Origin of the sequence: Tunturibacter gelidoferens, from assembly GCF_040358255.1 — a bacterium.
GTDB lineage: Bacteria > Acidobacteriota > Terriglobia > Terriglobales > Acidobacteriaceae > Edaphobacter > Edaphobacter gelidiferens.
In genome coordinates this window covers 4,266,037-4,381,379 of sequence record NZ_CP132938.1, presented here as the reverse complement: position 1 = coordinate 4,381,379, position 115,343 = coordinate 4,266,037, and the positions used below count along the sequence as shown (strand labels likewise).

The window sequence follows — 115,343 nt, the reverse complement described above, 5'->3', positions numbered from 1 at the left end:
ACTCCGCAATTCCAAATCCCGCAAGGCCCTTTTCACGGAATCTCTTTGAGGCAATGGCAACGATGCGCTTATGCGTCTTCTCCTTTTGCGCCTGGGAATAACCCATCTGAACCTCACCGAAAATAATCTGCGACCGAATCAGGATTACGAATCTAATCCGGTAATGAGGATTATAGCAATAATCCACAGTGCAAGACGAAGGCCAAGGACTCAAGCTATTCGGGATCTGCTGGTGGTCTCGATCGACACTAATAATCTCCGGAGTTGCGACCTAGCGACGCAGGTCAGGAGTGACGGGAAAAGGGAGAACCAAAATGCGTGCAATGAGAGCAGAGCAATTTAGCGGTTATGAAGCGTTGAAGCTCGTAGAGCTTCCAAAACCAACGGTCACCGACGGGAAGGTACTCGTGCGAATCACTGCTGCAGGTGTCACGCCGCTCGATCATACGATTCTCGTCGGCGATTTTCACATCCCGGAGAGGCCGCTCATCTTGGGCAACGAAGGAGCGGGCGTGGTGGAGGAGGGAGGCGGAGCGGATTTTCCCACTGGCTCGCGTGTGATGTTCTGGGGCACCTATGGCGCTTTTGAAGATGGGACCTATTGCGAGTGGATTGCTGTACGGAAGGAAGACCTCTGCTTGATTCCTGACAATGTCGATGACGTGAGTGCTGCTGGCATTCCAGTCGCATATCTCACAGCTCAAGTGGCTCTTTCTCTGGCAGGGTTTCGTTGCGGCAAGACTGTTCTGGCACCAGCGATCGGGGGATCGGTCGGCAACGCTGTAACGCAATTGGCCCGCGCTCTTGGAGCAAAGCACGCTATATCGAGCACGACCAATCATGCGAAAGCCGAGCAGGCGAAGGCACTCGGATTCAATGAGGTAATCGATACCTCCGTGGAAAAGTTAACTGACGGCGTACGTCGTATCACAGACGGCTACGGCGCAGACATCATCATCGACGGGATCGGCGGCGATGTGTCGAGCGAAGCCGTCAAAGCGCTTGCGCCGGGAGGAAGCCTCATAACGCTGGGGTATTCCGCAAGCCGCAAGACCACCATTGACGTGACAAGTCTCATTGTGTCGCAGACCAGCATCCGGGGTTTCAATATGTTCTCTCAGCCGCAGGCGATCGTTGCTGACGCCTGGAAATCTACTGCCTCTCTGCTTAGACCGGGTGCGATCAAACCGATCGTGGCTAAGACGTTCCCTCTGGCCGAAGCTACTGAGGCTCTGCGTTATCTCGTTGAAGGCCGCCCCTTCGGGAGGGTAGTTCTCACAGTCTGACGACAATTGATGGGGGAAACATAACAGGTATCCCGCTCCCGCAATTGGCGCGAGGTTCGCACTACGCGCAGGCGTAGTGCGGACACAAGTTGTCAAATCAACCCAACTACACTCGGACGAGCTTACTCAGAGGAATCAATGACAACAATAAAGACGATTCGGCTAGCTTCGGTGGTCACGGCAATCAATGTCCTGGTCGCGAGCTGCTTTTCCATCGTGGGGATCATCCGTCCGCAATACCTGGTCCCTGCGGGATACGTTCCAACGCAGGCGTCGTTGATATTGGCGATGTACGCGGCGGCGCGCACAATTCCCCTGGCCTTGTTCGCATTGGGGGCGATCTACAAGCAGGCGACTTCTGCGTTGCTGATCCTAGGTGCGCTCGCCGGCGCCATGCAATTGCTGGATGCCGGAATCGGTCTGTTTGAGCATGATCTTGGGAAATGCGCTGGGCCGCTCTTTATCGCCGTCCTCCAATTCTTCGTGGTGTATCTGCTTCACAGATCAGTGCGGATCACGCCGGAAACGAAGCGTGAATAAACGTCCGCTTGTTGCCGCAGATATTCCTCACCGTTGCATTGTCGGTACCCACATGGTCGACTTTTTGCAGCCTCAGATGCGGAGACGGCCATGCTCGTCTCACTGTCTTCGAAGACGCTGGCCTCCAGTCTTCAGGAGATGCGCGCTGTGGACCGAGAGACATCTTCACCTAAGCGTAGGGCCGCTTCCAGAACAAAAGCAATATCGAATACAAGGCCAAAGCCCTCATTGTTAGCCGGCTACGCGTGATTGTCAGAATTACTCCCCACAAACGCCGCAGGATCCACGAATATTTGAGTTTCCGAGCGGCAGTCAAGACAGACGCGGGCACGGCTGCAGCAGCCCCCACTGACGAGAGTAAGGTGCGGGTTGCCCGTGATCCGCCCAGAACTCCGAAGTCCTGAAATTTCTCGGCCCGCAGTGTTCCCTGAGTGCGTTGGCGATTTACCACTCGTCGAGGTTCGCTGAAGCGAACTCCGTCTATCGTGACTAATACCGTGGCCGCTGTTCAGTTGGCTAAATCAGTTAGAGCGCTATTCGGTTGGCACCACAGCAAACGTGATTGCAGCTAACGCGCAGGATGCCAATAGTCTCGTCATGATTGTCTCCTCATTTCCTCCGTCATATGGCGCGCGTCTTCCTGGCGTGAGACTCGGCTGCTACGGTGTTGCGTGTTGAAGTCGCGATCACCGGAGGCCGCGCGCTCTTGCTGAGTAATAGGAATTCCAAAATAATTCGGCTAAGCGTGGCGCAATCTTTTTTTGTGGAGCTTGCAACCAGAGGAAGAGACGCAGGTTGGAGTGGAGCCCGGTCCGTCTCCCAGCGTGTACGCGTTCTACCGGGGCTTCACTCCGCAACGTCTGGTAATTTTGGCGCTGGCGGTAATGACCTTTGCCGCAGCGTTCACGCTCGAAAGTCGGACGAAGAGAACGCACGCTGCCGCTGTGCCAAGCCACTTGTCAGTTACGATCTTCCGGCTGGGGAAGTGGGTCCGCCAACACGAGACCGGTGGAAAGACCAAAGGGCATGGCGGCGACCGCACTCTCAAAACCTGTTTTGGGATCGATCACATAAAGACCGGAGGCACCAGTGAAGTCGGTCGCATACAATTTGCCGTCCCGGGCGAAAGCCAACCCCATCACGGTGTTACTTCCCACCAGATTAACGATCTTCGTGGCTGCGCCGGTTTCGGGATTGATGCGATACAGGATCGCAGGAACATAAGAAGGGTTGAGAGTGGTCGTCACACCGTACAGGTTCCCGTGACGATCGAATGCTAGGCCCATAAAGTATTGAGGAGCGCCCGTTGGACCGATGCGGGTAAAGTCCCCGGTAAACTCATTGACCCTATACAGCGAGTTGAAATTCGGGTCTGAGCCGGAGCAGTCGGTGTTCAGATCGTTCGGGTCACCGTTCGGGTAACAACCTCCAACCGCGTATAGAGTCCCATCGGGACCGAAAGCCATGGCCATGACGGCGAGCCCGGGAACGGGAACACCGAACAGCGTGGCCAGTCCGGTTTTCTTATCGAAACTGGTGAGCTGCTGGGTCCCAAAAAGTTTGCCGCACATGCTGAGTGGTGTCCCGGAGGGCGACATCGCCAGCGTGGCGCAGCCCGTTTTGATTGGTCCAATGTCGGTCGTGGTGATCTTCCCGCCGGTCACTTCAATCGCCCACATTTCCCTCACTCCAGGAGGAGAAGCAATAGTATAGAAGACATGTCTGGTTTGATCGTCTTCATCAGCCGCGGGAGTCGCCGCCAGGACGCCTTTGGACGGTAGAACACCTGTCATTGCTAACGCGATGAACAGGCACAAGCCATTCGATAGCAGGTTTTTTCCTGAGAGTGATTTTCCGAACATGGTGACATCCTCCTCGAAAGAGACTTGGAAGCAAACGGAATCCGGCGCTGGAATCGGCCTAGCACTCGGTCTTCCGACTGTTCTCGCAGCACCTTAGCCTGTGGGCTGTGGTCGATTGATCCGCAGGTTACAGGAAGCCGCGCTCTCACTAAGTAAAAGGAAATTCCGAGAGAATTCGGCTCAGCGGTGCCCGATCTTTTTCGGGCTTGCAACCAAGGAGGACAAAGCGGACTCAGTAAAGGCTACCGACCAATCCAGGAGAGAGACTAGCGGAGTCAGAAGTCCTTAACGAGCACCCAGCCGCAGATTGGCTAAGGCCATAGCGGGCGCTCATGTCCCGATCTGGCATGCATTACGTAACCACTTACCTACACAGCTTGCGTACCGGGATTATGGAAGGCAGATACATTTCTGAGTTTGGCGACTCATTGAGCGAATGATTTCACTTCGGCGAATGATTCCGATGTATTCATTTCTTCTCCAGAGTGAGAGCATAAATATCGTCGGTCCCCGAGTATCGAAGCATCAGAGGCGCATCTGTCGTGTCAAGCGCCATCCAAGGGCCCCTTGCATAGCGGAAATCTTTCAGGTCAATTACTAGTTCCGGCATTCCACCCTTCAAAGGGATTCGAAACACGCCTGGATTGCCATGCAGGCTCACAAAAAAGATGAATCGGCTATCCCTTGACCAGACGTGCCAGATCGCTTCCCTACCGATTTGCAGCACCCAAGCTTGCTGCGTCACGAGATCAAAGATCTTCAGGCCGAGCGCGTCGTCCGCCTGTACCTCGACGAAGCGACCGTCTGGAGACCACTGTGGAGCGGAGAACCCCTCCGATCCGGGTAGTGTGCTCACATGATGGGTGGCGAGGTCGAGGATGTATATCATGCCTGGAACATTCCTATCCGGCCCACGTGAGAATGCGATTCTCCGTCCATCCGGTGACCAATTCGGAGCATCCTGCGCTCCCTTATCCTCGGGGAGGAGAAGCCGGGGTGTGCCGCCGGAAGAAGAGATGATATAAGCTTCAGACTGGCCACCCGGAGTGTCCGCCATAAACAAGATTTGGGAGCCGTCAGGCGACCAGCGCGGCAGCACGGGATACATGGGAGGGTCGCTGAGTTGCACCGGCTTGGTGCCATCCAGGTTAGCTCTCAACAGGACGCCTTCCGGGAAGGAAACGTACACAACTGATTTGCCATCCTTGGAGAAGTCAACGAACTGAGCTGAGATGCCCTTAAGGAAGGGCTCAAACTTACCGGACTTCGAGTCGAACCGGACAAGTTCGCCGCGGAAAGTGAAACCATCCGCAAAGATCTTCTTTCCGTCCCTGCTGGGAAGAGGATCTCCCCAATAAAGTGGGCCTGAAGTTAATTTGACCGGCTCTGCGGGATGCTGGCGAAACAGACCCAGGCGATCGTCGAGAGCCCAAATCTGGTGGCCGGATGGCTGGTCGCCAGCCATGAATATGAAAAACTCGCCATCTGGGGTCCACTGACCACAACAACTCGCGTAAGAGGGACGCCAATTGTGGAGCAACTCATGAAGGTTGGAGCCGTTCGAGGACATCTCCCAGGGCCGACCGTCCTTGAAAAACCTCATCGTTTTGCCGTCGGGAGACCAACTGAGTCCATCGATCCCGCTGCCACCCACGCGGGCCAGCGTTCGAACTCCTGTTCCGTCGCTTCGAATCAGGTTTATATCGCCGTCCGCCGTAGAGTAGCCCACTGATTCTCCGTCGGGCGACCAGGTCACGGCTACAGCGTCTGTCAGGTAGCGAACCGAGCCTCCGGGTACCCGAACTATCGATACCGATTTGGTCGGCTTCTTGTCCCATACACCAAACGGCCAGGCAAGCATTCTGGACCCATCCGGCGAGAGGCAGCCCGGCAATAGAACGGCATTTTGTAATTCAACCGAGATCGGCTCGCTTACTCCACCTGACAAAGCTATCTGCTGAATGCCGCCTTGTTCGTCCAGGGAATAATACAGTCTGATCCCGTCGGTCCCGCCCGCTCGCTTTCCGTGACCATCAAACGTCATTTGCGTGTATTCCGAGATTCGAGGCGGAGGAGGCGGGCGATGCATATACCAGACTGCGATGACCACGCTGACGAGCACGGCGGCGCCCGGCAGCAGCCAACTCAAAAGCATTTTGCGTTTTGCCTGTGAACCCGGTTTTGGAGTTGGGTCTGTCGTCACGACTTTGCCCGAACCAGTGTCGCGCTTGAGCCGGTTCAGGTCGGCGCGCAGGTCGGCGGCGCTCTGGTAGCGCAGATCGCGGTCTTTCTCCAGCGCCTTGCTGACGACATGATCCAGGGCTTTCGGAAGAGCGGAAACCACCCTCGATGGTGGAGGTGGTGTTTCGTCGAGAATGGCCTTGTGTACCAGGGTCGTGGTCTTGCCGTGGAACGCCATCTTTCCCGTAGCCATCTCGTAGAGCACCGCACCCAGGGAGAAAATATCTGTCCGTGCATCGAGGTCTTCGCCCCTCGCCTGTTCAGGCGACATGTAAGGCGCGGTTCCCATCGCGACGCCCGGCGTTGACAGTATTTTCTGGTCCCTTGCGGTCTCGGCTGACGTATCCGACTCGGGGCCCGACTCGTCCAGTTTCGCTAGTCCGAAGTCCAGTACCTTCGATTCGCCGTGGGTCGTGACGAAGACGTTCGCCGGTTTGAGGTCGCGATGCACAATGCCTCGCCGATGCGCGGCTTCAAGAGCATCGGCGACCTCTGCCGCGTAGCGGAGAGTCAGCTCAAGTGAAAGCCTGCCCTTCTGCAATCGCCTCGCGAGCGTCTGACCTTCCAGATACTCCATTACAAGGAATGGTGTTCCGTCCTGTTGACCGACGTCATGCAACGTGCAAATGTTGGGATGCTGAAGAGCCGAGATCGCCCGTGCCTCCCGCTCGAATCTCTGCTGGCGAAATGAATCGGAAGACAACGCACGCGGGATCACTTTGATGGCAACGGTGCGATTGAGCCGTGTATCTCGCCCGCGGTACACCTCGCCCATGCCTCCCGCACCCAGGAGAGCCTGAACCTCGTACGGCCCGAGTCGAGTTCCCGCCTCCAGCATGGTGTTGCCCGGGGCAGTCGACCCGGGGAGTGCGACCTGCTGTGCTGCCGGAGACTCCAGAAAGTTCGGATCGAGCTTGCCTTCGATGGAGAGCATCTCGTCGACGTCCTCACGCAGCGACGGATCGGAGGCGCATTCGCGGTCAAGAAACGCAGCCCGGTCCGCTGGACGCAGTTCCATGGCGCTTTCCAGGACCCCGCGAACCATCTGCCAGCGTTCCGGAGTCATGCGTGGGCTTTTCCGCAAAGTTGCTGGTACAGCCAGACCCGCGCGGTCGACCAGTGCCGCTTCACTGTTGCCGGTGAAATACCGACTACCTCGGCCGTCTCTTCGATCGAAAAGCCGCCGAAGAAGCGCAGCTCCACAATTCGGGCTTGTTCCGCATCCAGATTAGAGAGTTCGGTCAATGCACGGTCCAGATCGAGCAGATCCACGGGCCGGCCCTGCATGACCGCATGAACATCCTCGAGGGTACAGTTCCTCACGCCACCGCCTCTCTTCGCCGCTCGCTTCTCCCGCTCGTAGCCGACCAGGATCTGGCGCATCAGCAACGCACAGACGGCAATGAAATGCGACTTGTTCTGAAATTGGCCCCGGAACTGATGATGGAGGCGCATGTAGGCCTCGTGAACCAGTGCCGTGGTTTGCAGCGTATGCGGCGATGGGGCCCGTCGCAGTTGCTGGCGGGCAACCCTGCGAAGTTCCTCGTAGATCAGCGGTATGAGTGCCCGAAGGGCCTCCCGGTCTCCCGCGCCCCACTTGGCCAGGAGTTCATCAACTTCGGGCAAATCGGTTCGTGGCATGGGCCCCCCAGACGAACTAGACTAGCGACTGGATATTGCTTCAGGGAACGCGATAGGGGACTATCGATGCGTTGCCGACATGATATCTCCAAAAATGTCGATTTTGTGAGATATCTTCTCTCCGCAACCTCGTTCGCATATCTTCGGCCATTTCGTATACCGGGTAATCTGGCCCCAACGCGACGAGAACGCGCCAAAGGCGAATCTATCGTTGGGCGGCCCCGCGGCCGCGCCGGGGTTTTAGCCGGAGCCGCATGACGAATCTGGAAGCACTTAGAGGAATTGTGAAGGATTAGTCCCTATGTCGGCCAGTGTCCAGCGATGCCTCATCTGCTGCTCGTGGACTTGTGCTAACAGGACGAGGCACTCATCCAGATGGGCTGAAGGTCAAATCGCCGGTTCCGGTCAGATCGTCGGCAACTCGTCAATTAACCCGTCGGCTAACGGAATACGACCGGTAAGGTGCGGGTTGCCCGTAATCCGCCAACAAAGCCGGATTCGCGTTCAGTCTGAGCTTTCACGAACGCTCACTGAGTGCCAGGCCGATTTATCCCCAAACCGGCAAGGGTATTTTCGTTGGGACACAATCAGGGACGTATTCAGGGTTTCTGGAACGTTCTTACGCGTTCTCGCTCCCGTTCGATTGCTTCGCGGATCGCTCTTGTGATCAAGTCGGGCTCATCGATAGGAACCATATGCGAGCTGTTCCACGCTATGATCTGTTCACTCGTTCGTGCCAACGCCAAGAGATCCTTTTGGAATGCTCTGTAATCCTGGCAGTCGTTTGACGTATTAATAACCCATAGGGGCGTATCTCCCAGAGGGTATTGGTGTCCACCTGTCACCTTGTTTATAAGGGCGAAGCAATCAGCTGCCATCTCCGGACCAGGCCGAACCGGGTGCTGAGAGAGAGCCCACATATGAAGCTCCTGATCACGTGCCGGCAATTTGCTGAAGTTTGAATCGTCTTCAAAGCCCAGAACGATAGGTGCCTTGGAAAGAAGCACCGGCGGACTATAGCCACGTGACGAACCATGGGAAGGCGAAACATGAGGCGGAACGTCTTTGCCGACACCGGAGAGAAATGCGTGGTCCACGATGATCATCCCGGCGATATTGTCGGGGTAACGGGCGGTGTAGATTCGCTCCCAAAGGGCGCCTACGGAAAACCCGACGAGGACATAACGACCGTCGATAGGCATTTTTGTAAGAAGCCTATGGATCTCGTCGACTCTATCCGTGCATGTCGGTGTCGCTTTTGCTGCAGGCGTTCGATCGGAGGCCTGGGACGAGGGAATCAATGTTGGGGTCTGGAAAGGGTCGCTCCATGCGTTCCCTGATGGATCGAAGGTGCACACTCGCGTCCACTTCGCGACTTCAGGTTGAACCAGTCCCCAATCGAAGGAGAAAGCCGCGCCCACGATCATCACCGTTGGGCTCCCTTCGCCGATGCAGTACAAATGCACCCGATAGCCTCCTACGTCGACGAGAGTGCCTAGGGGCAGAGGCTTCGATTGATTCGTAATTTGAGTTCTGGCCGTTGACCCAGCGGACAACAGAAGAGCTACGCAAGCACCCATAAGAAGCGGATTGTGGCCGAGGTGTGAGCAAGCCGCCTTTAGAAGGGATCTTCCTGGAACTCTCATGACGTCAACCATCCTCCCACGCACTCGGCAAGAACACCCCTTCGATACTCTTCTTAGGGCTTCTCTATACGCTCAACACGGTTTGCAATCGCGCCAATCAGCAATCTTTCCGAACCTTGTGTGGAAGAACAGCATTGGAGCGCACGACACCATCTCGAATTACGATCCCAGCAGGAAACGAATCGGCATGAAAGATGTTCAATTCTGATTCAGGTACCACCAGAACGGACACAGTCGGCGGCAGCGTCCGTTGCCACTCACGCAAAGCGTCACGTATCTGGTCTGAAGGTATATCCTCCCGTCCCGTGTTGGCGCTCCAGGAGGTGATTGCATAGATCCGGTGTTGCGCAGAATATTTTGCCAGATCCCGCACAACACTGGGCGCACCTGGGGACCAAAGGGTGAAAGGAAGAAAGATCACTGTGCCGTTTGCCAGTCGGACCGTACGAGGAACAAGCGTGTTTTTACTGATTGCGTGTCCATGTAACGAGTTCAATGGCACCTTTGATCCGACCATCGTTTGCCGAGCCAAAGCAGCCTGCATTGGCGCGAGATCCGCAGTGCCCATCCAACTCTTTTGCTGCGCAACTTCGATTAGCACTTGCAGGACGGCTGGGGTAGCGCCTTTGGCCGACTTCTCTGAAAGGGCGGCGCACCGTACCGCGTCCGAGAACAAAACGCTTGAGGAGGCACCTACGTCTTTGCCTTCAATCGCCTTTCCGCTGACAAGGAGAGGAAGTGTGATGGCACTTTGCGACTCACACAGGTGCAAAGCCAGTTTGTCGAATGTGGCATCTACGCCCTCAGCAGCATCGATCACTTGACTGATGGCAAAGTGGATCTGCGCATCGTACGGATAGTCACTCAAAAGCGACCTAATCTCTGCCGCTGCAGAAGCCGGTTGGTTTAGACCGAGATGCGCGCGCACAAGCAGGATCAGAGCTTGTCTTTTATTTAATGCATCGGGAAGCACAAGATATTTTGTTAGAGAAGCACGCGCCGGTTCGAACTGCTGCCCGAAGAGACACAACTCGCCCAAAGAAAGCAGTTCTTTGGCGTTAGTTGTGAGGGCGGATACATCCGCCGAAAGTGCGAGGCAGTCACGAGACGCCATGCCTATACCAACACCTAGTGCAAACTTGTCCGCCTCGGTTAGATCGTTTTGCTGGGCTCTGGCTGCATTGAGGGGCAACAGAGCAGCTTTATATGCCTCCGAGGGGGATAGAAACTTTGTATCTTCTTGAGCTTGAGCCCCCTTGTTTGCCGACCATCCAAGAGTTGGCGGTAGATCGGTACACTCTACCGTGCTAGGCAAGATCTATGTGCGGATGATGATAAGGGGAGCTTTTCTCATCCGTGACAATCAACGCGGAGACTCAAGCGCTGAGAGCTCACTCCGTGCGGTCCACAAGGGGATACGGTAGTAGCCGGGTTCTCCTAATTCCGCCAAACGGATGGCTTCGCGGTATTCGGCGCGCGCTTGGGGAAGCTGTTTCCTCTTGGCCAAGACCTGCGCCAGCGTGAGATGGCATTGCATTCTTTGTGGGGCCATCTCAACCGCAGTGCGGGCTTCCGCCAGTGCTTCGTCCAAACGCCCCTGAGACGCAAGGACCTGCGCCTCGGTAGAGTGGCTCGCTGCGGAAAGCGGCGGTAGATCGAAACGGCCTTGAAAGATGAGGGTATGTCCACCCAAGTTGGCTACCGGCTTTACGTGCCACAGTGGGCCATAGGGATTAAGCTCTGGAGGACCCCAGATCATCCCAGACAATTGCGACGTGGAAATTAAGAGAGTCCCTTCCACCGGGCTTGGAACGATGGCAAATCGATTGGACGTAAAGGCAGAAGCGCCCGGAAATGACTTGCAGGGTACGTCGTAGTAATCCAGGTCGGCTGTGCCGAAGGAAGCAATCCAGCAATCGGTGATTCGGTTACGTGCAAGATAGTTTCTTTCATCGATGTGCCCGCCTCCGGTGTCCACGTTCGAGGCGGACAGGTAACGATACGTTTCCTGCGGACCTCCCCAGATTTCATTAGAGTAGGAAAGATAATTAGGAAACGCTTTTAGTGAAGAAACGCAATGAAGAGCCGCAAGGGCGACCACGACATACATCCAGGCACGCTTGCGCCCAGCCAGCCGCCACGCCGCACCTGCGGCGAACACAATCAGGAACGGAAAAATCGGCAGAATGTGCCGTATACCGATATTGAGCCGCGAGGTCAGGCTCACACTGAAAAACACAGCTGCCGGGACCGTAAGGAAAAGTGTCTCGCGCTTTTTCTCGTGCCATAGATATGGACCTGCAACAACTACAAGGAGGAGCAGTAGCAGAAAGCCCAGAGTGCTCTTGATCACAAATGCAACCGGAAAGTAGAACCACTGCCCCGTGGGATAGAGATGGCCCAGAAGAAACGTCTGGCGGCCGCCAGCTGAGGCGATTGTAACGTTGGCCATACCGTAGAGATAGGACTCAGGCAGCAGCGAGGTCAGCCGCGGAATTACCTTTGACAGCAACACGCTGTGGACGCCGCCGTTCTGGATGGCATCCTGAATGTAAGCGGAGATGGAATCCGACATCTCGTGACCCGGAGGCCTCGCGGAGTAGCGAAAGAGATAAAATCCCCAGAGAATGGTGATGGCTAGGGCAACAATTACCGCAAGAGGCACTGCACGGCTAATCAGCAATTCCTTCCATTCGCTGCGAGGGTCACCGGAACCTGCGGGGGCATGGGTTCGCCGGCGCGTCCAGAAGTCCGCCATCGCTAAGATGGCAAGAGTTGGAAGCAGCAGGATGCCGGAATGCTTCGCCGCGAGCGCCAGGCCCGTAGCCAGAGCGCAGATAATCATCTGTGTCAGCGTCGGCTGCTGAGTGTAGCGATAAAAGGCGTAGACGGCTGCGAAAGCCCAACAGGTCACGGGCAAGTCCGTGGTTACGATCGCGCCGTGCGCCAGAATTGTCGGCTCAAATACGAGCAGCACCAAAGCGAGAAGCGCCGCGCCCCCGCCGAACATCTTCCGCGCTGCAACGAAGACGAACACGGCCAGCAAGAGCGTGAACGACGCAGCAAAGAAACGAGTCTCTGCCAGGATTTTTCCCGCGTCGTTCGAATAAAGAAAATCGTGCCCGTGTAAGAAATCGGCGGATTGGCCCGTCTTGTATGATGCGCAGGGCGCGCCGGGATTTTTCGGCCGGTCGAAAACTAGTGGGAGGGTATCGACGAGCTTCGCGAAGGGTGGATGCTCGGGATTGACGCCGAAATCGCCGCATTGCCAGTAGCGATAACCCGCGAAGATGTGGTCCGCCTCATCGATCGTTTGTGATTGCCGACGCGCGAAAAATCCTAACTCGGCCACGAGAACAAGCAGGAGGAAAGCCACCGAGACCACCTCGAAATACCTCTTCGATACAATACGTGATCGCATGTCCTACACCGCGCGGGGACGAACTTGCATGGCGAAAGCTCAAAGGTGAACTAACACGCCGAAGATATACCGACGAGATCAAAACGAACAACATTTTTGACTACTCTGCTGCGCTCGACCGTAGGAAGGCTGCAGCTTGCCTTAGCGTACATGAATTTCCGTTTCGTGAGGTGTCCCCTTAAGCAATTGTTGCCGAAGCGTCGGCTGCTTGGTGCGATCGAGAGTGAACCCAATCTCTTGCGCACTCTTAGCATCCTTCGTTGTTTGGTCAGCGCAGAGAACAGCACCTGGCATCATACCCACGCCGAAGATGAAGGCGAGCTGTCTGATTGTTCGATATCGCACGAACGGTGAAAACTCCATCGAATCACCCCAGTGGCATACTTACTTACAGCGGGCATGTTGAATCGTGAGCGTTTCGCTAGCCACCCGGAAGTTGGACTCCCCGCCGCGATAACTTCTTGTTTGCCCGTGATCCGGGAGTTACTGATTTCCTTCCCACAAGCCGACTTTGCAGGGATTGATCTGTGTCGCTACTTCCGTTTTGCGGACTACTGATTCCTTTTGCGCGGCACACATTCATTCCCAACAAAAACGATACCCCAGAATCCCGGGGCATCGCATGTCACTTCAGCCTGAATGCAGACTCGTGCGCTCTTTGCTTCAACCATCTTTTCGTGCTCGAGGCTCTCTATTTCTCGAAGGCGATTACCCCGAACAGTCCAGTGAAATTATTGTCCGGGCCAGCGGTGAAAAAGAGCTGATTGGTGGCACCATTTTTGCCGGTTCCATCCCCAAATTCAATTCCCCAGAGCTGGTCGATGTGGATGACCTCGCCGAGGGTGTTGGTCAGCGTGCCAACAAATTGGCCCGTGACTGCGTTGAAAGAGTTGATGGTCCCGCTATTGGTATTGTTCGTGACCAGCAGCGTGTTGCTGAATGGTCCGAAGTTCTTCGGCGCGATGGCGAAACCCCATGGCTGATTGAGCGGCTTCCCCTTGGCCAGCTGTTTCAGGAGCGTTCCGTTCTCGGCAAAGATGTCAATGTATCCACCGGCAGCTCCTGAGGCGCTGGCGAATGAGACGTAGACGAGACCACCGAAGTCCTGAATGCCGAACGGTGCGAAACCAGCAGGAACAGTCGGGTCGGTAAACGAAGTTACGAGTTTGAAGTTGCCATCATAAATATCAACCTTGTTGTTTTTATTGTCGACGGCAAAGAGATAGTTGCCGGAAGGCTTGCTGGTGATCGCTAAACCGGTATAGGACGCGCCCGGTGTGGTGACGGCAACGAGGGCTGCGTTGAAACTTACGCTGGGGGCCCAGCCACTGATGGTGCCGTCAAGGGTGGCAAACAGGAAGGCCGCCGGAGCGCCTTTGATCTGGAACTCTGGCGATTTGTTGAAGACGATGCCGGTAGGAGAACCGGGCCCATCTCCGCCTGCTGTGGGGATCAACACGTCCAAGGGTACTTTGGTCCCATTGGAGTCATAGAGCGTGGACCAGCCTGAGTTGGCATCGCTGATCCAATAAGGTCCGCCGGGCGCATAAGTGAGTCCCCAGGCATTTACCAACAAGGGATCTGTAACCTTTGCCGCTCTCTCCTGGTTCGAGACCAGGTTGGTCACCTTATATTGTGCGAAGGCAGCGTTAGGGACGGACAACGATGTGAGTGCGAAAGACGCGGTCAGAACGACAGAGCGAAATGACATGGTGGTTCTCCTTTAGAGAGCAGGTGGCGGTTTTTCAGTTACTGAACTGAATGGTTGGCCTGTCGCCTACAAGGGTGCTGCTGCAGAACACCTCGATTGTCAGAGAATTGTCATCTCTCTGTGAAACTTCGGAATAAGAGTCGAGAAGGCAGACCAAGAGATTCAGCTGGAAGCATTCCTGAAGCGGGATTCGTGCATCACGGATCGACGCATGGCTGCTTTCGTTCGTAATCGGCAGCTCGAATGTTGGCTGTCCCTGCGACTCGGCGATGACTTCTGAATAACGGACCATTCGGAGATGATCCAAGGAATAGGTCACGACAAGCGCGCTTCTCATCAGTTATCGCTGGATCGTCGGCTACTCGGACAGAACCTCTTTTGCAGGCCAATGTTCCGAAGGCGTAACACCATTCCTCCCGGATCGCCGCCCAACCGGACATTACCTTTCCGGTAATGCCGGTTGGCCGACAACACTCCCGCGATCCGGGTTTTATCCTCAATAGGTGAGGTCTGCGGCCCCATGCGCCTTAATCCTGAGCAGCTTGCGGTTCGGTACTATTATGACGATCTACAGTATTGAAAGCTTCCGCGAATTGCTGTCGACGCGCTCGGGCAGGGCTATGACGGCCTGCGTTGAGGTCCTGACGTGCAGAAGGTTCGAGGTCCGGAGTGATCGGAAAACGGGAGAGAACAGAAATCTCGGGTCGGATCTCCAGAAAAAATCGGATCTCCTCTGGGAAGGATCCCGATCATGTCGCTGCGTAAAGGGTTGCTGTTCGCAATGCTGTTGGCGATCGTTGCCTTGGCGGAGCCCGGAAGGGTCAACGTTGACAAGACGGAATTTGATGTGCCGAAGCCGAATACGTTGTTGCGCGCTCCTGCGCCTGCCACTGCGGCATTGCCTTGGTACGGCAGCTGGCCGGCAAACAAGCTAAGTCGATGGCTCAAGGCATTCCGCAGGAAAGGCGAATTGGTGCCGGCGTCATTTCTTCCGATTCAATTCAAGAACCCCAAAGGTTTAGGTATTGGAAAGTTGCTCGTCGCGAGCCGCGGCCTCGGCGACCCGCATTTCGCTGGAACAGTAATCCTGCTAGTTCACTACGATGAAAATGGCGTAGTCGGACTAATTCTCAACCGGCGCACCGATGTGCCGCTTTCTCAAGTTCTTGATCTCAATGCCGCGAAAGACCGCTCCGACCCGGTCTATATCGGGGGTCCTATGGAGCCTTCGGCTGCATTTGCACTTTTTCAGTCCTCGGCCAAGATTGAAAAAGCTGAGAACATCTTCGGTGGTGTTTATTTGATCTCCGACAAAGGCCTCTTCGAAAAAACAATTTCGGCCCGGCCTGACCCTAACGTTTTTCACGTTTACCTGGGATATGCCGGATGGACGCAAGATCAATTGCGGACCGAGGTGCAATTGGGCGCGTGGTTCGTTTTTCCGGTAGACACCGCCACAATATTCAATCCTGATCCGGATTCTTTGTGGTTGCAGATGATTCGGAAGACAGAGTTGCGATTGGCGAAGACTGAGCCCTTCGTAGAAATCTCCCAGCCAGTAGAATTGTTTTGATAAATCCCGAGTCATTCACCAAGCCGATATTTCGCACAATACATCGTTCCGGGAGAATCACCGCCGATTCGGAACTAACTACTTGATCAACACCTCGCAGCGGGTGTTGTCAAAGATGATCGCTTCGAGCAGCGAGAGGATTTGGTCTCGTTGCGTTCCCGGCTTTTCTGAGCGATGCGATTGTCCGAAGTGATCTCGAAAAATCCGACGAAGTGCGCGGGAAATCACGGGATAAAATCTTATTTTCTTGTGTGGGGATTTTTGTGGGGGTCATCGTCGAATATCGACATATCTCTTTGATTTTTCAAAGTTTTCGAATCCCTGGGGGGCAATACCATCGACACCCGCTTCGGCGATTCTAACGATTACGGAAAAGGAATCGATCAGGCCGTTCTCCGGTAGTAGGTGACCATGGATCTGCATATTCACGAAGAAAAAAGACAGTAACGAGTCAATGGCCGGCCTTCGCACCGTGCTCCGACGTTACCCACGTTGCCACGACCAGAGAGTCGAGCCGATCCTGCCTCGCTGTCACCCACGGCGCATAATGCTTCTCTGTCGTCTTGATTGAAGTGTGGCCCAACAGCTTACTCACCTCTTCCATTGGTACACCCTTTTGTAGAAGCGAGACGGCGAATGTATCGCGCAGTTGGTGCGAGTGGCCGTCCGGCATCCCCGCCGCTACGAACGTTTGCTTTACATCGTGTTGCCAGTTGGTGACGACCGTTCGTTCCGTTCCCGTCCCTGAGTTCCAGAAGATGTACTTAGGACTTTCGTTCAGCTTCATCACGGATAAGGCTTCCATTGCCACGTCAGGCGGAATCAGTACGCTTACATGTGTTCCCGTCTTCTGGCGACTAGTGACAATGCGATAGAGACCCTTGTGTTTGTCATGACGAACCTCAATGCGTTTGAGGGTCACCGTATCCCGTATAGCCAAACCCGAATGCCTCATGATTCGCACGAATGCGTGTACCCGTTTCGCCTTCGTTCCAGAGAACTCTTCGGGGATGACCTTCAATAGCTTTTTGTATTGAGCGTCCGTGAGTGGCAGGGTAGGAGGTGTCTTAACCTGAATAGAAGAGAGAATCGGGATGCGTGTGATGAAGTTCGATGCAAGACAATATCGTAGAAACCCTCTCAGACGCTCTTGGACTTTGGAGCGAGTCGTGGATGATGGATACAGGTCATTCCATCCAGCCCTAAACTCCGTGAGGTGACTCACGCTTATCTCATGCGGGAATAATTTGGCACGTTTCGCCATGAACTCTTTGAGTCGGTCTAACTGACGCTCGTACTTTTCAGGACCTCGGCGCTCACGCCCTGAGAGCGTTTGTCACTCACGAATAGATCAATAGCCTGCTCCATGGTCGTCCCACCCTTGGATTCAACCGTGACCGAACTAATCGGCTTTGTTGGATCAGCCGCCTCAAACTGAGCCTCAATCTTCCGTCGCCTCTCTTCTTCGATTTTCCACGAGCGAGTCTTAGCCGACTGACGTTGCTGCTTTCCGTTGTGCGTATAGCGGAGGTGTTTGGGGCAATTGCATTTCTTGTACTCGGGATCATCGCGCCGGAGACAGACTGCGGAGTGACGGACGAATATGTCGATTGAAGGGATGGTGGAAACTTTGACTGCTCTCGTCGTCATGTGCTTGTGCTGCCTCTCCGGGATGGTGACCCGAAAAGGTTAGCACGGAATTAGCACAATTTGTTGATGTAACTTGCTATGTTGCTGAAAATAAATTGCTTATAGATGGTGGAGGCGGTGGGAGTCGAACCCACGTCCGAAAAAACTTCCAACAGAGAGCTTTCATGCTTTTTCCGTGTCATTTTTGTCTCGTCATCGGCGCTTAGAACGGACGAAGATGCGACGACGACCAGTCTGATTGATCTCGTCCGACCCGCTCAGACGGAGCAGGGAAGACCAGCCTACTGTGCGACGATCGGTACAGGCCCGTAGGCGAAGCTTGAGCGATCGGCTACTTATTTAATTAAGCAGCAAGAGCGAACTGAGGTTCGGCACTTATAGTTTTGTGAGCGATTACGGGTGTCCACACCCCGGCATGCCTCTCTGCCACAAGCAATCCCGTCGAAGCCGTGACGCCCCCATCTGGAGCTGGCACCAACATTGCATTGGGCGCTACAAAGAACTATTGCGATTATAACTCTTACTGTTCGAGGCAGAGACTAGGCGAAGGCGAGGATCACGGCGCCAATGGTGATCAGCGAAGCCCCGCCGATCTTTAGTGGAGTCAGATGCTCGCCGAGGAACAGCCACGCGCCGAGAATGACCAGCACCACACTGAGCTTATCGACTGGCGCTACGCTTGATGCCGGTCCCATCTGCAGGGCGCGGAAGTAGCATAACCACGACAGGCCAGTGCAGATGCCTGAGAGCACTAGAAACACCCAGCTGCGCCGGCCGATCTGCGCGAGTGCGTGATGCTTCTCGAAGGCGACGGCGATGGCCCAGGTAAAGATCAGGATCACCGTCGTTCGAATGGCTGTCGCGAGGTTCGAGTCGATTCCCGAGACACCGACTTTGGCCAGCAGCGCAGTTGCCGCAGCAAAGACTGCCGATAGAACTGCCCAGAAGACCCAAGTCATAGATGCAAGCATACCTCGGTGGAAAAAACTTGTGCCACGAGATCGCAAGGCGCTACATCGTTGCGTTTACGAGGTCGACCTGCTGCCACTCGCCGCGCTCGATTCCAGCGCGAATCTGTGCCGGAGTCTGTCCCTTTTTCGTCTGCTGGTAAGCGTAGACAGCTTCTCTCATGCAGGTAGAACAGGCGGCGCCATGGGTGCCTTCGAAGCAGGTATGGAGACTGTTGTGATGCATCTCGCGGTCGCAATGACAGTAACAGGGTTGCTGATGCAGTACGGCGGGGATGGCGGCAGCCATCTTATAAGCAGTCACCTGATAGGGATGCGAGAAGTAGACTCCAGTCAGCTGATCGCCGCTAAGCACCGGGGGGAGGGGCTTTGTCGGAGCAGATGCGTTGTAGGCCGGGATATCTTCCGACGGGTTTGACCACTGGGCTGAGGCCACCATAGTGGCCAGACCTAACGCGATACATCCGAGGATCCGCTTCATGTCGGTATTTTAGATCAATCTCTTCTGGCGCCCGAATATCAACTTCGCTTGCGATCGTCTTTTCCGCCCGATCTAGATGGACTAATCGTCTGAGTGAGTCAGGATATCGTTCATCGACCATGTGGTACCCCCCTCCCCCCCGGGGGTATTTGGACGTAAACTGCTTATTTTCTTAGCTTTGCAGACACTATACGACTGTAAAATATTCTATCTAAATGGGTTGCGTCTAAAATATTCTATCTAAATGGTTTATGGAGCTATTTTGTCGGAGATCGGACTAACCCGGAAAAAATCTGGGCATTAGTGTTAATTATAGCGATCGAACGATAACTCATGCGCCACGGCTATCTCATTGTTATGGTTTGGGTTGCAAGAGTTTGGGACTTGACAACAAAAAATGGCGATTCTTTTCATCCGTCTTCTACTGAAACGGCAGGTGGCGAGATTTTGAATAGGGGCAGATCTTTTCGATCCGGTGGCGTGCTAAGTCTGTCGAGAAAGGTGGGCAAGAAGCGACGCGGGAGCTTGGAATCATTAAGTGTGGGAAGGGAACGTCAGAACAAAAAAATGCGGCACGAACGGTGTTTTGCTCGTGCCGGGAGGCCAGTGACGCAACTTGTATCAGCCTTGCTTCGATGATGCGGGCTGAGAGATTTCACGCCGGAAGACTCACGCTGCGTTGAATTGAAGATACCACAATATGGAGGGAAAGAAAGAAAAATATGTTCCATCATAGAAATCTGATGGTTTGGAGGTCGGTTTTTGGGCCGTCTTGCCCCGAGATTTTTCAGTAAAGCAATTGTAATCATAGTCTTATAAAAACTTACGCTTTTTCCACATATTTTCTTTGACGAGAAATACCGGTTCAAATTCTTTCTATGAAATACAGTTTTTTGCTGGGCTGAGTGTGGGCTGAGCGACTTTGCGTCAAATGGGCGGGATTAGGGGAGGCAAAGGAAAATACGGGGGTCTCTCCACAGCGTCGCGCGATAAGACTGCGCGACTTCGGTCGAGATGACGAGTCGCAAGAGGAGGCCCTGTTAGAAGTAGAGACTGTCCCGCCGGACGGGCCTCCTGCGCGGAGAGCGGTCACTTCGTGACTTGTATACCTTTTCTTGCAGCTACGATCGATTGTGAACCTCCCGTTGGTCGTGGATCCACTTTCTTCCGACCAACGGGAGGACCAGCATCGTTCGCTAACCACAACAAGGTTTACACGCCGCGAAGTGGCCGCTCTCCGCGCAGTAGGCCCGTCCCGCAGGACAGTCTCTGGGCAGCTTCTTACAGGCATCTTCTATCTGGGGGAACTACTTATGCGGGAGGGAACTCTTTGCTCAATTGGCTGGCCATGGAGGCGTCGCGCTGAGTAACTCCTGCGGCGTCGTGAGAGACCAATCCAAGGACGACCTGGTTGTAGCGGATATCGATGTCGGGATGATGATTTGCGGCCTCTGCCAGGACAGCGACACGGTTGACGAACGTCATTGCTTCGAGAAAATCCTTGAAGGTCCATTCGCGCACCAGTTTGCCGCCCTTGAGATGCCACTCGGGGTGGGCTTTTAGAACGTCCTCAATCTCAGTCGCATTCATGGCTTTCTTCATGGAGAATCACCTCGCCCTGCGATCCTAGCTGCGTTGTTTGTCCGGCGCAACCGGGAGAGCGCTGATGCGTAGCGACGATGGGGAGGAAGATCGTAATTCGGTTGCGGCACGCAGGTCCAACCAGGTTTCGGGGGGGAGGGCGAGAAAGACTTCAACGATTTGCGGATCGAACTGGGTTCCGGCGCAACGGATGATCTCATCTCTGGCCGCCGCGAAGGATGTTCCTTTGCGATAGGGGCGGTCGGAGGTCATGGCGTCGAGGGCGTCGGCGATGGCGAAGATGCGTGCGCCTAGAGGGATCTCCTCGCCGCGCAGGCCGCGTGGATAGCCGCTTCCGTCGAACTGTTCCTGATGGGCGTAGACGATCTCGGCGGCCTCGCGGAGGAAAGAAATCTTACGGACCATCTCGTATCCGCGCTCACAGTGTTGCTTCATGATGGCGGTCTCTTCGGCGGTGAGACGGCCGGGTTTGAGGAGGATGGCGTCGGGAGTGGCAATCTTGCCGATGTCGTGGAGGAACGCTCCACGAGCGATGATTCGCAGATCTTCGGAATCCAGCCCCATGGCCTGGGCGAGTGTGTTGGTGTAAGCGGTGACGCGTCGGGAGTGGCCTTCGGTCTCCTGGTCGCGCAGATCGAGCGCGTCGCCCATGGCTTCGAGGGTGATGTCGTAGCTGCGTTCGAGATCCTGCATGGTGGAGCGGAGGCGGCCGGTTCTGGTGTTGACGATGGCTTCGAGGTTGTGGCGGTAGATGGTGTTCTGTTTGCGAAGCCGGCCGTGTTCGATGGCTCGCATGACGACGCTTTCGAGGTCGGTGCGCTCGAAGGGTTTGAGGAGATAGTCGACTGCGCCGCGGCGGAAGGCGCTGGTGACGACGTAGATGTCGTTGATGGCGGAGAACATGACGACGGGGATGCCGGGGTGGTCGGTGCAGAGGTGATCGAGGAGGGTGAGACCGTCGGTGATGGGCATCATGACGTCGGAGAGGACGAGGTCATAATCGGGGTCCTGCTGGAGCCGGGTGAGAGCCTCTTCGGCGCTTTCGGCGGTGGTGACGGAGTATCCGCTGCGGGTCAGAAGTGCTGCAGCGACCGATCTTACGGGTTCTTCGTCGTCAACTACCAAGATTCGTTCCTGCGTCATGGATGGATACTTTCGCGTAGCGACGCTGCCGTCTTTTGGTTAGATGCGAGCGGCTTCTCTTCTGTGTCTTTATCGGCAGACCGAGCGGCTGGATGAGCGGTTGGTTGCGGCGCTTTCGGCGGAAAAAATCCTGATATGGGCCATGGGGCGGTTTCTCATCTTTTTCGGATTTTTTGGAGGGGGTTCGTGGAAAAAGGCCGGAGTGGTGTGGTGAATTGGTGGTGAGATCGTGGTGATTTGCGTGGTGGATGTGGTCTTTGGAATGTGTTTTGAGAGGTGCGAAAAAATGCGCCACGATCTTCGAGTTTATTTTTGGCCTTGTGTGATTTTGGTGGATTTTGACAGATAGAACAGGGGGATGTAGTTTTGGCGCCATCAGGACTGCTCTCTTTCTCCGTTGGCGATGCGCTTGAGAGCCGGATGCTTGGAACTACAACCCGTAGTCACAGAAGCGATGGAGAGAGACTTATGAAGACGTTGTTACTTTTGCTGGTGATGTGCACGACCTCTCTGCACGCCCAGATGGAGGGGCTCTGGGAGGGGTATGACGGAGAGTGGGCGCATGTTTCGCGGCAGCTGGTGGCGCTTGCGGAGGCAACGCCGGCGGACAAGTTTGCGTGGCGTCCTGCGCCCGGGGTGAGGTCGACGAGCGAGGTGTACATGCACATCGCGTTGGCTAACTTCTATCTGCTGAGCGTGACCGGACCTGCGATGCCGCCGGACATCAAGTCTGAGGATATGGAGAAGACTGTGACCTCGAAGGCGGACGTCATTGCGTTTCTGAAGCGGTCGCTGGATGCGGTGAAGACGGCGCGTGCTCAGTTGAAGCCGGGGGATCTTCAGCGCAAGGTCATGATCATGAAGAAAGAGGCGACGGTGGATGGGATGTATCTGCGCATTCTGGTTCACGATAATGAGCACATGGGGCAGCTGATCGCTTATGCGCGTATGACGGGCGTGGTGCCTCCGTGGTCGGAGCCGGTTCATAAATAAACCTGCTCACAATAATCGCTGGGCTTTGTGGGCTGGCTGTTTAGAGCGATGTCCCTGATACCTACAGCAGATTCCTCCGCTGCGCTGCGGAATGACAACAAAAAGCGCGGAACGACAACAAATAAAGCGCCGAATGACAAAACGAAAAGGAGAACAAAGCTCTACACCGATGCGCATTCTGCTCTAGCTGTTTGTGTTTTGTTTGGCTGCGGCTTTGCGGGCGGCTACCCAGCCGGGCTTGGTGGTTTGGCGGGAGCGGCCAAGGGCTAGTGCGCCTTCGGGGACCTCTTCGGTGATGCAGCTGCCGGCGGCTATGTAAGAGCCTGCGCCGATGGTGATGGGGGCGACGAGGGTGGAGTCGGAGCCGACGAAGGCGCCGTCGCCGATGATGGTGGGGTGCTTATGGACGCCGTCGTAGTTGCAGGTGATGGCTCCGGCGCCGATGTTGACGCCGTCGCCGATGACGGCGTCGCCGAGGTAGCTGAGGTGGTTGGCCTTGGAGCCCCTGCCGATGATGGTCTTTTTGGTTTCGACGAAGTTGCCGATGTGGGCTGCTTCGCCGATGCGGCTCTCGGGGCGGAGGTGGGCGTAGGGGCCTAGGATGGCGTTGTTGGCCACTTCGGCGGTATCGAGGATGCAGCCGTTGCGGACGAGGACGTTGTCGCCGAGCCGCGAGTTCTGAATGACGGAGTAGGAGCGGATGCGGGAGTCGCTGCCGATGTGGGTGTTGCCGAGGAGCTGTACGTAGGGCTCGATGATTGTGTCGGGGCCTACTGTGACGTGGGCGTCGATGACGCAGGTTTCGGGGCGGAAGATGGTGACGCCCTGGGCCATGAGACGGTGGGCGGTGCTAAGGCGCATGGCGGCGTCGAGGTGCATCATCTCGGCGATGGTATTGGCGCCGAGGACCTCGTCGACGCTGTCGGCTTTGATGGCTACGACGCGCTTGCCTTCGGCGACGAGCATGGCGGCGATGTCGGTGAGGTAGAACTCGCCGTGGGTGTTGTTGGTGGTGAGGGCGTTGATTCTGGCGAAGAGGGCTGCGGTTTCGAAGCAGTAGATGCCGGAGTTGATTTCGGGGGCGCTGAGCTGGTCGGAGCGGAGAGATTTTTGTTCGACGATGGCGGTGACTTCGGGTTTATCTGCTGATGCGCGGAGGACGCGGCCGTAGCCGGTGGGGTCGGCGGGGACGGCGGTGAGGATGGTCATGGCAGCGTGCTCGCGGAGGTGGGTGTCGCGGACGGCGGCGATGGTTTCGGGGCGGATGAGGGGGACGTCTCCGGAGAGGACTAGAAGATGCTGTGGGATTGGCCTGCCGGAGAGCTCGAAGTCGGCCTTGAGCATCTGGAGGGCGTGGCCGGTGCCGCGCTGCTCGGGCTGGAGGACGAACTGGACGCCGGTGGTGGCGACGGCTGTGCGGACGCGATCGGATTCGTGGCCGATGATGCAGAAGATGTGGTCGGCGGGGACTACGGTTTCGGCGGCGGCGATGACGTGGAGGAGGAGGGCGCGGCCGCCGATCTCGTGAAGAACTTTGGGGTGCTTGCTTTTGAGGCGGGTGCCTTTGCCGGCGGCCATGATGGCGATGGCGAATTCGTTGGAGACCATAGAGGACTATGGTCTCATGCTGGGTCTGTTGCCGGAAGATGTAGGGTTATCTGATAGTGTCTGAAATTTGCTTGGTCGAAAGCTATCCTTCGAGTGGAATTATGATCACTTGCTTGAATTGACTCTCAGGAAGATCAATTCGGTTTCTAGATCATCTGCCTGCAAGGGTAATCTCTCGTTTCGTGTAGATAAACATTCAATTACTGGCCTGTGTTCGGATCAGAATTATTCCTTTAATTTTTCCCACCAAGTTAATGGCCTAACAAAGAGAATTACCTGTCCGGGCTGCGGTGAAACTGTGGCTTTACCACATGTGTTTGGCGAAACATAGCCATGCTGAAATATCTCCTTCGTCGAGAAGTTTTCTGACCTCAACCACGAGTAATTTGATCCTCCTGATCCACACGATACGTAAGGAGTGTTGATTCGGAGAGACTCGTTGTAGTTCACGACAGGATGATCCACAACGATAGATCCGCGATCCTTCGAGGAGTTTGGAATGTTTATTTCACCGGGATTGAGCGTTAGTTGTAGCCGAGCAACGCCGTGACCATCAGTTGGTATGGCGATTGCTTCTTTGCGCTCTGACCCTACCCATACATTCACATAGGAGGACGCCCCCACCATAGGGTGTCCGTTCTGCCCATCCACCAATGTAATTTCAAGCGTTTGTGCGGAGAGAGATGCCCCGTACAAGATCAGGAAAAGCGACATGAGAAATTTGAGAATACCGAAGCAGGGAAACGGTTGATTCCGATAGACTGCCATTTGCGTCTCGCCATATCCAATTAGAGTTAAGATCTGCCTCGCTTTGCGTTATTTGCTGCGCCACTTGGTGGTGAGTTGTTTGTCGGCGAGGGCTTTGATGAAGACGCCGCCTACGACGCTGCGGGCCTGGAAGCCGACTTGTTTGCCGGTTTTGGTGTCGTACCAGTCGGTGAGGGGGACGCGGGTTGGGGTTTCGTTGGTCCAGCGATAGATGGGGTCGACGATGGCGTTGAACTGCGTGGGGTTTGAGGCGAGGGTTGCGGTCCAGATGGACCAGTCGAGCTTGGTGTAGTCGGCGCGGCTGTCGAGGGGGAGGCCGTAGAGGTTGAGTTTGGTGAGGTAGAAGGCGACCTCGCTGTCGCGGACGCTGTTGGGGAAGAGGTTGTAGTCGAGGAGCTTGTCCCAGACAAGGTTGTACTTCTGGCTCCAGGTGTTGGGGCTGTTGAAGGCTAGCTTGTAGTGGTCGCCTTCCTTGGCCATGGTGATCCACTTTGCGGCCATCTCTTTTGCGGTGGATTGGTACTGCTTTGCGACGGCTTCCTGCTTGAGGAGATGGGCTAGGTCGGCGTAGGCGGCTAGGGCGTCGATGGCTTTGAGGGAGAGGTTGGCGTTGTGGGCGACGTGGCCGGCGAAGTCGTCGGTGGTGAGCTGGGTTTCGGGGTCGAGACCGTGGACGTTGAGATACTCGGCCCATTTGGTGAGCTGGGGCCAGTAGCGTTGGGCTAGTTGTGGCGTGCCTTCGGCGCGGGCTACGGCGTCAACAAGGATGATCATGTTGCCGCTCTCTTCGACGGGCATTTGATCTTCTTCGGTTTTTTCGCCGCCGCCGTAGACCTGTCCGTTGGCCAGGGGGTATTGACCGAGATCGTGAGGAGAGAAGGGAAACTTCCAGCGTGCGAGGGAGGAGTACTCGAGGACGGGGAGGAGCTGGGCTTCGAGGAGCTTTGGGTTGAAGAAGAGGAAGAAGGGGGCTGAGGGGTAGAGGACGTCGACGGTGGCGATGCAGCCGTTGGAGAAGTTCTCTTTGGCGAAGAGCATGGGGTCGCTGTTGGCGTCGGCTACGAGTTTGTGCGCGGCGATAGCCTGGCGGTACGAGAGGATGGCGATGTAGGCGTAGTGTTCGCCGCCAACTTTGATGAGGTCGGCGGTGAGCTCTTTGTCGAAGGCTTCGCCGCGTGCTTCGAGCTCCGGATATTGCTGTTCGGCTAGATCGAGCATCTGGTCTACGGGCATGTTGTTGCGCTGCCAGTAGGGGCGGAGATTGCGCTGGAGGTACTGGATGGCGTAGTCGTCGGTGTAGGAGACGAGGATGTGGCGGGTGATGGGTTGTGAGGAGACGGAACCGAAGTCGATGATGGCGGAGAGTGCGGCGGCAGAGTGGTCAGCGCGCTCGGGCATGTCCATGGTGTCGGTGGTGGGGAGCTGGCCGGTGGAGGCGAAGGCGGTGGCTGCGTGGGGTGCGAGGAATGTTGCGTAGTGCGGGTCATTCGGGACGGCTAGATGGAAGTAGCCCCAGTCGATGCGGAGATCGTCGCCGGAGCGGTTGAGGATCTTTTGATCCTGAGAGCCGGTGGAGAGGACGTTGAGGGAGGAAGTTTGGTTGCGGAAGGAGTTGACTTGTTGGCTGCGGTCGTTGACGGCGATTAGTGGGTCTACGTCGAGAAGGATAGAGACTTGGTGAGGTGTGGCGTCAGTCGATTCGGCGGTCCAGGTGAGGTAGGTTACGGGGCGTGAGACGACGTCGAGGTCGCTGAGGAGGGCGGGGGTGAAGAAGATGAGGCGGAGGGTGATGCCGTTTTGACGAAACTCGTAGGTGGTGTGGGTTGGGGTGATGGCATGCGCTGTTTGCTGCATGGTGGGGACGGTGTCGGGGTTGTGGCCGAGGAAGCGGAAGGGCTTGCCGTCGATGCGGGCGATGCCGGTGATGGGTTGTGGGGCGCCGGTCCAGTGGGTGGTGTCGGAGTCGGTGAGGTTGTCGGTGGTGGACCAGACGCTGAAGTAGGGGTCGTGCGTGATGAGCGGCGATGCCGGAGGACGTTGCTGGGAGGCTAGGGGGAGAGCGGTGAGAAGCAACGAGGCAGCACTTAGCAGGAACTCTTGCGGGTTTTTTATGACGAACCTCCGGGACGATGACGCTTTTCAAGGATAGCGCCATCGTGCCCATTGAGGGGGCTGTTGCTCAGAACTCGATTAGGAACTGCTTGCTTGGGTAGCAAATTACTTGGCTGACCCAAAGCAGTCCGCTATTTACCTGGTGGCGGACTTGTCCAGTGCTCCTGCGCAACAGCGTCCGGCCATGCCGAGCCTGGCGGCGACATCGTAAGCCAAGTCTCTGCGAGCTTGCCTGCCTCGATCCGGTAGAGTTGCATGCCAGCCTGGCTGTGCGCTTCTCCGGTCTTTGTATCTGTCCACTTAAATGCAAAGCGAAACCAGGCGCGGTCGCCTGCAAATGTGTGGTCATACACAACCACTCGAATGCCCGGGCGCTCCTCGCGAATCCTGGCTATCTCCGCCGCGTAGGCGTCTCGGGTTACGGTGCGGTCGCCCTTTTGGTCATGTCGGAGATAGGCTTCTGCGACGCAGCTCGGTACCAGGTCGTACTGGCCCTCGTGCCAAACCCGCTCCCATCGATCGAAGAGGCTTATTAGTGCAGACTCGTTTGACATTGAACTCTTTCTTGCTGGTGGCTCAGTTGGCGTCTTCTGGCTGGCGCGAGAGGCGGTATTGTTCGCTCCCAAGAACGCAAATAGAAGAATCAGGATTCGTTTCATTGTTCACTCTTCGAAGGTGACAACTTTCGAGACAGTTCCTTGCCTTAGGGTAGGCGAAAGAACGGTGAGTCAGTCAAGTACTTGTTACGCTTGCTTGTGTCCTGCCGGACGGGCCCACTGCGCGTGGGGCGGTCACTTCGTGACTTGTATACCGCTTTGCCTAGTGCTCCCGTTGGTCGCGGGTTGGATTTCTGGCGGTACTCCGGACTCGTTATTCGGCTGGTTTGGCGTTGGGTGGGGGCGGGATGGTGATGTCTAGATTCTTCACGGTGCCTAGACCCAGGGTGGCGAGCGATGGCGTGATCTGTGACTCGTTGCCTACTACGATGACGGCGAGTTTGCTGGTGTCGATGTACTTGTTGGCTACGCGGGAGACGTCGGCGGAGGTGACTTTTTCGATGCCGGATTTGTATTTTTCGAGGGTGTCGGCTGGATAGCCGTAGAAGGCGAGAGTGACTTGCTCGCCTAGCGTTTTGTCGGGCGAGTCGTAGTGGAAGATGAAGGAGTTGAGGACCTGGTCTTTGGCCTTGCTGAGTTCGGCGGGGGTGGGTGGTTCTGTTTTGAGGCGGTCGATTTCGGCGAGGAGAGCCTTGGTTGCGGCTACGGTGGTGGCGCTCTTGGTTGCGGCTTCGACGACGAAGATGCCGGGGTGGTCGTAGGAGGCGCCGTAGTTGCCTTCGACGGAGTAGGCCAGGCCGAGTTTGGTGCGAACGTCCTGGACGACGCGGGAGCCGAAGCCTCCGGAGAAGACCTGGTTCATAACGGAGAGAGCGTAGTAGTCGGGGTTGCTGCGCTCGGTACCGAGGCCGACGATGATGACGTTGGATTGGTTGACGTCGTCTTTGGAGACGAAGTTGACGGTGGGTTTTGGGTCGGTGAAAGTGGCTTTGAAGGACTGGAAGCGCTGGCCGCGTGGGATGGGCGAGAAGGCAGCGCGGAGCTTGGCTTCCATGGCGGTGGAGTCGAAGTCGCCTGAGAGCGCGACGATGATGTTGCTGCCGACGACGGTGTGGGTGTGCAAGGCGTTGAGGTCGGCGAGGGTGACGGCGTCTACGGTGGCGTATTCGAGCTCGCGGGCGTAGGGGTTGTGGGGGCCGTAGGCGATCTTCGCGGCTTCGCGAGTGGCGATGCTGCCGGCGTCGTCGTTGCGGCGAGCGATGCCGGTCTCGAGCTGCTGCTTGGCGAGTTGGAGTTTGTCATCTTTGAAGGTGGGATGGAGGAGGAGGTCGATGGTGGAGGCGAAGACGGTGTCGAAGTCGCCTTTGAGGCTGGACCAGGCCATGGAGGTGGAGGCGGTGCCACCGCTGGTTTCGATGGAGGCGGCCTTGGCTTCGAGGACGTCGTCGAGCTTGTCGCCGTCGATGGTTGCGGTGCCGCTGGTGCGCCAGGTTTCGCCGTAGAGGGAGGTGAGGCCTACCTTGGCGTTGGGCTCATCGCGGCTGCCGCCTCGGATGAGGATGGTGCCGTTGATGAAGGGGAGCTCGTGGTCTTCCTGGAGGAAGAGGACTATGCCGTTTTCTAGTTCGACGCGGTGGGGTTGGACGGGTTTGAAGGCTGGAAGGGGTGGGATGGGGATTTGCTTCCACGGTTGTACCTGTGTGGCGGGGGCTGTTGGCGCTGCGGTCTGGGCGTAGATGGGGAGTATTAGGAATGCTGCTGCGGCTATGGTCGCGATGTACTTTGTGAATGGCACTGGTCTTAGTGATTTGTGGCTCTGGGTTGCGTTGGGGATTTTCGATGAGACGGAATTTGAAGCCGCGAAGACAACAGCAGATTCCTCCGCTGCGCTACGGAATGACAACCAAAAAAAACTAGATGACAACTGAGAGATATGCGATGACAGGTGAGAGAAGCGGAGACTTGGGTTCACTGAGCACCTCCGGCGGTTGGTTGGACCTGAGGAGCTTTGCGTTGGGGTGGGACGAATTCGATTCGTGCGCTGGTTCGGTTGCTGTCGGTGAAGATCTTGTTGGCGACGCGGCGGATGTCGGCTTTGTTGACGGCGTCGATCTTGTGGAGTTGGTTGAAGAGCTCGCGCCAGTCGCCGAAGCGGGTTTGGTACTCGGCTAGTTGATGGGCCAGGCCTTCGTTGTCGGCGAGGCCGCGGAGGAGGTCGGCGCGGGCGCGGGTCTTGAAGCGTTCGAGTTCAGCATCGGTGACGTCTTCGCTCTTGAGGCGGTCGAGTTCTTTGTGAATAGAGGTTCGCATCTCTTCAGGTGTGTGGCCGGGGAGAGGGACGGCGTAGACGGCGAAGAGGCCGGGGTACTTGTCGCCGGGGAAGCCGCTGAAGCCCTGGGCCTCGGCAGCGATGGACTGGTCGCGGACGAGAGAGCGATAGAGGCGAGCGGTGCGGCCGTTGGAGAAGATGTCGGAGATGGCGTCGTAGGCGGAGTCGTCGGGGTCGAGGTAGTCGGGGCGGTGGTAGCCCTCGATGTAGAAGGGCTGGGTGGCCTCGCGGATGGTGACGGATTTTTCGGCGACTTGTGGCGGCTCGACGGTGGTCATGGGCTCGGGGCGCGGGGCGGCGGGGATGGGGGCGAAGTAACGCTCGAGGATGGGCATGGTCTCGGAGGCTTTGAGGTCGCCTACGACGGCGATGACGATGTTTGCGGGGACGTAGTATTTTTCGTGGAAGGTGGTGGCTTCGGTGGCGGAGACCTGGCTTATCTCGCTCTCCCAACCGACGCCGGGGCGGCGGTAGGGATGCGCGACATAGGCGGTGGAGAGGAACTGCTCGACCATGCGGCCTACGGGGGAGGAGTCAACGCGTGTGCGGCGCTCCTCCTGGACGACGTTGCGCTCTTTGTAGAACTCGCGCTCAACGGGATGGGCGATGCGCTGGCTTTCGAGGTAGGCCCAGAGCTCGAGGCGGTTGGAGGGCATGCTCCAGAAGTACTGGGTAGAGTCTTCGGTGGTGTTGGCGTTGATGCCTACGGCTCCGTTCTCTTCGGCGATCTGCGAGAACTGGTTGGGGATGACGTACTTTTGCGCTTCGGCCTGAGCATCCTGAAACGCTTTGAGGAGCTGTGCGAGTTTTTCGGCGTTCTGGCCGACACGTTTGCGGTACTCGGCGTCGTAGGCCGCGTAGGTGGTTTCGACTTTGGCGAGGGCGATCTTTTCTGCTGGGTAGTCTGTGGTGCCGATCTCGGTGGTGCCCTTGAAGGCCATGTGCTCGAACATGTGCGCGATGCCGCTGGCGCCGTCGGGGTCGTCGGCGGAGCCTGCATCGACGAGGGTGTAGAAGCTGAAGACGGGGGCCTCTGGGCGCTCGCAGATGATGAGGGTGAGGCCGTTAGGGAGAACTTTGACGGTGGTGCGCTTTTCGAAGCTTGCGAGGTCCTGTGCCTTCGCTGTGACGCCTAGAGCGACTGCACATGCGATGATGATCGCGATTGAGGCGATGCTACGTTTTACCTTTACCAAAAGCCCTCCGCAGACTTTTTTGAGTCAAGAGTTCCACTATATCGAAGCCCGGGGCCGGGCTCTATTGCCGGGGGCCGAATAAGGCGTTCCATATTTGACGTATGACACGCCAGATTTGCTTCAGCAGGCTCTCAGCCTCTGCCTGGATGCTAGTTACGACGGCGGAGAGGAACTGCTCGCGTGTCCAGTTGTTGCGGGCGGCGCTGGGGCCTCGGCGCAGGCAACGTGCTGCTGCTTCGGCCCAGGAGCCGGACTGGACGGCGGCGATGAGGTGAGGGAAGTCTTTGAAGAGGCCTGCGGGGCCGAGGTTGTAGGTCATGTCGAGAAGCGCGAGCTTTACGGAATCGGGGAGGGTGTCGTAGTGGGGGAGGTGGGTGCGGAGGTCGGTTTCGAAGCTGTGGAGGACGGCGGTTAGTTTTGCGTCGATGGTCTGCTGGGGGAGTTCGAGGCCGTTGGGGGATTTGTAGAAGGCGGCGGCTCGGCCTTGGGGAAGGGAGTTGATGCGTGTGTACTCGGCGGCGATCTCTTGTAGTGTGGCGGGGCGGCTGCCGAGGATGAAGGGGAGGGATTCGGCGGCTTTGGCGTCGGGGAGCATGAGGCCTACTCCGACGGTGACTTTGCCAACCGTATCGCGATACATCCACGGGATGCAGCCTTCGAACTCTTTCAGCTTTGCAAGCGATTGCTCTAGGTAGGTCGCCACGATCTTCAGGCTAGCATGCGCGACTTTCTGGGTTGGGAGAAGAAGGCATACGCCAAGGGCTGAAGCCCACTACCGGTCTTGAGGCGCAGAGAGACCCCAAGGCTAAAGCCTTGGGGTCCCCTACGGCAAAGACTTGCAACAGCAGATCCCTACATGATGGCAACAAAAGACAAATGCAACAGCAGATCCCTACGGGATGACAACAAAAAGAAGCAACAACAGGTCCCGAATTTGCGGCTTAGTGAGGCCTACTGCTAGGGGATGGTGTAGAAGGCGGCTTGCATGCCGGGGGTTGTGACGCTGACTACGGAGGAGCTGTTGTTGCGGATGATGGTGATTTCGGCGCGGCCGTTGGACATTTCTACGACGCGGGAGGCTTTGGTGGTGCCGCGGTTGTCGATGAGGGTGCCGAGACCGGCGATGGTAAAGCGCAGGCGGTTGCGGGCGTCAAGACAGAGGATGCCTTTTGCGTCGTAGAGCTTTGCTTCGACGGTGACGGTCTCTTTGCCGTCGATGGTGGTGCGGGATCTTTCGGTGAGTTTTAGGTCGGCGGGAGCGCCCCAGGGCTCTGTCTGATAGATGAAGGTGATTTCGTCGGTGATGGTTTTACCGGCTTTGGTGGCTACGACGCGGAGGGTGTTTTTGCCGGTGGCGAAGGGAGTCGTCCAGCGGAGGCCGGCGGCGGGGAAGTCCTGGCTGCTGCGTTGTTTTGTGCCGGCGGATTTGCCATTGACGAAGAGCTCGGCGGTGTCGCAGTTGGAGTAGACCTTGACCATCTTCTGTTCGCCTTCGGTGCCCCAGCGAATGGGCCAGGTGTGGCCGTAGATGTGGGCCATGGGGACTTCGGTCCAGTAGGACTGGAAGACGAAGTAGCTCTCCTTCTTCGTCATGTCTCGTTCGATGAGGCCTTTTTGGTTGATGCGCGGGATGGGATTTTCTACGCGGAGGGGAGTGGTGAAGTCTTTGAAGATCCACTGGGCGGAGCCGGTGAGCCAGGGGAGAGTCTCCTGGGTTTTGAGGTACCAGTCGAAGAGGTTGCAGGCGTAGGTCTCCGACCAGTCGCCGTCTTTGGATACGCGGGTCTGGCCGCCCGTGAGGAGATAGTCCATGCCGCGTTCATCTGTACCTTTACCAGTTACAATTTTGCCGAGGACTTTGTCGGGGTCTTCAGAGTGGCGACCGGCGTGGCTGTCGGCTCCCCACTCTGCGTGGAAGAGATGGTTGACGCGCTCACGCTCGGTTTCGAGGGTCTTCTGGTACTCCGGGTAGGTGCCGCGATACCAGCCGGCCCAGATGGAGGGCGAGTAGACGTCGGGGATGTCGCGGGCGAAGTCGCAGCGGCGGATGGTCGTGAGGCGTGAGGGATCCAGTTGGTGCGAGAGGGTATTGAGCTCCTGCAGGTAGGTGCGGATGGCCTGCTGGTTGACGTCCGGGTATTCGGTGGGCCAGTCGTCCTCGTTGCCGAGGCCCCAGAGGAGGATGCTGGGGTGATTGTAGTGTTGGGCGATCATGTTGCGGAGGGTGCGGCGGCCCATCTCCTGGAAGGTGTCGTTGCCGATGCCGCCGCGGCACCAGGGGATCTCTTCCCAGACTAGGATGCCGAGGCGGTCGCAGTGCTCGAGGACGCGGCGTGATTGCTGATAGTGGGCGAGGCGGATGAAGTTGACGCCCATGTCCTTGATGAGCTGCATCTCCTGGTTGATGAGATCGTCGGGCATGGCGGCGGCGAAGCCTGCGTGATCTTCGTGGCGATGGGTGCCGCGGAGGAGGAGACGCTCGCCGTTGAGTTTGAAGGGGCCGTGCTGGACGAACTCGGTGTGGCGAATGCCGAAGGTCTCGCGCGCGGTGTAGTCAGCGTCTGCGTTGTTGGCTGCTGAGGCGTGGAGGGTGATGCGGCACTCGTAGAGTTGTGGGTCGGAGGGGCTCCATAGCTGCGGTTTTGCGATGGTGAAGCTGATGAGTTCGGTTGCGTCGTGCCAAGGTGGGAGCTTGTGGGCCGATTGATGGACCAGGGTGCCTTTTGCGTTGACCACTTCTATGGAGAGATTGAGTTGCTCGGAGGAACTGGCGGGGTTGTGCAGGGAGCCGAGGATTGTGATCTTCGCGGGACTTGTCGGTGTGGGCAGATCGGTGCGGATGTGAATTGTTTCGAGCGAGACTGCGGGAACGTAGACGAGGCTTACGTGACGGTACATACCGCCGTAGAGACTGAAGTCGCTGAGGTCGGAGGGCATGCGGTCCTGATCGCGGGAGTTATCGCAGAGGATTGAGATGGGGATGCCTGCGGGCTTCTTAACTTTTGATTTCGTCGGAGCGGAAGCTGGATCTGCTGCTGTCTGGGAGGCGTCGGGGAGCAGGTCGGTGATATCGAAGACGAACTCGTCGTAGCCTCCGGTGTGTTTTCCTGCTAATTTTTCACCCACATAGACGGTATTAGTTTGGCCGGCTCCTTCGAAGTGAAGGAGGGTGCGTCCGTTGGGGAAGGGGTTGGCGATGGGGACGTGGCTGCGGTACCAGCCGTTGCCGCGGTAGTAGGGGATGTCGGGGTCGCAGCCGTCGTAGGCGTTGAAGCAGTGGGGCATGGCGATGGGCTGCCAGACGGCGACCTCTTCGCTGTGCCATGCCTCCCATGGGCTGCCGAGAGAGCCCTGGAGGAACTCCCATCCTTCGCTGAGCCGACGCGTGTGGGGTGTGTCGGCCGCTGGATTGGTGTTGCGGCCAAGGGTTGCGATGGAGGCTTGTAAGGGGAGAGCAGGGAGCCACGAAGCTGCGACGGCGGTCGCGCCAGTCTTTAGAAAATTTCGTCGCGAGTACATCGTGGCTGTCGTTCTCCTATTGGTGGTTTGCGTTGTTTTAATGGAAGATTTCTGGGTGTTAATAACGTTTTCGCAACAATAATTCAAAGTATCTACAAAATGCTTGATCTCCAGTGATATAAAGACTCGTCGCCAAAGATGTCAAGCGATGGGCGGCTCAAGATTGATTCGAACGACAGTGCGACGTTCGAGTTTTGCCCAGTTCGTATGTTTTGATATGGTTTCGCCTATTGATTTTATGAGACACGAAAGCTAACGATGCCCACCACACATTCGGCTCGGTTCACCTTTACCCGCAGACAGAGCGCGTCGAACAAAACGCCTCGCCAGATCAACCGGAACCTTGTCTTCAATCTGATTCGAACTCGTCAGCCGTTGTCACGTGCCGATCTTGCCCGCGTCTCGGGTCTGCAGCGCAGCACGGTCTCGCTGATCGTCGAAGACTTGATCAAGGAGAGGTGGATTCTGGAGGGTTCGACGGGGCGGCCACCTCGTGGTCGCAGACCGACTTTTCTCGAATTGAATCATCAGCGTGCTGTGATTGCGCTGGACATTCATCCGTCGCAGACGACGGTTGCGGTGACTGATCTTGGCGGGAAGATTGTGGCGCAGAATGTGGTCGAGCTGCCGGAGGATCCGAAGAAGGCGATTCAGCCGATTATCTCTGCGATTCGGAAGCTGATCGCGGCGCATAGCGACAAATCGTTTGACGGAATTGGCATCAGTCTGCCGGGTCGAGCTGACCCGCTTCGCGACGAGCCGATCTTTGCGCCGAACTTGAAGTGGCCCATCTCGAGTATCAAGTCGCGTATTCAAAAAGCTACGGGGCTGCGCGTTGAGATGGATAACGTCGCAAATGCGTGCGCGCTGTCGGAGGTCTGGTTCGGCGACAGCGATGGCTTGCATGACCTGGTGGTGGTGAATGTTTCAGAGGGAATTGGAACGGGAATCTTTGCCAATGGGCAGTTGCTTCGCGGCGCAAACGGCATGGCGGGAGAGTTTGGCCATGTGCAGATGGAGATGAATGGACCGCGGTGCGGGTGTGGGGGGCGAGGGTGCTGGGAGACTGTCGGCTCGAATCGCGCGGGTCTGCGCTACTACGAAGAGATGAGTGGGGCGAGCGCGCCGCCTACCTTTGCAGCGCTGGTGAAGATGGCGCAGTCCCATGATGCCAATGCGGTCAAAGCTCTTGAGAAGATGTCTTCGTTTCTTGGACGGGGATTGAGGATGGTTGCCAATGCCCTGGCTCCGAGTGAGATTGTGGTCGTTGGGGATATTACGGCTGCGTGGTATCTGTTCGGGCCGATCGTTGAGTCTGAACTCAAACAGAATGCTCTTTCGAAGGCGCCGAGGTTACGGCCTGCCTTTGAAGGGAACACGGCGCGGTTGCGGAGTGCAGTTGCACTGGTAATGAATGGGAGTCTGGTTTAGGGATGATGTTTTTTTCGAATGTTGTGACGCTGCAGTGGGGATCCGGTGGGGTTTCTCGAACTGGATTGCTGGCAAGAACTTCGCGTGGCTTTGCTCTTGTTCTGCTGGTCGGGGCTGTTTCGATGGGGGCCTTTGCGCAGACTGCTCCGGAGGTGGCTCCGACAGCGAAGGTTGTGCCGGTGGACGGTAATGCCGCAGGGGATGCTCCGGATGATCCTGGGCCACTGGCCAAAGGACTGTCGACTGAGTTGAAGCCGAAGGCCATCGATGCGGCCATAAAGAAGGTTGCCGACTGGCAGGTTGCTTATGCGGAGCCGCACTTCAATAAGCAGTGGACGTTTGCTGCGCTCTATGACGGATTGCTTGCGGCATCGAAGACTACTGGTGATCCGAAGTATCGCGATGCTGTACTGCATCTGGCGGAGCGGTCGGACTGGACGCTGCTCGATGCACGGTTTCCTCATGCAGATGATCAGGCTTTAGGGCAGGCTTACATGGACCTCTATCGCAAAGACTCGCAACCTGTGCGGATGGCGGACACGAAGGCGATTATGGATCGTCTGATTGTGCGTGTAGACGACCCCAATAAGCTGCTTTGGTGGTGGTGCGATGCTCTGTTCATGTCGCCGCCGGTGCTTTCACGGATGTATGCGATTACGAAAGACCGGAAGTATCTCGACTACATGGATCACGAGTGGTGGCTAACGTCGGGGAGCCTCTACAGCCAGGAGGAGCATCTTTACTTTCGCGACAGCCGCTACTTTACGCAGAAACAGGCGAACGGAAAGCCGATCTTCTGGTCGCGCGGCAATGGCTGGGTGATGGGTGCGCTGGTCAATGTGTTGCGGAGCATGCCGGCGGACTATCCTTCGCGACCGAAGTATGTGGCACAGTTTCGTGAGATGGCCGAGAAACTGGCGGCGATTCAGAGTCCGGATGGGTTGTGGCGATCGGGGTTGCTGGACCCGGGGTCTTATGACCTGCCGGAGGTGTCGGGGTCGGCGTTTTTTACGTTTGCGATTGCGTATGGGATCAATGAGAAGATTCTCGATCGCAAGACGTATCTTCCGGTGGTGGAGAAGTCGTGGAAGGGAATGCTTGGGCACATCTACGCGGATGGACGTTTGGGTTCGATTCAGCCGATCGATGGGCAGCCGGGCAAGTTCAAGCCTTCGGCGAGCTATGTGTATGGAGTTGGCGGCTTCCTGATGGCGGGTTCGGAGATGCATCGACTCGCTGCGTCCAAGCACTAGCGCTTATACAAATCGAGGCGCTACGGCCGGGTGATGCTAACGTGCGATGAGTACCGCTACACTGGATAGGCATGGGAATGGAATCGATACAGTGAGCGCGACTGCACGAGCCAAAGGTCCGGACATGCGGGTGACCGTCGCCGGTGTTGAGTTTAGCTCGCCGGTGATTGCGGCAAGCGGAACGTTCGGTTATGGGATCGAGTTTGAAGATATTGTTTCTCTGGATCGCATCGGAGGGTTGGTCACGAAAGGGCTCTCCCGCGAGGCGATGGCTGGCAACCCGGCTCCGAGAATCATAGAGACCCCCGCCGGGATGATGAATGCGATTGGGCTGCAGAACATGGGGGTTCGCGCCTTTATCGCAGAAAAACTTCCCAAGCTGAGGAAGATCACGGGCACGGTCATTATTGCGAATGTCTTTGGATTCACCATCGAGGATTGTGTCGCGGTTATTCAAGCCCTGAACGATGCTCCCGGTGTTGCGATGTATGAGCTGAATGCGAGTTGCCCCAATACCAGCCATGGAGGCATGGTCTTCGGAACCGATCCGCCGCAGCTTTGGGAGTTGGTGGCACGATGCAAGGCGGCGGCTCGCAGGCCTTTGATGGTCAAGCTTTCACCTAATGTTACGGATATTGGACTAATGGCGCGCGTTGCAGCGGACGGGGGCGCGGACGCGGTCTCACTGGTCAACACGTTCGTCTCTTTGGCGATTGATGTTGAGACGCGTCGGCCTCGCATCGCCAATATCACCGGAGGACTCTCCGGACCCGCAATCAAACCCATTGCGGTGCGGATGGTGCATGAGGTTTCAAAGAATGTGACCATCCCTATCGTTGGCATGGGAGGAGTTGTTCGGGCCGAGGACGCGGTTGAGTTCATGATGGCTGGAGCGACCGCGGTACAGGTTGGGACGGCCAGCTACGCGGATCCTCGCGCCGTCGAGAATGTTGCGAATGGGCTCAAGCGCTGGTGTGTCGCGCACCAGGTTCTGCACGTAAGCTCGCTGACTGGTTCGGCTCTGCTGTGACGAGATGCTGTCGCTTGCTGGCTTTAGAATAGTCAGGTGATGATTGAACACGACGTTGCTTCCTTAGCTGCTCCTACCGATCTTCGGCAGATCCGCCGCGCTCTCCTCTCTGTTACTGACAAGACAGGACTTGTTGATTTTGCTCGAGTTCTTGCGTCGTTCGGCGTGGACCTGGTTTCAACCGGGGGAACCGCCCGTGCGCTACGAGAAGCGGGTCTGCCCGTGCGCGATATTAGCGACCTGACCGGATTTCCCGAGATGCTCGATGGCCGCGTGAAGACCCTTCATCCGAAGGTTCACGGTGGGATTCTGCATATCCGTGATAACGCGGAACATATGGCTTCGGTCGCTGAACACCAGATAGAACCGATCGATATGGTGGTGGTGAACCTGTATGCGTTCGAGAAGACGGCGAATCGGCCCGGGGTTGCTTTCGCGGAGGTGATCGAAAATATTGATATCGGTGGACCCTCGATGGTCCGGTCGGCGGCGAAGAACTTCGCGGACGTCGCGATTGTGACCTCAGTCGCGGACTATTCTCGATTGGCGGATGAGATGGCCGCGAACTCGGGCGGTCTGAGTCACGCGACACGCTGGAGGCTCGCCAAGACAGCCTTCGCGGTCACCGCAGCATACGATGCAGGCATAGCGACGGCGCTGGAGAGCATCGAGACTCCGAGCGGCAAGGCTATTTTTTCGCGAGAGCAGTTACCTACAACTATTCGGGTCAATGATGTGCTTCTCAAATCGCTTCGCTATGGGGAAAATCCACACCAGAAGGCTGCGCTTTATACCGACGGCAGTGACAAAGGTGTGGCGAATGCTAAGCAGCTACAAGGGAAAGAACTCAGCTACAACAACATCGTGGATCTTGACGCTTGCTGGGAGTTGGTAAGTGAGTTCGACGAGCCGGCGGTTGTCATTATCAAACACACCAACCCCTGTGGAGCTTCGACCGGAGCCACCGTTGCGGAAGCGTATTGCCGTGCTCTTGAGGCCGATCCGGTGTCGGCCTTTGGCGGAGTGATTGGGATAAACCGCGAGGTGGATGCCGCAGCAGCAGAGGAGATTGCGAAGCTGTTCGTCGAGGCTATCGTCGCGCCTTCGTTCACTAGTGAGGCGCTGGAACGTTTTGGGGCGAAGAAGAATCTCAGGCTCCTTGAGATTTCGCCCGCTGATACTCCACGCGTCTTGAAGCAGGTTTCAGGCGGGATGCTGGTGCAGGATGCCGATCGGTTGCGGATCAGGGAGGGAGAGCTTCAAATCGTCTCCAAGCGAGCGCCCACTGCGGAGGAGTTGCGTGCTTTGCTGTTTGCCTGGCGAGTATGCAAACACGTCAAATCGAACACGATCGTCTACGCTCGTTTCAGCGGTGGCCACGGCCAGACGGTCGGTATCGGGGCGGGCCAGATGAGCCGGGTGGATGCAGCTCGCTTCGGCGCAATGAAAGCCGTACTGCCGCTAAACGGCACCGTTGCAGCCTCCGACGCATTTTTCCCTTTCGCGGATGGCCTGGAAGTTGTAGCGCAAGCTGGTGCCACAGCGGTGATTCAGCCCGGTGGTTCGGTGCGGGATGCCGAGGTGATCGAGGCTGCAGACAGGCTGGGCGTGGCGATGGCGTTTACCGGCGTCAGGCACTTTCGGCATGGATAATCTTCCGGATTTGAGCCAATGACGGATATAATCACCGCCATGCTGCGCAAACGGCTAGTCTGGGCCCCCTGCATCCAATCCGCAGGCGGCATCGTCTAACCAGTGTCTAGTCGAGCAGCATCGACTTCCATTCCGTCGGCACAGGAAACTACATCATGACACTTCTTTTACGTGCCTCGTCTCTTCGCCATCTCCGGCTGATTCCGGCTGCGTCACTTCTTTTTGCTGCGCACACGATGATCGCTCAGGCTCCAGCCGCTTCAAAGGGGTTGGTTGCAACTTCGGTTCAAACTGATCGCGCGTCTTCGTACTACCACTATGGGTTGGCGCGGCTCTATGAAGATATGGCGGTCAATGCGGGGCGATCGGATTATGCGACCCAGGCGGTGGAGCAATACAAGCTGGCTTTGGATGCTGACCCGAATTCGCGCCTTCTGCAGGATGGTCTGGCCGACCTTTACTTCAAGATTGGCCGCATTCGTGAGGCTGTGACCGCTGCGCAGGATCAGGTGACCAAGAATCCTGATGATATTGAAGCTCATACCTTGCTGGGAAAGGTCTATCTGCGTTCGCTCGGAGATATGCAAAGCTCTCAGTCGGGGCAGATGCTTCAACTCGCGATTGCAGAGTACGAAAAGCTTGCTCAGCTGAAGCCGAACGACGTAGAGACGCATCTTTTGTTGGGCCAGCTGTATGGACTGAATCACGACTCGGGGAAGGCTGAGGCTCAGTTCAAAGCAGCGCAGGGCATTGACGCAAATTCGGAGGAGGTTGCGCTCAATATGGCGCGGCTCTATAGCGAGCAGGGAGATCCGAAGCGTGCCGCCGATGTGCTCAGCGCGATTCCGGTCGACGATCGTTCGCCGCGCGTCGAGTTTGCGTTAGGTGCGAGCTATGAGCAGCTGAAGAGAAATAAGGACGCAATCGCTGCCTATCATCGGGCTCTCGATGCTGAGCCCGATAATCTGGATACAGAGCGCGGTCTTGCCAATGCGTTGCTTGGCGATGGGCAACTTGATGAGGCGCTCAAGGTGCTGAATGGGATTGTCGCCGCTGAGCCGCAGGACGCCCAGTCGCAGATCCATATCTCCGAGATCGAGCGGAGACAAGGGCATTACGATGAAGCGCTGAAGACCTTGGATAAGGCAAAGCCGCTGGCTCCTGACTCGCTCGAGCTTACTTACAATGAGGCACTTATCTATGACTCGCTGGGTCGTTATGATGATGCGATCGGGGTGCTGATCAAGCTGGTGGCTGACTCTTCGCATCCGGATGGAAAGTACACGGATGGAGAGAAGGCCAATCGCTCGATCTTCCTCGATCGGCTGGCGATCATCTATCGCGAGGAGAACAAGACTGCAAACGCTGTTGCTGCTTACAAGCAGATAGCTGCGCTTGGCGGGGATTACGTCAAGACTGGTTATCAAGGCCAGATCGACGCCTATCGCGATGCTCATCAGTGGAAGGAAGCTACTGCGGCTGCCGCTGAGATCGCGAAGCTGATGCCGAACGATCACGGGATTCAATTGATGTATGCCGGTCAGCTTGCCGATACAGGTTCGGTTGATGAGGGTATCGCGTTGGCGAATGCGCAGTTGGCGGCGACGAAGGGAACTTCGGATGAGCGTGATTCGCATCTGGCTTTGGCCCAGATTTACACTCGCCTGAAGCGTTACCAGGAGGCGTCCGCTGAGCTGACGAGCGCTGATGCACTGGCGACGAAGCCGGATGAGAAGCTCTATGTGGCGTTTCTGCGCGGTGCGCTTTACGACCGGCAGAAACAGTATGATCTGGCCGAAGCAGAGTTTCGCAAGGCTCTTGCGATCGATCCGCAGAACGCCACGGTTCTCAACTATCTTGGCTACATGCTGGCCGATCGCGGCGTTCGACTTCCGGAAGCTCTGACGCTGATCCGCAAGGCGGTTGAGCTCGATCCGCAAAATGGTGCGTTTCTGGATTCGCTCGGTTGGGTTTACTACAAATCCGGTCAATATGCTTTGGCAGAGGAAAATTTGCGCAAGGCAAATGAGCGAATCAATACCGACCCCACGGTGCATGATCATCTCGGCGAGGTCTATGAGAAGACTGGGAACCTGAAGATGGCGGTGGTGCAGTGGGAGCGGTCGATGACCGAATATGCTCGCTCGCTGCCCGCGGATGCCGATCCTGCGGATGTTGCGAAGGTCCAGCATAAGCTCGAAAACGCGCGGGTGAAGCTGGCGAAGGTCGGCACCGTCTCCGTCAAATAGATCCATAGCGGCAAAAGGTGTGAGGCTCCTCGAGCGAATCTTGAGGAGCCTCACGCCGTTTACACTAGATTTGACTATGGCACTCGATCTTCATCGCTGCGCGGTCGTTGCCGATCCGGACGATCTGCTGCTGACTCGTGTGTACCCTGCACCCTTTCGGCCTTCGCGGACGCCGTTTCAGCGGGACCGGGAGCGGATTGTGCAGGCTCGCGCGTTCCGGCGACTCGCGGGTAAGACGCAGGTCTTTACCAGTCGCGCTTCGGATCACTTTCGGAGTCGTCTGACGCACACGATTGAAGTTGCACAGATCGCTCGCGCGGCTGCTGCGGCGCTTGGTCTGCAGGAAGATCTGGCTGAGACGCTGGCGCTGGTTCATGACATCGGTCATCCGCCATTTGGGCATGCGGGCGAGCGGGCGTTGGACCAGTGCCTGAAGCGGCATGGCCGCGGCTTTGACCACAACATTCATGCACTGCGTATCGTGGATCACTTCGAGCAGCGATATGCGGCGCATCGCGGGCTGAATCTCACGCTTGGCGTTCGCGAGGGGATCATCAAGCACTCGCGGGACTACAGCATCGAGAAGCATCCGGATCTTACAGGCTTGCTGCTGGATCAACGGCCACCTCTCGAGGCGCAGTTGATTGATCTGGCGGACGAGATTGCGTATCTTACGGCGGATCTTGATGACGGAGTCGAGTCCGGGCTGCTTGAGATCGGCCATATCTGCGAGCATGTGGAGATCGTTGCTCGGTGCTACGAGACCGTTGAGAGAGAACATGCTGGCGTCGATGAGAAGTTCCTGTTCAATGAGGCGTTGCAGTTGATGCAGAACGTTCTTACTGACGATTTGATTGAGAATACGGCACGCAACGTGGTGGCCATCGGCGCCCAGTCGCTTGCCGATGTGCGAAGGCACTCCAGCCGGCTGGCGCTGTTTTCGCCTGAGGTTGAGGCGGAGCGTCTGCAGGAGAAGCAGTATCTTTACGACACGCTTTACACCTGTCCGGCGCTCGAACATGAGCATGACAAGGCGGAAGAGGTCGTCACGGTCCTCTTCGACTACTGGATCAACGATCCGGAGGAGTTGCCGGTGAACCACTTCGAATCGGTGGAGAACCAGGGTCTGGCTCGCGTTGTGGCCGACTATATTGCCGGGATGACGGACAGCTTCATTCTGCTGCAGTATGCGCAGATCAAGCGGGCTGTTCGCCGGTAGGATGCCGCGCGATTAATAAATGTGAGCCGCTGCTTTCGAGGCGCGGTACACTTTCAGCCAAATGACCTTCAGTCCGGCTAATATCACGGCGCTTGTGATTGCTGCCAGCTTTGCGGCCGGCCTGAATATCTATGCCACGGTGCTGACGCTTGGGCTGCTGGCGCGTACGCAGTGGGTTGCGCTACCTCCGGGTCTGGATTCGTTGGGGCACACCTGGGTTCTGGTGGTGTGCGGGATCATGTTCGCGATCGAGTTCGTGGCCGATAAGATTCCGGCGTTTGATCTGGTCTGGAACGCGTTGCATACGGTGGTTCGAATTCCTATTGCTGCGCTGGTGGCGTATCACGCGAGTTCGCAGCTTTCTCCGCAGATGCAGGTGCTGGCGACCGCGATTGGGGCTGCTGTGGCGTTGGCGGCGCATGGGTCGAAGACTGCGCTGCGTGCTGCGGTTACGCCTAGTCCGGAGCCGGTGTCGAACATTGCTTTGAGCACGTCGGAAGATGTGGTGGCGGTTGGGCTGACGTGGTTTGCGACGCATCATCCGGTGATCGCGGCTTCGGCTGCTTTGATCTGTCTGGCGGCTGCGCTTCTGGCCGCGCGAGCGCTGCTTCGGGCGATACAGAAGCCGTTGCGCCGGTTGTTTGGCACCGATCTTGAAGAAAGCCGGAGTCAGGTGAAGCCGCTTCCCTGAGGGGGTACCCCCTCCCCCATTACCCCCGTTAACCTGTCTATTTTCAGCGAGTTGTGTTTTTGGCCTTCTGTAAAATCTTCATTGCAAAAGGGTTGCGGTCAAATTCGTCTTATCAAAGGAGTTACGCCCCGATGGGTGTGGACGCGAAAAAGCCCCAGGGCTGGCCGGGGCTTTTCTGTCTATGTCTAGTATAGCGATTTGGGTCTAACTGATACGCCACGCGTAAGTTGTTTCTTGTTAGCGGTTTATGTCATTTGGGGGCTTGACAGGTTTTTGGGAGAGTTCGGGGCGACATTAGGCGGCTGTGAAATTGACGAGAAGGAAAAACGAAATACGGGGGTCTCTCCACTGCGCCGTTCACGATGAGACCGTGAACGGCTTCGGTCGAGATGACGATTTTTATTGTTGGTTTGGAAAAACAACAAGAGACAAGGACAACAGCAGATCCCCTTCGGGGATGACAACCAGAAAGGCAAAGGCAAAGGCAACAGCAAAGGCAACAAGAAAGACCAAGGCAACAGGAAAGACAACAGCAACGCAAAACTAAACGCGGAGAGATCTACAGAATTAGTGGGGGCTGGGCATCTGGAGTTCGAATAGTTTGGCTGGGTCGGTGTAGGTTCCTTGCCAGCGGACGCCGAGGTGGAGGTGGGGGCCGGTGGCGCGGCCTGAGGCTCCACTGAGTGCGATGATCTGGCCGCGACGGACGCGGCGGCCGACGGCGACTTCGATCTTCGAGAGATGCATGTAGACGGTCATGAGTCCGAGGCCGTGATCGATGACGATGCAGCCGCCTTCGAAGTAGAGCGGGCGAGCGAGTACGACGCGGCCGGAGTTGATTGCGGCTACGGGTGTGTGCAGCTTCGCGTGGTAGTCGAGGCCATGATGAATGCTGGCTATTTTTCCGTTGAAGAGACGTTGATTGCCGAAGGAGTCAGACTCGGGCGCGAGGGGGAGAGGTGGAAGAAAGTTGCCGGACCATAGACGTGTGGGGGACGAGCTTGCGAAGGCTTTTTCTTTGACGATCTGATCTGCGGCGATTTGTTTGAGGGCGTGGGGAGTGGGTTCGACAAATTTGTCAGGAACGGTGAGGGGCACCTGGAGGTAGGGCGCGGTTTCGATGGTCAGTTGCTGGTGGAGTGTCTGATGGGTTCCGTCTTTGAGATTGGCTTCGAGGGTGAGGGGATAGCTGCCGGGGGCGAGCTCGACATCGACGCCGGCGAGCGCGAACCATGTGCGGTGGTCGGAGTTGGAGAAGAAGAGGATGCGGTGAGTCTGCCAATCGCCGGTTATGGAGAGCGCTTCGTTTGGGAGTGAGACGGTGATGAGGCAGGGCGATCCGTTCATCAAGGGAGCGGGAGAGACCTGGATAGAGTTGTCGAGCTTGTAGGCGCAGTGAGCTGGAGGCGCGACGGAGAGGAGCGTTGCGGCAGTGAGGATAAGGATTCGTTCGAACGCGCGGAGCATGAGATGTGAGTGTAATGGGAGAAAGCAGTTTGGTGGGGAGGCAAATTGTTGCTGAGGGCGGTGCGGGCCGGAGAGGTTCTCGCGGTGATATTCTAGCCAGAATCAGTAGGAATGAGGCCTCAGCTTTTCATGTCAAACCCCAGTGCTAAAGAGCCCACATCTTTCGAGTCTTTCGAATCTACCGAATCCCCCGAGTCCACAGAGTCGTTCGACGCGATTCTTTCGCAGTATGAGCAGACGCACTCGCGGCGGTCGGGCGATGGCGGAAAGCAGATAGCGGGGACTGTGGTTGCGGTGTCGGCTGATTCGGTGTTCGTCGATATTGGCTACAAGACGGAGGGGGTGTTGCCGCTGGCTCTGTTCCAGAGTTCGGGAGAGACGGTGGAGCCGGGTGGCAAGGTGCTGGTTTCGGTGAAGGGGCGCAACGAAGAGGGGTACTACGAGCTGTCGCGGATGCGGGTGGAGCAGCCGAAGGACTGGAGCGCGCTGGAGCAGGCGTTTGCGGATAAGTCGGTAATTGTGGGGACGGTGACGGGCGTGGTGAAGGGCGGCCTGACGGTGGATGTGGGGGTGAGGGCGTTTATGCCTGGATCGCGAAGTGGGGCGCGTGATGCGGCGGAGATGGAGAAGCTGGTGGGGCAGGAGATCCGCTGCAGGATTATCAAGCTGGACGTTGCGGAGGAGGACCTGGTTGTCGATCGGCGGGCGGTGGCGGAGGAGGAAGATCGTTCGACCAAGGAGCGGCGGTTTGGCGAGATCAGCGAGGGTGATGTGGTGTCGGGGACGGTGCGCAGCCTGACGGACTATGGGGCGTTTGTGGACATCGGTGGAGTGGATGGGTTGCTGCACATCAGCGATATTGCGTGGGCGCGAGTGGAGAAGCCGGCGGATGTTTTGACGGTGGGACAGCAGATTGATGCGAAGGTGTTGAAGGTGGAGGCGGCGGGGAAGAGAATCTCGCTGGGGATGAAGCAGTTGTTGGCGCATCCGTGGGATGCGGTGGCGGGGAAGTATGTTGCGGGTGAGAGGGTGCGAGGCGCGGTGACGCGGGTGACGGACTTTGGCGCGTTTGTGGAGTTGGAGCCGGGCGTTGAGGGGATGGTGCATGTCTCGGAGATGTCGTGGGTGAAGAAGGTGAGGAAGCCTGGGGACTTGGTGAAGCCGGGGGATGTGGTTGATGTGATGATTCTTGGCGTGAGTGCGGCGGAGAGGCGGATGTCGCTGGGGTTGAAGCAGACGCTGGGCGATCCGTGGGTGGACGCTGCGGAGAAGTTTTCGGTGGGCTCGCAGGTGGAGGGGCCGGTTACGAATTTTACGAAGTTCGGCGCGTTTGTGCAGCTGACGGAGGGCGTTGAGGGGATGATTCACGTCAGCGAGATCAGCGCGGAGAAGAGGATTGAACGGCCACAGGATGTGCTGCGCGTTGGGCAGGTGGTGAAGGCTAAGCTGCTCGATTTCGATATGGAGAAGAGGCAGATCAAGCTGAGTATGAAGCAGCTTGTGCCGACGGGTTTGGATGAGTATATCGCTGAGCACAACGAAGGGGATGTAGTGACGGGGCGGCTGATCGAGGTTTTGGGGGAGCAGGGGACGGTGGAGCTGGGCGAGGGGATTCGCGCGAGGGCGCGGCTGGTTGCAGAGGCTGCGGCGAAGGAAGAGACGAAGTCGGCAGGGGTTGATCTGTCGTCGTTCAGCTCGATGCTGGCGGCGCGGTGGAAGAATGGACCGAGCGCTGCCGAGACGAAGGCGGAGCCGGTTCGAGCGGGGCAGATTCGGAGCTTTCGGATAACGCTGCTGGATCGCGAGGCGAAGAAGGTCGGCGTGCAGCTGGTCTGAGGATTATCAAGAATAAATTCGCAGTAGCGAAAATGCGCGATTGTCCTTAGTTTTCAATGAAGTGCAGTGCCTCGTGGCGTTTTAGATGGTTTGGACGCGGGTTTGCGGCGCTTTTACGCGTAAGATACTGCGCTATATTAGATTTATCGTGTTCAGCCTGAGGCCAAAGACGAATACGCAGGGCTCGTGGAGGATCTTCCTCGCGCTGCTTTGTGTATTGCTGGTTTTGGCGACCGGAACGATTCAGGCTGTTCACTCCCACCCAGTTGATGACATCTCGCATGCGGACTGTGCGCTCTGCGTTACAGCTCACGTTGCTGTAGAAGTTGCTCAGCCGCCGGTGACGCTGTTTGTCGCTTCTGTTGTATCAGCGATAGAGGTCTTTGATCCGACGACGCGGACGAAGACTTTTTTCACGTTTGCACTCTTCACCCGACCGCCGCCTGTCAACGCTCATCTCTCGTAGGTTTGCGTTTGCCAGCACGTAACTGAAAAATTCAGGGGGTCATGATATGCACTCGTCTTCACGTCGTGCCGTATATATTTTAGTTTTTCTTTTTTCCATTCTCGCGTCCGTCTCGACGCTCTTGGCGCAGTCCAACTCAGGGATCGTCAGTGGAACCGTAACCGATCCTATCGGCGCCGTGATCCCAGGTGCGGTCGTTTCAATCTCAAATCCGATCAGCGGTTATTCCCGTTCGGCGTCGACCGATTCGGCCGGGCACTTCCAATTTACAAATCTCCCCTTAAACTCGTATCACTTGACGGCAACTGCTAATGGGTTCGCTTCTGTTGCGCAGGATGCCCATATAACTTCGTCGATCCCTGTGACCATGACAATCGCTCTGAAGGTCGAGGGATCGTCAACCACTGTGACCGTTGAGGCGGAAGACCTGGTGAGCAATGACCCGCTCGCACACACCAATGTGGACCGGAACTTGTTCAACAGGCTGCCGCTGGAGAGCCAGTCTTCTTCACTCAGCTCGCTCGTGACCCTAGCCTCGCCGGGTGTCGCGGCCGATTCCAACGGCCTCTTCCACGGTCTTGGCGATCACGCCTCGAACTCGTTTTCCATTGACGGACAGCCGATCACCGATCAGCAGAGCAAAGTGTTCTCCAATCAGATCCCGTCGAATGCGATCCAATCGATTGAGGCGATCCCTGGAGCCCCGACCGCCGAATACGGTGGCAAGACCAGCCTCATCATCAATGTGACTACCCGCTCCGGCCAGGGTTCGACCACTCCGCATGGAAGCGTAACCTCCTCCTATGGATCGTTCGGCTCCGCGACAGGGGGCTTCGATCTCTCCTACGGCGGCGCGAACTGGGGGAACTTCTTTGAGGTGGACGGGCTGAACACCGGCCGTTTTCTTGATGGCCCCGAGTATGCCGTCTTTCACGACAAGGGCAACGAACTCAACTTCTTCGATCGCGTCGACCGCAGCTTCACGCCGAAGGATTCGATACACCTCAACTTCAACTACACGCGTTCCTGGTTTCAGACGCCGAACACCTTCGACAACCTGAACGTTCAGAATGTGATCAGTGGAGGCTCTACCAGCAGTCCTGTGTTTGGCAGCGTAGGAAATACCGATCAGCGCGCGAAGATTCAGACCTTCGACATCGCGCCGCTCTACACCCATCTGATCGGCTCGAACGCGATCTTCAACTTCGGCGGCTTCGTTCGGAGAGACGGTTTCAACTACTACCCGAGCAATAACCCCTTTGCGGATCTTGGTCCAATCCAGAGCCAGACGATCAGCCAGAACCGAAGCCTGCTGAACGCCGGCGTCCGGTCCGACTACTCCGTTCAGTACGGTAGAAACAACATCAAGATCGGTGCTCTTTATCAGCAGACCTTTCTGCGGGAGAGAGATCCGATCGCCGTGATCAACTCCACGTTCAATTCGCCGTGCGTTGATGGCAGCGGCAACCCTCTTCCCGGCTTTACAGATCCCGGACAGTGTGCGGCGGCGGGTGCCTTTTCCAATGATCCCTCAGTCGGGGGAAGCTTCAATCCGGTCCTGCTTCCCTACGACCTTACCCGCGGCGGCACAAGCTTCAACTACTTCGGTCATACGGACATCAAAGAGCTTGCGCTCTACGTCCAGGATCAGATCAAGGCGGGCAACTGGCTCTTCAACGTCGGCATTCGCGGGGATTTGTATAACGGGTTAGCTGTTGCGCGGCAGGCGGAGCCTCGTCTTGGCATATCCTACAGCGTGAAGCAGACTGGAACCGTTCTTCGTGTCTCCTATGCTCGGACGCTGGAGTCACCGTTCAATGAAAATCTTGTGCTTTCGAGTCAAGGTTGCGCGAGTAATATTCTGGCTCCTCTGCTCAACTGCCAGGGGGGATCAAACGTTGTGACGCCTGGATATCGGAACGAGTTTCATGCCGGATTCCAGCAGGGCTTCGGAAAGAACTTCGTCATCGGAGGCGACTACATCTGGAAGTACACGCATAGCGCCTTCGACTTCTCCATCCTCGGCAACACGCCCATTTTCTTCCCCATTGACTGGCACAACTCGAAGATCCCGGGCTTTGTGATCCATGCTGATCTCCCGAACTATCACAACTTCTCTGCCTTCGTCTCGATGTCTTCGGTCGCTGCACGTTTCTTCCCGCCTCAGAGCGCAGGTGCGGGAGCCACTGTGGGACAGAGCGGGTATCCGTTCCGCATCGACCATGATGAGAAGTTCAACCAGACGACCCATGTTCAATATCAGGTTCCCGGCAAACGAGGCCCTTGGGTCGGCTTCAACTGGAGATACGATAGCGGCCTCAACGCGGCTTCTACCCCTTGCTACAACATCACTGACCCTAACAGCCACTGCGCGAGCGTTTCGACAACTCTCAATGGTCAGCCGGCAATCGATCTTAGCGGGTTTACCGCAGATCAGGAGTTCGAAGCCGGACTCTCCTGCAATGGTGTAAAAGCTACGCCCACAACGCCGCTGCCGACGCCTTGCCTCGCCACGCAACTTACATCTAGCCTCCTCTCAATCCCAGCGCCAGGAACTGAAAATGACGATAAGAACCCCTCGCGGGTAAAACCCCGCAGCCTCTTCGACGCTTCAATCGGTGAGGACAATCTGTTCGGCGGTGACAAACACCGGGTGAGCCTCCGCCTGACGGCTGTTAACCTCGCCAACAAGGTCGCGCTGTACAACTTCCTTTCAACCTTCAGCGGTACGCACTACGTTACGCCGCGCGCTTTGACGGCGGAGGTAGGCTTCCACTTCTAACGGAGGCATGCAACAAAGGAAGATCGGCAGTGGGATTGAATCCACTGCCGATCTTTTTTTGTCGCGATGTGGCTTGTTATTCGGATGCCTGTGACTTCGATAATTTTTCGAGATCCTTTAGGGTTTCCTTGCTCAGGGCTTTTTCGTGGAGGAGGAGTTCTGCTGCGCGGACGCGAGGCGTGCCGTGGAACCACTCCTGCACGATGTTGTTCTTGAGCAGGTTGGTAACGGCGAGCAGGCACATGCCCTGATGATGGGCCATCCAGGAGCGAACCAGTTCAGGTTGATTGCCCTGGGTGTAGTCGGCCGCTTCGTAGAAGCCGTAGGCGCCCATCCAATCCATCGATGCCATGCGGCGAAGATTTGCAATGGAGTCTTTGCGAAGAAGAGGCATGGCGAGGAAGCTGGAGTAGGGTGATATGACAGGACCGTCTTCGGCTCCGTACTTCAGCGCGAGCTTTGGAATGCCCCAGGCCTGGTAGCCGTATCGGCCTTGCGGATCTTTTTTGGAGAAGCCTGACTCGGAGATTCCCCATGGGATGCTGCGGACGTGATCTTTTTGTATGCGAACGGCGGATTCGAGAGAGCGTGCGATGAGGGTGTCGGGGAAGGTGCGCATCCATAGTGACGGCATCATGTACTCGAACATGGTTCCGGTCCAGGAGAGGAGAGCGGCACGTCCGTTGACCAGGACGTGAGAGCGGTCGAGGCGGAACCAGGATTGCTGAGGGATGTCGCCTTTGGCGACGGCGATGAAGGATGCGATGCGGGCCTCTGAGGCCAGGAGATCGTAGCAGGAGGAGTAGAGTTCGTGGGTGATGCCGTCGTAGCCGATGGAGAGGAGTTGGCGGGCTTCGACGAGGAGGAATCCGTACTCCATGGCGTCGGCGTGGCGCTCTGCCTCGGCGGCGATTTTCGTGATGTCGGATTTCAGCTGTTCGAGACGCTGCTTTGTGGCGGGGAGGAGAGCCAAAAGTTCGGCGGCTGCGGTGGCGAGCGCGGAGTCCTTTGGCAGGTCGCGGGATGTTCCGGTAAGTTTTGATTCCAATTCTGTTACGTATTCGGCTGCGTCGAGGAGCGTCGGAATTGCTTTGTGTTCGGAGCCGTCAAGTTGAGGTGGGACAAAGAGCGATTCGAAGCGGGGAAGGAGCCAGGGAGTGTACTGTTCGGCGAATTGAGACAACGCCGCGAGACGGCTTGAGATCTCGTTGGCGAACCATTGTTTGCTGTCCTGACTCTGGTTTGGCGGAGGGTTGTCTGTGGGTTTGGTTTGTTGGGCGATGGATCGAAGATGCGATCTGATGGCGGATGAAGGAGTTTCTGCGGGCGTGAGGGTGATTGTCGTTTTGACGGGTGGTTGCTGTGTTTGTTTCAGGCCTGCGAAGGTCTCTGGGGCGAGTAGTGGGCGCTTGAGAAGATCGAGGGCACCGGTGCGGAGGGTGTAGAGAGAGGCAGCGAGATTGCCACTGTCGACTGCGGAGACGATGTGCGGTGGGATGGGGCGGAGGGTCTCGATGTCGTACCAGTTGTAGATGTGGCCGCGTTGTTTCTCAAGGCTGTCGTAAGTGTTGAGGGTTCCCAATGTAGCCTGGGCAAACTCTGGGAGTGTGGTGAAGCCGAACTCGTACGCGGCCTGGCGAGCATTGAAGAGCATGCCGAGGTTTGTAGGCGAAAGCTTCCGGATCTGAAGAGTGTTTTGTTCTTCGACGTTGTCGGGGATGAGCCAGTGATTTTTTTCGTCGCCGAAGTCGTGAAAGTAGCGCCAGATGTGGAGCGCCTGCTGCTGCAGGAAGTGGGTGTCTTCTGAGGTGAGGGGGCCCTCCTCGCGACGAGGCGGCGAGTTCAGCCAGATGGCTACGAGGGGCGCTATGGTCCAGAGAAGAAGAACTGGGGAGGCTGCTACGAGAGACCAGATGTTGTGGAAGGCGAGGGCGAGGGCTATGAGGACGGCCGCGACGGGGGAGAGTTGGAGGTAGATGTCGAGGGGCGTTCGGGATTTGCCGGATTCGGCTTGCGCGGCGGTCTCCCACTCGAGCATGTGTTTGCCTGATACCAACGTGCGGCTGAGAGAGCGGACGATGGCGTCGATGGCGAGGAACATGTGGTGGGGTAGGAAGGTGAGGTTGAGCATCGTGAAGCCGAAGGAGGTGGCGAAGGTGAAGACGCCCTCGCGTGCGCCGACGAAGCTGAATTTCAGCAGGGCTCTGCCGAGGTTGAAGCCGAGTTGCACGAGGACTGGAAGGAGGAGGAGGACTAAGCCGGCGATGGTCCAGTAGAGTGCGCCGCCAGGGAGCATGAACCAGCCGAGGAGGAAGAGCAGGAAGGTGACGGGTTCGACGAGGCTGCGGCGGAGGTTGTCGAAGATCTTCCAGCGCGAGACGGTGTTGATGGGGTTGGGAACGGATTTGCCGGATTCGTCGGGGACGTGGGCGAAGAGCCAGCGTGCGATCTGCCAGTCGCCGCGCACCCAGCGATGCTTGCGACGGGTGTGAGCAGAGTAGTGGGAGGGGTAGTCGTCGATGATTTCGATGTCGGTGACGAGGCCGGCGCGGGCGTAGGAGCCTTCGATGAGGTCGTGCGAGAGGAGAGCGTTGCGGGGGAAGCGGCGGTCGAGGACTTCGTGGAGGATGGCGACCTCGAAGATGCCCTTGCCGGCGAAGATGCCTTCCCCGAAGAGGTCCTGGTACACGTCGGAGACGGCGCGGGTGTAGATGTCGAAGCCGGTTTCGCCGGAGTAGAGGGATGCGAGGCGGGAGCGCGATGCTGATGCGACGCTGACACCGACGCGTGGTTGGAGGATGCCGTAGCCCTGGGTGACGATGCGAGTGCGCGGGTTGACGATGGCCTGATTGAGCGGGTGCGCCATGGTTCCGACCATGCGGGCAGCAGTGCCGCGTGGGAGCTGCGTGTCGGAGTCGAGGGTGATGACGTAACGGACGTGATGAAGGGCGTCGAGCGGACCGGCCTTGAGGGGGAAACTGTCGAATTCGTTCAGCAGGAATTTATTGAGGTCGAGGAGCTTGCCGCGCTTTCGCTCCCATCCCATCCAGACGCCCTGGCGGGAGTTGAAGACACGGTAGCGATGGAGGAGGAAGAAGGCTCCGCCTTTGGTGCGCGGGTATTTTTCGTTGAGATGATCGACGCACTGGACGGCGAGTTTGGCGAGAGGGTTGGAGTCTTCGTCGAGGGGGCGAGCCTTGGTGTCGGGAAGATCGGTGAGGAGACCGAAGTGGATGTTGGGATCCTGGTTGGAGAGGTAGCGGGCTTCAAGTTCGTCGAAGAGTTCGCGGACCTGGATCTCGTTGAGCAGGAGAGTGGGGACGACGACGAGGGTGATGGCGTCGTCGGGGACGCCTTTGGAGAGGTCGATCTTCGGGAGAGACTCCGCGTGCATGAGTGCGGTGATTGTGTTGTTGATGAGGTCTACGCCGCCCTGGGTTGCGGGGAGCAGAGCAAGCAGGAGTGCTCCCATGACGGGCCAGAAGGCGTGGTGCGGAACCAGGGGAGCGATGATGGCTACGATGAGAAGACAAGAAAGCGTGAAGATGCCGAGGATGTAGAAGTCTTCGTTGTAGCGGCGCAGAAAGCGGCGGATCTGTTCGATGGGCGGGGGATGGTACCCGATGCGTTGGCTCAGCGCGGGCAGGCCTTCGGCGAAGAGATAGTAGCCGATGTGCCTGGTTCTGAGGGCGAGGCGAGGATCGTGGTCGGAGGCTGCTGCAGCTTCGCGTGCCAGGTTGAGGGCGATCTTCGCGGTTTCGACTTCGCTGGCGTCGGCGTAGTGAGCCAGTTCAGCTACACGCATGTGGTAGTTGTGGCGGGTTTCGTCCTCCATGCGTGCGAAGACGGAGGCGGGATCTTCGCGGAGAATGGAATCGAAGGCAATGAGGGGCTCGAGGACGTTGCGCCACTCGAACTGATTGAGCCTGCGCATGCTGTGGAGGATGGCGGAGAAGGGAGATTGCTCGATAGGTGGCAGCGGGCCTGCGGCGAAGGCCTCTTCGGCGCGGTCCAGAATGTATTCGAGCTGTGCGAGCTTGAGGGCCTGGGGGAGGACTGTAATCTCTTCGAGCAGGAGCGCGTCACGCTGCTGGGCTTGGTTGACGTAGACGGTGAGGGACTCGTCGGACCAGATGCCGCGGGCTGCGACGAGGTATCCCTCGGTGAGGTTGATCGCTCGTGGCAACTCGCTTTCTTTGTCGACACGCACGTGGGGAAGAGAGGCGAAGGTTTCGGCGGTGTTGTCTCCTGCGATGAGCGCGGACTCCAGCATGCGGGTGCTTTCGAGGAGTTCGAGTTCGGGGGTGAGTTCGTGGATGGAAGCGGTTTTTTTGCAGGTGCGAAGGACCTCGGTAAGGCGCTGCTTGAGGCTTTCGAGTCGCTTCGAGAGGCCGTCCGATTTTGTGCTGGCCGGCACCATCTCCCACTGGCGGCTCATGGCATCGGCGCGCTGTCTCAGCTCTGCGTCTGAGACAGAGGGCTTTTCGGGAAGACCCGCAGTCGGCATCTCCAGGGCCGGAGCAGTGGGTGGCAGAGCGTGTTCTGCGGTGACCGGATTCTCTGAAGACGGTGCCATGGAGCCTTTCTCAAACCGTTCTCCCGCCGCGGCGGGTGCTGAGTGCGATTATCTGCTCGTGCTGACTTATCTGCTGGTGGCGATGTGTCCGCTGGTGCTGACTGGATGAGATGCGGGAGCGAGGTTACCTGTAGCTTGCGGCCTGCATCTCAAACATGCTCGCATAGAGTCCATTTTTGTCTATGAGCTGTTGGTGGTTGCCTTCTTCGATCAGCCGGCCGCCGGAGAGGACGACGATGCGGTCGGCCATACGTACGGTGGAGAAGCGGTGCGAGATCAGTAGAGCCATCTTGCCGAGGGTGAGTTCGGCGAAGCGCTCGAAGACTTCAAGTTCGCTGCGTGCGTCGAGGGCGGCGGTGGGCTCGTCCAAGATGAGGAGCTGGGCGTCGCGCAGGTAGGCGCGGGCGAGGGCAATCTTCTGCCACTCTCCGCCGGAGAGTTCGACGCCACCTTCGAAGCGACGGCCGAGCATCTGATCGTATCCGCCGGCGAGCTTGTCGACTACGGTGTCGGCGAGGCTTTTGTGGGCGGCAACCTCGATGTCGCTGTCCTGATAGGGCTGATCGACGCGGCCTACGGCGATGTTTTCGCGCGCGGTCATCTCGAAGCGCATGAAGTCCTGGAAGATGACTCCTATGTTGCGGTGCAGATCTTCGAGGTTGTACTCGCGGAGGTCGATGCCGTCGAGCAGGATCTGTCCTTCGGTGGGATCGTAGAGGCGCGTGATCAGTTTGACGACGGTGGTCTTTCCCTGGCCGTTTTCGCCGATGAGCGCGATTCGTTCTCCGGGGGAGAGGGTGAGGTTGAAGTTCTTGAGGACGGTTCGGTTGGTGCCGGGATAGGTGAAGGAGACGTTGCGGAACTCGAAGCCGCTTTGAATTTTTGCTGGGGCGGGAAGGCCGTCGGGGTTGGAGAGGACGGTTGGCTTCATGTCGAAGAAGGCGATGAGGTCGGTGAGGAAGAGGGCCTGGTCTGCGATTCCGGATGCGGTGGAGAAGACCTGCTGGAGGTTGGAGCTGGCTTGCTGAATGGCGGTGGTGAGGAATCCGAACTGGCCGATGTTGTAGGCGCCGTGCAGGGTGCGCCAGATGACGTAGACGTAAGCTCCGTAGTAGCCAAGCGTGCCTATGATACCGAGCAGACCGCCAACGATGAGCTTGGATCGGGAGAGGGTGACGTCTTCGAGGTAGATCTGGTCAGCGAGCGCCTGAAATCTGTTTGTGAAGAATTTGTTCAGGCCGAAGAGCTTTACTTCTTTGGCGCCCTCTCGGCTACCGGCGACTTGCCGAAGGTAGTCCATCTGGCGCTTGGCTGGAGTCTGGCGGAAGTTTTTGGCGTAGCCGAGAAAAGCGTAGTGGGTTTCGCCGAGGAAGGAGGGAAGTACGCCTAATGCCAGGAGGAGGACGAGCCATGGGGAGGCCAGCGCCAAGGCAGCTGAAAAAGCCAAGGTGGTGATGATCTGCGTGATCAGGCGGCCCAGTTGTTGGATCATCGCAAGGCGATCTGTGGCCTGCACACGGGCGCGTTCGAGGCGATCGTAGAAGACGGGATCTTCGTAGGTGGTGAGATCGAGACGCGCGGCCTGCTCCATGACTCGAACGCTGACGTACTGGGTGTAGCGGTTGGCAAGGAGCGAGTCGGAGTAATCGATGGCGCGGGTGATGAGGCCGAGGGAGACGTTGAGGACGACCTCGGCGATGACGAGCTTCCAGAAGTTGGGGGCAAGGGCGTGGCCGCGGATGACCTCTGCGATGTCATTCAGGATGTATGCGGCGATCTTCGCGATACCAAACGGAAGAGTAGCGACGATGAGACGAAGGAAGAGCCCCCAGGTGACGACGGCACGGCCTGACTCCCAGAGGATGCGCAGGACGGCCGGCATATTTCGAAGGGCGCTGATCCGATCACGCCATGGACTCTCAGCATTCACAAGGTCTTTCAAATCGCTCCTAAAGTGAGACTGCAAAAGAGAAAGGAAGAGTCACATAGAAGTTGGGCTTCGTTTAATGGATGCAGTAAAGCTATCAGGTGTTGGATATGTAATGGGGCAAGTGATTGACGTGGAGGTCGTTCGCCTGGGGGATCAGGAGAGTTGGAAGGGGTTTAGCTGATGCCAGATTTCGGGATCGACCGGGACGCCGAGGCGTAGGTTCTCTTCGCGGAGTTGCAGGGTCTGTTGGCCGGGGTAACGGATGGGTTTGCCGGGGTCGGCTGGGGTTGCCTGATGGAGCGAGTCGAGGATGGCGTCGGCGATTTGGGAGAGCTCTTGCGGATCGGCGATGGTGGTGGGGTCGATGGCGAGGAAGATCTGGGAGAGGCCGGACTCGCGGAGGGGGTCGCGGGGAATCTGATGGGTGGCTAGACCGCCGGAGAGCATCGCGGCGAGCATATCGAGGACGAGGGAGAGTCCAGAGCCCTTCCAGTAGCCGACGGGGAGGGCGCGTTGCGATGACTCTATGGCTGCGCCGTCGCGGGTGAGATTGCCCGCAGTGTCGAAACCACCGTCGACGGGAAGCGGTTGTCCGCGTTTGCTGTAGGCGGCTAGTGTGCCGTAGGAGAACTGCGACATTGCCATGTCGAGAACGACGTGACCGCCGGGGCGAGGAACTGCGATGACGAACGGGTTGTTGCCGAGGGTGGTGTGGTGGCTCCCCAGGCGGGGAGGTTGGCGAGGGTATTGGTCCAGCAGAGGGCGAAGAGGCCTTGCTCGGCGGCCTGCCAGCCGTAGGTTCCGCCGCGCATCCAGTGGTTGGTGTTGGCGAGGGCTACTGCGCCTATGCCGTGTTGTTTTGCGAGGGTGATGGCTCGCTGCATGGAAGCTTGGGCGTTTAGATTGCCCACGCCGCGATGGCCTTCCCAGCGCTCGATGGCTCCGATGCCGGTGGTTTTGGTGGGTTCGGCGTGGATGTCGATACTGCCGTTGCGGATGGTTTCAACGAAGCGGGGAAATCGATTGAGGCCGTGGGTATATACGCCGTCGCGTGTGGTTTCAGCGAAGAGACGGGCACACAGGGCAGCGCGGTCTTCGGTGAGGCCGAGTTGCTGCATGGCGCGGCGGAGGGCCGCGTGGAGTTCGTCGAACGGGACTCGAAGCATGGCTCTAGTTTAGAGCTTGTCTAATTTGTCTTCCGTCGATAAGAGTTGGCCGCGGATTTGGCGGCGCATCAGACGCTTAGTTCTTGTTGGCTGGGGCCTGGTCGACTGTCTCCTTCGAGTGCTCGAAGGCTTTGGTAGAGTGCTCGTGGGCTTGTTTGGAGAGCTCGTGGGCGGTAAGGTGATCGCCTTTGCCGTGCGCAGTTGCTGCGGCCTGGTGGGCGTGGGCTGCTTTGTTGTGATATTCGGCGGCGCGGTCGTGCGGGCTTTGCGGCATTATGTGCTCCTTGCTTTGTTGGATGCGTGTTCGCGTCAGGGTGGAGTAGGTGTTATCTGCCCATCCAGCCGCCGTCGACGGTGAGAACAGTGCCGGTGACGTAGTTGCTGGCGGGAGAGCTGAGGTAGAGGGCGGCGCCGGCGATGTCTTCGGGTTGGCCCCAGCGGGCGGCGGGGATGCGCTCGAGGATCTGGCGGTTGCGGGCTTCGTCGGCCTGAAGGGCCTCGGTATTGGTGGTGGCGAAGTAGCCGGGTGCGATGGCGTTGACCTGAATGCCTTTGGGAGCCCACTCGTTGGCGAGCGCCTTGGTGAGCTGGGCGACTCCGCCTTTGCTGGCGGCGTAGGCGGGTACGCGAATGCCTCCCTGAAAGCTCAGGAGGGAGGCGATATTGACGATTTTGCCGCAGCTTGTGCCAAGGCCGCCGCGCGAGATCATGTCGCGAGCCGCGAGCTGGGAGAGTTGAAAGACGCTCGTGAGATTGACCTGCAGGACTTGCTGCCAATCTTCAAGGGTGACCTCTTCAGCAGCGGCTCGGAGAATGGTTCCGGCGTTGTTGATCAGGATGTCGACGCGGCCAAATCTTTCTTTGACTTGGGTGAAGAGATCTTCGGCACCGTTGGTGGAGGAGAGATTGGCGCGAAAGGCTGCGGCATTTTTGCCTATGGCTTCGGCGGTCTCGGTGGCGGCGCGGCGATTGCCGTGGCACGCGACCGCGGCCCCCGCTTGCGAGAGTGCGATGGCGATGGCTGCGCCGAGCCCGCTGGCCGAGCCGGTAACGAGTGCTACTTTGTTGTCGAGGCGGAAGCTTTCGAAGATGTTTGCTGAGGTGATTGGCATTATGGTCAATGTACGCGGAGGGTCTCGGCGAGACAACTGATGTGGATGTTGACGGGAAGGGGATGGTTTCGTATGGTTGGGTGATTGTTCGAGGAGAGAACTATATGCGGTCCATGAGGAACTGGGTGGCGGTGGTGTTGATGAGCGGAGCGTCGTTGGGGTGGTCGCAGGCGGTGACGCCAGGGGCTACCACGCAGGCGCAGATCGGGCTGGTAGATCTGTTGACACCGAAGGATGTCGCGGCCCAGGGGGCGGAACAGCTGGAGAGGGCGAAGGCGAGCGCCAGTGGAAGCTCTGGCGCGACGCTGGCGAAGTATCCGGGGCATTACACGATGATTACGGCACGGGCGAAAAGCGGTGGCGCCGAGGTGCATGCAAACTTTTCGGACTTTCTGATTGTTGTAGATGGCGAGGGGACGGAACTGACTGGCGGCACCGTGGTCGATCCGAAGGAAGGGGAGAATGGAGAGACTCGGGGGGTGCGCTTGGAGGGTGCAACGGCCCATTCGCTGCATAAGGGAGATATTCTTCACATTACGGCGGGGACACCGCATCAGGCGATTGAAGCTCCGGGACAGACGATTACTATCTTCGTCATCAAAGTGCAGAAGCCAGCGGTAGAAGGAAGTGTCGCGGCGAAATAGTCAGGTTCGGCGTGTGGAGTCGGGCCGAGGCTCTTATATTTTATTGAATTCGATTGGGATGGGGGATAGGGAATGCGGCTTTGTCAGATGGCAGACGCGGTGCGCTATGGGTTGATGAACACCGAGGAGTTGCGGGAGACCTTTCTGCTGGAGGGACTATTCGAAGTTGGAGAGATCGAATTTGCTTATGTGGATTTGGACCGGACCGTGATTGGTTCGGCGGTTCCTGCCGGCGAGGCACTGCGACTTGAGGCGGAACCGGAGTTGCGGGCAGAGTATTTTCTTGAGCGTCGTGAGCTTGGAGTTTTGAATGTAGGGGGAGCGGGTTCGGTGGTGGTAGATGGAAAAAGCTTCGAGATGGGTAAGCTGGACTGTTTGTATGTAGGTCGAGGAAGTAGGGTAGTTACTTTTTCCAGTAAGAGTGTGAATGATCCGGCTTATTTTTATTTATTGAGTTACCCGGCTCATACGGAGTATCCGACTGTGATGGTGAAGTTCGCTGATCTTCAGGGGACGCAGCTAGGAGCTGCGGAGACTTGTAACAAGCGAACTATTTATAAGACTATTTATAGGGACGGGATCAAGAGTTGCCAGTTAGTGATGGGTTTTACGTTGTTGGAGTCGGGGAGTAACTGGAATACTATGCCTCCGCATACGCATATGAGACGGAGTGAGGTGTATTTTTATTTCGATGTGGATCCTGCGCACCGGGTACTGCATTTGATGGGGCCGCCGGACGCTACGAGTCACTTGGTGGTGGCGGATAAGGAAGTGGTGGTGTCGCCGGGGTGGTCGGTTCATGCGGGGGTTGGGACAAAGAACTATGCGTTCTGTTGGGGAATGGGTGGAGAGAATCAGGCTTATGACGATATGGACGCGGTCGCGATCGCGGATCTGAGATGAGTGATACCTCGGCCGGTTTGACGATTCGTATAGCGAGTGAATGCAGATGGGACCTGTTGAGTCTCGGTGAGGTGATGCTGCGATTTGATCCGGGCGAAGAGCGGATTGCGGGAGCGCGAAACTTTCGCGTGTGGGAGGGTGGCGGCGAGTACAACGTGGCTCGGGGGTTGCGTCGATGCTTTGGGCAACGGACGTCGATTGTGACGGCGCTTGCGGATAATCCGGTGGGCCGACTGCTGGAGGATCTGATGCTGCAGGGCGGCGTCGATCTGTCACATCTCCGCTGGATGGAGTATGACGGGGTTGGGCGAGAGGCGCGCAATGGGATCTACTTTTTGGAGCGTGGATTTGGATTGCGTGGTGCGATGGGGATGATGGATCGGGGACATACGCCGATCTCACAGATGAAGGTTGGACAGGTGGATTGGGATGCGATCTTTGGCGGAGAAGGCGTGCGTTGGTTTCATACGGGTGGCGTGATGTGTGCGTTGTCGGCGGAGGCTCCGGCGGTTGCTCGAGAGGCGATGGTGGCGGCGAAGGGGCATGGGGTGGTTGTGTCGTATGACTGTAACTATCGGCCTTCGCTGTGGAAGAATGCCGGTGAGCGGCAGGGGGCGAGCGATGTGAACCGGATGCTTGCTCCGTTTGTTGATGTGATGTTTGGGCATGAGGGAGATTTGGCGGCGGTGCTTGGTGAATCTTCCCAAGGCGCGCCGTGGCATAGCTATGAGAGCTATGGAGAGATGGCGGCGCGGGTGCGCGGCGAGTTTAGGAATATCAAGGTGATTGCGACAACTACGCGGAGGCCAAAGACCGCGAACCGGAATGACTGGGCGGCTTTTGGTTATGCCGAGGGAAGAGTTTACGAGAGTATTCGGTTCGATGATCTTGAGGTATTCGACCGTGTCGGGGGTGGGGATTCCTTTGCTGCAGGTTTGATTTACGGGTTGTTGGATGCGAAGGGAATGCAGTGGGCTCTCGATTGCGGAGTGGCGCATGGGGCTCTGGCGATGACGACTCCAGGAGACAGTTCGATGGCGACGCTGAGTGAGGTGGAGCGGTTGATGGCGGGTGGGGCGGCTGGAGTGCAGCGGTAGAGTTGAGATCAAGGAGATTTATGGAGAAGACTGCGGTACTGCGGGAGTTGCGGGAGATTGGGCTGGTGCCGGTGCTGCGGGCGGATTCGGTCGACCAGGCGATGGCGCTGGCTGATGCGATTGCCGCGGGTGGGGTGACGGTGCTTGAGGTGACGATGACGGTGCCGGGGGCGATCGAGGTGATGCGTCGGTTGGCGGAGCAGCGGCCGGAGATCCTGATTGGGGCGGGGACGGTGCTGGATGCGGAGACGGCGCGGATGTGCATCCTGGAGGGGGCACAGTTTGTGGTGAGTCCGGCGTTGAATGTGGCGACGATCGAGATGTGTCATCGGTATTCGGTGGCGGTGCTGCCGGGAGCGCTGACTCCGACTGAGATTGTGACTGCGTGGCAAGCGGGGGCGGATGTGGTGAAGGTGTTTCCGGCGGGTGCGATGGGTGGACCGAAGTATCTTACTTCGCTCAAGGGGCCATTGCCACATATCGAGATGATTCCTACGGGCGGCGTGATGTTGGGGACGGCTGCGGAGTTTCTGGAGGCTGGTGCGTTTGCGCTTGGTGTGGGCTCGGATCTGGTGTCGGCGAAGATGATTGCGGATGGAAGGCCAGAGGTGATCACCGAGATTGCGCGGAAGTATCTGGAGATTGTGCGGGCGTTTCGTTTGAAGCAGAAGGCTTAGTTTGTTGGGGGGTGTCGGTGGGTAGCCAGGGCTTTGGGCGGGTGACCCAGAGGAGGGGCTGGCGGATGGGGAAGGTGCGCTGCAGCTCCATGTTGGGCGGGTCGGGGGACAGCGTCTTCCAGAGGGCGGCGTACTCGGGGCGGTCGTAGGCGCGGGCGGCGAAGAGGAGGCTGGGCGGCCGGATGGGGAGGGCCGTGAAGTAGGCTGCGTCAGCACGGTAGGGCCATGTGCCACGGTTGACGAGGTAGGGGTAGAGGCGGGCGATGACGGTGTGCATGCCGGGGCCGTCTTGTAGCTCATACTCCCAGACGCTCTCGAAGCGGGTGGAGAGGAGGAGGCAGATGGCGGTGAGCATGTCCAGGTTGAAGAGAGTGTTGCGGTAAGGGTTTGGGGTGGTGAGTTCGTGGGGGAAGGTGCCGTCGGCGACGATCTGGGCGCGGAGGGTGGAGGTCTTGTACTGGTGGCGGAGGGTGGTAAGGGGGCGGTCGTCGGTTAGCTCGGTGAGGCGAGCGATGGCGGAGGCTTGAAGGAGCCAGGAGGTTCCGTGGTGGCTCTTGTTGTCCCGGGCGAGGCCGGCGAGGCGTGAGGTGTTGAGCCAGTCGAAGTAGTCGGTGAACCACTTGGTGAGGGCGGTGAGTTCTTCAGAGGTGAGCGCCTCGGAGTTGATGAGGAAAGGGAGGGATTGGACGACCTCGGCGAGATGGACCACTTCGACTACGCCTTCGAGCCGTCCGATTCTTGAGGGGGGGATGGTCTGGGTGTACTGGAGGCTGGGGGCCATGCTGGTGGAGGGGGTGATGAACCAGGCTCGGAGGTGGGCGGCGGCCTGCTGGGCGTAGCGTGGGTCACTGGTGAGGAGGTAGGCGGCGGTGAGGGCGGGGACGTAGAGGCTGAGGTTGAGCAGGGCGTCGCGGTGGGAGGTGAAGGCGTCAGGATTGGGGGTGCCGTCCGCGTGTTGGATCCAGGGCGCGTTGGGGTTGGCGGGGTCGGGGAAGTAGTCTTCGGGTTCGGAGTAGAAGTCGTTTGGGGTGCCGGGGTTGCGGGGGGAGGGGGAGGGTGGTGAGGGGGACGGGAGGCTGGGTGAGGTAGCGGTTGGCCTGGGCGAGGATGCGGTCGTGGTCAATGGTGGCTACGTCGGGGCGGGCGGTGGGTTTGGGCTGGGTCTGAGAGCTCGGGTTCTGAGAGCTTTGGGTCTGGGTGCTTTGGGTCTGGGCGCGGAGGAGGCTGGGGGAGAGGAGGAGGGTGGCGGCTTGGGAGCAGAAGGTGCGGCGGGTGACGGCCATGGTGTTTGAAGCCTCTTCGGCGGCAAGGGTACCACGAGGTTTGCGATGAAGGCGTCGCGGGTCCCCCCTCCCCCCGGGGTATCCTGCACGCAAGTCTATTTTTATCAAGGGTTTGCGGAGGGATAATGTCTGCAAAATATTGCAAAAGAAAGACTTGTGCACAAAATACTTAGAATCAATGTGATAGCCACAGTGTAAAGCCCCGGCTTATGTCCTGGGCTCTTTACTGGCCTGCTTCTATTTTAGCTTGTTGGTGGAAACTAATGCGCCACGCGAAAGTCCTTGTCTGGCAAGGAGATGTGAGGTCTGAGGGCTTGACAGGTTTTTGAGTGGGGCGCTTTGAGGGAAGGGATGCGACGGTTGTGATTGGGCTGGAAGGTTCGAACGTAGGGGTGGATTCCGTTGGTTCGGTCGAGTCGACTTGTCTTCGGGGGCGAGTCGTGGCGGTTCCGCAGGGGGTGGCTCCCCCTGCGGAGGTCTTCTTAGATGGCTTCGGGTTTGAGGACCAGGTTTTGACCCTGGCCGCTTGCTCTCGTGGTGAGGGCACGGTTTTTGTCTTCGATGCGGCCGAAGGTGCTTACGAGGAGTCGCTGCATCTTGGCGGCGGCGCCGGTGACGGCGGTTGGGATGTCTGAGGAGTCGTTGGTGACGGCGAGTGCCTGGTGATGTTTGTGACGGACTTCGAGGCGGCAGCGTTTGTCCTGCGCTCCGGCCTTGTCTCCGTTTTCGTCGCTGAGATGGACCTCAACACGAGTGAGCTGGTGTTTAAATCGGTTCAGGATGCGGTGAAGATCTGATTCGATCAAGTTGGAGAGTTTGTTGTGCATGGAGATGTTTTTATCGCTGCTGATCTGAATCTGCATTCGTTAAACTCCTTCTCTCTTGCCTGCGAGGTTAGACGCATCAGGTAAGAGAGAAGTGGCCGGCTATTTCGGCTGGTTAGCTGCGAGGCTGTGCAAAACTTTTTGAGAGCTGTTAGATGTTTTGGGCTGCTCTGAGAAATTCAGGAACACTTCCGAATTCTGCTGCGTTGACTTTGAAGAAGTCCTCCAGAGTCTGCGCGCGGCTTCCCGTGACGGTGCGAATTGTATCGGTAACTTTGCGAGCCTCTTCAGTTCGTCCTTCGGTCGATCGAAAGTATCGCCAGAGATGGGACAGATGATCGAGCGCGTGAGAATTAATATGATCTCTCATGGCGTCGGTCCACTGCTCATCCGTGATGCTGACATACCGTATCGGGCGCTGAAGTACGGCGCTCAGTGTGTCGAATATCTGCTTCACTGTGGGTGTTGCAGCGACCAGATCATACGAACTGGCGGAAGGCGTCTCTGAATCAGCCAGCAGCGTGGCCGCCACACGAGACACGTCCTCTGCGCCTACCAGCGAAATTGTGGCGCTCCCGTCGCCCCATGGCAGAAACACTGAGCTCTGTTCGGCGACACTCTTTCTCACCAGCGCGCGCACGTTTTCAAAGTACGGCGGCGCATTCAGATGAACCGCTCCCACCTCCGCCCAATCGAAGATGCGATCTGCCAGTCCATGTTGCATATTGCGAAAGCTCGGTGCTTTGCGCGCGCCCTGGAGCTGCGAATTGTTGACGACAAGCTCGGTCTCCGCTTCGCGTGCGGCCGTAGCAAAGATGGTTGTAGCCTCCAGCAGCCCATCCGTTACGGGGTAGGTAAAGTAAGCCCGTTTTATTCCTTTGAGAGCAGCGCGGACGGAGTCTGGGTCCAACAGATCCCCTTGCACAACTTCCGCACCGAGTGCAGCGAGAGCATCGGACCTTGCATCCAGCTTATGGACGAAGGCACGAACCGGAATACCCTTTTCGAGCAGAAGAGCTGTTATTCGGCGTCCTGTGGAGCCCTGGGATCCGCCAGACGCACCCGTGACAAGGATAGGTTCAGACATTGTTCTTCTCCTTCGTGACATGTGGTCGTGAGGTTTCTTAGAAAACGATTGGTGCGGAGTTGATCTGAATCAGGATGCGGCCGCGTCGCCGATGAGGACAGAGGCGGCCCTGGGGTGCGGACGCACCAGCCAATAGAGAGCGACAACGTGCGTGATCATCAGCAAAGGCACATAGAGGATCGGGATCGCGTATGCGGCACCCAACTGCCCGGCCACCACAGGAAGACCGAGCCTGACCGCGTGATAGTAGTCGATGAGGATGTCGACTGTTCCCACAAGATTGAAGGCGACGACGAAGAACCAAAAGAGCGGACGCACCCTTACGGTGAGAAGAGCCAACAGGGCCAGGACTCCGGCTGCAAAGTCGCCGTAAGCGGCGAAGTTGGCGAAGCCAGCCGGCAGATTGGGGCCGACGACGCCTGGGAGAATAAAGACCAACCCGAAGAAGCGGAAGCTGTGCACGGTAGCGATGACGCGTTGCGCTTCAACCCGTTCCATCGACCTGAGCCTGGGCAGAACATACACGCTGAAGCAAAGCAGGCACGCGACATAACCGAAAACGAGATGCGTTAGGAAGAGCGTTTGTGGGGACATTTGTGGCCTCCTGTACGCATGGGATTACATGCATCATCCCATGGATTCAGAATTTCTTCGGAAGAGTCTGGGCGGTGACGGATTGCATCGTGAGATGATCGCCAGCATCCTATACTGAGCTATGCGCTACAGGCCCGAACACAAGGTTGAAATCCATCAGAAGATTGTGAAAGATGCCTCGCGGCGCGTACGCACCGAGGGCATTACAGGCGCTGCGGTATCAGCCGTGATGCGGGACGCCGGCTTGACCCACGGAGGCTTTTACAAGCATTTCGGAAGCAAAGAAGAGTTGCTGATGGAATCGCTGAGCGAGGCGTTCCAGGAGATAGCCGACCGCCTTGCTCAAGTCGGCGAGCAGTCCAAACCCGAGACGGCGTGGAAGGCGATCGTAAAGACCTACCTGAGCCTGGAATATTGCGATCACGTCGAGTACGGATGTCCCTTGCCTGCTCTTGCGCCCGAGATGGCGAGGGTGGATAAGGCGATGAAGCCCCGGATCTTTGAGGAACTAAGGAAATACAGGAGCCGAATGCTTCCGTTTATGCCTGGCCGTCGGACTGCCGACAAAGAGCGGGCTTTCTTTTCGATCTTTTCAACGATGGTTGGGGCGATTGAAATCGCTCGGATGCTGCCAGAGCCCGTGATGCGAGAGAAGGTGCTGGCGAGTGCCAGAGAGCTTCTTTTGCGGAGCTTTTGATCTTTCGCTTGGGACTGCCGGCGTCAGAGACGCCAGCGCTTGTAACGATAGGCCGGTAAATCGAAAAGGGCAGGTTCGAAAACAAACGCATCGCGACGGGAGATGGACCTCCGCCGCGATGCGTTGTGGGTGGACAGGTGTTTCGAGTGAACGGCGACTACCAGCGATCGTGATCCGGTCGTGTGCCGGGAGTGAAGGAGACGCCGCGGAGGACTTCGGCGAAGTCGGCTTTACGGAGGATGGTGAACTTCTCCTTGGCGACTTTGGCGGCGTCGGTGTTGGATAGATCGTCGGTGACGGCTACGAGGCGGTTTGGATCGGCGCCCTGATCTCCGCTGCCGCTGACGGTGGAGGTGATGGCGTAGAGGGTGACCTTGCCGTCGTCGCTGACCCTGCCGGTGAGGTTGCGGACGCCGTCGGTGGCTGGCGACCAGGGAAGGCTGGTGGCTGAGTTGTTGCCGGTGGGGTAACGATTGACCGTGTAGGGGACGCCGAGTTCGAGGCCGGTCTGCAGGGTGTAGGCGCGGCTCCAGGTCCTGGTGGAGGCGTTGAAGATCCACTTCTGGATGCCTGCGGTGGTCTGGGAGGCGGCGTGGGTGTAGAGGGTGGCGTCGCTGGCGAAGCCGTCACCTTCGTCGGCTACGTAGAGGGTGTCAGCGTTGGCGAACCAGATGCCGAAGGGGAAGGCGAGTGGGTTCGCGGTCTTGGCGAGGGCGGTGGGGAAGCCAGCGAGGATGCACATGTTGCTTGGCAGGCCGGAGGTCTGGAGCTTGGTTGGGTCGTAGGCGAGAGGCGAGATGGGGAGCGTTGCGCCGGTGGCGGGAACGCCTACGCCGTTGGGGCAGGCGGTGCCGGTGGTGTCGACGAAGTAGACAGTGTTGACGCCGTTGCCGCCGCTGCCTTTGGTGTAGTAGAGGACGTTGTTGAAGACGGTCAGGCCGCGGAAGTTGTCGTCCTTGCCGATCTTGTCGGCTTTATCGCCGAGCAGGGTGACGGAGAAGCTGGCGACAGGGGTGGGAGTGCCGGGGTTCTGGAAGCTCTCGGGTGCGTTGGCGGGATCGATGATGTGGGCACCGGCTCCGAGGATGACGCCGTTGGGCTGGGGGTTGCTGCCGTTGCCTGCGTTGCCGGAGGTGTAGAAGAAGTTTGCGCCGTTGGTGTTGTTGAAGATGGCGGCGCGGCCGTTGTTGCCGCTGTAGGCGTTTGTTTCAGTGAAGGAGAACTTGCCTGAGCGGTTGACGGTGGCGACGGCACGATAGTAGGCGACGCCGACGGGGTTGGTGGGATCGATGACGCCGGGGGTGTTGGAGTTGGAGACGTCGATGGTGTTGATGGGAGCGACGTAGTCGATGAGGGTGAGCAGCTTGCCGTCGGTGGAGAGGTTGAGAGCCTCTTCCGACTTCGAGCTGAAGCTGGTGACGAGCTGGTTGCTCTCGGAGCGGATGTTGCGCTGGGAGCTGTTGGGCACTTCGAGGCTGTCGAGGAGGAAGCCGAAGGGGGTGATCTGGTCGAGATAGACCTTGGAGGTGATGCCGAAGCTGCCATCGGCGAGGACGTTGTTGAAGACGAAGGGGAAGGTGCCGTCGTTGGTCGCGGCTACGCAGGGAACGGTGGTGTTGGCGCAGTTTGGGGGGAGGAGGGCGCCTACCTTCACGTTGTTTGGGTTGTTGTCGTAGACGCTGCGGGAGACGACAAGATTTCCAGGATAGAAGTGAATATCAGCGTCGCGGTCGTGGTCCTGTGCGCTGGCGGGAATGCTGGCGGCGAGGGTGGTCAGGGAGAGAGCTGCGAAGCTTTTTGCGAGAAGAGGCCAAGAGCTTGTCTTGCCTGTTTTGGTGAAGGGGGAAGTCATTCGTGTCTCCGGATCAGTGAGATTTACGTTCTCTGATACGAAGAGGACTCTAGTCGGTCGATGTTAGCGATTCGTGAATCCGGGCGAAGGGTTCAATGACGTGAGGGATTGGTCAGGAGATGGCGGTGGTCACGAGCGATTGCGCTTCGGTCTGGATTTGTTTCAGGTGGTCTTTGCCTTTGAAGGATTCGGCGTAGATCTTGTAGACGTCCTCGGTGCCGGAGGGGCGGGCGGCGAACCAGCCGTTCTCCGTCGTGACCTTCAGGCCGCCGATGGGGGCGTGGTTGCCGGGGGCTTCGGTGAGGATGGCGGTGATGGGTTCGCCGGCGAGCTGTTTGGCGGTGACTTGAGCGGGGGAGAGTTTGGCGAGCTTGGCTTTTTGATCTTTGGTGGCTGCGGCGTCGATGCGCTCGTAGACGGGATTGCCGTACTTGGCGGTGAGTTCGGCGTAGAGCTGGCCGGGGTCTTTGCCGGTGCGGGCGGTCATCTCGGCGGCGAGGAGGCCGGGGATGAGGCCGTCTTTGTCGGTGGTCCAGACATGGCCGTTGCGGCGGAGGAAGGTGGCTCCGGCGGACTCTTCGCCAACGAAGCCTAAAGACCCGTCGATGAGGCCGTCGACGAACCACTTGAAGCCTACCGGGACTTCAAGCATGGGGCGGTTGAGGCCTTTGGCTACGCGGTCGATGATGGAGGAGGAGACGAGGGTTTTGCCGATGCCGACTTTTTCAGACCACTGGGGGCGGTTGGTGAAGAGGTACTGGATGCAGACGGCAAGGTAGTGGTTGGGATTGAGGAGACCGGTGGTGCGGGTGACGATGCCGTGGCGGTCGTGGTCGGTGTCGGCGGCGAAGGCTACGTCGTACTTTTGCTTGTTGGCGATCATGCTGGCCATGGCGTAGGGGGAGGAGCAGTCCATGCGGATGCGGCCGTCCCAGTCGGTGGTCATGAAGCGGAAGGTGGCGTCTACGTTGGGGTTGAGTATTTGTAACGGAAGATGATACTTATCGGCGATGCGGGGCCAGTAGTGGACTCCGGCTCCGCCTAGCGGGTCTACGGCCAGCTTGAGGGTGGTTCCGGCGAGGACTTCGAAGTCGATTACGTTGGCGAGGTCGTCGACGTAGGAGGTGATGTAGTCGTGGCGGTGGGTGGTGGGGGCGTTGAGGGCCTGGGTGTAGGGGATGCGCTTTACGGCGGTGAGGCCGGCAGCGATGATGTCGTTGGCGCGGTTTTCGATCCACTTGGTGGCGATGGTGTCGGCGGGGCCGCCGTTGGGTGGGTTGTACTTGAAGCCGCCGTCCTCGGGTGGGTTATGCGAGGGGGTGATGACGATGCCGTCTGCCAGCTTTTCTTTACGCTGCGCGTTGTAGGTGAGGATGGCGTGGGAGAGTGCGGGGGTGGGGGTGTAAGCGAGGTCGGTGTCGACCATGACGTCGATGTTGTTGGCGGCGAGGACCTCGAGGGCGGTGGCGAAGGCGGGCTCGGAGAGGGCGTGGGTATCCTGGGCGAGGAAGAGGGGGCCGGTGGTGTGCTGGTCGCGTCGGTAGTCGACGATGGCCTGGGTGATGGCGGCGATGTGGTCTTCGTTGAATGCGGTTTTGAAGGCGCTGCCGCGGTGACCGGAGGTTCCGAAGGCTACGCCCTGGGCGGGGATGGCGGGGTCGGGATGAAGGGTGTAGTAGGCGGTAATGAGGCGAGAGAGATTGACCAGATTGGCGGGAAGCGGGAGCTGGCCGGGCTGATTGGGAGTCTGGGTTGGATTGGTGCTCATGCCGTTGTGTGCCTCTCGATTGCCTTGTGCGAGTGCCTTGTGATTGTTGTGACCTTTGCTTAGACCCTTTGACACTATATGGGATGCGGGTGGTGTGGGAAATGCCGGCAGGACAGTCTCAGTGAAAACAAACAACTGCAAAGGCGAAATACGGGGGTCTCTCCACTGCGCCGTGCGATAAGACCGCACGGCTCCGGTCGAGATGACGATCTATGAAGTTTCTGGAGAGGTTCTTAGGACGGACGGTGGAGGTGGAGGTTGTGGGTTGCAGGTTGTGGGTCGGTCGGGATTGGGTAGGACTCGGTTTGACACGGAAGTCGCAGTGGAAGGTGCTTGTGTTTTGGGTGCGGTTAGCCTAAAACGGGAATGATCCGGGTTGTGTGTTTTGATTTGGAACGTTGCTGGGCCGCTTTCTAGCCGGCTTCGACGTGCGCTGTTGAGTTTTGATCGTGGAAACGATGGCTGGTTTTGTAGGCGCAGAGTGTGCGGCAGAACCTGTCCATGAGGGGTTGGATGGGCCTGGTACGACGGATTCTGCTGCACGGGGTGGGGCTTGCGGGGCTGTGGGCCGCGGCTTTGCCGGCGTCTGCGGTGGAGGCGACGCTGGTGGCGGACGCCCATGTGAACAGCGCACGGCCGGCTGTGAATAGCGGGACAATCTCAAACTTGAATGTGGGCGGCGGGTATACGGCGCTTCTGCAGTTTGATCTTTCGATGCTGCCGGCGGGGACTACGTCGGGGCAGGTGTCGCGGGCGACGTTGCGGCTGTATTGCAATCGGGTAGATACGGCGGGGTTGGTGAGTGTGCAGCCGGTGAGTGGGAGTTGGGGGGAGTACAGCGTGACGTATGGGACGCTGCCGGCGCTGGGGAGTGCGGCGAAGACGGTATCGGTGGGGCAGGCTGGAGTTTATGTGGTGGTGGATGTGACGGGGCTGGTGCAGGGATGGGTGAGTGCTCCGGCGACCAATAATGGGGTGGCCCTGACGACGGGGACTGCGGTGGTGCAGTTCGATAGCAAAGAGAACGACCTGACGGGGCATGCGGCGGTGCTGGATGTAGCGCTGGCTTCGGGTGGAGCGCCGGGAGCCACCGGGCCGGCGGGGCCTGCAGGGCCTGCGGGGCCGGCTGGAGCGACAGGGGCTACGGGGCCTGCTGGGGCGGCGGGGGCGCCGGGGTTGAGCTTTCAGGGAGCTTATGCGGCGGGGTCGACTTATGCGCTGAATGATGTGGTGACTTATTCGGGGTCGAGTTTTGTCTCGCTGACAGGAGGGAACCGGGGGAATACGCCGGGAATCGCGGCTCAGTGGTCGGTGTTGGCGCAGGGTGGGACGGGTTCAGGTGGTAGCGGGGGGACGGCGGGGTTGGCGTATCAGGGGACGTATGCTTCGGCTACGAACTATGCGCTGAATGATGTGGTGACGTATCAGGGGTCGAGCTATGTTTCGCTGATTGTGGCGAACCATGGGAATACACCGGGGTTGAGTCCGGGGCAATGGGGTGTGTTGGCGTTGGGGGCGGTTGGGATTCAGGGGCCAGCGGGACCGGCAGGGGCTCAAGGGCTTCAGGGGTTGACCGGACCGGCTGGACCGACGGGGGCTGCGGGGCCGACGGGGGCGGCTGGGGCGGCGGGTGCTCCGGGGCTGCCGGGGTTGGTTTATCAAGGGAACTACTCTTCGACGACGAACTATGCGCTGGGAGATGTGGTGCTTTGGCAGGGGGCTAGTTATGCTTCGCTGCTGAATGGGAATCATGGAAATACGCCGAGTGCGAGCCCTGGACAGTGGGGAGTGCTGACGGCGCAGGGACCGGCGGGGCCTACGGGAGCGCAGGGGGCACAGGGGGTGGCGGGGCCGCAGGGATTGCCGGGGTCTGTGGGGCCGAACGGGCCGCCGGGTCCTCAGGGGTTGCAGGGGATTCCGGGGCAGGCTGGGGCGCAGGGTTTGACGGGAGCTACGGGCGCTCAAGGGCTGAGTGGGCCCATGGGTCCGCAGGGGCCTGTGGGGCCGGTGGGGATGACGTTTCGCGGGACGTACTCTTCGGCGGTGAACTATGCGCTGGCGGATGGGGTGCTGTTTGGCGGGTCGGCTTACGTTTCGCTGGTCGCGGGGAATCTTGGGAATACTCCGAGCTTGAGCCCGGCGCAGTGGTCCTTGTTCGCGACGGGATCGCAGGGGGCGCAGGGGCCTGCTGGGCCAGTGGGGCCTCAGGGTGTGCCTGGTGTGCCGGGACAGGCTGGGACGGCTGGGCCGCAGGGAGCGACGGGAGCTACGGGGCCGCAGGGGCCTCCCGTGGCGAACTATACGGGGAACTATGTGTCGTCGACGAACTATGCGCTGCATGATGCGGTGAGCTTCAGTGGATCGACTTACGTCTCGCTGGTGGCAGGGAATGTTGGGAATACACCTTCGCTGAGTCCGGGGCAGTGGGCGGTGCTGGCGGCGCAGGGAGTTGCTGGACCCGCTGGTGCGGCGGGACCTTCTGGGCCTGCTGGGGCTATGGGGCCAGCGGGGGCCGATGGAGCGGTCGGGCCGCAGGGGCCGCCGGTTAGTTTTCTGGGGGGATGGCTGGTGGGGACCAGCTATTCTGTTGGCGGTGCGGTGAGCTTTGGTGGGTCGAGTTACATTGCGCTGGCGGCGAATAGTGGAAGACAGCCAGATGTGAGTCCGACGTTTTGGGGTGTGCTGGCTCAGGCCGGAGGGCAGGGGCCGGTGGGAGCTACGGGTGCTACAGGTCTGCAGGGGCCGACAGGGTTTCCTGGTGCCCAGGGGCCAGCGGGGCCTACGGGACCTACGGGTTCGGCGGGACCCACGGGTTTGACCGGGGCGATGGGGCCGGCTGGGCCTCAGGGTGCTACGGGATCCGTGGGAGTTGCGGGACCGGCGGGGATGGTTTATCGGGGGGAGCTACTCTTCAGGTATTAACTATGGGTTGAACGATGCGGTGAGCTATCTTGGATCGAGTTATATCTCTTTGGTTGCTAGCAACTTCGGGAATGCACCTAATGTAAGTCCTTCAATGTGGAGTTTGTTGGCGGCGCAGGGTGCGGCTGGCGCCACGGGAGCTACCGGGGCGACGGGCGCGCAGGGGACGGCGGGTGTGCAGGGTCCGCAAGGTGTGGCGGGTCCGGCTGGACCGGCGGGCGCGGTGGGCGTGACGTTTCGCGGGCCGTGGGGAGTTGCGGCCACTTACCGTGCGAATGATGTGGTCAGCTTTGGTGGGGCGACGTACCTGGCGGCTACCGGGTCGGTCGGTGCGGAGCCGGATCTCTCGCCAGCGGTGTGGGGGGTGCTGGCACAGGATGGAAGCGCTGGGGCCACGGGGCCGGCTGGTGCGGCGGCTACGGTGAGCGTGGGAACGGTGACGACCGGCGCGGCGGGAACGCAGGCGAGTGTAACCAATGTTGGGAGTGCAAATGCCGCGGTGTTGAACTTTACGATTCCGCAGGGAGCCGCGGGGGCGAATGGGACGGGCGGCAGTGGCGGTGGAGGGGGGACGAGTGGGATACCGTTTGCTTCGATCTATCACTCCGTCTCGTTCAATCTGCTGTTTCATTCGGTGAATAGTTCGACGGATGCCTCGACGGAGACTGATGCTGTGCTGACCTGGGTTCCGGCGGGGTGCACGGCGACACAGTTGAGTGTGTTTTCGCGGGAGACGACGAATACGGTGAATGTGATTCTGCGGCAGGGGACGCCGGGGAGTATGGCGAATACTTCGCTGGTTTGTTCGGTCGCTCCGGGTGGGTCGTGTACCCAGGAGGGCAACGTGACGGTGGCGGCGGGGAACTTTGTGGACTTCACGGTTACGGGAGCGAGCGGGACGGCTACGGGGATGTGGATGGCGCTGGCTTGTAATTGATTGGGTTGTCCTGCCGGACGGGCCCGCTGCGCGCGGGGCGGTCACTTCGTGACTTGTGTACCGGTCTTGGCTGGGTCTGCCGCTCGGTCCTCCCGTTGGTCGGTACGGACTTTAGCCTGCGCCCAACGGGAGCACCTCGCGAAGCAATTACAAGTCCTGCCGGACCGCCGCCCGCGCAGGGCGCCCGTCCGACAGGACTTCTCAAAGGCCGGCGGAGAGGGAGGTGCGAAGGTCTTTGGCGAGCGCAGGGAGGGTGGTGAGTTGTGAGGGGGAGGGGGTCTTTAAGATTTGCTCAATCTTGCGGGCGATGTCGGTGCCTTGCTGGTAGCCGAACATGCCGAGAGAGCCTGTGAGTTTGTGGGCAATGCTGTAGGCCTCGAGGCGGGGCTCTTCGGAGAGGGTGCCGGAGGCGGCGAGGGAGGCGGTGCGGTCAAGCAGGTCGAGGCGTTCGCGCAGGGTCGGAAGATTCTTCTTCCAGAGACTGGCAAGGACATCGTCGATCTGGTCGTGTTTTTTCATGCTGGAGGGTTCTGGTGGGGAGCTTCGGTGAAGATCGAACGCGGCTTAGTGAACAAAGCCTGCGGGTAGTGTACTGCGGATTGTTTAGCTCGGTGGGACGAATGTCATGGGCCGATGTCCCGCATGACACGGAGGTAATGGGAGGTGCGAAGGAGGAAAGACACGGCGAGGGATTGGAGAGGCTGAGTTGGAAGGAAGAAGAGGTGGAGGCGGGTCAGGGTTCGTCGGGATCCTTCCCCTTCGACAAGCTCAGGGTCAGGATGACAAAAGGCTTGGGATCCTCCGTTGCGCTCAGGATGACGGCAAGGGCTTGGGGGTCTTCGTTGCGCTCAGGATCACTGCAGAGGATCGCTATTGAGATGTTTTTTTAGAACGAGGGTGCTAGTTTGCCCAGCCGAGCGCCGTGGAGATCTGATCGGCGAGAGTGAGGGGATCGAAGGGTTTGAAGAGGATTCCGGCGAGACCGAGGCCGGCGAAACGTCGCTGGTCGACTCCCTGCACCTTGGCGGTGAGCAGGAGAACGGGGATGTGGGAGATGGCGGGCGTCTGCTGCATCCTGGCGAAGGTGGTGGGGCCGTCGACGCCTGGCATCATGACGTCCATGAGGATGGCATCGGGTTGTTCGGCGGAGGCGATGTCGATGCCTTCGGCGCCGGAACTGGCGGTGAGAATCTCCCAGCCTGCGGTTGCTTCGAGGGACAGCGCGGCTACTTCGCGAATGTCATCTTCGTCGTCAATGATGAGAATGCGTCGCATGAGCGAGTTTATTCTCTCATGCGGCGCGAGTTGGTGGAGTTGTCTTAGTGGCTTCGCTTGCGAATGGGTGGGTAGGCTGCCTGGAGTTGGATAAGAGAAAAAAACAAGCAACAACAAAGGCGAAATGCGGGGGTCTCTCCACTGCACAGCAGACGATGAAACTGTCTGCTGTTTCGGTCGAGATGACACTTCTTTGTAGGGAGGATGAAATAAGAACAGACAACAACAAAGGGGAAATGCGGGTCTCTCCATTGCGCAGTAGACGATGAAACTGTCTGCTGTTTCGGTCGAGATGACGCTTCTTATAGGAAGGATGAAATAAGAACAGACAACAACAAAGGGGAAATGCGGGTCTCTCCATTGCGCAGTAGATGATGAAACTGTCTGCTGTTTCGGTCGAGATGACGCTTCTTATAGGAAGGATGAAATAAGAACAGACAACAACAAAGGCGAAATGCGGGTTCTTTCCAGCCTTCGGCGGGCTCATGGCAGAATGACAATAATTTCGTTTGGTGCCACAGCTCGAGGAGTTTCGTTAGGCTGCGGGGCCTGCGGCGGCGAGGTCGGAGAATTTGGTGCGGAGACGGTGGACCATGGAGAGGACGAGTTCTTCGACCTCCTGCGGCTGAACCTTGGCCTTGGTGAGGAACTCGGTGGGACCGAGGCGGAGCTTGGCCATCTCGGTCTCAGACATCTCGCGGCCGGAGTAGACCACCAGCGGCATGGTGCGCAGGGTGGGTTGCTGGCGGAGCCACTCGACGAGGGAGAAGCCGTCGCCGTCCGGGAGGGTGAGATCGAGGATGAGAAGGTCTGGCGGGCGAGTGATGCACTGGCGAATGGCCTGCTGGCGCGTGGCGGCGTGATCGACGTGGACCGCGGCGTCATGGAAGCTGGCGGTGAGGACGCTGGCGAGGTCCTCGTCATCTTCGACGAGGAGGACGTAGGCGGGGCCTTCGCCCTGATGCAGGACGCGGCCTAGTTCGGCGAAGAGGAGATTTTCGTTGAAGGGTTTCTGGACCCAGCCCTGTGCGTCGCCGGTGAGTTGGGGACGGAGAGTAGAGGAGAGAACGCTGAGCACGACGACAGGGATGTTGGCGGTGATGGGGTTATTGCGGAGACGCTGCAGGGTCTCCCATCCGCTGAGGCCGGGCATATAGAGATCGAGGAGGATGGCTTCGACGTGATGCTCGGCGGCGAGGACGAGGGCCTGTTCGCCGGAGCTGGCTTCGACGACGGTGTAGCCTTGGCGGGTGAGGTGCTCGGAGACTACGGTGCGGATGCCTGCGTCGTCGTCGCAGACCAGGATGGCGCCTTCGCCGCGCGGGGGAAGCTGGGAGGGGACGGCGACGTCGGTGGCGCGGGTGGTGCGGGGAAGCATCATGTAGAGCGTGGTGCCGGGGCCGAGGTTGCGCTGGGCCCAGATGGAGCCGCTATGCTGCTGGACGATGCTGCGGCAGATGGCGAGACCGAGGCCGGTGCCGCCCTTCTGGCGGGCGTCGGAGGGTTCGATCTGCTGGAAGCGGTCGAAGATGGTGTCGAGTTTGTCGGCGGGGATGCCGCGGCCTTCGTCGACGACCTTGAGGAGGATGGAGTCGGAGGCGGCTTCGGTGTGGATGCGAACGGTGGAGGCGGCGGGGGAGAACTTAATGGCGTTCGAGAGGAGATTGGTGAGGACCTGGAGGATACGGTCGGCGTCGCCGTCGAAGAAGAGAGCTTCGGGATAGGCGGCCTGGGCGACGGTGGAGGGCTCGAGCGCGAGATGGACAGTGTTGGCGTCGGCCATGGCGGTCATGGTGTCGATGGCCTGCTGGGCGAGGTCGCGCAAGGAGCAGCGGCGAATCTGCAGGGGAGCGCGGCCGGACTCCATGCGCTCGAGGTCGAGGATGTCGTTGATGAGGCGGATGAGTCGGTCGGTGTTGGTGACGGCGATGCGGAGCAGGTTGAGGGCTTTGGCATCGACGTCGCCGATGATGCCGGAGGAGAGAAGGCCGAGTGCGCCGCGAATGCTGGTGAGGGGAGTGCGGAGCTCGTGCGAGACGGTGGAGATGAACTCGTCTTTGAGAGTGTCGAGCTCGGAGCGATGCGTGAGTTGAAGGGTGTGCTGGTGTTGCTGCTCCCGGGCCTGGTTCAGCTGGTCGGTCATCTCACGGCAGCTACGTTGGACGCGCAAAAAGGCGACAAGCAAAACTGCGGAGGTTGTCAGGAGCGAGAGATAGCCAAGTAGAGGAAGAATGTGCATTTTTGCCGGTGACCTATGGTAACTCTTATGCTACTTGTCGGTAACTTTATTTGGTAACCGTTGGAAGCTTTATAGCACGTACGTGTTAAAGCGCAGTTCGGATGGGGGGCTCGGCTGGAGATTTCAGGAACCCCTATCTGTCAGCGTAAAAATTCTGATTTCACGCTGAGAATGACAGAAAGTAAGTTGTAGTGGGAATAACACGTCGGTGGGTTATCAGAGATGACAACATTGGAGACAAAGCACTTAGGTCGAGAATTGACCTAAAAAAGCCGCTTTTTCACGGGGAAAAGGCGGCTTTCATTGGGTTTTATCGGGTTTAGGCGGTTACGGCAACCTGATCGAGAATGCTGGTCCATTTTTTCCCTTTTCGGGAAGAGTGGGCGTTCTTGTGGAAGGCATAACCGGTAATCAGGGGGAGAGCGAGGGTGGCCTCGGAGTAGACCATCTGCTCGTAGGTGAGGTCGACTTTGCCCCAGCTGGAGGCCTCTTTGAGGGTGGAACCGGAGAGGGCGCCGTCGCGGGCATCGGCTACGGTGATCTGAATGGCGTACTTGTGCATGGGAGCGTCTACGCCGAGGATTTCGGCGGAGACGACGATGTCCTGCGCGAAGTTCTTGGGGGTTCCGCCTCCGAGCATGAGAAGACCGGTGGAGGGATTGGCGATCTTCAGCTGGGTCAGTTCGTAGAAGTCCTTGGCGGAGTCGATGGAGACCATGGGCTTGCCCTGGCGTGCGTGCTGGTGGGCTACGAAGCCGAAGCCGGCGGAGCAGTCGGAGAAGGCCGGAACGAAGATGGGGACGTTCTTCTCGTATGCGGCAAGGATGACGGAGTCAACGCCACCGGCCTGCGGGGTCTTGCCTTCGCGCTGGAGGTAGGCGCCCATCTCGCGGATGAACTCGCGGGAGCTGTGGGGGCGGGGCTCGAGGGAGTTGGTGATCTGGTGGGTGACCTCGTCGCAGATGCGGAGCTCGTCCTCGTCGATGAAGGTGTCGTAGATGCGGTCGATGGCGAGCTCGCGGAGGACGGCGTCTTCATTGCCGTACTTGTACTGGTCGTCGGCGATGTAGTGCTTGAATCCGAGAGCTTCGAAGAAGTCCTGATCGACGATGTTGGCGCCGGTGGAGACGATGGCATCGACCATGTTGTTGCGGATCATGTCGATGAAGATCTGCTTGAGGCCGGCAGAGATCATGGAGCCTGCGATGCAGAGGATGACGCCACAGTCGGTGTCGCGCAGCATCATGTCGTAGATGGACGCGGCGCGGTAGGTGTCGCGCGAGCTGTAGGCCATGTGGGCCATCGCGTCGACGAGGGGCACGACATTGTGTTGCTTGATGTCGAGGTGCTGGATGGGGCGGTCGAGGAGTTCTTTTTTTGTAGGCATGGCCTTTACAGGATATCAACTTTAGCCAGTACTGACGCGGGTTTTTGTGTGAATTTTGTATGAGATGCTGGTGTCCTGCCGGACGGGCCTCCTGCGCGGAGAGCGGTCACTTCGTGACTTGTGTACCGGTCTGGGTGGGATGGGCCGCTGGGGCCTCCCTTTGGTCGGAGGGGAGATTTTTAGGGTTTGAGGAAGGTTTGGACGGCTTTGTCGAAGGCGATGGGCTGGTCGTACATGATGAAGTGGCGGGAGTCGTCGATGCGGATGATCTTCAGGTTGGGCTTGGCGGCGTAGGCGGTGGTGTAGAGGGCGGTGACCTGCTCGGCTGGGCCTTCTGCGGTTTCATGGGGATAGAGAAGGGTCATCGGGGTTTTGATGGTGGCGAGCTGGGGTCGGAGGTCGGTGGCGAGGTCTTCGAGCATGGCGTTGGCGAAGACGGTGCGGTCGGAGGAGATGGAAGAGGCCGTGACCTGGCGCTGCCCTTCGGGATCTTTGACGAGGCGGTTGGTGTAGGAGGGGGCTGATGCGGCGAACTGGTCGTTGGGCAGGGCGAGGAACTGATCGTGCGTGGCTTTGGCCTGCGACGCGACGCTTTCGACGGTGGCGGAAGGGTTGAAGACGAGACCGTAGAAGGGGAGGGTGTCGATGATGAGGAGCTTGCTGACGTCTTCGGGGTGGGCCTGGGCGAGCATGAGTGCGAGAAGGCCGCCCATGGAGTGGCCGATGACGGGGATCGGCTGGAGGTGGTTGACGACGATGTACTGGTGGAGCTGCTCGACTACAGGGGCGAAGATGGGGCCGGTGGCGTTGGGGCCGGCGGGCTCTCCGGCGAAGCCTGCCAGTTGGATGAGGTGAAGGCGGTAGGTGGCGGTGAGGAGTCTGGCCTCGGCGGCGTAGACGTCTCGGGAGCTGGCGAGGCCGGGGATGAGGAGGACGTCGGGGCCTTTGCCGGGGGCTACGCCTTCGATGATGACAGAGAAGCGCGTGGGTGCGGCGGTGATGGCCTGACTGAAGAGAGGCTTTCGCAGCAGCAGGACGCCGGCAAGGAGGAGGAGAAGGACGACGATGCGAAGAGCGGTGCGGGATGTAGTCATCAGGAGGCTCCTTGGGCGGTCCATTGGAACTACCTCAGTGTGCGGTGCGGGTTGCGTTACGGCCAGTGTTCTGCGTCATGGAAGTGGGGTGACAGATGTCATGGTGCGGGTGGTTGCAACGGTAAGTAGCAACTAGAACAGCGGATTCCTTCGCTTTCGCTGCGGAATAACAACAAACGCTTTCGCTGCTGAATGACAACAAATAGGTGCGGCACGGACTGATACAGGGTCCGATTGGGGGAACTCGGGTTTATGTGAGTTTTGCGGTTCGTACTTTGGAGCGACTCTTCGAAAGGGTTGTCGTTCGGACGGCGGGTGGGATCTGCTGCTGTTTCAGTCGGGCGGGAGTGCACTTTGCGACGATGAGTGTGATGTCGTCGTGCTGCTCGTGGGGGCTGAAGATTTTTATCTCGTCGACGATGGCGGATAGAAGGGCCTGGGGCGGGAGATCGGAGTTGCGCTGGAGGGCGGCGATCAGACGGTCTTCGCCAAACTCCTCTTCGGACTCGTTGAAGGATTCGGTTACGCCGTCGGTGTAGAGGGTGAAGAGGTCGCCTGCGGCGAGCTGGCATTCGACGATGGGGGAGTGCCACTCTTCGAAGAGCCCGAGGACAGTGGTGGTGGAGTGGAGGCGTTCGATGGATCCATTGTGGCGGAGAAGGATGGCGCAGAGGTGGCCGCAGTTAGCGTAGCGGAGGAGGCGGGCACTGTCGTCGTAGTCGGCGAAGAAGACCGTGGCGTAGGCACTGTCGGTGGTGTTTTGGTAGAAGAGGCGGTTGACGGATTGCAGGAAGCTGTGGGGCTCGTCGCGGGCGAGGGTGAACTGGCTGCGGAGGTTGGCCTGGAGGTTTGCCATGAGGAGGGCGCCGGCGATGCCTTTGCCGGCGATGTCGCCGATGACGAGACCGAGGCGACCGTGACCGAGCGAGAGAAAGTCGTAGTAGTCGCCGCCGACGTGGCGGGCCTGGATGCAAATGCCGGCGTAGTCGAGGGTCTCAAGCGGGGGTAGTGTCTGGGGAAAGAGACGGGCTTGAACCTGTCTGGCGATCTCGAGCTCTTGCGCGGCGCGGCGCTCGGACTCGATCTTCTCGGTGGCGTCGCGGCGCTGGCGCTCGATCTCGCGGCTGATCTGGTCGGAGCCGAGGAGTTCGAAGGAGTTGCCATCGATGTCGTAGAAGCCGGCGACGGTGGCTCCGAAGATGGTCTGCTGGGGCGGGTGGTGGAATCGGACGCCGCGTCTTTGCCAAAGCTCGTAGGTGGTGTTGATGTCCTCAGAGATGAAGCCGATTTGGGTATTGCGGCCGATGAGCTTGTAGTTCTCGGAGCCCCGCTTGGGCGCGATGAGGGCTAGGACGGCGGAGCCGTCGGGAGGAGCGATGGCGACCCAGCGGCCGTCGAAGTCGAAGCGGGCGTCGGCGACGATGCTGAAACCGAGCTGGTCGATGTAGAACTTGAGGCTCTTTTCGTGGTCGCGGACGTAGACGGTGGATTTGAAGATACGCAGATAGGGGCACTCTGGACACTCGCGCTCCGCCAGTTCGGCGAAGATGCGGGGGGAAGAGGTTGCCTGAGGTTCGGGCTTCACGGGTTAGCTCCCTTTGAGGTCTAGAGGCTTTCAACTGCGTGGGTCTGTCGCTGGGTTTGCGAGACCATCATCAACCCTTTGCCGATTCGATGTACAGGGCCACTTGTCGACTCAACAGAAGGCGGTGGAAAGAGAGTTGCTTTGAGCCGAGTTGGAGGCGAGACTGTTGGAATGAACGTCAACTTTGCGGAACGGGCCCATAACCATAACTGGAAGCTGGATCCGATTGTGCGATCGCTGCTGGATACGGATTTTTACAAGCTGCTGATGCTGCAGTTTATCTGGAAGAACTTTCCCAGGGTTCATGTTACCTCGGAGGTTACAAACAGAACGGTGTCGGTGCGGCTGTCGGAGGAGATCCCGATGGCGATGCTGATGGACCAGATGGAGCATGTACGGGGGCTTCGGTTTCGACGGTCGGAGATTATCTGGCTGGCGGGAAATACGTTTTATGGGACCCGGACTATCTTCGAGCCGGCGTTTCTGGAGTGGCTGGAGAAGGACTTTCGGTTGTCGGATTACACGGTGACGGAACAGGATGGGCAGGTTGTGGTGTGCTTTGAAGGGCTGTGGACCGAGGTGACGATGTGGGAGGTCTACGGGCTGGCGCTGGTGAGCGAGATGAAGACGCGGGCCGCGCTGAGCACCCTGAGCGAGCTTGAGCTGGATGTTTTGTACGCGAGGGCGAAGACGAAGCTTTGGGAGAAGATCGAACGGCTGCGGGGGCTACCGGAGGTGAGGATCTCGGAGTTCGGAACGAGGCGGCGGCATAGTTTTTTGTGGCAGGAGTATGTCGTGCAGGTGATGCGGGTGGCTTTGGGGGCTAGTCTGTCGGGAACTTCGAATACTTTTCTTGCCTACAAGCATGATTTGGAAGCCATGGGGACCAATGCGCATGAGCTGCCGATGGCGATGGCGGCGCTTGCAAAGGATAATGAGCAGTTGCATGCTTCGCAGTATCGCGTGCTGGAGCTTTGGCAGAAGAGCTATGGCGGCGAGTTGTTGATTATGTTGCCGGATACGTTTGGTACGACGCAGTTTTTGGAGGGAGCTCCGGACTGGGTGGCGGATTGGACGGGGCAGCGATGTGACAGCAAAGATCCGTTTGTTGCGGGGGATGAGTACATCGCGTGGTTGACGGAGAGGGGAAGAGATGCGAAGAAAAAGCGGCTGATCGCGTCCGATGGGTTGGATGTAGAAGATATTCTGCGGCTGCATGAGTACTTTCATGGACGGATACGGTTTAGCGCGGGTTGGGGGACGTTGCTGACGAATGATTTTCGTGGGTGCCATCCGAGGGGGGAGACTGTGCTTGAGCCGATGAGTTTGGTTTGCAAGCTGATGACGGTGGATGGGAGGCCGGCGGTGAAGCTGTCGGACAACGCGCGGAAGGCGACCGGGCCGGCGGCGGAGATTGCGCGGTATCGGCGAGTGTTTGGGAGTGTGGCTGTGGAGGGTGCGTTGGTTGTGGTTTGAGGTGGCCTGCCGGCCGGCTCGCTGCGCGCGACGCGGTCACTTCGTGACTTGTGTACCTTTAGTTGCGGGCCTTGCGTTGCTCGGCGCGTTCATTTTTTGTTGGTGCGAGCCACGTATACTTTTTTGCATGAAGAGATGGATGGGCTCGGTTCGGGTTGCGGCAGCAGTCGCTTTGTTGCCGGTGATGCTGGTTCAGCAGAGTGTGGCGTGGGGGCGGGACGGGCACATGATGATTAACCGGTTGGCGGGAGCGGCGCTGCCGTCGGATGTGCCTGAGTTTTTGCGATCGAAGCAGGCGCTGGATGCGCTGGAATACTACGGGCCGGAGCCGGACCGTTGGAAGTCGCCGTTGGAGCCGGAGCTGAATGCGGCGGGTTCCCCGGAACACTATATCGATCTGGAGTGGGCGGACCTGGTTGGAGAGCTACCAAGGCGGCGGTATGACTATGTGCGCGCACTCGAGTTTGCACAGAAGTCTCACCTGGATCTGGCACTGACGCCGGAGAAGGTGGGGTTGCAGCCTTATGTAACTGTCGAGGTGTGGGAGCGGTTGAAGAGTGCTATGCGCGACTATCGGAAGCTGAAAGAAGACCACAAGGATACGAAGCCTTCGGAGTGTGAGATCGTGTTTCTGGCCGGGTGGCTGGGGCATTATGTGGCGGATGGTTCGCAGCCGCTGCATACGACGATTCAGTACAACGGATGGACGGGGCCGAATCCGAAGGGATATACGACGGAGCATAGGATTCATGCGCTGTTCGAATCGACTTTTGTGTCTGCGAATGTGAAGCCGGGAGAGGTGGCTCCATTGATTGCGGAGAAGCCGGTGGTGTTGGGGGATGTGTTTACCGACTACATGGCTTACCTGCGGCATACGAACTCGCTGGTGGAGAAGACGTATCAACTCGAGAAGGCGGGAGCGTTTGTTGGCGCGGGAACGTCGGAGGGGAAGGCGTTTGCCGAAGAGAGGCTGGCGGCGGGAGCGACGGAGCTGCGGGACATGATCTATTCGGCGTGGGTGAACAGTGCAGAGCTTTTGCCGTCTTCGAAGTACGAGAATTAGGGGGTCGCTTTTCGTATTTGCGGCAGAGAAAAGCAAAAGCAAGAGACGAAATACAGGGATTCTTCACTGCGTTCAGAATGACAGGCTTTCCCCTTTCCATCTATACGACAGCCGCTCTGGTCAAAGCTATTTTTCGGGTTGTGTCGGTGATGAGAGAAGCGGGTACTGGTGGTGCTCGACGCGCTTGAGGAGTCTTCGGAGGAGTGGGGTAAGTGCGAGCGCGATGACTGGGATTGCGATTGCGGCGAAGATGGCCCAGAGGATGAAGGCATGCCATTCCCATAGCCAGAGCTGACGGGAGAGGGCGAGGGGACGCTCGCGGGCGGCGTGAAGCAGCTCGTTTGCCGAGAGGGGCATGGGTGCGGTGTGGAAGACGCGGCTGGCGAGACGGATGAACGGGATGACAAGGACGATTTCGAGCGGATAGACGATGTGGTTGCCTAGCTGTGAGGCGGCTATGTTGAGGCGCAGGAGGAAGGCTACGGCGAGGCAAAGGACGGTGGTGCTGCCGAGGATGGGGTTAATGCCGATGAGGAGGCCGACGGCGAGGCTCCAGGCTAGTTTTTCCGGAGACGCTCCCATTCGGAGGAGCGCGAGGACGGGGAGGGCTACGCGGCGGTATACCCAGTTGTGATGGACGGGAGCGGGGACTTCGCTCGGTTCACTGAGATTGGATTCGCGGGACTGCACTGCTGACAGGATAGACTGCGCGATGAGGCTTCGTTGAGCGGGGCCTGCTTCAGGCGAGTGAGGATTGGATCTGGTGAACTTTTTTCGGGCTGCGGGGCGGAGTGTTCGGCTGGTGGGGATGTTTGTGGTGGCGGGTGTCGAACTGGCAGTGACGCAGCCGGAGACGCGGGAGCAGAGGGCGGATTGGCTGCATCGATTTTGTGCGAGAGCTATGCGCGGGATGGGGATTGAGATCAAGGTTTCGGGGAGCTTTCCGAAGCGTGGGGCGGTGATCTCGAATCACTTGAGTTATCTGGATATCGTGGTGTATGCGGCGGTGCATCCGTGCGTGTTTGTGTCGAAGGCGGAGATCAGGAGTTGGCCGGTGGTGGGGTGGATGACGACGATGTCAGGAACAGTTTATGTCGAGCGGGGGCATGGCGGGTCGGCCATGAAGGCGCGGGCGGGAATGCAGGCGGCGGTGGACGCGGGATTGCCGGTGGTGTTTTTTCCTGAGGGGACGACGAGTAATGGAAGCGGATTGCTGAAGTTTCACAGCGGGCTGCTGGCGCAGGCAATGGATGGCGGCGCTCCGGTGACGGCGGCTTGTCTTCGCTATGAGCTTGGAGAGGACAACGGGCCTGATGTGAGCGTTGCGGACGACGTTTGCTACTGGGGGGACCGTAATATGTGGAGGCATGTCTTTACCTTTCTTGGGCTGCGTGGGGTGAGCGCGGAGGTGCGGTTTGCAGAAGGGCCGATGGAGTTTTCGAGCGGTGTGCTGCACCGGAAGCAGGCGGCGGTGGAGGCTCGGGCGGCGGTGGCTGCGTTGAGAACTAACACCTTTGGGGAGGGGGAGCAGGTGGCGGGGGAGATGCACCATTTTTGATTCAACGAATGTTCATTTGACGTGAACATTCTGTAACAGAAGACGACGCAGACTGACATCGAACGCACCACATCCTGGCAGTTGCAAGGAGAGTCGATGCTTACAGTGACTGAGTCGCGGTCTATCGCACTTCTTCCGAATAGGGCTGTATCTCCGGAGCTGCCGTCGAAGAAGGATATTCGGCTGGAGGCGGGAGACTATGTTGTGCGGCTGGCGTTGAGCGAGGGGGAGCGAGCCGCGGCTTACAGGTTGAGGTTTATCGTGTTCAACCTGGAGATGAATGAAGGGCTCGAGTCGGCCTATGTGGATGGGTACGATAAAGATCACTTCGATGATGTGTGCGACCACATGATTGTTCAGCAGAGCAGCACGGGCGCGATTGTGGGAACGTACCGGATGCAGATGGGGGATGTGGCAGGGAAGTACTTTGGGTATTACAGCGAGCAGGAGTTCTGTTTCGCTCCATACGAGGCTATGCGTGGACAGATCGTTGAGTTGGGGCGTGCCTGTATTCATCGGGAGCATCGGTCGTCGGAGGTGTTGCATCTGCTGTGGCGGGGAATTGCGAGGTATGCGCTGGTGAACGGCGGGCGGTACATGATGGGATGCTGCTCGCTGACGTCGCAGGATGCGGAGATGGGACATGCGGTGTATGAGTCGCTGCGTGGCTGCATGGTGGAACCGTCGCTGTTGACCGTTGCTACGACTGCGTTTCGATTGCCGGCGGCGAAGGTCGAGATGACGGAGGTTCGCGCGCCGAAGCTGTTGAGGGCTTACCTGACGATTGGGGCGAAGATCTGCAGCGAGCCGGCGATTGATCGCGACTTCAAGACGATCGATTTTCTGACGCTACTGGATCTGCAGACGCTGCATCCGAGGGTGGCAAAGAGATTTCTTGAGGGGTGCTGAGGTGAGTGGGGGGATCGCTGTGTGGCGATTTTTGCGGTCGGGGCTGCGTAGTTTTTTGTTTGTGGGATTGCTGGTGGCGGCGGTGGTGGACTGCTGGATGCGGCGGCCGAAGGTTGGGGCCGAGGGTGCGGTCTGGATTCATGGGTGGTGCAGGCGGATTGTGAGGGTGCTGGGGTTTGAGTGCAGCGTTGAAGGAGCGGTGCCGTTGGGTGGGGCGGTAGTGTCGAATCACCTGAGTTATCTGGATATTCTGCTGTACAGCTCGGTGCAGCCGTTCGTGATGGTGGCGAAGACGGAGGTGCGAGGTTGGCCGCTGCTGGGTTGGCTGACGGCGCGGGCCGGGACCGTGTATGTGAAGCGAGGCGGTGGGCCGAAGACGTATCCGGCGGTGAATGCTGCGATGGCGGAGGCTTATCGGAGCGGCTTGCCAGTGCTGTTCTTTCCGGAGGGGACGACGACTGAGGGAGCAGAGGTGTTGCCGTTTCGGCGGGGGCTGTTTCACTCGGTGTTGGATGGTGGCGTTCCGCTGCGGGTTGCGGCGCTGCGGTATTCGCTTGATCCCTACGCGGTGAATGGTGGTGCGACCGTGGGTGAGGATGTCTGCTGGTGGGGCGATATGGAGTTCGCGTCGCACATGTTCCGGTTTCTCGGGTTGCGAGGGCTGAGGGCGAAGATACGGTTTGGGGAGGAGATCGTCGAACGGACGGATCGGTTTGTGCTCTCGACGACTGCGCGGGGCGTTGTGGCGGAGATGTATGAGGATCTGGGGCTAGAGGTTGGGGCGAGCGTGGGTTGGGAGCATGACTCCGAGCTGGTGGAGGCGCTGTAAGTCATTTTGGGTGGATCAGTATTTAAGTTCCTTTCTCGGTTACAAGTTGGTGCTCTGGCGTGCATCTACTCCGCGCGAATGCAGGATCGCAAGAGAACAGACGATGACGACGGGAACGGCAATGGCGGCGATGAAAACAGCAGATTCCTTCGCTGCGCTGCGGAATGACAACAAAAGAAAAGGCGACGGCAACTGCAAAACAGGCAAGTGCAACGAAAAAAAATGGCGACACAACTGCAGTGATTATGCAACGACGATGGTTACGATTCGTTGTTTTTGACGAGCTGCTCTAGTGCGATCTGAGGGATGAGCGCGGTGAGGAGGCAGGTGAACTGCTTTTCGACACGGTGGCCAGTCTCCATCACCTCTTCGTGGTCGATGGTGTCGGCGGTCTCGCGTCCGTAGGCTGGGACGCCGGCGGCCATGTTGGTGACGAGCGAGAGGCCGAGGATTTCGATGCCCATGTGGCGGGCGACGATGACCTCGTGGACGGTGGACATGCCGACGAGATCGGCGCCGAGGGTGCGGAAGGCGTGGATTTCGGCAGGGGTTTCGAAGCTGGGGCCGAGGACGGCGAGATAGACGCCTTCGGTGAGGAGAAACTCCTGGCGGGCGGCCTCTTCGATGGCGAGGGTGCGGAGGCGGAGGGAGTAGGCGGTTGACATGTCGAAGAAGCGCTGGGCCGGCGTTGGGACGACGGTGAAGCGGGGCTCGTTGGGGCCGAGGGCGGCGTTGGTTCCGGTGAGGTTGATGTGGTCGGAGATGGCGACGATGGAACCCTGCGCGAGGGTAGTGCGGATTCCGCCGGCGGCGTTGGTGACGATGAGGGTTTTGCAGCCGAGCAGGCCGAGGACGCGGGTGGGGAAGGTGACCTGCTCCATGGCGTAGCCCTCGTAGGCGTGGACGCGGCCCTGCATGACGGCGACGGGTACGCCTGCGATCAGGCCGAGGACGAGGTGGCCGGAGTGGCCCTGAACGGTGGATTGGGGGAAGTGGGGGATGTCGGCGTAGGGGATGCGGGTGGCGGATTTGACGTGGGTGGCGAAGTTGCCGAGACCGGAGCCTAGGATGATGCCGATGGCAGGCTGGAGCGGAGCCTTGCTGCGGATGTAGTCGCCGGCGGCCTGTACCTTGCCGTAGAGGTCGTTCGTCTTGTTTGTCTCAGTCATCGTGATCCTTGCAGCTCCAGGTTGTGGTCCATCGGGGGCACCCCCCTCCCCCATATGGGCGGGTAAATTAGCCAGAATGAACGACTTACAGATTGGCCTCTTTTGTAAATACGTCACTGCAAAAGGGTTAGGGCTAAATTCTTCCATTAAAAGGACTTAGCTCTCCACTTGAGCTGACGTCGATCCGCTCCTCTTGTGAATTCGTTACTGTTATAAGTCTATCGAGATGGCGGGGGTAAATGCGCCACGTTTCTGCGATTTATTTTTTGCGTGGCGGAAGTTCGGAACTGCAGGATTGGCGCGGGTTTTGTGTCGTTGAAGAAGGTATTTTTTTTCTTTCTGCAAGCGCCAGGGGCTTGACAGGAAAAACGGAGTCGGAGCACATGCGGTTCGCTGCTCGAAAAACGGTGACCGAAGTGAGGTTTTAATGAGAGTGTTTTGTGCGGAGCAGATGGGCGTGAGGGAATGAGCGCGGATAGGAGTTCTGCCGGAGAGGTTGCGCAGGCGTTGGCTTCGATTCATACGGAGTCGGGCGCGAGTCTGCTGGAACTGGTGGAGGCCTCGCCGGTATTGCTGATTTTTCTGAGACACTTCGGGTGTTCGTTTTGCCGTCAGGCGATCAGTGATGTTGCGGAGATTCGCGGTGAGTTGGCTCGGCGTGGGGTGCGGCCGGTGTTTGTGCATCTGGGTACGCCGGAGCGGGCGAAACCGTTCTTCGACTACTACGGTATCGGGGATGTGGAGCGGGTGAGTGATCCGGAGGCAGTGGTGTATCGGCTCCCGGTGTTTGCTTTGCCTCGGATGCATCCGGCGCTGACGTTGTTTCAGTCTTCGGTGTGGGTGGGTTGGTTGAAGGGTGCGATCTTCAAGCATGGGATTGGGGCGATCAAAGAAGATGGCCACCAGATGCAGGGTCTCTTCTTCCTGAAGGGACCGAAGATTGTTAGACAGTTTCGGTATCGGACGATTGCGGATGAACCGAACTATCTGAAGCTGGTTGGATGAGGTTTCAGGGCGTAACTAATTAAGCTTTGTCCTGTTAAGCTTTGTCCTGCCGGACGGGCCTCCTGCGCGGAGGGCGGCCACTTCGTGGCGGGTATACCTTTTCTTGCTGGGTGATTGGCTTGTTGCCCTCCCGTTGGTCGGGAATGACGTTTAGAGAAGTTTTGCGATGACTACGGTGAGGTCGTCGGTTTGCTCTGTTGCTCCGGCAAAGGTGGAGACCGCCTCGGAGATGTCGGCGACGATGGCGGTCGCGGATTCTGCTTCTTTGCTTAGGATGAGTTTTGTTAGACGTTCGAGAGAGAACTGTTCTTCGCGTTCGTTCTCCTGCTCGGTGACTCCATCGGTGTAGAGGGTGAGGATGTCGCCGGTTTCAAGGGGGATGAGCGTGTCAAAGAATTGAGCGTCAGGGAGAATGCCCATGATGGGACCGGATTCCTCCAGAAGGATTGATTCTCCTGTGCTGGTTCGCAGGAGGAGGGGTGGGTTATGGCCTCCGCAAGCGTACTGGAGCGTCCGAAGGGTTGGATTGAAGCGGGCGTAGAACATCGTGACAAAGGTGGCGGGGTTGGTGATCTGCTTGAGACAGACGTCGAGGTCTTTGAGAATGGCGGCTGGGCCGCTGAGTTCGCGAGCGCGGAGGCGAAGTGCGACGGCGAGCGAGGGCATGAGAAGAGAGGCGGCTGCGCCTTTGCCGGAGACATCGGCGATGACGACATCGACGATGCTGTCTGAGATCTGGAAGAAGTCGTAGTAGTCGCCGCCGAGCAGACGCGCGGTTTGCATGGCCGCAGCCAATTCGAGTCCAGGAACGATGGGAGGCTTTGACAGGACTTGCCGCTGGACCTGGGAGGCGAGGGTAAGATCGCGCTCGTATTCGTCGCGCTGGCGGCGCACCTCTGCTGCGAGGCGCCCCCGCTGTCTTGCGATGAGGGTGACGAGAAAGCCTACGATGAGAAAACTGACGATGGCGAGCGCGATGTGGGCGACTCTGAGGGGAAGGGACTCGGATGCTGGTCCGAAGAGATCCTGGAGGATGGTGCAGAGGACGGCTAAGGCGATGGTGAGGGGGAGCGTGTTGACAAGAGCGCTGAGTGCGATGGGAAGGACATAAAGGTAGCCGAGCGAGACATTGGCCACGACGATCCAGTCGGTGTAAGCGACGGCAGCGATGGCGAGGAAGACGACGGTGTTCAACCATCCGGTTGTCTTGTCCTCTTCGGATTGAACGAGCCGTTTGTATTCGTCGGTGTTTTTGCTGCTCTTTTTGAAGGCCATTCCTGCGAGGCTCCCTCGGCAACAATCGAACGGTCACTCTGAAGAGAGAATTTTACGGTGGCACTTGGGGAATGAATAGAGCTATTTGATGAGCATCGAGACGATGCTGGCTGACATGAGGTTGGCCATGGTTCCGGCGAGCATGGCGCGGAGGCCCAGCTGGGCGAGGTCGTTGCGGCGGTTGGGGACGAGGGCTCCGATGCCACCGATCTGCATGCCGATGCTGCCTACGTTGGCGAAGCCACAGAGGGCGAAGGTGGCGATGGAGAAGGTGCGCGGCGCGAGGGTGGATTTGATGGCGCCGAGCTGGGTGAAGGCGACGAACTCGTTGATCATGGTGCGGGTGCCGAGGAGGTTGCCGATGGTGTGGGCGTCGTGCCAGGGGACGCCGATGAGCCAGGCGATGGGTGCTCCGGCGACGCCGAGGATGGCGTTGAGGGAGTGCGGGAAGGGGATGTGGCCGTGGGCCCAGAGGAAGTTGGAGATGCCAAGCATGATGGCGTTGAACAGGCCGACGAGCGCGACAAAGCTGATGAGCATGATGGCTACGTTGAAGGCGAGTCGGCCGCCATCGATGGTGCCGCGTGCGACGGCGGCGATGAAGTTTTCGTTTTTGTGCTCTTCGTTCGGCGGCATGTGGACGGTGCCGATGGTGGCGGGGACTTCGGTCTCGGGGACGAGCATCTTGGCGACGAGGATGGTGCCGGGTGCGGTCATGATGACGGCGGATAAAAGGTCTTGGGCGTTGATGCCGAAGCTGATGTAGGCGGCCATGATGCCGCCGGAGACGTGAGCCATGCCGGAGGTCATGATGACCATGAGCTCGCTGCGGGTGGCGCCGGCGAGGAATGGGCGGATGGTGAGGGGGGCTTCGGTCTGGCCCATGAAGATGCTGGCGGCTACGTTGGTGGACTCGGCGCCGGAGGTTCCCATGGTTCGCTGCATGATCCATGCGACGATGCGGATGATGTGCTGCATGAGGCCGATGTGGTACATGATGGCGAAGAAGGCGCTTACGAAGATGATGGTGGGAAGGACGGCGAAGGCGAGGACGGCGAAGGGGCGACCGGGGATGCCGAGCTGTCCGAAGACGAGGGAGGAGCCGTCGACCGAGTGGGCGAGGAGTGAGGTGATGACGTTGGAGATGTTGCGGAGGATGGCCTGGCCGGCGTTCCATTTGATGACGAGGAAGGCGAAGACGATCTGCAGGCTGAGCCCCCAAACCACAGTGCGCCAGCGGATTGCTCGGCGATTGGTGGAGAAGGCGTAGGCGAGGCCGAGGAAGGTGATGAGGCCGAGCAGACCGGTGAATCGAGACAAAGGCTTTGCTCCTACTGCGGGATGGAGGCAGTGTGATTGCTTTGGTTGAGTGTACTGGGTGGGAGGGGAGGGGCCTAGGGATTTCCTCAACGGAGCAGGGTTGGTGGTACATTGGCGTGAACAAAATGGGGACCTGATCGTATTCACCGGAGATGGGCTATCGGGACTGATGCTGAGAGGAGCGGACGATGAGCAAGGTGAGATTGCTGGTTGGCACGCGCAAGGGCGCTTTTGTGATGACTTCAGATGGGAAGCGGGAGAGGTGGGAGATTACGGGGCCGCACTTTGCGGGCTGGGAGATCTATCACGTGAAGGGATCGCCGGTTGATCCGAACCGTTTGTATGCGTCGCAGTCGAGTGGATGGTTCGGGCAGGTGATTCAGCGGTCGGATGATGGTGGGGCGACGTGGGTGCAGGCGGGGAACAAGTTTCTTTACGACGGGGTGCCGGGGACCCACCAGTGGTATGACGGGACGCCGCATCCGTGGGAGTTCAAGAGGGTGTGGCATCTGGAGCCTTCGCTGAGCAACGTGGATGAGGTGTACGCGGGGGTGGAGGATGCGGCGCTGTTTCGGTCGGCGGATGGGGGAGGGAGTTGGGAGGAGCTGTCAGGGTTGCGTGGGCATGGTTCGGGGCCGCACTGGCAGCCGGGGGCGGGTGGCATGTGCCTGCATACGATCATTCTTGATCCGAGTGATCCGGCGAGAATTTTTATTGCCATTTCGGCGGCGGGTGCATTTCGAACGGACGACGCGGGGAAGACGTGGAAGCCGATTAACCAGGGGCTGCGATCGGAGCAGATTCCTGATCCGACGGCGGAGGTCGGGCATTGTGTTCATCACATCGCGATGCATCCGTCCCGACCTGGAGTGCTGTTTATGCAGAAGCACTGGGACGTGATGCGCAGTGACAATGCAGGCGATTCGTGGCGAGAGGTCAGCGGGAATCTGCCAACGGACTTTGGATTTGTGATTGATGTGCATGCGCATGAGCCGGAGACGGTCTTTGTGGTGCCGATCAAGAGCGACTCGGAACACTTTCCGCTGGATGGGAGACTGCGGGTTTATCGGAGCAGATCGGGCGGCAATGAGTGGGAGGCGCTGACGAAGGGGCTGCCGCAGAAGGATTGTTATGTGAATGTGCTGCGCGACGCAATGGCGGTGGATTCACTGGACGAGTGCGGGGTTTACTTTGGCACGACGGGAGGGCAGGTGTATGGGTCCTCCGATGGCGGAGACAGCTGGACGCCGATTGTGCGGGATCTGCCGGCGGTGTTGTCGGTGGAGGTGCAGACCTTGGATTCGGGGTCGCAGCCCTTGTCCTCTGAGTCGCGGACGCTCGCATGATTCGTATTTTGCTGCCGGCGCATCTGCGAACTTTGGCGGGTGTGAGTGGCGAGGTGATGCTTGAGGTTGGGGGCGCGGTGACGCAGCGCTCTGTGCTGGATGCGCTAGAGGCGAAGTATCCGATGTTGTGCGGGACGATTCGGGAGCATGGAACGATGAAGCGCAGGGCGTTTCTGCGATTCTTTGCATGTGGGGAGGATCTGTCGCATGAGCCGCCGGAGGCTTTGTTGCCTGAGGCTGTGGGGAAGGGGGTTGAGCCGTTTCTGGTGATTGCTGCGGTGGCTGGCGGGTAGGTGGAGGTGGATTTGTTGGCTGGATGAACCCAGGCGATATGGAACAGGCAGCAGTGCGTGGGTTGAAAGGGACGAGCGGTTTTGGGCAGGGCGGAGTTCGTCGGGATCCTTCACGTCGTTCAGGATGACGGCGAAGAACGGACAACGGCTGTGGCAAGGGCAGCAACGGCAAAGGCAAAGGCAAAGGCAAAGGCAAATGCGGGGGTCTCTCCGCTACGCTGTTCACGATGAAACTGTGAACAGCTTCGGTCGAGATGACGATTTTTGTGGCAGGGAGAAGCTGGAACGGTTGGAGCGTTTGGGCTGGAAGGTTCGAGCGGTATGGGGTGCGTGGGATGTGTCGGGATCCTTCGCTGCGCTCAGGATGACAGCAAGGGCCTGATGACAGCAAGCGCTTGATACTAGGGTGGATCGGATTTCAGGTTGAGGTTTCGTGCGAGGCGGTGGAGATACTTGGGGTGAATGCCGAGGGTGCGTGCAGCTTCGGGATAGCTCCCTTTTGAGTCTCGAAGCGCGTTGAGGATCAGCTCTTTCTTGGACTCGTTCAGGACGTCGTGATACTTCGCCCCTACGAGTTTTGCGGACTGCTGCTCGAGGATGACGTTGGGGAGGTCTTCGGCGAGGATCTCTTCGGTGAGGCCGAGGACGAGGGCATGCTCGATAGCGTTCTCGAGTTCGCGGACATTGCCGGGCCAGCTGTAACCGAGGAGGAGGGAGCGGGCTTCGGAGGAGATGCCTTTGAAGGGCCGTTTGTTTTTTTGCGCGTACTTCGAGGCGAAGTAGAGGGAGAGCAGAGGGATGTCTTCGCAGTGTTCGCGCAGCGGCGGGACGGAGACCGAGACTACGTTGAGGCGGTAGTAGAGGTCCTGGCGAAACTCGTTGGACTTGATGGCCTGCTCGAGATTTTTGTTGGTGGCGGCGAGGACGCGGGCTTTGAAGGCGACGGAGTGTGTGCCGCCTACTCGTTCGAACTCTCTTTGCTGTAGAACTCGCAGGAGTTTGGCTTGCATTGCGGGAGCGAGTTCGCCGATCTCGTCGAGAAAGAGAGTTCCATCTTCAGCGGCTTCGAGCTTTCCCTTCCTCATGCCGAGGGCTCCGGTGTATGCGCCCTTCTCGTGACCGAAGAGTTCGCTCTCAAGGAGTGTCTCGGGGATGGCGGCGCAGTTGATGGCGACGAAGGGGCGTTCGCTTCTTGGGCTGCTTTGGTGAATGGAGCGTGCGACGACCTCTTTGCCGGTGCCGCTCTCGCCTCGAATGAGTACGGTGGAGTCGCTCTGTGCGACTCGGGAGATGAACTCGCTGACCTGACGGATCTGCCGACTTTCACCGACCAGGTTGGTGACCGGGTTGAGCTGACGTTTCAGTTTTGAGTTCTCGGAGCGCAACGCATCGAGGGCAAGAATGTTTTCGAGGGTCACCGCTGCGATGCGGGAGGCCGAGTCGAGGAAGTAGATATGGTCTTCGCCAAAGGGTGGAGCGGGATGCAGGGAGGTGAGATAGAGGACGCCGATGGTTCGTTCTATAGCGACCAGCGGCAGGCAGAGTATGTTGTTCATCTGGCCTGCGTCTGGATCGGCGTCGATGTGGACGGCGGTTCGTTCCCAGAAGGCGCGGTGAACGAGTTCTCTTTGAACTTCGATGTTCGAAGGTGCGCCGGTATGACGGTTCCAGCTGCAGATTTCGAGGGTCTCTTCTTCAAAGTCAGCGAGCAGAACGACTGCACCTTCGTCGGCTGGGACGACCTCGAAGATAAGCTGCAGAAGCTCGCGTTGCAGGAGTTGCGAGTCGCGGATGGAGTTGATGACATTGCTGATTCTGAAGAGGGCGGTGAGGTCTCGCGCCATGCGTCCGACTTCTACTCCGAAGGTTGGGAGGCCCGCGGGTGGCGCGATTGGCGTGGCTTCTGATGGTGGGCTGGAAGAAAGGTCACTCGCGCGTCTTCTGGGAGTGGCCACCGCTTCGCCTTCGTGCGTCAGGAAGACGAAGTCGGCGTTGCCGATACGGATGGTGTCTCCGTGGTCGAGGGAGCGACGCAGGATGGGCATTCCATTGACAAAGGTGCCGCTTCTGCTGTCGAGATCGACCAGTTCATATTGGCCGTTCTGGTCAACACGCTGGATGGTGCAGTGGTTCCGGGAGACGGTGGGATCGGTGAGGCATAACTGGTTTGCTTCGAGTCTGCCAACAGAGATTGGACTGTCGATCAGCTCTCGAACGGTTCCGGTCAGCGAGCCCGAGATGGCGAGGAGCCGCGGTTTCATCGGGGCCTCCGTTGATTGAAAGTGTATCTGATGCGGCCGACAAAAGACCTGTCTCTCGAATAAGTAGAAATAGCCGGCACGTTGCGTTGAGCTGGAGATCGGTGTCAGGTAAAGAGGAGCAAGAGACAGGACAGGCTCTTTAGCGAGGCAACCTTTGTCAATAAACGGAAAAAGCTCGATGCCACTTATTCAGGTGTGACAAGAAATCGCTTAACATCGCTCTTCAGCCGAAATAATGAGTACGTACCATGTAGATGGAATAAACAAGGCTCATTCTTGTTATGAAGAGGAAGAATCGAAGGGGAACGTATGTCATTACGATCCAAAGTTCGTAAGATCTTAGGGGTTCGTTCCTTCAATTCAGATGACGACCATCTGCGCATGATTCCGAATGCAGCTACCATCTTCGATGTGGGCGCTAACGTAGGTCAAACCGCAAAGAACTATCGCAGACTGTATCCACAAGCCAATATATGGTCTTTTGAACCAGCGCCAGAGCCGTTCAAGGAATTAGAGCACTGTCTCAGCTATAAGTTCACTCCTATGCGGCTTGCTCTATCAGATCTCAAAGGTAGCGCACAACTGAACATTGGTGATGAGAGCTATACAAACTCATTGCTTGTGAGAGGCAATGGCGCAAGACGAACCATCGATGTGGCGACAGATACCGTCGACAATATCTGTAGCTCTTATCGTGTCCATGAGATCGATATTCTTAAAATAGACGTAGAAGGAGCAGAGACGCGCGTGTTGAACGGAGCGGTAGAGACGTTTAGCCGCAGGGCGATCAAAGCTGTCTTTATTGAGGTGTACTTCACTCCAGCATATAGAGATATGCCGCTGTTTTCAGCTCTGGACGACCACTTGAAATCATCAGGCTTCTATCTTCATGGGTTGTATTCGTTTTTTCGAGGACACAACGAGAGGCTTAGTTTTGGTAATGCTTTGTATTTGCTGGATAAAGGCTAAGGTGCGGAGCGAAGGTGTCTGTTGATCCTCTGCTAGCTTGTCTATCGTCGCAACTTCTAACTGCAATGCCGATAGTGGTTTCATTTTGAACGGCCGATATCGATGGTGGTCTTCTAACCACCAATGAGGTATCTCGATGAGTGTGGGAACAGGCGATTTCAGGAACCGACGTGGCGGGTGGGAACCGATCGGATACCCGATGGGAACCATTCGGATACCAGCTGAACGGAGTGGGGATTGACCTGGTTGTTCGGCGAACGGGTGCGGGGACGCTATCTCATTGCAAACAGACGCGGGTTCTTAATTGGCGGGAGTTTGGCTTGGTTTGGCCATGTGGTTGCAATATATCCGGGCATAACAGGAAGCTCCGGAGAGAACGAAATCCAGAGACCAATCGGGACCTGAGAGAGGTATCTCACAAAGGAGATCGTCATGAAAAACCTTACTGCAATCGCACTCTTCGTCGCCGCCGGTATCGCCACCGCTGGTAGCGCTTTGGCCCAGGATCATAAGGTCACGGCAAACGTTCCCTTCAACTTCACGGTGAATGGTCGCACGCTCCCTGCCGGGCATTACACCATCGGCAACGACTCCAGCTCGCCCAGAACGCTTACGATTTCGGATCGAGAGAAGGGCGTTGCCGTGATGGCTATCACAGTGCCTGACTATCGCGCCTCCGCGGACAATAAGCTGGTCTTCCACCGTTACGCCGGGCAGTACTTCCTTAGTGAGATTCGCACCACGAACGAGTCGATGACATGCCACCTGCCGACGTCGAAGCAGGAGAAGTGGGCCAAGGCTCAGACGCAGGAAGCGTCCGTACGCGACAATCACGATGTTCTGATCGCGCTCAACTAGTAGTTGCATTCTTCGAGCGAGTCGGACCCGGCGACGAAAGTCTCCGGGTCTTCTTTTTTTGCGGTGGCTGTGACTCAGGAGGAGAGGGTGTTCTTCGTGATGACTTCGCGCAGGAGCGGTTGGAGTTGAGGCGGGCTCGCGGCGATGTGGAGGGTTTCGCGGAGCATGCTCTCGGGTTCGTCGAGTAGTGAGATGTCTTCGCTGAAGAGGGTGACGAGGGGCTGGCCTGCTTTGATCGGGTCTCCCAGCTTGGCATGCATCTCGATACCGGCGTGGGCGCTGACGGGATCACCGGGTTTGGCGCGGCCTGCGCCGAGTCGTTGGACGGCCCAGCCTACTTGTTTGCAGTCCATGGAGGCGAGGTATCCGGAGTGGGTGGCGGTGAGGGTGCGGGAGGCAGTGGGCTGATGGTGAGCGGCGGGGTCGTGGAAGAGGGAGACGTCGCCGCACTGGATGGCTACGATTCTGAGCCAGGCTTTGAAGGCTGCGCCGCTGAGGAGGATCTCGTCGGAGAGCTTTGCTCCTTCTTCGGGGCTGTCGGCGTGGCCGGCGAGATGAAGCATCCAGCCGGCGAGAATGTTCGAGAGATGGATGAGATCGGCGGACATGGGGTGGCGGTCTTCCGTCCGTTTGGCGCGCATGATGTCGACGCACTCCCAGACTTCGATCCAGTTGCCGGCGAAGCGGCCGAGGGGTTCGTCGTGATTGGTGAGCAGGGCGATGGTGCGGGTGCCGGAGGATTCGCCGGTCTGGACCATGAGTTCGGCGAGGAGCTTTGATTGTTCATAGGTGGGCATGAAGGCGCCACTGCCGGTTTTGACGTCGAGGACCAGGGCGTTGAGGTCTTCGGCTAGTTTTTTGCTCATGATGCTGGCGGTGATGAGGTAGGGAGATTCGACGGTGCCGGTGTGATCGCGGAGGGCGTAGAGGATGCGGTCGGCGGGGACTAGACGCGGGGTCTGGCCGACGAGGGCGGCGCCGCACTTTTCGAGGGAGAGGAAGATCTGGTCGAGGGTGAGTTGGGTTTTGAAGCCGGGGATGGTTTCGAGCTTGTCGAGTGTGCCGCCGGTGTGACCGAGGCTGCGGCCGGAGATCATGGGGACGCAGATGCCGGGGATTCCTGACGGTGTTGGCGAGGCGAGGCCCGCGGCGGCTAGGATGGGGGCGATGAGGAGCGAGGTCTTGTCGCCGACGCCGCCGGTGGAGTGCTTGTCGACAGTGAAGGTGTGGAGGGGGGCGGCGTCGAAGGTCTCGCCGGAGTAGCGCATGGAGGCGGTGAGGGTGGCGAGTTCTTGCGCGGTGAGGCCGCGGTGGAAGACGGCCATGAGGAAGGCGGCGATCTGGGCGTCGGTGACAAGTTGTTTTTGTGGCGTGCGTTGGACGAGGGCATGGATGAAGGCTTGGATCTCGTCGTCGGTGAGGACGCGGCCGTCGCGTTTGTGGAGGATGACGTCGATGGGGTGATGAGTTTTGGTCATTGGATATGTATCGATGTTGGTTACGATTTAGAGGAGGAAGGCCGCGGGTAGAAGCTCTGCGATTGTGGCCTGGGCGGTGGTGTCGGCTTCGGCGGGGAAGAAGACGATGGTGTCGGGGGTGCTGAACTCGTGGATGGTCTGGCGGCAGGCTCCGCAGGGCTGGCTGGCGGTGGCGTTGAGGTTGGCGACGGCGATGGCTCGGATGCGGATGCCGGGGCCGCGAAGGGCGACGGCGGAGGTGATGGCGGTCTGCTCGGCGCAGGTGGTGAGGCGGTAGGAGGCGTTTTCGACGTTGCAGCCGGTTACGATAGTACCGTCGGTGAGGAGGAGGGCGGCGCCGACGCGGAAGTTGCTGTAGGGGGCGTAGGCGTGATGGGCAACGGCGGCGGCTTGCTGCTGCAGGCTGGCGATTTGTGCGGGAGTGAGGGCGCTGGGGCGTTCGGCGGAGGGTTCGGAGGACATGATGTGAGTGAGGCTATCGGGTGCGGAGGGCGATAGCAAGTGGTGGGGGTGCCTCATGGTTGCCGCTCTCCGCCCGATATAAGGTGTGTGGACGAGCTAACCAAAGAGTTTATTGCGGAGAGCCAGGAGGGTCTGGACCGGATGGAACGGTGCCTGACCGAGCTGGAGATGCGGCCTGACGATACTGGATTGCTGGGTGAGATCTTCCGCGCCGTCCATACGATCAAGGGGACGACGGGTTTTCTGGGATTCGACCGACTGGAGAAGCTGGCGCATGCGGGAGAGCATCTGCTGGGGTCGCTGCGGGACGGCAGACTTGGGGTGACCTCGGATCTGATCAGCGGACTGCTTCGCCTGATGGATGGCCTGCGCGCGATTCTGGGGCTGATCGAAGAGACCGGGAGTGAAGGGACTCGGGCCGGTGATGAAGATGGCGAGCTGATCGCGGAACTGGCGATGTTGAACGGGCAGGTGCCCGCGGAGTTGCCGGAGATCGAGGCTCCGCAGATCGCGCTGGTGGAGACGACCAAGCTAGAGGGTGCTGCGCCGGTTGCTTCGAACAGTAGCGCCCCGCCTGCTTTGCAGCCGACCGTGGTGACCGAGAAGGCGAGCGCGGATAAGACACTGCGGATTGATGTGGATGTGCTGAACCGCATGATGAACCTGGTGGGCGAGCTGGTGTTGACGCGCAACCAGATGCTGCAGAGCGGGATGGAGGCGGCAAACTTTCCTGAGCTGGCACGGCGGCTGGATAGCGTTACGGCGGATCTGCGCGAGACGGTGATGCAGGCTCGGATGCAGCCGGTAGGGAATCTGTTTGGGAAGTTTCCGCGGATGGTGCGGGATCTTGCGCGGACGTGCGGACGTGAGGTGCGGGTTGAGTTCAGCGGGCAGGAGACGGGGCTGGATAAGAGTCTTCTGGAGGCGATCAAGGATCCGCTGACCCATGCGGTGAGGAATGCGGTCGATCATGGGATCGAGTCTCCTGCGGACCGTGTGCTGGCGGGGAAGTCGGCTGAGGGGTGTCTGCGGCTGAAGGCATTCCACCAGAGTGGATCCGTAGTCATTGAGATTGAAGATGATGGCGCCGGAATTCCGATTGAGCGGGTGTTGCAGAAGGCGATCGAGCGCAATCTGGTGACGGCGGAAGATGCTGCGGGGATGTCGGAGCGGGAGGCGCTGCAGCTTATTTTTCTGCCCGGATTTTCGACTGCTGCTGCGGTGACTACGGTTTCGGGACGTGGCGTCGGCATGGATGTGGTGCGTGCCAACGTGGAGAAGGTTGGCGGGAGCGTTGAGGTCGAATCGCGCAGAGGTGTGGGTACTACGCTTCGCCTTAGGGTGCCGCTGACATTGGCGATTGTTCCTTCGCTGGTGGTGAAGAGCGGAGGGCAGGCGTTTGCGCTGCCGCAAAGCACGCTGGTGGAGCTGGTGGACATACCGGAGCGAGAGTTTGCGCAGGTGGTGCAGCGAATTGGTTCGTCCGAACTGTACCGGCTGCGAGAGCGTCTGTTGCCAATGGTGTGGCTGGACCGGCTGCTTGGATTGGAGGCTGATAATCCGGACCAATCGAAGGGACACTACCTGGCGGTGCTTGAGGCCGAAGGTTGCAGGTACGGTCTGGTAGTTGATGACCTGATGTCTCCTGAGGAGATTGTGGTGAAGCCGCTTTCGCCGGTGCTGCGAGAGATCGGCTTGTTCTCTGGCGCGACAGTGCTGGGGAATGGAACGCTCGCTTTGATTCTGGATATCGGTGCAACTGCTGCGCGTGCAGGAGTGAAGCCAATTGAAGAGGAGGTTGCCGAAATTGGAGCGGGAGAGGCTGCGGTGCAGGAGGCCACGGGTACATCATTCCTGATCTTTGAGGATCGAGTGAGAGAGAGAACAGCGTTGCCGCTGGATGCGGTGGAGCGGATTGAAAGCGTTCCGCTGGGACAGATTGAGTATGCGGGTGGGAGGCCGTTGCTGCAGTATCGCGGCGAGCTGCTGCCGCTGAGAGATGAAGGGAATGTGCTGATGGAGATGGAGGCTGCCCGTCATGCCGGCGAGGAAACGATGGTAACGGTGCTGATTTGTGGCGATGCCAGTGTGGGAGGAGCGCAGCGGGGCGGCATGGTCGTGCGGCAGGTGCTGGATGTTTCGACCGGAACGTTGATCGATCAGGATGAGGCTAGCCAAGGGATGGGGATGGAGCTTGCCCTGGTGAAGGAGAAGCTGACGCAGGTTCATCGTGAGTTTGGCGTGAAGGCGAAGGCTGCATGGCAGGAGGTCGCGTGAGAATAGCCGGTCGGGAGAAGGTCGACGAGATTCAGGACGAGAATGATGCCGTCTCGCTTTGTTCACTGTATGCGGGTAGTGAGATGTTCGGCATCGATACAAGGAAGATACGCGAGGTGCTTGGGGAGCGGGATCTGCAACGAGTGCCGATGTCGCCGGCGTTCATCGCGGGAGTTGTCCCTTACCGCGGCGAGGTGCTGACGACAGTGAATCTTCGGGCGCTGCTGGGGCTGGAGGCACACTCCGGTAAATGCTGCGTGCTGGTGATGGCGGACGATGAGGCTGCGGAACGGTTTGGGCTGGTGGTGGATGCGGTGGGAGGCGTGGTGACGGTGAGCCGGCGGGCGTTGGAGGCCAATCCTTGCACGCTGGAGGCCAGGGGCAAGTGGTTGTTCGATGGAGCCTACAAGATGGAGGCGGGTCTTATGGTGCAGCTGGATCCGCAGAAGCTGTCGCCGTCGCGTTTGTCTGAGGTGGGATTGTTCAAAAACAGTTCGAATGGAGGTACAGATGCGAGCCCTGATCGTTGATGATTCGAGCTTTATCCGCGAGTATTTGCGGCACCTGCTGGGTCGCATGGATGTTGTGTGTGAAGAGGCGAAGGATGGGAGCGATGCGCTGGCGGTGCTTCGGGCGGAGGAGTCGTTCGACCTGATGCTGCTGGACGTCAACATGCCGGTGATGAATGGGTTGGAGTGTGTGAAGAAGCTACGCGAGGCGAAGCTGGGGCCTGAGATGAAGGTGATGATGGTGACCACCGAGGCAGATCACTCGTTTATCACGACGGCGCTGGATAATGGCGCGGACGAGTTTTTGATGAAGCCGTTTACCCCTGAGAGCCTTCGGGAGAAGATGCTTCTGCTTGGTGTGATCGCAGCTTGAAGTTGTGGGTGGAAGAGAAAGGCTGAGGAAAGCAGATATGGGACCCATGGAGGAGCGGCCGCTCCGCATTCTTGCAGCGGACGACTCGGCGGTGATGCGCGGCGTGATGTGGAAGCTGTTTCAGATGCACGCGGAGGATCGGTCGAGCGAACTGCCGCGCATGGAGTTGTGCGGCGTTGCGTTGGACGGGGTTGATTGCCTGGAGTCGGTAAAGCGACTGTCGCCGGATGTGCTTGTGCTGGATCTCGAGATGCCGAGGCTGAATGGGCTGGAGGTCTTGCGTCGCTTGCAGGTGGAGAGTCCGGGTCTGCCGGTGATCATGTGCAGCGCGCATACGGAACGGGGAGCGAGGTCAACACTGGAGGCGCTGGCGTGTGGGGCCGGAGACTATGTGACCAAGCCGGCGGAGCAGCGTGACTTTGCCTCGGCGATGCTTTCGCTGTCGCAGCAACTGCTGCCGCGGATTGCTGCGCTGGCCAGAGGCGCGAAACGGAAGCAGGAAAGTGGTGTCGCGCGGGGTGGGGCGGGCGATGCCCGCGAGGCTCCGACTGGAGGGGTGCCGTCGAAGACGTCCTCTCCGATTGAGGTGGTGGTGATTGGATTGTCTACTGGAGGGCCTTCTGCACTGGAGCAGTTGTTGCCGAGACTGCCCGCAGATTTTCCTGTTCCTGTGTTGATCGTGCAGCATATGCCTAAGCTGTTCACGGGCGCGTTGGCAGAGCGGTTGGACAAATGCTGTTCTCTGCGAGTGAAAGAGGCCTATGAGAACGCGATGATTCGGCCGGGCACGATCTGGCTGGCGCCTGGAGATGCGCACATGGAGGTCGGCCCGGGCAACGGATTGACGGACAGGCGGGAGGGAAGTCTCGCGGGACGGAGCAGCAGGGTTCGGCTGCATCAGCGGGAACCGTTGAATCACTGCAGGCCGGCGGTGGACTATCTGTTTTTTTCTGCGGCGCGGATGTACGGTGCATCGACGCTGGCGCTGGTGATGACGGGCATGGGCGCCGATGGGCTGGATGGAGCGCGAGCTGTTCATGAACGCGGGGGGGTGGTGTTGGCGCAGGATGAGGCAAGTTCCGCCGTGTGGGGCATGCCGGCGAAGGTGGCCGAGGCTGGTATCGCCAGTGCAACGCTTCCGCTTTCGGAGATTGCGGACGTGCTGAAGCAGAGAGTTGACGTGGGAAGATTGACGAAGATGGATATAGCACGCCATGCGGCATCGGCGATGGTGCCGCGGAGGGAGATGAACGATGGCCTGCTCTGATACGGACTACGCCTACCTTCGTGAGCTGGTGCTGGAGCAGTCGGCGAATCTGATTGATCCGTCGCGCAATGCTCTATTTGACACGAGGTTGACACCGATTGCGCGGTTGTCGGGCGCGGATAATCTCGAGGATTTTGTGAATATGTTGAAGGCGGGAAGGCCGGCTCATCTACATCGCGCGGTTGCTGAGGCGATGACGATCAACGAGACGAGCTTCTTTCGCGATATGAGGCCGTTTGAGATGCTGCGGCAGATTGTTATTCCGCGACTGATCGAACGGCGAGCGGAGACGCGGCGGCTGCGCATATGGAGCGCGGCGAGTTCGACGGGGCAAGAGGCTTACAGTCTGGCGATGATGATCTCGGAGCATTTTCCTGAGCTGGCGAGCTGGGATTTAAAGATTGTCGGCACCGATATCTCGCGGCAGGTTGTCGACTATGCCCAGAAGGGGAGATATCGTCGGCTGGAGGTGAATCGAGGTCTGCCTGCGCGGATGCTGCTGAAGTACATGACCCGGCATGGAGAGGAGTGGGAGGTTAGTCCGCAGATCCGGTCGATGTGCGAGTTTCACTATGCCAACCTGTGTGCTCCGTTGCCTTTGTTGCCGACTTTTGATTTGGTGTTGTTGAGAAATGTGCTGCTTTATTTTTCTCAGCAGGATCGAAGGGCGCTGTTCGGGGAGATTTACCGGAAGCTGTCTCCTGCCGGGTACCTGGTGTTGGGGAATGCGGAGCAGGCGGAGGATTCTACGAATCTTTTTGAGGTGGAGTTTGGGGCGGACTGCTATTTCTATAGTCCGGTGAGCGCGAGTTGAGTGGATCGATGACAGGTCTAGGACTGGACCTAAGGGCTTAGGCGCGCATCCAATAGTGTGCGGTAGTTATGCTGCCGAGAGCGCACACTTTGACCATGCCGCCAAAGACTACTAAGCCTTCTAAGTCGAAGAAGAAGATCGTACCGGAGAAGACGGAGCCGTTGCTGCCTGAGAATCTCAGCGGTGAGGCGGCGCTTGCGCTGTTTCATCCGATAACGGCGAAGTGGTTTCGGGCTGTGTTTGATGCGCCGACGGCTCCGCAGGTGGAGGGTTGGCCGGTGATTGCTCGTGGAGAGTCGACGCTGATACTTGCGCCGACGGGCACGGGGAAGACGCTGACGGCGTTTCTGTGGTGTCTCGACAGATTGATGATGCGGACGGCTCTTGAGGCTGAGAGAGGGTGCAGGGTGGTGTATCTTTCACCGCTGAAGGCGCTGGCGGCGGATGTGGAGCGCAATCTCAGGTCTCCTCTTGTGGGGATCGCGAACATGGCGAAGCGCGAGGGCGTCGCGGTGCGGATGCCGGAGATTAGTGTGCGAACGGGGGACACGTCGCAGAAGGAGCGTGCGCGGTTTCGCAAGCATCCTGGCGACATTCTGATTACTACGCCGGAGAGTCTGTATCTGTTGCTGACCTCAGAGGCGGGTGAGTCGCTGCGGGCGGTAGAGACGGTGATTGTGGATGAGATTCATGCGCTGGTTCCGAGCAAACGCGGGGCGCATATGGCGCTGTCGCTGGAGAGGCTGGAGGCGTTGACTGGGAGGAGGCTGCAGCGGATTGGGCTGTCTGCGACGCAGAGGCCGCTTGAGGAGGTGGCGCGTTTTCTTGGCGGTGCGGAGACCACTGAATATGTAGCGAAGAAAGATACAAATTTGAGCCACGCTGCGGAGGCCGACGCGGAGACTGCCAGTGTGTTGATGGAGGTGGCTGGTCGAGAGGACACGCAGGTAGATGTGGGGGCTGGTGCGGCGAGATTTCGTGCGGTGACTGTGGTGAACGCCGGTGCTCGAAAGCTGCTGGAGTTGAAGGTCGAGGTTCCAGTTGAGGATATGGCGCGGCTGGGGGAGATTCAGGAGCAGCCAAGCGGGCCTGCTTCGCAGGGGCCGAAGAGGACTTCGATCTGGCAGTCGATTCATCCGCGACTGCTGGAGATTATTCAGGGGCGGACCTCTACGCTGATCTTTGTGAATGCGCGAAGGGTGGCGGAGCGGTTGGCCGGCGCGCTGAATGAGCTTGCGGGAGAGCAGATTGCACGGGCGCACCATGGCTCGCTTGCGGCTACACAGAGGACGGAGATTGAGGAGCTGCTGAAGGCGGGAAAGATCAAGGCGCTGGTGGCTACGTCTTCTTTGGAGCTGGGGATCGACATGGGGGCGATCGATCTGGTGATTCAGATTGAGGCGCCGCCCTCTGTGGCTAGCGGGATGCAGCGGATTGGAAGAGCGGGGCACCAGGTGGGCGCGCCGTCGCATGGGATTATCTTTCCGAAGTATCGGGCTGATTTGATTGCGTGCGCGGCGGTAACGCGGGCGATGCATGAGGGCCATGTGGAGTCGACGCGATTTCTGCGGAACCCGCTGGATGTGCTGGCGCAGCAGATGGTGGCAGTGATCGCTCATCCACCGTTGAACGTCGGAGATGCGGAGCGACGGACGAAGCATAAGACGGAGGAAGAGGAGAGCCCGGGGATCAGCTACGCTGCGCTGTTTGCGCTGGTGCGGGGTGCGGCTCCGTTTGCGGGGTTGATCCAGAGTGTCTTCGATGGAGTGCTGGATATGCTGGCGGGGCGGTATCCGTCGGATGAGTTTGCTGAGCTGCGTCCGAGGATTACGTGGGACAGGACAAGGAACTGGATTACTCCTCGGGCAGGGGTGAAGCGGATTGCGATTTTGAACGGTGGGACGATTCCTGATCGTGGGACGTATGGGGTGTTTCTGGCAGGGCAGCGATCGAAACCGGTGCGGGTGGGTGAGCTGGATGAGGAGATGGTCTTCGAGAGTCGGACGGGGGATACCTTCATCCTTGGGGCTTCGACGTGGAGGATCGACGAGATTACGCATGACCGGGTGCTGGTGACGCCGGCGCCGGGTGAGGCGGGGAAGATGCCATTCTGGCATGGGGATCAGGCTGGGCGGCCGCTGGAGTTTGGACGAAGGATTGGGGCGCTGGTGAGGGAGTTGCGGGATGCTCCGCGGAGCGTGGCGATGGCTCGGCTGACGACGGAGCATGATCTGGAGCCGGGGGCGGCGGAGAACGTGTTGCGCTATCTGGCGGACCAGGAGTTGGCTACTGTCGTTGTTCCTGATGACCGGAATATTGTGATTGAGCGCGTCAGGGATGAGCTGGGGGATTGGCGGGTGTGCGTGCTGACTCCCTTTGGCAGTCGGGTGCATGCGCCGTGGGCGATGGCGGTGACGGCGAAACTACGCGCGGGGAACGGGCAGGAGGTGGAGACGATGTGGTCGGAGGATGGCTTTGTGTTGCGCTTTCCCGAGACCGAAGAGGCTCCTGCGATTGAGCCGATTTTGCTGGAGGCTGAGGAGGCGGCTGAGCTGGTGTTGCGGCAGTTGGGGTCGACGGCTTTGTTTGCGGCGAAGTTCCGGGAGAGCGCGGCGCGGGCTCTGTTACTGCCGAGGAGGAGGGCGGATGGACGGACTCCGCTGTGGCAGCAGAGGAAGAGAGCGTATGACTTGTTGAGTGTGGCGAGCCAGTATGCTTCGTTTCCGATTGTGCTGGAGGCTTACCGGGAGTGTCTGCGGGATGTATTTGATATGCCGGCATTGATGGAGACGTTGAGGAATATTGGTAGCCGGGCGCTGCGAGTGCATACGGTGGATTCGCGGACGCCTTCACCGTTTGCTTCGGCGTTGTTGTTCAGCTATGTGGCGAACTATATCTATGACGGGGATGCTCCGCTGGCTGAGAGACGGGCGCAGGCGCTTTCGATCGATCAGGATCAGTTGCGCGAGCTGATGGGGGATGCGGATCTTCGGGAGTTGCTTGATATTAATGCGATTGAGGAGACGGAGGAGCAGCTGCAGTGTGTGGCTGAGGGTTATCGTGCGCGGAATATGGATGGCGTGCATGATCTGTTGCTGCGGCTTGGGGACCTGACGCGGGAGGAACTGCGCTCTCGATGTGTAACGGATGAGGTTGCAGAAGCGGTAGGGAAGCTGATGCGGGCTCGTCGAGTGCTCGAGGTTCAGATTGTAAGGGAGAAGCGGTTGATTGCGGTGGAGGATGCGGCGCGGTATCGGGATGCGTTGGGTGTGCCGCTGCCGCCAGGATTGCCGGGTGCGTTTTTGCAGGAGATGCCGGATGCGCTGCTGGACTTGATGAGGAGATTTGCGCGGACGCATGGTCCATTTACGACGCCTGAGGCGGCGGGGCGATTTGACCTGCCGATGGAGAGTGTGGAGGCTGTGCTGCAGCGGTTAATTGAGAGTGGCAAGGTGGTGGAGGGTGGATTCCGGCCGGGTGGAATTCATCGGGAGTGGTGCGACAACGAGGTGCTGCGATCGATTCGGCGGAGGTCGCTGGCTCGGTTGCGGAAGGAGGTCGAGCCGGTGGAGCAGAGGACGCTGGCGCGGCTGTTTACGCGGTGGCAGGGTGTGGTGCAGCCGCGGCGGGGACTGGATGCGCTGCTGGATGTGATTGAGAATCTGCAAGGAGCACCGTTGCCGGCTTCGATTCTGGAGACGGAGATTCTGCCGACGCGATTGGTGGGGTATAAGAGTTCAGATCTGGACACGTTGATCGCCGCGGGAGAGGTGGTCTGGGTTGGGTTTGATCCGATTGGCGAGAGAGATGGTCGGATTGGGCTTTATCTTGCAGAGAAGCTGCCGATGCTTTGGCCGATTGGACGGTCGGTGATGCAGCAGAAGGAGCGGGGAGTTGGTTCTACTCAGAGCGATGACCCAGCTGCGCTGAATGAGAGAGAGACCGCGATTGTGGAGTATTTGAAGGGGCGCGGAGCTTCGTTTTTTCAGGATCTGCATGATGGAGTGGGGGGCGGGTATCCGGGTGAGACGCTGGAGGCACTTTGGAGCCTGGTGTGGCGCGGGATGCTGACTAATGATGGCTTGGCGGCGTTGCGTGCGTACTGCGAGAGGCCGGCGGCGAGTGGCTCGAGAAAGCCAGCGCGGAGGGTGCATCAGCAGACGGGGTTCAGGTCGAGAAGGACGACTCCGCCTACGGCGCAGGGACGATGGGCGTTGAATCCTGCTGCGTTTGCGATGGAGAGATCGGCGACGGAGTGGAGTCATGCGATTGCGCAACAGTTGCTGACGCGCTATGGCGTGGTGTTTCGCGAGACGGCGCATGCGGAGAATCTGCCGGGTGGGTTTTCGGCGATCTATGACGTGATGAAGGCGCTGGAGGAGAGTGGAAAGATTCGGCGGGGATATTTTGCAGCGGATCTGGGGGCGACGCAGTTTGCGCTGCCGGCTGCCGTGGATCTGCTGCGGTCGCTGCGGGTTTCGAACCAGGGCGATAAGACGGAGATGCTGCAACTTGCGGCGACCGATCCGGCGAATCCTTATGGGGCTTTGATGCGGTGGCCTGCGGCTCCCGAGGAGGGAACTTCTTTGACGCGGAGTGTTGGGGCTCGGGTGATTCTTTGCGATGGGGCGTTGGTGACTTATCTGCGGAGGGGGAATCCGAATCTACAGGTGTTTTTGCCGGAGGAGGAGCCGCAGCGATCGCAGGTGGCGCGGAGTCTGGCGGAGTTTCTGGTGTCGCGCGTGCAGGACCAGGAGGATGCGCAGGGCAGGGGTGGGATGTTGATTGCGAGCGTGAATGGGGTTGCGGTGGCGGAGCATTGGATGGCGCGGATTTTGCTCGATGCGGGGTTTGCGGCGGGGGCTATGGGGTTCAATGTGCGGAGAGGATTGCCGCCGCTGCCGGGTATGAGGGGTGAGGTGAGAGCGAATGCCTGAAGGGGACACAATCTATCGGGCGGCGCGGGCGCTTCAGAAGGCGATTGGTGGCAAGGTAGTGACGGGGTTTGAGACTGGGCTGGCGAAGCTGGCTCGGGTGAATGACGATGCGCCACTTGTGGGAAGAACGGTGGAGAGGGTGGAGTCGCGGGGGAAGTGGTGCCTGATATTTTTTTCGGGCGATTTGATTCTGGTTACGCATATGTTGATGAGCGGCAGCTGGCATCTCTATCGGCCAGGAGAGAAGTGGTGGATGGGTAGGGATCGGATGCGGGTGGTGGTTCGGACGGCGGAGTGGGAGGCTGTGGGATTTAATATCCCAGTAGCGGAGTTTCATACGGCGCGATCTTTGGAGCGTTCAAGTCAGGTGCCGAAGTTGGGGCCGGATGTGCTGAGCGATGACTTTACTGTGGAAGGTGGGGTGGCTCGGCTGGCTGGGTATGGGAGGGAGAATCCTGAGGCGGAGATTGCTGTGGTGTTGCTGAATCAGCGGGTGCTGGCGGGGTTGGGGAACGTTTATAAGAGCGAGGTGGCGTTTGCGGCGGGAGTGAATCCGTTTCGCGCGATGAGGACGATTACTTCGCTAGAGAGGGAGGTGATGGTGGAGGTGTCTCGGAGATACATGAAGGCGAATGTGGTGGATGGGTCTTCTTCTCTGGGAGGAGAGGACGGGATTGTGACTTATTCGGGGAACCGGCGGACGACGCACTCGTCGAATCGCGAGGAGAGGCTGTGGGTGTATGGACGGCAGGGGCAAGAGTGCCGGCGGTGTGGCGCGACCGTGATGATGCGGAAGCAGGGGCTGCAGGCGCGGTCTACCTATTGGTGTCCGGAGTGCCAGCCTTGGGTGGGGATGGGCGAGACGGCTGCTCCGGTGGGGAGGGTGGCTGTGGTCCGGCGGGGGAAGATTGGGTGCTAGCTGTCTGTAGTCATGACGTTTCCGAGGATCGCTGCGGAAACGAGTTACGACGGTTCGCGACTTCGCGCGAATGCCCACATCTCAAGATCGAGATATGGGGCACCCGGCTCGGTCGACGTATTGGTGTCCGGAGTGTCAGCCTTGGGTGGGGATGGGGAGTCGGCTGCTCCAGTGGGAAGGGCGAGGGCTGTGCGGCGCGGGAAGATTGGGTGCTAGATAGCTGAGCTTGAGGGCACGATTGTTTATTGCGGTGGCGGGGTGGGTTGCGGCTGCGGTTGCTGTTTGTCTTTATCTTTGCCGCCGCCGAAGATCTTCTGCAGGAAGTTTTTCTTCTTGGGTTGGACAGGCTGCTGGGTGGTGTCGGGGGCGTTGCCGTCGGGTGGGGTGTTAGGTGTGACGCGCACGATGGGGGCGCCGGTGGTGGGCGGCGGTGGGGGTGTCTCTGATTTGCTGCCGCCTATGCCGAGGATCTTCTGGATGAGGTTTTGGGGGCTTTCGCTCATCTGGCTGCAGGTGTTGGTTGGGGCAGTGCCGTCGAGGAAGGCGGCGTAGAGGATGTTGCTGGGGCAGGTGGAGTCGGCCAGGAGGTTCGAGGTCTTGTCGATGCGGGCGGTGGTGATGCCCTCGGGTGGGGAGAAGGGCTTGACGTCGGAGTACTGGGGGAGTTGGATGGCGCGCTTCATGAACTCGGTCCAGATCGGTTCGGCGGCGTGTGCGCCCTCGATCTTGACGTCGGTGTAGTCGTCGTTGCCGACCCAGATGATGCAGATGAGGTTGGAGGTGTAGCCGGCGAACCAGGCGTCGTGACTGGTTCCGGTCTTGCCGGCGGCTGGTGCGGTGAAGCCATGGCCTCTGACGGCGGCGGCGGTGCCGTAGTTCATTACGCCTTCGAGCAGCGACTGGGTGAGGTAGGCGGCGCGAGGATCCATGACTTGCTTGGCCTCGGGAGAGAAGTCGGAGACGATGTCGCCGCTCGCGTTACGGACGGAGGCGAGCATCCACGGGGTAAGGTGGACGCCGTTGTTGGCGAAGACCGTGTAGGCGCCCGCCATGTCGATTGGTGTGGCATTGTAGGTGCCGATGGCAACCGAAGGAGTGCCGCGGGCGTTGGTGATGCCGGAAGAACGGGCCAGCGCGGCAACGTTGTCGAAACCTACCATCTGGCCCAGCTGAACAGTGGCCGCGTTGAGGGAGTGAGCGAGAGCGTATGCTGCGGTGACGTCGCCTTTATAGCCGCTGATGAGGTTCTTTGGCGTGTAGGTTTGGCGGCCATTGTCGTAGGTGAAGGTGGTCTCTTCATCGTTGAGTTGTGTGAGAGCAGTGAAGACGCCCCCGCCGCCGTCTTCGCTGCTGAGCGAGAGGCCGTTGAGGGAGCTGTTGTAGGCCGCGGCGTAGACGAAGGGTTTGAAGATGGAGCCGGTGGGGCGCTGGGAGACGGCGTGGTTGAGCTGGGAGAGGCCGTAGTTGCGGCCGCCTACGAGGGCGAGGATCTGTCCGGTGTGGGGGTTGATGGCGACGAGGGCAACCTGGGGATAAGTGATGGGGCCGGGCTGTTCGCCCTTGGGCGTCTTGTGCAGTTTGCGGACGAGCTCGTCAACGTTCTTCATTCCGATCTCGACGGCCTCGGAGGCGACGCGTTGAAGTTCGGGATCGAGCGAGGTGTAGATGCGGAGGCTCTGGTGGGCGATGTCCTGGTCGCCGATGTGCTTGACGAGCTGGTCGTGGACGAGGTCGACGAAGTAGGGGGCTTCACTGGCGTCAATGTTGGGCGGCGCGAGGCGGAGGGGCTCGGCCTTTGCGGCTTGCGCCTGACTGGCGGTGATGGCGCCGGTTTCGACCATGGAGTCGAGGACTACGTTGCGGCGCTCCATGGCGCGCTCGGGATGCCGGTAGGGGTTGAGGCGAGTGGGTGACTGGATGGTGCCGGCGAGGAGAGCGGACTCGGCGAGGTCGAGCTGCTGGAGGTTCTTGCCGAAGAAGGTCTGTGCGGCCTCACCGAAGCCGTTGATAGCGTAGCTGCCGCGCTGGCCGAGGTTGATCTCATTCGCGTACATCTCGAAGATCTGCTTTTTGTTGAAGCGGGCTTCGAGCTGGAAGGTGATGAGGATCTCGATCATCTTGCGCTTGATGCGCTTTTCGGGCGAGAGGAAGAGATTTTTCGCGAGCTGCTGGGTGAGTGTGGAGCCGCCGCAGGTGCGATGGTGAGTGACGAGGTCGGAGAAGGCGCATTTGGCGATACGGAGATAGTTGATACCGCCGTGGTTGAAGAAGTCGCGGTCTTCGATGGCGATGACGGCCTGCACCATGCGGGGAGGGATCTCGTCGTAGGAGACGAGGCGGCGCTTGGTGCGGTTTTTGTCTTCGGAGAGGGCGGTGATGAGTTGAGGCTCAAGCTCGTAGGCGCTGAGGGTCACTCCGTTTTCGGCAGTGATGCTTTGGACGACTCCGCCGGAGGTGTTGATGGTGGCGCCGTCGGTGTTGTGGTAGCTCTCGGGGCCGGGTTTGATGAAGATGTTGTCAGCGTTGAGCTGGTAGGTGCCGAGGTGGGAGTTGGCGTTGTAGCCTGCCTGACGCAGGTCGGCGGCAATGGCTGCGGCGGAGAGCTTCTGTCCGGCACGGACCTCGCGCGGCGCGGCGTAGATCTGCGAGACGCTGGCGAAGATGGGGCCGGCGGCGATGCGGTCATCGACAACGCGTTGGTAGTGGTAGTAGAAGTAGCCGAAGACGCTGCAGCCGACTACCAGAATGGCAAGCAACGTGATGAGCGCGATGCGTAGAAGACGTGACTCCAGAGCTAGAGCTTTGGTGCCGGTGCGGGCGTTGCTGCCGTATTTGAGTTTGACTGGCAAGATGCTCTTTCGTTGGACGTTTAGAGGCCAGCTGCGGGGAGCGAGTTGTTCAGCGTAGAGGTTATCTGGCCGGATACCTTCGCGGTAACCTCGTTGATGGCGACGTCTTCGGTGACGCTCCGGAGACGGTCGAGAAATTCTACCTTGCCCTCGGCGACTCCGCGACCAATATTGATTCGGTAAGGGATTCCAACGAGATCGGCGTCTTTGAACTTGACGCCTGCGCGCTCGTCGCGGTCGTCGAGGAGGACGTCAACACCAGCGGCTTCGAGGTCCGCTGCTATTTTTTCACCTGCGGCGAGGAGGGCCTCGTCACCAACGTTGGTGATGGTGACGACGACCTGGAAGGGGGCGATGGCGGGGTGAAGAACGTAGCTTGCACCCTGGTTGGCGGCGGCGGAAGTTTCGATCGCCGCGGTGAGGATGCGTTCGATGCCGATGCCGTAGCAGCCCATGATCGGAGTGACCTCTTTGCCGTCACGGTTGAGGACAGAGGCTCCCATGCTTGTCGTGTATTTGTTGCCTAGTTTAAAGATGTGGCCGATCTCGACCGC

General features: G+C 58.8%; 89 protein-coding genes, 1 other RNA gene and 1 pseudogene (2 of these 91 only partly in view). 40 read left to right on the top strand and 51 right to left on the bottom strand.

Annotated elements, in window-relative coordinates:
* Position 1, bottom strand: partial view of a TetR/AcrR family transcriptional regulator gene (locus RBB81_RS19000; RefSeq protein WP_423248031.1) — a 1-nt sliver only. 467 nt of this gene lie to the left of the window's left edge; a 1-nt sliver of its 468-nt coding sequence is all that appears in the window; its start codon straddles the left edge of the window (only 1 of its three bases is visible, at position 1); the stop codon falls past the left edge of the window.
* 313 nt (positions 2–314) lie between these two features.
* On the opposite strand from RBB81_RS19000, the gene RBB81_RS18995 reads away from it, so the two are divergent.
* Both RBB81_RS18995 and RBB81_RS18990 read left to right on the top strand, forming a co-directional pair.
* Positions 315–1,286: a quinone oxidoreductase family protein gene (locus tag RBB81_RS18995; RefSeq protein ID WP_353071717.1), complete on the top strand. Its 972-nt coding sequence runs from the start codon at positions 315–317 to the stop codon at positions 1,284–1,286.
* Between the two features lie 138 nt (positions 1,287–1,424).
* Positions 1,425–1,826, top strand: coding sequence for a hypothetical protein (locus RBB81_RS18990; RefSeq protein ID WP_353071716.1), 402 nt, complete (start codon positions 1,425–1,427; stop codon positions 1,824–1,826).
* A gap of 959 nt (positions 1,827–2,785) precedes the next feature.
* On the opposite strand, the gene RBB81_RS18985 is transcribed toward RBB81_RS18990, so the two are convergent.
* The 7 genes from RBB81_RS18985 to RBB81_RS18955 form a co-directional block, all read right to left on the bottom strand.
* Positions 2,786–3,688, bottom strand: coding sequence for a DUF6923 family protein (locus RBB81_RS18985; RefSeq protein WP_353071715.1), 903 nt, complete (start codon positions 3,686–3,688; stop codon positions 2,786–2,788).
* A 469-nt stretch (positions 3,689–4,157) separates the two neighbouring features.
* On the bottom strand, positions 4,158–6,947 hold the full coding sequence (locus tag RBB81_RS18980) for a protein kinase domain-containing protein (RefSeq protein WP_353071714.1): 2,790 nt from the start codon (positions 6,945–6,947) through the stop codon (positions 4,158–4,160).
* Between the two features lie 44 nt (positions 6,948–6,991).
* On the bottom strand, positions 6,992–7,570 hold the full coding sequence (locus tag RBB81_RS18975) for a sigma-70 family RNA polymerase sigma factor (RefSeq protein WP_353071713.1): 579 nt from the start codon (positions 7,568–7,570) through the stop codon (positions 6,992–6,994).
* A 599-nt stretch (positions 7,571–8,169) separates the two neighbouring features.
* Positions 8,170–9,000, bottom strand: coding sequence for an alpha/beta fold hydrolase (locus RBB81_RS18970; RefSeq protein ID WP_179584638.1), 831 nt, complete (start codon positions 8,998–9,000; stop codon positions 8,170–8,172).
* 313 nt (positions 9,001–9,313) lie between these two features.
* The gene (locus tag RBB81_RS18965) at positions 9,314–10,408 is read right to left on the bottom strand and encodes a hypothetical protein (RefSeq protein WP_179584636.1); all 1,095 of its coding nucleotides are present in this window, start codon (positions 10,406–10,408) and stop codon (positions 9,314–9,316) included.
* A gap of 171 nt (positions 10,409–10,579) precedes the next feature.
* On the bottom strand, positions 10,580–12,637 hold the full coding sequence (locus tag RBB81_RS18960) for a tetratricopeptide repeat protein (protein ID WP_353071712.1): 2,058 nt from the start codon (positions 12,635–12,637) through the stop codon (positions 10,580–10,582).
* 691 nt (positions 12,638–13,328) lie between these two features.
* The gene (locus tag RBB81_RS18955) at positions 13,329–14,348 is read right to left on the bottom strand and encodes a TIGR03118 family protein (RefSeq protein ID WP_179584632.1); all 1,020 of its coding nucleotides are present in this window, start codon (positions 14,346–14,348) and stop codon (positions 13,329–13,331) included.
* Positions 14,349–15,099: 751 nt separating this feature from the next.
* On the opposite strand from RBB81_RS18955, the gene RBB81_RS18950 reads away from it, so the two are divergent.
* Positions 15,100–15,921: a YqgE/AlgH family protein gene (locus RBB81_RS18950; RefSeq protein WP_353071711.1), complete on the top strand. Its 822-nt coding sequence runs from the start codon at positions 15,100–15,102 to the stop codon at positions 15,919–15,921.
* A 451-nt stretch (positions 15,922–16,372) separates the two neighbouring features.
* Here RBB81_RS18950 and RBB81_RS18945 read toward each other — a convergent pair whose 3' ends face one another.
* The 8 genes from RBB81_RS18945 to RBB81_RS18910 form a co-directional block, all read right to left on the bottom strand.
* A complete protein-coding gene (locus RBB81_RS18945) occupies positions 16,373–17,185 on the bottom strand; it encodes a tyrosine-type recombinase/integrase (RefSeq protein WP_353071710.1) in 813 nt (270 codons plus the stop codon).
* A gap of 17 nt (positions 17,186–17,202) precedes the next feature.
* Complete coding sequence (locus RBB81_RS18940; protein WP_353071709.1) at positions 17,203–17,571, bottom strand: hypothetical protein; 369 nt, start codon at positions 17,569–17,571, stop codon at positions 17,203–17,205.
* 106 nt (positions 17,572–17,677) lie between these two features.
* Positions 17,678–18,031, bottom strand: a transfer-messenger RNA (tmRNA) gene (gene ssrA / locus RBB81_RS18935).
* A 79-nt stretch (positions 18,032–18,110) separates the two neighbouring features.
* Positions 18,111–18,530, bottom strand: a complete 420-nt coding sequence (locus tag RBB81_RS18930; RefSeq protein ID WP_179584625.1) for an EamA family transporter — start codon at positions 18,528–18,530, stop codon at positions 18,111–18,113.
* Between the two features lie 52 nt (positions 18,531–18,582).
* Positions 18,583–19,020 (bottom strand): CYCXC family (seleno)protein, encoded by a 438-nt coding sequence (locus tag RBB81_RS18925; RefSeq protein WP_353071708.1) that lies wholly within the window; start codon positions 19,018–19,020, stop codon positions 18,583–18,585.
* A 1,311-nt stretch (positions 19,021–20,331) separates the two neighbouring features.
* Positions 20,332–20,622: a 4a-hydroxytetrahydrobiopterin dehydratase gene (locus RBB81_RS18920; protein WP_183787800.1), complete on the bottom strand. Its 291-nt coding sequence runs from the start codon at positions 20,620–20,622 to the stop codon at positions 20,332–20,334.
* A 24-nt stretch (positions 20,623–20,646) separates the two neighbouring features.
* Positions 20,647–21,765, bottom strand: a complete 1,119-nt coding sequence (locus RBB81_RS18915) for an HD domain-containing phosphohydrolase (RefSeq protein WP_353071707.1) — start codon at positions 21,763–21,765, stop codon at positions 20,647–20,649.
* Complete coding sequence (locus RBB81_RS18910) at positions 21,737–22,141, bottom strand: hypothetical protein (protein WP_353071706.1); 405 nt, start codon at positions 22,139–22,141, stop codon at positions 21,737–21,739. The genes RBB81_RS18915 and RBB81_RS18910 overlap by 29 nt, the downstream gene beginning before the upstream one ends.
* A gap of 92 nt (positions 22,142–22,233) precedes the next feature.
* Here RBB81_RS18910 and RBB81_RS18905 point away from each other — a divergent pair, with 92 nt between their 5' ends.
* Complete coding sequence (locus RBB81_RS18905; protein WP_183787802.1) at positions 22,234–22,758, top strand: DinB family protein; 525 nt, start codon at positions 22,234–22,236, stop codon at positions 22,756–22,758.
* A 183-nt stretch (positions 22,759–22,941) separates the two neighbouring features.
* On the opposite strand, the gene glmU is transcribed toward RBB81_RS18905, so the two are convergent.
* From glmU to RBB81_RS18865, 8 genes are all read right to left on the bottom strand, one after another.
* Positions 22,942–24,366, bottom strand: a complete 1,425-nt coding sequence (gene glmU, locus RBB81_RS18900) for a bifunctional UDP-N-acetylglucosamine diphosphorylase/glucosamine-1-phosphate N-acetyltransferase GlmU (RefSeq protein ID WP_353071705.1) — start codon at positions 24,364–24,366, stop codon at positions 22,942–22,944.
* Between the two features lie 225 nt (positions 24,367–24,591).
* Positions 24,592–25,134, bottom strand: coding sequence for a hypothetical protein (locus RBB81_RS18895; protein WP_353071704.1), 543 nt, complete (start codon positions 25,132–25,134; stop codon positions 24,592–24,594).
* A gap of 48 nt (positions 25,135–25,182) precedes the next feature.
* Entirely contained in the window at positions 25,183–27,207 is a 2,025-nt protein-coding gene (locus tag RBB81_RS18890; protein ID WP_353071703.1) for a glutaminase family protein, read from the bottom strand.
* Between the two features lie 170 nt (positions 27,208–27,377).
* Positions 27,378–27,800: a nuclear transport factor 2 family protein gene (locus RBB81_RS18885; protein WP_353071702.1), complete on the bottom strand. Its 423-nt coding sequence runs from the start codon at positions 27,798–27,800 to the stop codon at positions 27,378–27,380.
* 316 nt (positions 27,801–28,116) lie between these two features.
* A complete protein-coding gene (locus tag RBB81_RS18880; protein ID WP_353071701.1) occupies positions 28,117–29,598 on the bottom strand; it encodes a M16 family metallopeptidase in 1,482 nt (493 codons plus the stop codon).
* Between the two features lie 173 nt (positions 29,599–29,771).
* Positions 29,772–31,328: a M16 family metallopeptidase gene (locus RBB81_RS18875; RefSeq protein WP_218892472.1), complete on the bottom strand. Its 1,557-nt coding sequence runs from the start codon at positions 31,326–31,328 to the stop codon at positions 29,772–29,774.
* Positions 31,329–31,389: 61 nt separating this feature from the next.
* Positions 31,390–32,031, bottom strand: coding sequence for a glycoside hydrolase family protein (locus tag RBB81_RS18870; protein ID WP_353071700.1), 642 nt, complete (start codon positions 32,029–32,031; stop codon positions 31,390–31,392).
* A 254-nt stretch (positions 32,032–32,285) separates the two neighbouring features.
* Complete coding sequence (locus RBB81_RS18865) at positions 32,286–34,847, bottom strand: glycoside hydrolase family 2 TIM barrel-domain containing protein (RefSeq protein WP_353071699.1); 2,562 nt, start codon at positions 34,845–34,847, stop codon at positions 32,286–32,288.
* Positions 34,848–35,105: 258 nt separating this feature from the next.
* Between RBB81_RS18865 and RBB81_RS18860 the strand changes: the two genes are divergently transcribed.
* The 7 genes from RBB81_RS18860 to RBB81_RS18830 all read left to right on the top strand — a co-directional run bounded on the left by RBB81_RS18860 (position 35,106) and on the right by RBB81_RS18830 (position 44,373).
* Positions 35,106–36,278: an ROK family transcriptional regulator gene (locus RBB81_RS18860; RefSeq protein ID WP_179584605.1), complete on the top strand. Its 1,173-nt coding sequence runs from the start codon at positions 35,106–35,108 to the stop codon at positions 36,276–36,278.
* A gap of 2 nt (positions 36,279–36,280) precedes the next feature.
* On the top strand, positions 36,281–37,531 hold the full coding sequence (locus tag RBB81_RS18855; protein WP_353071698.1) for a glycoside hydrolase family 88/105 protein: 1,251 nt from the start codon (positions 36,281–36,283) through the stop codon (positions 37,529–37,531).
* A 124-nt stretch (positions 37,532–37,655) separates the two neighbouring features.
* The gene (locus RBB81_RS18850) at positions 37,656–38,561 is read left to right on the top strand and encodes a dihydroorotate dehydrogenase (RefSeq protein ID WP_353073954.1); all 906 of its coding nucleotides are present in this window, start codon (positions 37,656–37,658) and stop codon (positions 38,559–38,561) included.
* Positions 38,562–38,600: 39 nt separating this feature from the next.
* Positions 38,601–40,214 (top strand): bifunctional phosphoribosylaminoimidazolecarboxamide formyltransferase/IMP cyclohydrolase, encoded by a 1,614-nt coding sequence (purH, locus tag RBB81_RS18845; RefSeq protein ID WP_353071697.1) that lies wholly within the window; start codon positions 38,601–38,603, stop codon positions 40,212–40,214.
* 155 nt (positions 40,215–40,369) lie between these two features.
* Positions 40,370–42,463 carry a tetratricopeptide repeat protein gene (locus RBB81_RS18840; RefSeq protein ID WP_353071696.1) on the top strand — a complete coding sequence of 698 codons (2,094 nt, stop codon included), beginning with the start codon at positions 40,370–40,372 and terminating at the stop codon, positions 42,461–42,463.
* A gap of 76 nt (positions 42,464–42,539) precedes the next feature.
* Positions 42,540–43,682 (top strand): dGTP triphosphohydrolase, encoded by a 1,143-nt coding sequence (dgt, locus tag RBB81_RS18835; protein ID WP_353071695.1) that lies wholly within the window; start codon positions 42,540–42,542, stop codon positions 43,680–43,682.
* Between the two features lie 61 nt (positions 43,683–43,743).
* Positions 43,744–44,373 carry a DUF4126 domain-containing protein gene (locus tag RBB81_RS18830; RefSeq protein WP_353071694.1) on the top strand — a complete coding sequence of 210 codons (630 nt, stop codon included), beginning with the start codon at positions 43,744–43,746 and terminating at the stop codon, positions 44,371–44,373.
* A gap of 567 nt (positions 44,374–44,940) precedes the next feature.
* Here RBB81_RS18830 and RBB81_RS18825 read toward each other — a convergent pair.
* Positions 44,941–45,840, bottom strand: a complete 900-nt coding sequence (locus RBB81_RS18825; protein ID WP_353071693.1) for a M23 family metallopeptidase — start codon at positions 45,838–45,840, stop codon at positions 44,941–44,943.
* A 129-nt stretch (positions 45,841–45,969) separates the two neighbouring features.
* Between RBB81_RS18825 and RBB81_RS18820 the strand changes: the two genes are divergently transcribed.
* From RBB81_RS18820 to RBB81_RS18810, 3 genes are all read left to right on the top strand, one after another.
* Positions 45,970–47,676 (top strand): 30S ribosomal protein S1, encoded by a 1,707-nt coding sequence (locus RBB81_RS18820; protein ID WP_353071692.1) that lies wholly within the window; start codon positions 45,970–45,972, stop codon positions 47,674–47,676.
* Positions 47,677–47,824: 148 nt separating this feature from the next.
* Positions 47,825–48,142 (top strand): hypothetical protein, encoded by a 318-nt coding sequence (locus tag RBB81_RS18815; protein ID WP_353071691.1) that lies wholly within the window; start codon positions 47,825–47,827, stop codon positions 48,140–48,142.
* A gap of 46 nt (positions 48,143–48,188) precedes the next feature.
* A complete protein-coding gene (locus tag RBB81_RS18810; protein ID WP_353071690.1) occupies positions 48,189–50,924 on the top strand; it encodes a TonB-dependent receptor in 2,736 nt (911 codons plus the stop codon).
* 76 nt (positions 50,925–51,000) lie between these two features.
* Here RBB81_RS18810 and RBB81_RS18805 read toward each other — a convergent pair whose 3' ends face one another.
* The 5 genes and pseudogenes from RBB81_RS18805 to RBB81_RS18785 form a co-directional block, all read right to left on the bottom strand.
* Complete coding sequence (locus RBB81_RS18805) at positions 51,001–55,500, bottom strand: glucoamylase family protein (RefSeq protein ID WP_353071689.1); 4,500 nt, start codon at positions 55,498–55,500, stop codon at positions 51,001–51,003.
* A gap of 124 nt (positions 55,501–55,624) precedes the next feature.
* Positions 55,625–57,442: an ABC transporter ATP-binding protein gene (locus tag RBB81_RS18800; RefSeq protein ID WP_353071688.1), complete on the bottom strand. Its 1,818-nt coding sequence runs from the start codon at positions 57,440–57,442 to the stop codon at positions 55,625–55,627.
* 141 nt (positions 57,443–57,583) lie between these two features.
* Positions 57,584–58,548: pseudogene (gene yiaK, locus RBB81_RS18795) on the bottom strand (3-dehydro-L-gulonate 2-dehydrogenase).
* Between the two features lie 124 nt (positions 58,549–58,672).
* The gene (locus tag RBB81_RS18790; RefSeq protein WP_353071687.1) at positions 58,673–58,870 is read right to left on the bottom strand and encodes a DUF1771 domain-containing protein; all 198 of its coding nucleotides are present in this window, start codon (positions 58,868–58,870) and stop codon (positions 58,673–58,675) included.
* A 52-nt stretch (positions 58,871–58,922) separates the two neighbouring features.
* Positions 58,923–59,708, bottom strand: coding sequence for a glucose 1-dehydrogenase (locus RBB81_RS18785; protein WP_353073953.1), 786 nt, complete (start codon positions 59,706–59,708; stop codon positions 58,923–58,925).
* Between the two features lie 104 nt (positions 59,709–59,812).
* On the opposite strand from RBB81_RS18785, the gene RBB81_RS18780 reads away from it, so the two are divergent.
* From RBB81_RS18780 to RBB81_RS18765, 4 genes are all read left to right on the top strand, one after another.
* Entirely contained in the window at positions 59,813–60,352 is a 540-nt protein-coding gene (locus tag RBB81_RS18780) for a cupin domain-containing protein (protein ID WP_353071686.1), read from the top strand.
* Positions 60,353–60,439: 87 nt separating this feature from the next.
* A complete protein-coding gene (gene kduI, locus RBB81_RS18775; RefSeq protein WP_353071685.1) occupies positions 60,440–61,255 on the top strand; it encodes a 5-dehydro-4-deoxy-D-glucuronate isomerase in 816 nt (271 codons plus the stop codon).
* Positions 61,252–62,352 carry a sugar kinase gene (locus RBB81_RS18770; protein ID WP_353071684.1) on the top strand — a complete coding sequence of 367 codons (1,101 nt, stop codon included), beginning with the start codon at positions 61,252–61,254 and terminating at the stop codon, positions 62,350–62,352. Before kduI ends, RBB81_RS18770 begins: the two co-directional genes overlap by 4 nt.
* 20 nt (positions 62,353–62,372) lie before the next feature.
* A complete protein-coding gene (locus RBB81_RS18765; protein ID WP_353071683.1) occupies positions 62,373–63,029 on the top strand; it encodes a bifunctional 4-hydroxy-2-oxoglutarate aldolase/2-dehydro-3-deoxy-phosphogluconate aldolase in 657 nt (218 codons plus the stop codon).
* Here the strand turns inward: RBB81_RS18765 and RBB81_RS18760 are convergent.
* Positions 62,965–64,152, bottom strand: a complete 1,188-nt coding sequence (locus RBB81_RS18760) for an alginate lyase family protein (protein WP_353071682.1) — start codon at positions 64,150–64,152, stop codon at positions 62,965–62,967. The genes RBB81_RS18765 and RBB81_RS18760 overlap by 65 nt on opposite strands.
* Here RBB81_RS18760 and RBB81_RS18755 point away from each other — a divergent pair.
* Positions 64,145–64,321 (top strand): hypothetical protein, encoded by a 177-nt coding sequence (locus RBB81_RS18755; protein WP_353071681.1) that lies wholly within the window; start codon positions 64,145–64,147, stop codon positions 64,319–64,321. The genes RBB81_RS18760 and RBB81_RS18755 overlap by 8 nt on opposite strands.
* 473 nt (positions 64,322–64,794) lie before the next feature.
* On the opposite strand, the gene RBB81_RS18750 is transcribed toward RBB81_RS18755, so the two are convergent.
* From RBB81_RS18750 to RBB81_RS18740, 3 genes are all read right to left on the bottom strand, one after another.
* Entirely contained in the window at positions 64,795–65,175 is a 381-nt protein-coding gene (locus tag RBB81_RS18750) for an HPF/RaiA family ribosome-associated protein (RefSeq protein WP_353071680.1), read from the bottom strand.
* Between the two features lie 112 nt (positions 65,176–65,287).
* Positions 65,288–66,223 carry an NAD(P)H-binding protein gene (locus RBB81_RS18745; RefSeq protein ID WP_353071679.1) on the bottom strand — a complete coding sequence of 312 codons (936 nt, stop codon included), beginning with the start codon at positions 66,221–66,223 and terminating at the stop codon, positions 65,288–65,290.
* A 69-nt stretch (positions 66,224–66,292) separates the two neighbouring features.
* Complete coding sequence (locus RBB81_RS18740; RefSeq protein ID WP_183787824.1) at positions 66,293–66,817, bottom strand: hypothetical protein; 525 nt, start codon at positions 66,815–66,817, stop codon at positions 66,293–66,295.
* Between the two features lie 166 nt (positions 66,818–66,983).
* Here RBB81_RS18740 and RBB81_RS18735 point away from each other — a divergent pair, with 166 nt between their 5' ends.
* Entirely contained in the window at positions 66,984–67,514 is a 531-nt protein-coding gene (locus RBB81_RS18735; RefSeq protein WP_353071678.1) for a TetR/AcrR family transcriptional regulator, read from the top strand.
* Between the two features lie 157 nt (positions 67,515–67,671).
* Here RBB81_RS18735 and RBB81_RS18730 read toward each other — a convergent pair whose 3' ends face one another.
* On the bottom strand, positions 67,672–69,366 hold the full coding sequence (locus tag RBB81_RS18730; RefSeq protein WP_353071677.1) for a hypothetical protein: 1,695 nt from the start codon (positions 69,364–69,366) through the stop codon (positions 67,672–67,674).
* 112 nt (positions 69,367–69,478) lie between these two features.
* Complete coding sequence (pgm, locus tag RBB81_RS18725; protein ID WP_353071676.1) at positions 69,479–71,134, bottom strand: phosphoglucomutase (alpha-D-glucose-1,6-bisphosphate-dependent); 1,656 nt, start codon at positions 71,132–71,134, stop codon at positions 69,479–69,481.
* Positions 71,135–71,647: 513 nt separating this feature from the next.
* Between pgm and RBB81_RS18720 the strand changes: the two genes are divergently transcribed.
* Together RBB81_RS18720 and RBB81_RS18715 are read left to right on the top strand one after the other, a co-directional pair.
* Positions 71,648–74,056 (top strand): DNRLRE domain-containing protein, encoded by a 2,409-nt coding sequence (locus RBB81_RS18720; protein WP_353071675.1) that lies wholly within the window; start codon positions 71,648–71,650, stop codon positions 74,054–74,056.
* The gene (locus tag RBB81_RS18715) at positions 74,004–74,993 is read left to right on the top strand and encodes a hypothetical protein (protein ID WP_353071674.1); all 990 of its coding nucleotides are present in this window, start codon (positions 74,004–74,006) and stop codon (positions 74,991–74,993) included. The genes RBB81_RS18720 and RBB81_RS18715 overlap by 53 nt, the downstream gene beginning before the upstream one ends.
* A 201-nt stretch (positions 74,994–75,194) precedes the next feature.
* Here the strand turns inward: RBB81_RS18715 and RBB81_RS18710 are convergent, their stop codons facing one another.
* From RBB81_RS18710 to RBB81_RS18685, 6 genes are all read right to left on the bottom strand, one after another.
* Complete coding sequence (locus RBB81_RS18710) at positions 75,195–75,512, bottom strand: Hpt domain-containing protein (RefSeq protein WP_183787829.1); 318 nt, start codon at positions 75,510–75,512, stop codon at positions 75,195–75,197.
* A gap of 381 nt (positions 75,513–75,893) precedes the next feature.
* The gene (locus tag RBB81_RS18705) at positions 75,894–76,268 is read right to left on the bottom strand and encodes a response regulator (RefSeq protein WP_179584555.1); all 375 of its coding nucleotides are present in this window, start codon (positions 76,266–76,268) and stop codon (positions 75,894–75,896) included.
* A gap of 535 nt (positions 76,269–76,803) precedes the next feature.
* The gene (locus RBB81_RS18700; RefSeq protein ID WP_353071673.1) at positions 76,804–78,411 is read right to left on the bottom strand and encodes a response regulator; all 1,608 of its coding nucleotides are present in this window, start codon (positions 78,409–78,411) and stop codon (positions 76,804–76,806) included.
* A 415-nt stretch (positions 78,412–78,826) separates the two neighbouring features.
* Positions 78,827–79,894: a 1,9-bis(guanidino)-5-aza-nonane synthase gene (locus RBB81_RS18695; protein WP_353071672.1), complete on the bottom strand. Its 1,068-nt coding sequence runs from the start codon at positions 79,892–79,894 to the stop codon at positions 78,827–78,829.
* Between the two features lie 179 nt (positions 79,895–80,073).
* Positions 80,074–80,988, bottom strand: coding sequence for an alpha/beta fold hydrolase (locus RBB81_RS18690; protein WP_353071671.1), 915 nt, complete (start codon positions 80,986–80,988; stop codon positions 80,074–80,076).
* Between the two features lie 250 nt (positions 80,989–81,238).
* The gene (locus RBB81_RS18685) at positions 81,239–82,573 is read right to left on the bottom strand and encodes a PP2C family protein-serine/threonine phosphatase (RefSeq protein WP_353071670.1); all 1,335 of its coding nucleotides are present in this window, start codon (positions 82,571–82,573) and stop codon (positions 81,239–81,241) included.
* 141 nt (positions 82,574–82,714) lie between these two features.
* On the opposite strand from RBB81_RS18685, the gene pncB reads away from it, so the two are divergent.
* Together pncB and RBB81_RS18675 are read left to right on the top strand one after the other, a co-directional pair.
* Positions 82,715–84,049, top strand: coding sequence for a nicotinate phosphoribosyltransferase (pncB, locus tag RBB81_RS18680; RefSeq protein WP_423248030.1), 1,335 nt, complete (start codon positions 82,715–82,717; stop codon positions 84,047–84,049).
* Between the two features lie 139 nt (positions 84,050–84,188).
* Positions 84,189–85,112, top strand: a complete 924-nt coding sequence (locus RBB81_RS18675) for a S1/P1 nuclease (protein ID WP_353071669.1) — start codon at positions 84,189–84,191, stop codon at positions 85,110–85,112.
* Positions 85,113–85,238: 126 nt separating this feature from the next.
* Here the strand turns inward: RBB81_RS18675 and RBB81_RS18670 are convergent, their stop codons facing one another.
* Positions 85,239–85,802, bottom strand: a complete 564-nt coding sequence (locus RBB81_RS18670; RefSeq protein ID WP_353071668.1) for a DUF2062 domain-containing protein — start codon at positions 85,800–85,802, stop codon at positions 85,239–85,241.
* A gap of 73 nt (positions 85,803–85,875) precedes the next feature.
* On the opposite strand from RBB81_RS18670, the gene RBB81_RS18665 reads away from it, so the two are divergent.
* The 4 genes from RBB81_RS18665 to RBB81_RS18650 all read left to right on the top strand — a co-directional run bounded on the left by RBB81_RS18665 (position 85,876) and on the right by RBB81_RS18650 (position 88,688).
* Positions 85,876–86,670, top strand: coding sequence for a lysophospholipid acyltransferase family protein (locus RBB81_RS18665; RefSeq protein WP_353071667.1), 795 nt, complete (start codon positions 85,876–85,878; stop codon positions 86,668–86,670).
* 96 nt (positions 86,671–86,766) lie between these two features.
* Positions 86,767–87,579, top strand: coding sequence for a GNAT family N-acetyltransferase (locus RBB81_RS18660; RefSeq protein WP_183787835.1), 813 nt, complete (start codon positions 86,767–86,769; stop codon positions 87,577–87,579).
* Positions 87,566–88,408: a lysophospholipid acyltransferase family protein gene (locus RBB81_RS18655; protein ID WP_353071666.1), complete on the top strand. Its 843-nt coding sequence runs from the start codon at positions 87,566–87,568 to the stop codon at positions 88,406–88,408. Before RBB81_RS18660 ends, RBB81_RS18655 begins: the two co-directional genes overlap by 14 nt.
* 103 nt (positions 88,409–88,511) lie before the next feature.
* Complete coding sequence (locus tag RBB81_RS18650; RefSeq protein ID WP_183787837.1) at positions 88,512–88,688, top strand: hypothetical protein; 177 nt, start codon at positions 88,512–88,514, stop codon at positions 88,686–88,688.
* On the opposite strand, the gene RBB81_RS18645 is transcribed toward RBB81_RS18650, so the two are convergent.
* Positions 88,669–89,577, bottom strand: coding sequence for a purine-nucleoside phosphorylase (locus RBB81_RS18645; RefSeq protein ID WP_183787838.1), 909 nt, complete (start codon positions 89,575–89,577; stop codon positions 88,669–88,671). The two genes, RBB81_RS18650 and RBB81_RS18645, sit on opposite strands and share 20 nt — an antisense overlap.
* 465 nt (positions 89,578–90,042) lie before the next feature.
* On the opposite strand from RBB81_RS18645, the gene RBB81_RS18640 reads away from it, so the two are divergent.
* Complete coding sequence (locus RBB81_RS18640) at positions 90,043–90,582, top strand: hypothetical protein (protein ID WP_183787839.1); 540 nt, start codon at positions 90,043–90,045, stop codon at positions 90,580–90,582.
* 150 nt (positions 90,583–90,732) lie between these two features.
* Here RBB81_RS18640 and RBB81_RS18635 read toward each other — a convergent pair whose 3' ends face one another.
* Both RBB81_RS18635 and RBB81_RS18630 read right to left on the bottom strand, forming a co-directional pair.
* Entirely contained in the window at positions 90,733–91,857 is a 1,125-nt protein-coding gene (locus RBB81_RS18635) for a PP2C family protein-serine/threonine phosphatase (protein ID WP_183787840.1), read from the bottom strand.
* An 81-nt stretch (positions 91,858–91,938) separates the two neighbouring features.
* Complete coding sequence (locus tag RBB81_RS18630) at positions 91,939–93,177, bottom strand: NupC/NupG family nucleoside CNT transporter (RefSeq protein WP_183787841.1); 1,239 nt, start codon at positions 93,175–93,177, stop codon at positions 91,939–91,941.
* A gap of 188 nt (positions 93,178–93,365) precedes the next feature.
* On the opposite strand from RBB81_RS18630, the gene RBB81_RS18625 reads away from it, so the two are divergent.
* Both RBB81_RS18625 and RBB81_RS18620 read left to right on the top strand, forming a co-directional pair.
* Positions 93,366–94,523: a WD40/YVTN/BNR-like repeat-containing protein gene (locus RBB81_RS18625; protein WP_353071665.1), complete on the top strand. Its 1,158-nt coding sequence runs from the start codon at positions 93,366–93,368 to the stop codon at positions 94,521–94,523.
* Positions 94,520–94,816 carry a MoaD/ThiS family protein gene (locus RBB81_RS18620; protein WP_183787843.1) on the top strand — a complete coding sequence of 99 codons (297 nt, stop codon included), beginning with the start codon at positions 94,520–94,522 and terminating at the stop codon, positions 94,814–94,816. Before RBB81_RS18625 ends, RBB81_RS18620 begins: the two co-directional genes overlap by 4 nt.
* 401 nt (positions 94,817–95,217) lie before the next feature.
* On the opposite strand, the gene RBB81_RS18615 is transcribed toward RBB81_RS18620, so the two are convergent.
* Positions 95,218–97,077 carry a sigma 54-interacting transcriptional regulator gene (locus RBB81_RS18615; protein WP_179584525.1) on the bottom strand — a complete coding sequence of 620 codons (1,860 nt, stop codon included), beginning with the start codon at positions 97,075–97,077 and terminating at the stop codon, positions 95,218–95,220.
* A gap of 309 nt (positions 97,078–97,386) precedes the next feature.
* Here RBB81_RS18615 and RBB81_RS18610 point away from each other — a divergent pair, with 309 nt between their 5' ends.
* Together RBB81_RS18610 and RBB81_RS18605 are read left to right on the top strand one after the other, a co-directional pair.
* A complete protein-coding gene (locus RBB81_RS18610; protein WP_179584523.1) occupies positions 97,387–98,046 on the top strand; it encodes an FkbM family methyltransferase in 660 nt (219 codons plus the stop codon).
* A gap of 432 nt (positions 98,047–98,478) precedes the next feature.
* Positions 98,479–98,904 (top strand): hypothetical protein, encoded by a 426-nt coding sequence (locus tag RBB81_RS18605; RefSeq protein ID WP_179584522.1) that lies wholly within the window; start codon positions 98,479–98,481, stop codon positions 98,902–98,904.
* A gap of 74 nt (positions 98,905–98,978) precedes the next feature.
* On the opposite strand, the gene RBB81_RS18600 is transcribed toward RBB81_RS18605, so the two are convergent.
* A complete protein-coding gene (locus tag RBB81_RS18600) occupies positions 98,979–100,382 on the bottom strand; it encodes a thymidine phosphorylase (RefSeq protein WP_353071664.1) in 1,404 nt (467 codons plus the stop codon).
* A 27-nt stretch (positions 100,383–100,409) separates the two neighbouring features.
* Positions 100,410–100,844: a cytidine deaminase gene (locus tag RBB81_RS18595; protein WP_423248090.1), complete on the bottom strand. Its 435-nt coding sequence runs from the start codon at positions 100,842–100,844 to the stop codon at positions 100,410–100,412.
* An 87-nt stretch (positions 100,845–100,931) separates the two neighbouring features.
* On the opposite strand from RBB81_RS18595, the gene RBB81_RS18590 reads away from it, so the two are divergent.
* The 7 genes from RBB81_RS18590 to RBB81_RS18560 all read left to right on the top strand — a co-directional run bounded on the left by RBB81_RS18590 (position 100,932) and on the right by RBB81_RS18560 (position 111,940).
* Entirely contained in the window at positions 100,932–103,121 is a 2,190-nt protein-coding gene (locus RBB81_RS18590; RefSeq protein WP_353071662.1) for a chemotaxis protein CheA, read from the top strand.
* Positions 103,118–103,651 (top strand): chemotaxis protein CheW, encoded by a 534-nt coding sequence (locus tag RBB81_RS18585; RefSeq protein ID WP_179584516.1) that lies wholly within the window; start codon positions 103,118–103,120, stop codon positions 103,649–103,651. The genes RBB81_RS18590 and RBB81_RS18585 overlap by 4 nt, the downstream gene beginning before the upstream one ends.
* Positions 103,632–104,003 carry a response regulator gene (locus tag RBB81_RS18580; protein WP_179584514.1) on the top strand — a complete coding sequence of 124 codons (372 nt, stop codon included), beginning with the start codon at positions 103,632–103,634 and terminating at the stop codon, positions 104,001–104,003. The genes RBB81_RS18585 and RBB81_RS18580 overlap by 20 nt, the downstream gene beginning before the upstream one ends.
* A gap of 37 nt (positions 104,004–104,040) precedes the next feature.
* Positions 104,041–105,270: a protein-glutamate methylesterase/protein-glutamine glutaminase gene (locus tag RBB81_RS18575; RefSeq protein WP_353071661.1), complete on the top strand. Its 1,230-nt coding sequence runs from the start codon at positions 104,041–104,043 to the stop codon at positions 105,268–105,270.
* Positions 105,257–106,084 carry a CheR family methyltransferase gene (locus RBB81_RS18570; protein ID WP_179584512.1) on the top strand — a complete coding sequence of 276 codons (828 nt, stop codon included), beginning with the start codon at positions 105,257–105,259 and terminating at the stop codon, positions 106,082–106,084. Before RBB81_RS18575 ends, RBB81_RS18570 begins: the two co-directional genes overlap by 14 nt.
* A gap of 95 nt (positions 106,085–106,179) precedes the next feature.
* Positions 106,180–111,021: an Lhr family helicase gene (locus RBB81_RS18565; protein ID WP_353071660.1), complete on the top strand. Its 4,842-nt coding sequence runs from the start codon at positions 106,180–106,182 to the stop codon at positions 111,019–111,021.
* Positions 111,014–111,940: an Fpg/Nei family DNA glycosylase gene (locus RBB81_RS18560; RefSeq protein ID WP_353071659.1), complete on the top strand. Its 927-nt coding sequence runs from the start codon at positions 111,014–111,016 to the stop codon at positions 111,938–111,940. The genes RBB81_RS18565 and RBB81_RS18560 overlap by 8 nt, the downstream gene beginning before the upstream one ends.
* Before the next feature lie 242 nt (positions 111,941–112,182).
* Here the strand turns inward: RBB81_RS18560 and RBB81_RS18555 are convergent, their stop codons facing one another.
* Together RBB81_RS18555 and RBB81_RS18550 are read right to left on the bottom strand one after the other, a co-directional pair.
* Positions 112,183–114,789 carry a transglycosylase domain-containing protein gene (locus RBB81_RS18555; RefSeq protein WP_353071658.1) on the bottom strand — a complete coding sequence of 869 codons (2,607 nt, stop codon included), beginning with the start codon at positions 114,787–114,789 and terminating at the stop codon, positions 112,183–112,185.
* 20 nt (positions 114,790–114,809) lie between these two features.
* A protein-coding gene (locus RBB81_RS18550; protein WP_353071657.1) for a proline--tRNA ligase crosses the window boundary here: on the bottom strand, positions 114,810–115,343 show its final stretch. The gene runs 1,266 nt beyond the window's last position; only the last 534 of its 1,800 coding nucleotides appear in the window; its start codon lies beyond the right edge, outside the window — the gene reads right to left on this strand; it ends in the stop codon at positions 114,810–114,812.

Coding starts and splice junctions, on each gene's coding strand:
- RBB81_RS18995 (WP_353071717.1), top strand. CDS start 315: ATGCGTGCAATGAGAGCAGAGCAATTTAGCGGTTATGAAGCGTTGAAG.
- RBB81_RS18990 (WP_353071716.1), top strand. CDS start 1,425: ATGACAACAATAAAGACGATTCGGCTAGCTTCGGTGGTCACGGCAATC.
- RBB81_RS18985 (WP_353071715.1), bottom strand. CDS start 3,688: ATGTTCGGAAAATCACTCTCAGGAAAAAACCTGCTATCGAATGGCTTG.
- RBB81_RS18980 (WP_353071714.1), bottom strand. CDS start 6,947: ATGGAACTGCGTCCAGCGGACCGGGCTGCGTTTCTTGACCGCGAATGC.
- RBB81_RS18975 (WP_353071713.1), bottom strand. CDS start 7,570: ATGCCACGAACCGATTTGCCCGAAGTTGATGAACTCCTGGCCAAGTGG.
- RBB81_RS18960 (WP_353071712.1), bottom strand. CDS start 12,637: ATGCGATCACGTATTGTATCGAAGAGGTATTTCGAGGTGGTCTCGGTG.
- RBB81_RS18955 (WP_179584632.1), bottom strand. CDS start 14,348: ATGTCATTTCGCTCTGTCGTTCTGACCGCGTCTTTCGCACTCACATCG.
- RBB81_RS18950 (WP_353071711.1), top strand. CDS start 15,100: ATGTCGCTGCGTAAAGGGTTGCTGTTCGCAATGCTGTTGGCGATCGTT.
- RBB81_RS18945 (WP_353071710.1), bottom strand. CDS start 17,185: ATGGCGAAACGTGCCAAATTATTCCCGCATGAGATAAGCGTGAGTCAC.
- RBB81_RS18940 (WP_353071709.1), bottom strand. CDS start 17,571: ATGACGACGAGAGCAGTCAAAGTTTCCACCATCCCTTCAATCGACATA.
- RBB81_RS18930 (WP_179584625.1), bottom strand. CDS start 18,530: ATGACTTGGGTCTTCTGGGCAGTTCTATCGGCAGTCTTTGCTGCGGCA.
- RBB81_RS18925 (WP_353071708.1), bottom strand. CDS start 19,020: ATGAAGCGGATCCTCGGATGTATCGCGTTAGGTCTGGCCACTATGGTG.
- RBB81_RS18920 (WP_183787800.1), bottom strand. CDS start 20,622: ATGAAGAAAGCCATGAATGCGACTGAGATTGAGGACGTTCTAAAAGCC.
- RBB81_RS18915 (WP_353071707.1), bottom strand. CDS start 21,765: ATGACGCAGGAACGAATCTTGGTAGTTGACGACGAAGAACCCGTAAGA.
- RBB81_RS18910 (WP_353071706.1), bottom strand. CDS start 22,141: ATGGCGCCAAAACTACATCCCCCTGTTCTATCTGTCAAAATCCACCAA.
- RBB81_RS18905 (WP_183787802.1), top strand. CDS start 22,234: ATGAAGACGTTGTTACTTTTGCTGGTGATGTGCACGACCTCTCTGCAC.
- glmU (WP_353071705.1), bottom strand. CDS start 24,366: ATGGTCTCCAACGAATTCGCCATCGCCATCATGGCCGCCGGCAAAGGC.
- RBB81_RS18895 (WP_353071704.1), bottom strand. CDS start 25,134: ATGGCAGTCTATCGGAATCAACCGTTTCCCTGCTTCGGTATTCTCAAA.
- RBB81_RS18885 (WP_353071702.1), bottom strand. CDS start 27,800: ATGTCAAACGAGTCTGCACTAATAAGCCTCTTCGATCGATGGGAGCGG.
- RBB81_RS18865 (WP_353071699.1), bottom strand. CDS start 34,847: ATGTACTCGCGACGAAATTTTCTAAAGACTGGCGCGACCGCCGTCGCA.
- RBB81_RS18860 (WP_179584605.1), top strand. CDS start 35,106: ATGCCCACCACACATTCGGCTCGGTTCACCTTTACCCGCAGACAGAGC.
- RBB81_RS18855 (WP_353071698.1), top strand. CDS start 36,281: ATGATGTTTTTTTCGAATGTTGTGACGCTGCAGTGGGGATCCGGTGGG.
- RBB81_RS18850 (WP_353073954.1), top strand. CDS start 37,656: ATGCGGGTGACCGTCGCCGGTGTTGAGTTTAGCTCGCCGGTGATTGCG.
- purH (WP_353071697.1), top strand. CDS start 38,601: ATGATTGAACACGACGTTGCTTCCTTAGCTGCTCCTACCGATCTTCGG.
- RBB81_RS18840 (WP_353071696.1), top strand. CDS start 40,370: ATGACACTTCTTTTACGTGCCTCGTCTCTTCGCCATCTCCGGCTGATT.
- dgt (WP_353071695.1), top strand. CDS start 42,540: ATGGCACTCGATCTTCATCGCTGCGCGGTCGTTGCCGATCCGGACGAT.
- RBB81_RS18830 (WP_353071694.1), top strand. CDS start 43,744: ATGACCTTCAGTCCGGCTAATATCACGGCGCTTGTGATTGCTGCCAGC.
- RBB81_RS18825 (WP_353071693.1), bottom strand. CDS start 45,840: ATGCTCCGCGCGTTCGAACGAATCCTTATCCTCACTGCCGCAACGCTC.
- RBB81_RS18820 (WP_353071692.1), top strand. CDS start 45,970: ATGTCAAACCCCAGTGCTAAAGAGCCCACATCTTTCGAGTCTTTCGAA.
- RBB81_RS18810 (WP_353071690.1), top strand. CDS start 48,189: ATGCACTCGTCTTCACGTCGTGCCGTATATATTTTAGTTTTTCTTTTT.
- RBB81_RS18805 (WP_353071689.1), bottom strand. CDS start 55,500: ATGGCACCGTCTTCAGAGAATCCGGTCACCGCAGAACACGCTCTGCCA.
- RBB81_RS18790 (WP_353071687.1), bottom strand. CDS start 58,870: ATGCCGCAAAGCCCGCACGACCGCGCCGCCGAATATCACAACAAAGCA.
- RBB81_RS18785 (WP_353073953.1), bottom strand. CDS start 59,708: ATGCCAATCACCTCAGCAAACATCTTCGAAAGCTTCCGCCTCGACAAC.
- RBB81_RS18780 (WP_353071686.1), top strand. CDS start 59,813: ATGCGGTCCATGAGGAACTGGGTGGCGGTGGTGTTGATGAGCGGAGCG.
- kduI (WP_353071685.1), top strand. CDS start 60,440: ATGGCAGACGCGGTGCGCTATGGGTTGATGAACACCGAGGAGTTGCGG.
- RBB81_RS18770 (WP_353071684.1), top strand. CDS start 61,252: ATGAGTGATACCTCGGCCGGTTTGACGATTCGTATAGCGAGTGAATGC.
- RBB81_RS18765 (WP_353071683.1), top strand. CDS start 62,373: ATGGAGAAGACTGCGGTACTGCGGGAGTTGCGGGAGATTGGGCTGGTG.
- RBB81_RS18750 (WP_353071680.1), bottom strand. CDS start 65,175: ATGCAGATTCAGATCAGCAGCGATAAAAACATCTCCATGCACAACAAA.
- RBB81_RS18745 (WP_353071679.1), bottom strand. CDS start 66,223: ATGTCTGAACCTATCCTTGTCACGGGTGCGTCTGGCGGATCCCAGGGC.
- RBB81_RS18740 (WP_183787824.1), bottom strand. CDS start 66,817: ATGTCCCCACAAACGCTCTTCCTAACGCATCTCGTTTTCGGTTATGTC.
- RBB81_RS18730 (WP_353071677.1), bottom strand. CDS start 69,366: ATGACTTCCCCCTTCACCAAAACAGGCAAGACAAGCTCTTGGCCTCTT.
- pgm (WP_353071676.1), bottom strand. CDS start 71,134: ATGAGCACCAATCCAACCCAGACTCCCAATCAGCCCGGCCAGCTCCCG.
- RBB81_RS18720 (WP_353071675.1), top strand. CDS start 71,648: ATGGGCCTGGTACGACGGATTCTGCTGCACGGGGTGGGGCTTGCGGGG.
- RBB81_RS18710 (WP_183787829.1), bottom strand. CDS start 75,512: ATGAAAAAACACGACCAGATCGACGATGTCCTTGCCAGTCTCTGGAAG.
- RBB81_RS18705 (WP_179584555.1), bottom strand. CDS start 76,268: ATGCGACGCATTCTCATCATTGACGACGAAGATGACATTCGCGAAGTA.
- RBB81_RS18700 (WP_353071673.1), bottom strand. CDS start 78,411: ATGACCGACCAGCTGAACCAGGCCCGGGAGCAGCAACACCAGCACACC.
- RBB81_RS18695 (WP_353071672.1), bottom strand. CDS start 79,894: ATGCCTACAAAAAAAGAACTCCTCGACCGCCCCATCCAGCACCTCGAC.
- RBB81_RS18690 (WP_353071671.1), bottom strand. CDS start 80,988: ATGACTACATCCCGCACCGCTCTTCGCATCGTCGTCCTTCTCCTCCTC.
- RBB81_RS18675 (WP_353071669.1), top strand. CDS start 84,189: ATGGGCTCGGTTCGGGTTGCGGCAGCAGTCGCTTTGTTGCCGGTGATG.
- RBB81_RS18660 (WP_183787835.1), top strand. CDS start 86,767: ATGCTTACAGTGACTGAGTCGCGGTCTATCGCACTTCTTCCGAATAGG.
- RBB81_RS18650 (WP_183787837.1), top strand. CDS start 88,512: ATGACGACGGGAACGGCAATGGCGGCGATGAAAACAGCAGATTCCTTC.
- RBB81_RS18645 (WP_183787838.1), bottom strand. CDS start 89,577: ATGACTGAGACAAACAAGACGAACGACCTCTACGGCAAGGTACAGGCC.
- RBB81_RS18640 (WP_183787839.1), top strand. CDS start 90,043: ATGAGCGCGGATAGGAGTTCTGCCGGAGAGGTTGCGCAGGCGTTGGCT.
- RBB81_RS18635 (WP_183787840.1), bottom strand. CDS start 91,857: ATGGCCTTCAAAAAGAGCAGCAAAAACACCGACGAATACAAACGGCTC.
- RBB81_RS18625 (WP_353071665.1), top strand. CDS start 93,366: ATGAGCAAGGTGAGATTGCTGGTTGGCACGCGCAAGGGCGCTTTTGTG.
- RBB81_RS18620 (WP_183787843.1), top strand. CDS start 94,520: ATGATTCGTATTTTGCTGCCGGCGCATCTGCGAACTTTGGCGGGTGTG.
- RBB81_RS18615 (WP_179584525.1), bottom strand. CDS start 97,077: ATGAAACCGCGGCTCCTCGCCATCTCGGGCTCGCTGACCGGAACCGTT.
- RBB81_RS18610 (WP_179584523.1), top strand. CDS start 97,387: ATGTCATTACGATCCAAAGTTCGTAAGATCTTAGGGGTTCGTTCCTTC.
- RBB81_RS18605 (WP_179584522.1), top strand. CDS start 98,479: ATGAAAAACCTTACTGCAATCGCACTCTTCGTCGCCGCCGGTATCGCC.
- RBB81_RS18600 (WP_353071664.1), bottom strand. CDS start 100,382: ATGACCAAAACTCATCACCCCATCGACGTCATCCTCCACAAACGCGAC.
- RBB81_RS18595 (WP_423248090.1), bottom strand. CDS start 100,844: ATGTCCTCCGAACCCTCCGCCGAACGCCCCAGCGCCCTCACTCCCGCA.
- RBB81_RS18580 (WP_179584514.1), top strand. CDS start 103,632: ATGCGAGCCCTGATCGTTGATGATTCGAGCTTTATCCGCGAGTATTTG.
- RBB81_RS18575 (WP_353071661.1), top strand. CDS start 104,041: ATGGGACCCATGGAGGAGCGGCCGCTCCGCATTCTTGCAGCGGACGAC.
- RBB81_RS18570 (WP_179584512.1), top strand. CDS start 105,257: ATGGCCTGCTCTGATACGGACTACGCCTACCTTCGTGAGCTGGTGCTG.
- RBB81_RS18565 (WP_353071660.1), top strand. CDS start 106,180: ATGCCGCCAAAGACTACTAAGCCTTCTAAGTCGAAGAAGAAGATCGTA.
- RBB81_RS18560 (WP_353071659.1), top strand. CDS start 111,014: ATGCCTGAAGGGGACACAATCTATCGGGCGGCGCGGGCGCTTCAGAAG.